Source organism: Alcaligenes sp. Me129, from assembly GCF_050487245.1.
Classification (GTDB): domain Bacteria; phylum Pseudomonadota; class Gammaproteobacteria; order Burkholderiales; family Burkholderiaceae_B; genus Alcaligenes; species Alcaligenes phenolicus.
In genome coordinates this window covers 170,544-255,640 of sequence record NZ_JBKQGX010000005.1, presented here as the reverse complement: position 1 = coordinate 255,640, position 85,097 = coordinate 170,544, and the positions used below count along the sequence as shown (strand labels likewise).

Annotated in this window: 76 protein-coding genes and 2 tRNA genes (1 of these 78 only partly in view); 43 read left to right on the top strand and 35 right to left on the bottom strand. The window is 57.3% G+C overall.

Going from position 1 to position 85,097, the window contains the following annotated elements; genetic code table 11:
• Positions 1 to 12: 12 nt before the first annotated feature.
• Positions 13 to 88: transfer RNA gene (locus tag ACLPGZ_RS07935), tRNA-Glu, on the bottom strand.
• Positions 89 to 113: 25 nt separating this feature from the next.
• Positions 114 to 189, bottom strand: a tRNA-Ala gene (locus ACLPGZ_RS07930).
• A 556-nt stretch (positions 190 to 745) separates the two neighbouring features.
• Here ACLPGZ_RS07930 and ACLPGZ_RS07925 point away from each other — a divergent pair.
• The gene (locus ACLPGZ_RS07925; protein WP_239055142.1) at positions 746 to 3,568 is read left to right on the top strand and encodes an EAL domain-containing protein; all 2,823 of its coding nucleotides are present in this window, start codon (positions 746 to 748) and stop codon (positions 3,566 to 3,568) included.
• Positions 3,569 to 3,621: 53 nt separating this feature from the next.
• On the opposite strand, the gene lnt is transcribed toward ACLPGZ_RS07925, so the two are convergent.
• The 5 genes from lnt to miaB form a co-directional block, all read right to left on the bottom strand.
• Complete coding sequence (gene lnt / locus ACLPGZ_RS07920) at positions 3,622 to 5,241, bottom strand: apolipoprotein N-acyltransferase (protein WP_239055143.1); 1,620 nt, start codon at positions 5,239 to 5,241, stop codon at positions 3,622 to 3,624.
• Positions 5,228 to 6,109 (bottom strand): HlyC/CorC family transporter, encoded by an 882-nt coding sequence (locus ACLPGZ_RS07915; RefSeq protein WP_009463852.1) that lies wholly within the window; start codon positions 6,107 to 6,109, stop codon positions 5,228 to 5,230. The genes lnt and ACLPGZ_RS07915 overlap by 14 nt, the downstream gene beginning before the upstream one ends.
• Before the next feature lie 148 nt (positions 6,110 to 6,257).
• Positions 6,258 to 6,734 (bottom strand): rRNA maturation RNase YbeY, encoded by a 477-nt coding sequence (ybeY, locus tag ACLPGZ_RS07910; RefSeq protein WP_022983424.1) that lies wholly within the window; start codon positions 6,732 to 6,734, stop codon positions 6,258 to 6,260.
• Positions 6,727 to 7,722, bottom strand: a complete 996-nt coding sequence (locus tag ACLPGZ_RS07905; protein WP_009463850.1) for a PhoH family protein — start codon at positions 7,720 to 7,722, stop codon at positions 6,727 to 6,729. Before ACLPGZ_RS07905 ends, ybeY begins: the two co-directional genes overlap by 8 nt.
• A gap of 3 nt (positions 7,723 to 7,725) precedes the next feature.
• Entirely contained in the window at positions 7,726 to 9,126 is a 1,401-nt protein-coding gene (gene miaB / locus ACLPGZ_RS07900) for a tRNA (N6-isopentenyl adenosine(37)-C2)-methylthiotransferase MiaB (protein ID WP_239055144.1), read from the bottom strand.
• Positions 9,127 to 9,388: 262 nt separating this feature from the next.
• Between miaB and ACLPGZ_RS07895 the strand changes: the two genes are divergently transcribed.
• Positions 9,389 to 9,610 (top strand): ParD-like family protein, encoded by a 222-nt coding sequence (locus ACLPGZ_RS07895; RefSeq protein ID WP_239055145.1) that lies wholly within the window; start codon positions 9,389 to 9,391, stop codon positions 9,608 to 9,610.
• Positions 9,607 to 10,374, top strand: coding sequence for a type I methionyl aminopeptidase (gene map, locus ACLPGZ_RS07890; RefSeq protein WP_239055146.1), 768 nt, complete (start codon positions 9,607 to 9,609; stop codon positions 10,372 to 10,374). The genes ACLPGZ_RS07895 and map overlap by 4 nt, the downstream gene beginning before the upstream one ends.
• Positions 10,375 to 10,968: 594 nt before the next feature.
• Here the strand turns inward: map and secF are convergent.
• From secF to queA, 5 genes are all read right to left on the bottom strand, one after another.
• Entirely contained in the window at positions 10,969 to 11,907 is a 939-nt protein-coding gene (gene secF, locus ACLPGZ_RS07885) for a protein translocase subunit SecF (protein ID WP_009463846.1), read from the bottom strand.
• 52 nt (positions 11,908 to 11,959) lie between these two features.
• Positions 11,960 to 13,831, bottom strand: coding sequence for a protein translocase subunit SecD (gene secD, locus ACLPGZ_RS07880; RefSeq protein ID WP_022983425.1), 1,872 nt, complete (start codon positions 13,829 to 13,831; stop codon positions 11,960 to 11,962).
• 60 nt (positions 13,832 to 13,891) lie between these two features.
• Positions 13,892 to 14,236: a preprotein translocase subunit YajC gene (gene yajC / locus ACLPGZ_RS07875; RefSeq protein WP_003803689.1), complete on the bottom strand. Its 345-nt coding sequence runs from the start codon at positions 14,234 to 14,236 to the stop codon at positions 13,892 to 13,894.
• A gap of 89 nt (positions 14,237 to 14,325) precedes the next feature.
• Complete coding sequence (gene tgt, locus ACLPGZ_RS07870; RefSeq protein WP_035271173.1) at positions 14,326 to 15,462, bottom strand: tRNA guanosine(34) transglycosylase Tgt; 1,137 nt, start codon at positions 15,460 to 15,462, stop codon at positions 14,326 to 14,328.
• Positions 15,459 to 16,523: a tRNA preQ1(34) S-adenosylmethionine ribosyltransferase-isomerase QueA gene (queA, locus tag ACLPGZ_RS07865; protein WP_060185585.1), complete on the bottom strand. Its 1,065-nt coding sequence runs from the start codon at positions 16,521 to 16,523 to the stop codon at positions 15,459 to 15,461. Before queA ends, tgt begins: the two co-directional genes overlap by 4 nt.
• A 158-nt stretch (positions 16,524 to 16,681) precedes the next feature.
• On the opposite strand from queA, the gene dacB reads away from it, so the two are divergent.
• The 13 genes from dacB (at position 16,682) to ACLPGZ_RS07800 (ending at position 28,865) form a co-directional block, all read left to right on the top strand.
• Positions 16,682 to 18,130 carry a D-alanyl-D-alanine carboxypeptidase/D-alanyl-D-alanine endopeptidase gene (dacB, locus tag ACLPGZ_RS07860; protein WP_052159346.1) on the top strand — a complete coding sequence of 483 codons (1,449 nt, stop codon included), beginning with the start codon at positions 16,682 to 16,684 and terminating at the stop codon, positions 18,128 to 18,130.
• 70 nt (positions 18,131 to 18,200) lie between these two features.
• On the top strand, positions 18,201 to 18,851 hold the full coding sequence (gene upp, locus ACLPGZ_RS07855; protein ID WP_009455167.1) for a uracil phosphoribosyltransferase: 651 nt from the start codon (positions 18,201 to 18,203) through the stop codon (positions 18,849 to 18,851).
• 101 nt (positions 18,852 to 18,952) lie between these two features.
• Positions 18,953 to 19,675 carry a hypothetical protein gene (locus ACLPGZ_RS07850; RefSeq protein ID WP_009455166.1) on the top strand — a complete coding sequence of 241 codons (723 nt, stop codon included), beginning with the start codon at positions 18,953 to 18,955 and terminating at the stop codon, positions 19,673 to 19,675.
• Positions 19,676 to 19,820: 145 nt separating this feature from the next.
• Positions 19,821 to 20,138, top strand: coding sequence for a DUF883 family protein (locus ACLPGZ_RS07845; RefSeq protein WP_009455165.1), 318 nt, complete (start codon positions 19,821 to 19,823; stop codon positions 20,136 to 20,138).
• Between the two features lie 158 nt (positions 20,139 to 20,296).
• The gene (locus ACLPGZ_RS07840; RefSeq protein ID WP_009455164.1) at positions 20,297 to 20,686 is read left to right on the top strand and encodes a phage holin family protein; all 390 of its coding nucleotides are present in this window, start codon (positions 20,297 to 20,299) and stop codon (positions 20,684 to 20,686) included.
• Entirely contained in the window at positions 20,683 to 21,072 is a 390-nt protein-coding gene (locus ACLPGZ_RS07835) for a hypothetical protein (protein WP_035271170.1), read from the top strand. The genes ACLPGZ_RS07840 and ACLPGZ_RS07835 overlap by 4 nt, the downstream gene beginning before the upstream one ends.
• A 158-nt stretch (positions 21,073 to 21,230) precedes the next feature.
• A complete protein-coding gene (locus ACLPGZ_RS07830) occupies positions 21,231 to 22,109 on the top strand; it encodes a LysR substrate-binding domain-containing protein (protein ID WP_239055147.1) in 879 nt (292 codons plus the stop codon).
• A 526-nt stretch (positions 22,110 to 22,635) separates the two neighbouring features.
• Positions 22,636 to 23,859, top strand: coding sequence for an aromatic ring-hydroxylating oxygenase subunit alpha (locus tag ACLPGZ_RS07825; protein WP_060185587.1), 1,224 nt, complete (start codon positions 22,636 to 22,638; stop codon positions 23,857 to 23,859).
• Positions 23,860 to 23,877: 18 nt separating this feature from the next.
• The gene (locus ACLPGZ_RS07820; RefSeq protein ID WP_203145081.1) at positions 23,878 to 24,843 is read left to right on the top strand and encodes a PDR/VanB family oxidoreductase; all 966 of its coding nucleotides are present in this window, start codon (positions 23,878 to 23,880) and stop codon (positions 24,841 to 24,843) included.
• 20 nt (positions 24,844 to 24,863) lie between these two features.
• Positions 24,864 to 25,736, top strand: a complete 873-nt coding sequence (locus ACLPGZ_RS07815; RefSeq protein ID WP_035271165.1) for an NAD-dependent epimerase/dehydratase family protein — start codon at positions 24,864 to 24,866, stop codon at positions 25,734 to 25,736.
• A gap of 47 nt (positions 25,737 to 25,783) precedes the next feature.
• Positions 25,784 to 26,398 (top strand): NAD-dependent dehydratase, encoded by a 615-nt coding sequence (locus ACLPGZ_RS07810; protein WP_115634331.1) that lies wholly within the window; start codon positions 25,784 to 25,786, stop codon positions 26,396 to 26,398.
• Between the two features lie 9 nt (positions 26,399 to 26,407).
• The gene (locus tag ACLPGZ_RS07805; RefSeq protein WP_239055148.1) at positions 26,408 to 27,574 is read left to right on the top strand and encodes an oxamate carbamoyltransferase subunit AllG family protein; all 1,167 of its coding nucleotides are present in this window, start codon (positions 26,408 to 26,410) and stop codon (positions 27,572 to 27,574) included.
• A complete protein-coding gene (locus ACLPGZ_RS07800; protein ID WP_239055149.1) occupies positions 27,555 to 28,865 on the top strand; it encodes an amidase in 1,311 nt (436 codons plus the stop codon). The genes ACLPGZ_RS07805 and ACLPGZ_RS07800 overlap by 20 nt, the downstream gene beginning before the upstream one ends.
• Before the next feature lie 57 nt (positions 28,866 to 28,922).
• Here ACLPGZ_RS07800 and ACLPGZ_RS07795 read toward each other — a convergent pair whose 3' ends face one another.
• Together ACLPGZ_RS07795 and ACLPGZ_RS07790 are read right to left on the bottom strand one after the other, a co-directional pair.
• On the bottom strand, positions 28,923 to 29,357 hold the full coding sequence (locus ACLPGZ_RS07795) for a hypothetical protein (RefSeq protein WP_035271159.1): 435 nt from the start codon (positions 29,355 to 29,357) through the stop codon (positions 28,923 to 28,925).
• Positions 29,358 to 29,603: 246 nt separating this feature from the next.
• A complete protein-coding gene (locus ACLPGZ_RS07790) occupies positions 29,604 to 30,983 on the bottom strand; it encodes an MFS transporter (RefSeq protein WP_239055150.1) in 1,380 nt (459 codons plus the stop codon).
• Positions 30,984 to 31,289: 306 nt separating this feature from the next.
• Here ACLPGZ_RS07790 and ACLPGZ_RS07785 point away from each other — a divergent pair, with 306 nt between their 5' ends.
• Together ACLPGZ_RS07785 and gloA are read left to right on the top strand one after the other, a co-directional pair.
• Complete coding sequence (locus tag ACLPGZ_RS07785) at positions 31,290 to 32,213, top strand: LysR family transcriptional regulator (protein WP_230940579.1); 924 nt, start codon at positions 31,290 to 31,292, stop codon at positions 32,211 to 32,213.
• 94 nt (positions 32,214 to 32,307) lie between these two features.
• Entirely contained in the window at positions 32,308 to 32,724 is a 417-nt protein-coding gene (gloA, locus tag ACLPGZ_RS07780; protein ID WP_239055151.1) for a lactoylglutathione lyase, read from the top strand.
• Between the two features lie 125 nt (positions 32,725 to 32,849).
• Here the strand turns inward: gloA and ACLPGZ_RS07775 are convergent, their stop codons facing one another.
• On the bottom strand, positions 32,850 to 34,394 hold the full coding sequence (locus ACLPGZ_RS07775; RefSeq protein WP_239055152.1) for a UbiD family decarboxylase: 1,545 nt from the start codon (positions 34,392 to 34,394) through the stop codon (positions 32,850 to 32,852).
• Between the two features lie 96 nt (positions 34,395 to 34,490).
• On the opposite strand from ACLPGZ_RS07775, the gene ACLPGZ_RS07770 reads away from it, so the two are divergent.
• Positions 34,491 to 35,330, top strand: a complete 840-nt coding sequence (locus ACLPGZ_RS07770) for a lytic transglycosylase domain-containing protein (RefSeq protein WP_239055153.1) — start codon at positions 34,491 to 34,493, stop codon at positions 35,328 to 35,330.
• A 94-nt stretch (positions 35,331 to 35,424) separates the two neighbouring features.
• Here ACLPGZ_RS07770 and ACLPGZ_RS07765 read toward each other — a convergent pair whose 3' ends face one another.
• Positions 35,425 to 36,585: a pyridoxal phosphate-dependent aminotransferase gene (locus ACLPGZ_RS07765; protein WP_239055154.1), complete on the bottom strand. Its 1,161-nt coding sequence runs from the start codon at positions 36,583 to 36,585 to the stop codon at positions 35,425 to 35,427.
• A gap of 142 nt (positions 36,586 to 36,727) precedes the next feature.
• Between ACLPGZ_RS07765 and ACLPGZ_RS07760 the strand changes: the two genes are divergently transcribed.
• The 4 genes from ACLPGZ_RS07760 (at position 36,728) to ACLPGZ_RS07745 (ending at position 41,810) form a co-directional block, all read left to right on the top strand.
• Complete coding sequence (locus ACLPGZ_RS07760; RefSeq protein ID WP_083054129.1) at positions 36,728 to 37,627, top strand: hypothetical protein; 900 nt, start codon at positions 36,728 to 36,730, stop codon at positions 37,625 to 37,627.
• Positions 37,628 to 37,843: 216 nt separating this feature from the next.
• Positions 37,844 to 40,138, top strand: coding sequence for an NADP-dependent malic enzyme (locus ACLPGZ_RS07755; protein WP_239055155.1), 2,295 nt, complete (start codon positions 37,844 to 37,846; stop codon positions 40,136 to 40,138).
• An 8-nt stretch (positions 40,139 to 40,146) separates the two neighbouring features.
• Entirely contained in the window at positions 40,147 to 41,343 is a 1,197-nt protein-coding gene (locus tag ACLPGZ_RS07750; protein WP_239055156.1) for a patatin-like phospholipase family protein, read from the top strand.
• The gene (locus ACLPGZ_RS07745) at positions 41,343 to 41,810 is read left to right on the top strand and encodes a barstar family protein (protein ID WP_009455142.1); all 468 of its coding nucleotides are present in this window, start codon (positions 41,343 to 41,345) and stop codon (positions 41,808 to 41,810) included. Before ACLPGZ_RS07750 ends, ACLPGZ_RS07745 begins: the two co-directional genes overlap by 1 nt.
• A gap of 3 nt (positions 41,811 to 41,813) precedes the next feature.
• Here the strand turns inward: ACLPGZ_RS07745 and ACLPGZ_RS07740 are convergent, their stop codons facing one another.
• Positions 41,814 to 42,542: a 16S rRNA (uracil(1498)-N(3))-methyltransferase gene (locus ACLPGZ_RS07740; RefSeq protein WP_009455141.1), complete on the bottom strand. Its 729-nt coding sequence runs from the start codon at positions 42,540 to 42,542 to the stop codon at positions 41,814 to 41,816.
• 194 nt (positions 42,543 to 42,736) lie between these two features.
• On the opposite strand from ACLPGZ_RS07740, the gene tkt reads away from it, so the two are divergent.
• The 3 genes from tkt (at position 42,737) to ACLPGZ_RS07725 (ending at position 47,061) form a co-directional block, all read left to right on the top strand.
• Positions 42,737 to 44,782: a transketolase gene (gene tkt, locus ACLPGZ_RS07735; RefSeq protein WP_203145076.1), complete on the top strand. Its 2,046-nt coding sequence runs from the start codon at positions 42,737 to 42,739 to the stop codon at positions 44,780 to 44,782.
• A 12-nt stretch (positions 44,783 to 44,794) separates the two neighbouring features.
• A complete protein-coding gene (gap, locus tag ACLPGZ_RS07730) occupies positions 44,795 to 45,808 on the top strand; it encodes a type I glyceraldehyde-3-phosphate dehydrogenase (RefSeq protein WP_009455139.1) in 1,014 nt (337 codons plus the stop codon).
• Between the two features lie 62 nt (positions 45,809 to 45,870).
• Positions 45,871 to 47,061 carry a phosphoglycerate kinase gene (locus tag ACLPGZ_RS07725; protein WP_022983435.1) on the top strand — a complete coding sequence of 397 codons (1,191 nt, stop codon included), beginning with the start codon at positions 45,871 to 45,873 and terminating at the stop codon, positions 47,059 to 47,061.
• Positions 47,062 to 47,125: 64 nt separating this feature from the next.
• On the opposite strand, the gene ACLPGZ_RS07720 is transcribed toward ACLPGZ_RS07725, so the two are convergent.
• Positions 47,126 to 47,377 (bottom strand): type II toxin-antitoxin system HicB family antitoxin, encoded by a 252-nt coding sequence (locus ACLPGZ_RS07720; RefSeq protein WP_239055157.1) that lies wholly within the window; start codon positions 47,375 to 47,377, stop codon positions 47,126 to 47,128.
• Positions 47,378 to 47,387: 10 nt separating this feature from the next.
• On the bottom strand, positions 47,388 to 48,230 hold the full coding sequence (locus tag ACLPGZ_RS07715; protein WP_052159345.1) for an NAD-dependent epimerase/dehydratase family protein: 843 nt from the start codon (positions 48,228 to 48,230) through the stop codon (positions 47,388 to 47,390).
• 75 nt (positions 48,231 to 48,305) lie between these two features.
• On the opposite strand from ACLPGZ_RS07715, the gene ACLPGZ_RS07710 reads away from it, so the two are divergent.
• The 8 genes from ACLPGZ_RS07710 to ACLPGZ_RS07675 all read left to right on the top strand — a co-directional run bounded on the left by ACLPGZ_RS07710 (position 48,306) and on the right by ACLPGZ_RS07675 (position 56,490).
• Positions 48,306 to 49,748, top strand: a complete 1,443-nt coding sequence (locus ACLPGZ_RS07710; RefSeq protein WP_083054125.1) for an aldehyde dehydrogenase family protein — start codon at positions 48,306 to 48,308, stop codon at positions 49,746 to 49,748.
• A 136-nt stretch (positions 49,749 to 49,884) separates the two neighbouring features.
• Positions 49,885 to 50,643: an SDR family oxidoreductase gene (locus ACLPGZ_RS07705; RefSeq protein ID WP_009455130.1), complete on the top strand. Its 759-nt coding sequence runs from the start codon at positions 49,885 to 49,887 to the stop codon at positions 50,641 to 50,643.
• A gap of 80 nt (positions 50,644 to 50,723) precedes the next feature.
• Positions 50,724 to 51,353, top strand: a complete 630-nt coding sequence (gene mog, locus ACLPGZ_RS07700; protein ID WP_052159344.1) for a molybdopterin adenylyltransferase — start codon at positions 50,724 to 50,726, stop codon at positions 51,351 to 51,353.
• Between the two features lie 81 nt (positions 51,354 to 51,434).
• Positions 51,435 to 52,499: a class II fructose-bisphosphate aldolase gene (gene fba, locus ACLPGZ_RS07695; RefSeq protein ID WP_009455128.1), complete on the top strand. Its 1,065-nt coding sequence runs from the start codon at positions 51,435 to 51,437 to the stop codon at positions 52,497 to 52,499.
• 139 nt (positions 52,500 to 52,638) lie between these two features.
• The gene (locus ACLPGZ_RS07690) at positions 52,639 to 53,520 is read left to right on the top strand and encodes a phosphoribosylaminoimidazolesuccinocarboxamide synthase (RefSeq protein WP_009455127.1); all 882 of its coding nucleotides are present in this window, start codon (positions 52,639 to 52,641) and stop codon (positions 53,518 to 53,520) included.
• Between the two features lie 242 nt (positions 53,521 to 53,762).
• On the top strand, positions 53,763 to 54,275 hold the full coding sequence (purE, locus tag ACLPGZ_RS07685; RefSeq protein ID WP_226348940.1) for a 5-(carboxyamino)imidazole ribonucleotide mutase: 513 nt from the start codon (positions 53,763 to 53,765) through the stop codon (positions 54,273 to 54,275).
• A gap of 15 nt (positions 54,276 to 54,290) precedes the next feature.
• Complete coding sequence (locus ACLPGZ_RS07680; RefSeq protein WP_428993904.1) at positions 54,291 to 55,472, top strand: 5-(carboxyamino)imidazole ribonucleotide synthase; 1,182 nt, start codon at positions 54,291 to 54,293, stop codon at positions 55,470 to 55,472.
• Complete coding sequence (locus tag ACLPGZ_RS07675; protein ID WP_239055159.1) at positions 55,465 to 56,490, top strand: L-threonylcarbamoyladenylate synthase; 1,026 nt, start codon at positions 55,465 to 55,467, stop codon at positions 56,488 to 56,490. Before ACLPGZ_RS07680 ends, ACLPGZ_RS07675 begins: the two co-directional genes overlap by 8 nt.
• Before the next feature lie 65 nt (positions 56,491 to 56,555).
• On the opposite strand, the gene ACLPGZ_RS07670 is transcribed toward ACLPGZ_RS07675, so the two are convergent.
• A complete protein-coding gene (locus ACLPGZ_RS07670; RefSeq protein WP_060185596.1) occupies positions 56,556 to 57,371 on the bottom strand; it encodes an alpha/beta fold hydrolase in 816 nt (271 codons plus the stop codon).
• A 448-nt stretch (positions 57,372 to 57,819) separates the two neighbouring features.
• Here ACLPGZ_RS07670 and ACLPGZ_RS07665 point away from each other — a divergent pair, with 448 nt between their 5' ends.
• Positions 57,820 to 58,266, top strand: a complete 447-nt coding sequence (locus ACLPGZ_RS07665) for a MaoC family dehydratase (protein WP_035271462.1) — start codon at positions 57,820 to 57,822, stop codon at positions 58,264 to 58,266.
• Between the two features lie 263 nt (positions 58,267 to 58,529).
• On the opposite strand, the gene ACLPGZ_RS07660 is transcribed toward ACLPGZ_RS07665, so the two are convergent.
• Complete coding sequence (locus ACLPGZ_RS07660) at positions 58,530 to 59,723, bottom strand: acyl-CoA dehydrogenase (protein WP_022983442.1); 1,194 nt, start codon at positions 59,721 to 59,723, stop codon at positions 58,530 to 58,532.
• A 290-nt stretch (positions 59,724 to 60,013) separates the two neighbouring features.
• Between ACLPGZ_RS07660 and ACLPGZ_RS07655 the strand changes: the two genes are divergently transcribed.
• Together ACLPGZ_RS07655 and ggt are read left to right on the top strand one after the other, a co-directional pair.
• Entirely contained in the window at positions 60,014 to 60,895 is an 882-nt protein-coding gene (locus ACLPGZ_RS07655; protein WP_239055160.1) for a LysR substrate-binding domain-containing protein, read from the top strand.
• On the top strand, positions 60,892 to 62,637 hold the full coding sequence (gene ggt, locus ACLPGZ_RS07650) for a gamma-glutamyltransferase (RefSeq protein ID WP_239055161.1): 1,746 nt from the start codon (positions 60,892 to 60,894) through the stop codon (positions 62,635 to 62,637). The genes ACLPGZ_RS07655 and ggt overlap by 4 nt, the downstream gene beginning before the upstream one ends.
• A gap of 320 nt (positions 62,638 to 62,957) precedes the next feature.
• On the opposite strand, the gene purU is transcribed toward ggt, so the two are convergent.
• The 5 genes from purU to ACLPGZ_RS07625 all read right to left on the bottom strand — a co-directional run bounded on the left by purU (position 62,958) and on the right by ACLPGZ_RS07625 (position 66,907).
• Positions 62,958 to 63,812, bottom strand: coding sequence for a formyltetrahydrofolate deformylase (purU, locus tag ACLPGZ_RS07645; RefSeq protein WP_164837966.1), 855 nt, complete (start codon positions 63,810 to 63,812; stop codon positions 62,958 to 62,960).
• Between the two features lie 25 nt (positions 63,813 to 63,837).
• Positions 63,838 to 64,953 (bottom strand): NAD(P)/FAD-dependent oxidoreductase, encoded by a 1,116-nt coding sequence (locus ACLPGZ_RS07640; RefSeq protein ID WP_239055162.1) that lies wholly within the window; start codon positions 64,951 to 64,953, stop codon positions 63,838 to 63,840.
• 88 nt (positions 64,954 to 65,041) lie between these two features.
• Positions 65,042 to 65,554: a flavin reductase family protein gene (locus ACLPGZ_RS07635; RefSeq protein ID WP_009455106.1), complete on the bottom strand. Its 513-nt coding sequence runs from the start codon at positions 65,552 to 65,554 to the stop codon at positions 65,042 to 65,044.
• Positions 65,555 to 65,593: 39 nt separating this feature from the next.
• On the bottom strand, positions 65,594 to 66,226 hold the full coding sequence (gene pdxH, locus ACLPGZ_RS07630) for a pyridoxamine 5'-phosphate oxidase (RefSeq protein WP_239055163.1): 633 nt from the start codon (positions 66,224 to 66,226) through the stop codon (positions 65,594 to 65,596).
• Between the two features lie 9 nt (positions 66,227 to 66,235).
• Positions 66,236 to 66,907 (bottom strand): gamma-glutamylcyclotransferase, encoded by a 672-nt coding sequence (locus tag ACLPGZ_RS07625; protein WP_009455103.1) that lies wholly within the window; start codon positions 66,905 to 66,907, stop codon positions 66,236 to 66,238.
• Between the two features lie 252 nt (positions 66,908 to 67,159).
• Here ACLPGZ_RS07625 and ACLPGZ_RS07620 point away from each other — a divergent pair, with 252 nt between their 5' ends.
• On the top strand, positions 67,160 to 67,960 hold the full coding sequence (locus ACLPGZ_RS07620) for a tRNA threonylcarbamoyladenosine dehydratase (RefSeq protein ID WP_115634218.1): 801 nt from the start codon (positions 67,160 to 67,162) through the stop codon (positions 67,958 to 67,960).
• Here ACLPGZ_RS07620 and ACLPGZ_RS07615 read toward each other — a convergent pair.
• From ACLPGZ_RS07615 to uvrA, 3 genes are read right to left on the bottom strand one after another with little or no spacing between them, the layout of a single operon-like run.
• Entirely contained in the window at positions 67,937 to 68,587 is a 651-nt protein-coding gene (locus ACLPGZ_RS07615; RefSeq protein ID WP_239055164.1) for an aminotransferase class IV, read from the bottom strand. The genes ACLPGZ_RS07620 and ACLPGZ_RS07615 overlap by 24 nt on opposite strands.
• A 10-nt stretch (positions 68,588 to 68,597) precedes the next feature.
• On the bottom strand, positions 68,598 to 69,710 hold the full coding sequence (gene pabB / locus ACLPGZ_RS07610) for an aminodeoxychorismate synthase component I (RefSeq protein ID WP_239055165.1): 1,113 nt from the start codon (positions 69,708 to 69,710) through the stop codon (positions 68,598 to 68,600).
• The gene (gene uvrA, locus ACLPGZ_RS07605; protein ID WP_239055166.1) at positions 69,683 to 75,385 is read right to left on the bottom strand and encodes an excinuclease ABC subunit UvrA; all 5,703 of its coding nucleotides are present in this window, start codon (positions 75,383 to 75,385) and stop codon (positions 69,683 to 69,685) included. The genes pabB and uvrA overlap by 28 nt, the downstream gene beginning before the upstream one ends.
• A gap of 225 nt (positions 75,386 to 75,610) precedes the next feature.
• Between uvrA and ACLPGZ_RS07600 the strand changes: the two genes are divergently transcribed.
• Positions 75,611 to 75,739: a hypothetical protein gene (locus ACLPGZ_RS07600; RefSeq protein ID WP_003803595.1), complete on the top strand. Its 129-nt coding sequence runs from the start codon at positions 75,611 to 75,613 to the stop codon at positions 75,737 to 75,739.
• Positions 75,740 to 75,990: 251 nt separating this feature from the next.
• Positions 75,991 to 76,914, top strand: a complete 924-nt coding sequence (locus ACLPGZ_RS07595) for a glycosyltransferase family 2 protein (RefSeq protein ID WP_239055167.1) — start codon at positions 75,991 to 75,993, stop codon at positions 76,912 to 76,914.
• Between the two features lie 6 nt (positions 76,915 to 76,920).
• On the opposite strand, the gene ACLPGZ_RS07590 is transcribed toward ACLPGZ_RS07595, so the two are convergent.
• Positions 76,921 to 77,421 (bottom strand): hypothetical protein, encoded by a 501-nt coding sequence (locus tag ACLPGZ_RS07590; RefSeq protein WP_088451053.1) that lies wholly within the window; start codon positions 77,419 to 77,421, stop codon positions 76,921 to 76,923.
• 162 nt (positions 77,422 to 77,583) lie between these two features.
• On the opposite strand from ACLPGZ_RS07590, the gene ettA reads away from it, so the two are divergent.
• From ettA to ACLPGZ_RS07575, 3 genes are all read left to right on the top strand, one after another.
• Entirely contained in the window at positions 77,584 to 79,257 is a 1,674-nt protein-coding gene (gene ettA, locus ACLPGZ_RS07585; protein ID WP_009455087.1) for an energy-dependent translational throttle protein EttA, read from the top strand.
• A 10-nt stretch (positions 79,258 to 79,267) separates the two neighbouring features.
• The gene (locus ACLPGZ_RS07580) at positions 79,268 to 79,804 is read left to right on the top strand and encodes an isochorismatase family protein (RefSeq protein ID WP_009455085.1); all 537 of its coding nucleotides are present in this window, start codon (positions 79,268 to 79,270) and stop codon (positions 79,802 to 79,804) included.
• Between the two features lie 125 nt (positions 79,805 to 79,929).
• A complete protein-coding gene (locus tag ACLPGZ_RS07575; protein ID WP_009455083.1) occupies positions 79,930 to 80,157 on the top strand; it encodes a glycine zipper 2TM domain-containing protein in 228 nt (75 codons plus the stop codon).
• 122 nt (positions 80,158 to 80,279) lie between these two features.
• On the opposite strand, the gene ACLPGZ_RS07570 is transcribed toward ACLPGZ_RS07575, so the two are convergent.
• From ACLPGZ_RS07570 to ACLPGZ_RS07550, 5 genes are all read right to left on the bottom strand, one after another.
• A complete protein-coding gene (locus ACLPGZ_RS07570; RefSeq protein ID WP_009455081.1) occupies positions 80,280 to 81,428 on the bottom strand; it encodes an aromatic ring-hydroxylating oxygenase subunit alpha in 1,149 nt (382 codons plus the stop codon).
• A 257-nt stretch (positions 81,429 to 81,685) separates the two neighbouring features.
• The gene (gene minE / locus ACLPGZ_RS07565; protein ID WP_009455079.1) at positions 81,686 to 81,964 is read right to left on the bottom strand and encodes a cell division topological specificity factor MinE; all 279 of its coding nucleotides are present in this window, start codon (positions 81,962 to 81,964) and stop codon (positions 81,686 to 81,688) included.
• Between the two features lies 1 nt (position 81,965).
• Positions 81,966 to 82,781, bottom strand: coding sequence for a septum site-determining protein MinD (gene minD, locus ACLPGZ_RS07560; RefSeq protein ID WP_009455077.1), 816 nt, complete (start codon positions 82,779 to 82,781; stop codon positions 81,966 to 81,968).
• A 223-nt stretch (positions 82,782 to 83,004) separates the two neighbouring features.
• Positions 83,005 to 83,775 (bottom strand): septum site-determining protein MinC, encoded by a 771-nt coding sequence (minC, locus tag ACLPGZ_RS07555; RefSeq protein WP_026485162.1) that lies wholly within the window; start codon positions 83,773 to 83,775, stop codon positions 83,005 to 83,007.
• 10 nt (positions 83,776 to 83,785) lie between these two features.
• On the bottom strand, positions 83,786 to 85,097 hold the 3' portion of the coding sequence (locus tag ACLPGZ_RS07550; RefSeq protein ID WP_009455073.1) for a glutamine--tRNA ligase/YqeY domain fusion protein. Its footprint extends 446 nt past the window's final position; the window shows 1,312 of its 1,758 coding nt (coding positions 447-1,758); its start codon lies off the right edge, out of view; the stop codon is at positions 83,786 to 83,788.

Here is an 85,097-nt window from a genome sequence, read left to right as displayed (position 1 = left end):
TGCCAAGAATCTTGGCGTCCCCTAGGGGATTCGAACCCCTGTACCCACCGTGAAAGGGTGGTGTCCTAGGCCTCTAGACGAAGGGGACAGGACTTACAACTAAATCGTCGTTTTGGTGGAGGTAAGCGGGATCGAACCGCTGACCTCTTGCATGCCATGCAAGCGCTCTCCCAGCTGAGCTATACCCCCATTTCGGTGTTCTTTTTGTCGACCACCAACGAAGAATTGAGATTATGAAGGTGTTTTTATCTTTGTGCAAGTCTTTTGAAGAAAAAAACCAAAATAAAGTGAAAAAACTTCAGAGGGGCTGCCAGAGGGGAGGCATGGGGCAGGCAGAGGAGGCGATACCCCCGGCGTGCGGAAGCCGAAAACAGGGCTCAGGGTGAGCCTGAAATGCGCTTGTATCTTTTTGTTTTATACGGAGTTTTGTATCTTCTTTGTGTCATAACATTTCATTTGTGGCTCAATAGAAGGAAATGCTTTCAACTATTAGCGTCGTTTTTTTGTCCCTTTCAGGCTCGTCTAATTCCCTTCTTAGGCGCATAAATGCAGGGTTTGTGAGAAATTTGCGCTGCTCTGTAATCTAATGATGGTATGCTTCGTTGAGTAACATTTCACCTGCAATAATTACGTTTTGTAGGCCCCTCACTTAGCCTGCATTTTTTTATTTAATGGCGCTATGTCAGCAAAGCAGTGCATATCATCACCTCTGCCTGTTCCAGTGGATGCACAAAGACGAATCAGTTTGAGTGCTTTGCTGATTTGGGTGCTGTTGGTCTGGCTGTTGTTGATCTCCGCAACGGTTACTGTCATTTACAAGCAAAACCAGGCAGAAATTCGTCTGCAGGCAAGTAGCGGCCTCCTGCGCCAGCTCTCTGATATCAGCTATTCCGTGGCGCTGGCCGCGCCTTCCAGTTCGACGCCTGCCCGTTTGCGCCACTTGGATCAGCAGTTCCAAGGGGTGGCGCAGTTGTTGCGCGATGGCGGGGTAGTCGATGGTGTGGTCCTGGTCCCGCTGGACAAGCCCTTGCTGGGGCTGGTCTCTCAACTAAGTAATGAATGGCAGCGGCGCTTGATGCGTCTGGATTTTCCGGTCAGCTCCGAGCAAGTGCTCTTGCCAGCGGCCAGCCTGAACGCGGAAGACTCGTTATTTCGTCATAACACCCAGCAATTGCTGGATGCGTTTGATGCCTCGCGTGAAAGCGTCCGCTCGCAGCACCGCTGGACGGTGTTCTTCATGCTGGGTCTGGATTTGATCGCGCTATGTCTGTCCTACTTCATGTTGCGTGCGTGGGCAGCCGATCCCTTGCGACAGCTGGTGGCTCAAGGCCAGGCTTTTACTGGCGGCAATTACCGTGCAAAAAGCACCAGTTCAGGCACTAGTGAAACGCGTTATTTGTCGCAGATTTTGAATTACTGCGGTTTGCAGATTCAACAGCTGGATGCGCAGCTTTCTATTCAGCAGCGCAATTTGTCCCAGCTCAACGCCATATGCCGCAGTTTGAGCCACAACCCTTTATTGGGAGTTTATTTATCCCGCGATGGCCGCTTTGATTTCGTCAATAAAAAGCTGGCTGAGACATTGGGATATAGCCGTGCACAATTGCGCCAGGAGTTCACAGTTGATCAAGTCTTTCTGTCGCCGCGATTTCCTTCTTTGACTCAAGTGGTGCCCGATTCGCGTTCTGGTGGCAGCAGTTTGCGCTATGAAACGCGGGCATTGCGTTATGACGGCAAATCCATTGATGTCGAGATCTGTGCCATTCCCATCGAGCTCGAGGGCCGTATGGGCATGGTGGCAGTAGTGCAGGACATCACCACGCGGGTGCGCAACGAAGTGACGGGTCGTTTGGCGGCCGTGGTGTACGAGAACACTTGCGAAGCCATTGTTGTAACGGATCGTTTTGGCCATGTGGTAGATGCCAACCCGGCGTTTAGCCGCATCACCGGCTACGAGCTGGACGAAGTGCGGGGCCGCACCTTGTCTATCCTGAACTCGGGGCGTCAGGACACGGAGTTCTACCGCAAGATGTGGCGCGAGATTTCGGAAACCGGGCGGTGGCAGGGCGATATCTGGAATCGACGCAAGAACGGCGAGGATTTTGCCGAGCGTTTGACCATCAGCACTGCCTGGAACCCGGATGGCACGGTGTATCGCCATATTGGCTTGTTCACCGACATCACCAGCCATAAGAAGCGTGAAGCGCAGATGTGGAAGCAGGCGCATTACGATCATTTGACGGGCTTGCCCAATCGGCAGATGTTCCAGGATCGCTTGCAGCAAGCGCGCGAGCAGTCGCGTCGCACAGGCTTGCCTTTCGCGCTGATCTTTATGGATCTGGATTTTTTCAAGGATGTGAACGACTCCTTGGGGCACGAGAAGGGCGACGTCCTGTTGCAGGAAGTGGCTCAGCGTTTGCAGCGCTGTGTGCGGGTAACAGATACCGTGGCCCGTATTGGTGGTGACGAGTTTACCGTCATCATCTCGGATATCAGCGATACCTCGATTGTGGAGCGCACTTGTCGCTGTTTGCTGGACACGATTGAAGAGCCTTTCCAGTTGGGCAAGAACTCGGTGTCTGTTTCTGCCAGTGTGGGAATCACGCTGTTCCCCGAAGATGGCGATGATGCCGGCCAGCTTTTGAAGAATGCGGATATGGCCATGTACGCCGCCAAGGCTTGCGGCCGTAATCAATACTGCCGCTTCCTGCCTGCCATGAGCGAAGCCGTGGAAGCGCGTCTGCGTTTCTCGCAGGATTTGCAAAAGGCACTAAGCGAGCAGCAGTTCCAGCTGTATTACCAACCCATTGTGGATTTGCGTACAGGGCAGGTCACCCGTGCCGAGGCCTTGATACGCTGGGAACACCCGCAGTTGGGCTTGGTGCCCCCTTCAGAATTCATTCCGTTTTCCGAAGATTCCGGTCTGATTGTGCTGATTGGCGAATGGGTGTTCGAGACGGCTGCCCAGGCCGCGGTGAAACTGCGCAACGAGCTGGACCCCGGTTTCCGGGTCAGCCTGAATGTCTCGCCCGCGCAGTTCAAGCTCAATGGCTCCTGCGCGCGCGAGTGGGTGGAGTATCTGCAAACCCAAGGCATTCCGGGCGATGCGCTGGTGGTGGAAATTACCGAGCGCTTGTTGCTGGACGATCAGGGGCAAGCCTTGCAGCAGTTGCGCTCCTTGCGGGAGTACGGCATGAGTGTGGCGCTGGATGATTTTGGCACCGGCTACTCCTCTCTGTCGCACCTGAAGCGGTTTTCCATCAATGTGCTCAAGATTGATCAGTGCTATATCCGCAATCTGGCCCTGAGCAGCGAGGATCTGGTGCTGACTCAGGCCATGATTGTCATGGCGCAAAAGCTGGGCTTGCGGGTAGTGGCAGAAGGTGTGACCAGTCACGAGCAACTGGATTTGTTGAACAACGCCGGTTGCGACTATATGCAGGGCTATTTGTGCTCTACGCCCATCCCGGCGGATGAGTTCGTGGACTGGTGCAAGACTTGGAATCGGGAGCGTGCCGGTGGTTTTGCCGCGCGCTTGTACCCGAATGCACCGCAGGCTTTGCAATAGCAGAATCCTTTCAATCCCTGCTAGCGCAAAGCCTGCCGTGAGTTTGTTGGTGCTCAGTCCTGACGACGAGAGCGCCAGGCAAAAATAATCAGAAGCAGGCCTGCCCAGATCAAGAAGGGCAGATTGCCGTATTTCACGTAGGGAGTCAGGCCTGTTGTGCCTTGAACTTCCACATCCAGCACACCCGGCGTCAGGGGCGGCAGAACCGCACGAACACGGCCATAAGGGTCAATGGCGGCTGTCATGCCGGTATTGGTGGCACGCAGCATGGGACGGCCTGTTTCCAGAGCCCGCATACGGGAGATCTGCAAGTGCTGGCTCAAGGCCCAGGAATCGCCAAACCAGCCCAGATTGCTGATGTTCAACAGCAAGGTAGCGCCTTCCTGGCCAGGACTGCCTTGCACGGCCTGGATGATCTCTTCACCAAACACGTCTTCATAGCAGATGTTGGGGGCAACACGACCCTCCGCCATCTTGAAGGGCGCTTGCGGCAAGGCGCCACGATGGAAGTCCCCCAGCGGGATATTCATCATGTCCACAAACCATTGAAAGCCGGTGGGGATGAATTCGCCGAAAGGCACCAGATGATGCTTGTCGTAGTAGCTGGCCGTGCTATTGATGATGTCCTGGGGCCGAGTCTCGGGGCTGATCAGCAAGGCGCTGTTGGTGTAGCTCAGCTTGCCGTTGACCGTGCCACGGTCCATGGGGACACCCAGCACCAGATTGGCTTGATGGCGCTGAGCCAGTTCCGTCCAGCGCAACCAGAAGCTGGTTTCCAGGCGGTTTTGCAACACGGGAATAACGGTTTCAGGCAGAACAATCAGGCGCGGCGCGTCTTCGGGGGTCTTGGCCGGCAGGTTTGCCAGCTCGTAGTAACGCTCTATACCTTCGCTCATATTGGGGCCGAACTTGGCGCTTTGATCGATATTGCCTTGCACCAGGCGGGCAATAAAGGGCGCGCCATGGGGCTGGACCCAGGCAATATGCGGCAGACTGATCCCGATCAGGCCAAAAATCATGGCGATACCAATGCCGATCGCGCTGGAAGGGCTTTGGTTCTTGTCTTTGGAGGCGGCAAACTGGGCAATCACGGCGGCGCTGAAAGCCGACAGCCAGGCCAGGCCATACACACCCACAACGGGTGCCCAGCCGGTAAACATCCCTTCTGCGTGGGCGTAGCCGATATTCAACCAAGGAAAGCCGGTCAGCAAATTGCCGCGCAGCCATTCGCTGAGTGCCCAGCAGCTTGCCCAGCCTGCTGATAACAATAATCGTGGTAGCCAGGAATCACTATCGTGCTTGGGGCGCAGTTTTTGCCAAACCGCTGAAGCCAGAGCAGGAAAGAGGGCCAGGGCGGCAGCCAGCAGCAAAACGCCCAGGGCGGCCATCCAGGAGGGCATGCCACCATACTGGTGCATGCTGATGTACAGCCAATAAACCCCTACGCCAAAATGCCCCAGCCCAAACAGATAACTGCGACCAAAGGCCTGGCGCACGGACGTCGAACCCATGATCTGCGAGCAGGCAATGGCCAGCAAGGTGATCTGGTAGAAGGGCAGAATCCAGGATGGCAGCGGGCCAATGGAAAAGGACAGGGCATGCAAGCCCCCCAGGACCAGCAGTAAAGCGACGCCAAGCGCCTGGGGTAAAGGTTTGGAATCAGGCTTGTTCAAGATTAGGCTCGGCGGGTGTGGCTCGCTGAACGTGCAACCAAAGGGCTCGTTTGGCATCCGCACGGACAACCGTGAGGCTGATGCCATCAAGCTGGGCCACATCGCCCCGGCGAGGGATATGTCCCAATTCGGACGCCAGCCAACCACCTACGGTGTCAAAGTCGTCGTTAGGGAGGTGGGTCTGGAAGGCTTCGTTGAAATCGGGGATTTCAGTCAGTGCCATGACACGCCAGCTGTCGGGGCCGGCCTGGAAAATGGTCTGCTCGGCGTCTTCATCGTATTCATCCTCGATGTCGCCTACAATTTGTTCCAGCACGTCTTCCATGGTGACCAGGCCTGCTGTACCACCGTGCTCGTCAATAACGACGGCCAGGTGATTGCGGCTGCCACGGAACTCGTGCAGCAAGACGTTCAGGCGCTTGGTCTCGGGAATGAATACCGCAGGGCGAATCAGCGGGCGCAAATCCAGCGTGGGATTGGCGATCGAGAGCAGCAGGTCCTTGGCCAGCAAGATACCGATGATATTGTCGCGCTCCGTCTCGTAGATCGGAAAGCGGCTGTGGCCCGTTTCAATAATGATGGGCAGCATCTCGGTCAACGGCTTGGCGATGTCCAGCATATCGATCTTGGATCGGGGCACCATGATATCGGCCACTGTTTTGTTGGCCATATCCAGTGTTCCGGCGATCATGGACAGCGATTCGTCGTCGATAACTTTGCGGGCGTGGGCCGCAACCAGGACAGACTTAAGGTCTTCTCGGTCTTCGGGTTCGTGACGCCGATTGAAAAAAGCACTTAAGCGAGAGATGGGATTGTTTGAGCTGGCCTTGGAAGGGCGGGGCTCGGGGTCGGGAGCAGAGTCTGACATTGTCCGAAGGACGAGTTAAGGAAGAAACAAGCATAACCGAAAAATGATGACAAGGTATGTACCTGTCATCATTCGGAATGCGGGAAGGGAAGTGAGGATTGGCGCAGCTTTGTCAGGGATGGGAGGCCCTTTGTGACAAGTGGGCGAGCTAGCGCTCCTGGTAGGGATCAGGGATGCGCAAACTGGCCAGAACAGCGGTTTCCAGCGCTTCCATGTCCTGGGCTTCGTCCTCTTCAATGTGGTCGTAACCCAGGGAATGCAGACAGCCGTGCACCACCAGATGAGCGGCATGGTGCAGAAATGGCTTTTGCTGTTCCTGGGCTTCACGCTCCAGCACGGGCAGGCACAAGACGATATCGCCGTGGACCACGCCGTCCTCGTCCTGACCATATTCAAAGGTCAGCACATTGGTGGCGTAGTCGCGTTCCCGGTAGCTCAGGTTCAGGCTCTGGCCTTCTTCGGCGTCCACAATACGCAAGGTGGCGGAAAGGGCGGTGAAGCGATCTTCGGGGTGGATGCGTTCGACTGCCATATCAATCGTGCGCTGCATCCAGCGGCGGATACGGGAGCGGCTCAGCTCGGGGCAATCAACAGCGTACTGGACGCTCAGGGATAGATCAGGCATCACCGGCTCGTTCGTAGGCGTCCACAATTCGCGCAACCAGCGGGTGGCGCACGACATCACGGCTGCTAAAGCGCGAGCAGGAAATACCCTGCACGTTTTCCAGCACCTTGACGGCATGATTCAAGCCGCTGCGCTGGCCTTTGGGCAAGTCCACCTGAGTGGGGTCGCCGGTAATCACCGCCTTGCTGCCAAAACCGATGCGCGTCAGGAACATTTTCATTTGTTCCGGTGTGGTGTTCTGGGCTTCGTCCAGGATCACGAAAGCATGGTTCAGCGTGCGGCCGCGCATATAGGCCAGCGGTGCGATTTCGATGATTTGTTTTTCGAACAGGCGCTGTACCTTCTCCACACCCATCAAGTCATACAAAGCATCGTATAAAGGACGCAGATAGGGATCTACCTTCTGGGCCAGATCACCGGGCAAAAAGCCCAGGCGCTCACCCGCCTCGACAGCAGGACGTGTCAGCACCAAGCGATGGACGGATTCGCGCTCCAGCGCATCGATGGCGCAAGCCACTGCCAACCAGGTCTTGCCAGTCCCGGCCGGGCCTACGCCGAAGTTGATGTCGTTGTTCAGGATATTGCGCAGGTACTCGCGTTGACCGGGTGTGCGAGGACGCAGGTCGCGTTTGGCGGTACGCAGGGAAATTTCTTCCTGGCCGACGGGGGGCAGCTCGGGCAGGGGCTCGGGCTTTTCCTCTTTTTCGTGGCGGCGGCTGGCGCCCAGCTCAACCAGGCCCAACTGAATATCGTCGATATTCAGCGCACGGTGCACGGCGCGCGAATGGAACCAGTCAATGGCCTTGGCAGCCTCCTCCGCGCGCTCGCCTTCAATCGAAACATGACTGCCACGCCGACGCAGGGTGACGTCATAGGCAATGGCAATCTGCTTGATGTTCTCGTCCAAGGGGCCACACATATTGGCCAGATGGGTATTGTCCCCGTCCAGGCGCAAGGAAGTGGGCATGCGGCGGCGTTGGCTAGTCATAGATCAGGCTCCTGCAACCCGGTCATGGGTCACGATTTCTCCGCGCAAGGTATTGGTCAGTACTTGGGTCACGTGCACATCCACAATTTGTCCGATCAGGCGAGGGTCGCCGGGGAAGTTGATGATGCGGTTGTTTTCGGTACGGCCTTTCAGTTCCGTGTCGTCCTTGCGTGAGGTGCCTTCGACCAGAATGCGTTGCACGCTGCCGACCATGGCCTGGCTGATCGCCTGGGCCTGTTCGTTGATTTGCGCTTGCAGGCGGTGCAGACGATCCAGTTTTTCCTCTTTGGTGGAGTTGTCTTCCAGGTCGGCGGCCGGTGTGCCGGGGCGACGGGAGTACACAAAAGAGAAGGACTGGTCGAAATTCACATCGCGTATCAGCTTCAGGGTTTTCTGGAAATCCTCTTCTGTTTCGCCGGGGAAGCCCACAATAAAGTCCGAGGACAAGACGATGTCGGGACGCGCTTCACGCAGGCGGCGCACGATGGATTTGAACTCCAGCGCAGTGTAGCCGCGTTTCATTGCAGCCAGAATACGGTCGCTGCCGGCCTGTACGGGCAAGTGCAGAAAGGGGACCAGCTTGGGCAGATTGCCGTGGGCGGCGATCAGGCGCGAGGTCATTTCCTTGGGGTGCGAGGTGGTGTAGCGAATGCGCTCGATACCAGGGATCTCGTGCACGTACTCCAGCAGCATGGCAAAGTCGGCAATCTCGCCAGCGACGTCGGTCGGGCCACGGTAGGCGTTCACGTTCTGGCCCAGCAGCGTCACTTCACGCACACCCTGGTCGGCCAGGTCAGCCACTTCCATCAGTACGTCGTCAAAGGGACGGGAGACTTCGGGGCCACGGGTGTAGGGCACTACACAGAAACTGCAGTACTTGCTGCAGCCTTCCATGATGGACACAAAGGCCGAATAGCCTTCCACGCGTGCGGGGGGCAGGGCGTCGAATTTTTCGATTTCAGGAAAACTGATATCTACCTGCGAGCGGCCGCTGTTGCGGCGCTTGACGATCAGCTCGGGCAGGCGGTGCAAGGTTTGTGGTCCGAACACGACATCCACGTAGGGAGCACGACGAATAATCGTGTCGCCTTCCTGACTGGCCACACAGCCACCCACGCCAATGACCAGATCGGGATTGAGCGCTTTCAAATGCTGAACCCGGCCCAGATCCGAGAACACCTTTTCTTGCGCTTTTTCGCGCACCGAACAGGTATTGAACAGGATGATGTCTGCTTCTTCGGGGTTGGTGGTCAACTCCACGGGGCGATCCTGATTCAGGATATCGGCCATTTTTTCGGAGTCGTACTCGTTCATCTGGCAGCCAAAGGTGCGAATGAAGAGCTTGCGGGCAGGCTTGGTAGCAGCATCCGCGCTGGCGGGGGTAGAGATTGTGGTGTCGGTCATAGAAGGAGCCGTGACGGGTGTATATCCCGCGGGCCATTGAAAATGATGAATCGGGCATTATAACGCCCAGCCTCCCGTGAGCCACAAGCAAGCTGGGATCATGTGGGAGGACTTGTTGCAGACAGGCCGCCCTTTGGAGTGGGAAGGCTGGAAATAGTCTTGTCGGGGCATGAGGCTGGATCAGGATTTTCAGTCAGCTTCTACTTGCGTCCTGTTTTTGTGAATTATATGATTCGTATATGGATCATATAAGGATTGAAAAATGGGTATCGTGAATATTGATGACGAGCTGCACGACCAGCTACGCAAGGCGAGTACGGTTTCATGTCGCTCCATCAATGCGCAGGCGGCTTTCTGGATACGTATGGGGCTGTTGTGCGAACTGAACCCGACCTTGAGCTTTAACGAGATTGTCGCCCGTGAAATGAAGGCGGCTGGTTTGGGTGAGCCTGCCGTGCCTCTGGATCAGGTGGAGTCAGCATGATCAAGACGGCAGATGAAATTGCCTTGATGGCCGAATCGGGCCGTTTGCTGGCTCAAGTGTTCACGCGCCTGGATCAGTTAGATCTGATTGGCATGAACACCATGCAGATCAATGATCTGGTCGAGAGCTACATCGTCCATGATCTGCAAGCCCGGCCCGCCAGCAAAGGGCAGTACGGTTATGCCTATGTTCTGAACTCATCGCCTAATCAAGTCGTGTGTCACGGTATGCCGTCCACGACGGATGTACTGAAAGAGGGGGATATCGTGAATTTCGACATCACCCTGGAGAAGAACGGCTTTATCGCGGATTCCAGCAAAACCTACATGGTGGGGCAGGTGACTCCTGCTGCGCAAAAACTGGTCGATGCCTGCTATATGGCGATGTGGAAAGGTATACAAGCCGTACGCCCCGGCGCGACTTTGGGTGATGTGGGGTTTGCCATCTCCCAGTACGCACGCAAGAATGGGTATTCTGTTGTACGTGATTACTGTGGGCACGGCATCGGGCGGGAAATGCACGAAGCGCCTGAAGTTTTGCACTGGGGCATGCCGCGCACAGGTTTGCGACTGAAAGAGGGGATGACTTTCACGATTGAACCTATGCTGAATCAAGGTGGCCATGCGGTGCAAACCGGGAAAGATGGCTGGACCGTGCGCACTTGCGATGGCTTGCTGTCAGCACAGTTTGAGCACACGGTAGCGGTGACAGACAGTGGGGTGCGCGTATTGACCTTACGGCCTGATGAAACCATCCCGAATTAATTAAGTAGTTGGTCGTCCCTCCCTTGCATTACTTATGGCTTGTAGTGTGTCATCCAGTCATTGCAGCTTGTGCACTGAAAACGACAGCAGCAAGTTATTTCAGCCCGATGGAAATGAGATTTTCTGTAAATCTCGTTGATGCCGCCACAGCTGCGAGATCCCGTCATATCGTGATGGCAGTATTGCCCGTTGTCTAACCGTCGTGCCGAAGTATCCCTTCAGATAAATATAGGGTGGCAGCAGTAAGCCTCTTTTTGTTTTATTGAGGGCCGGGGCAGGTCGGCGGGCGAGTCAGGTTATTCGCCGCGGGCAGGGGCCAGATGCGGGGTGCAAGGGGCGTGCTGTTTGAGGAGCACGCTTGCGGTTTGTCCGGGGGACAAACCGTGCTCCGAGTTCACGACCCGCCCGCATCTGGCCCCTGACAAGGGAACCCGTGCGCAGCACGGGCGAATGACCCGCCAAGCCGACCTGCCCCGGCCCTCAATAAAACAAACGCCTGCTACCCTATTACTCGCAATCCAGCAGCCCTAGAAACAAAAAAGCCCGACATGGTTTTAATGTCGGGCTTTCGTTAACAGCGAGCCAAGAAGCAACTTAACCTTCTACAACCTCGCCGCCTTCGTCTTTCTTGATCGGCTTGACCAGATCCTCACGTTTCACGCCCAGCCACATGGAAATGGCAGCGGCCACGAACACGGAGGAGTAAATACCGAACCAGATACCGATGGTCAGCGCCAGCGAGAAGTTGTGCAGCGTTGGGCCACCGAAGAAGAAAATCGACAGCACCATCATCTGGGTAGAACCGTGGGTGATGATGGTACGCGAGATGTTCTGGGTGATGGACAGATCAATAATGTCCGACACCGACATCTTGCGCTGCTTGCGGAAGTTCTCACGGATACGGTCCATCACCACAACGGATTCGTTCACAGAGTAACCCAGCACCGCCAGGACACCGGCCAGCACCGACAGCGAGAACTCCCATTGGAAGAACGCGAAAAAGCCCAGAATGATGACCACGTCGTGCAAGTTGGCAATCGCACAAGCCAGCGCCAGCTTCCACTCAAAGCGGAAGCCCAGGTACAGCAAGATACCGGCGACCACAAAGGCCAGGGCCATCAAACCGTTATGCAGCAGTTCCTGCCCCACCTGTGGGCCGACGAACTCCACACGGCGCAGCTCCACGTCCGAGTGCTGCTGCTTCAAGGCCTGGAGTACTTGCTCGCTTTGCTGGGTAGAGTCTTGTCCGTCCAGAACGGGCAAGCGGATCATGATGTCCTGCGACGTGCCGAAGTTCTGTACCTGGAAGTCGGTATAACCCAGCGACTGAATCGAGCCGCGCACATCTTCGACCTGCACGGTTTGCTGATAGTGCACTTCCATGACCGTACCACCGGTAAATTCGATGGACAGGTGAAAGCCGCGCACAATAATGAAGACGACCGCTGCAATAAATGTCAGAAAACTGATCAGGTTCAGCACCAACGCATGGCGCATGAACGGGATAGTGCGGTGAATACGAAAAAATTCCATGATGCTTTATGCCTGTAGTTGGGCCTGGCCGGTTTGCACCGGCCCCGGCACTTTACTTCTTGTCCTGTGGTTTCCAGACCTGACCAATGGAAATACCCTGCAGGCGACGACGGTTGCCATACCAGAGGTTGACCAGGGCACGAACCCCAACCACCGAAGAGAACATGGAGGTCAGAATACCGATCACGTGTACGACCGCAAAACCACGGATAGGACCGGAACCGAAGGCCAGCAAAGCGACACCCACAATCAGACTGGTCAGGTTGGAGTCGAAAATAGTGGCCCAGGCACGATCAAAACCCAGGTGAATGGCTTGTTGCGGCGAGGCACCATTGCGTAGCTCCTCGCGGATACGCTCGTTGATCAGCACGTTGGCGTCAATGGCCATACCCAGTGTCAAGGCGATCGCTGCAATACCCGGCAAGGTCAGGGTGGCTTGCAGCATGGACAAGACAGCCAGCAGCAAGAGCACGTTGAAGGTCAGGCCAATGGTGGAGAACAGACCAATCAGGTGGTAGTACAGCATGATGAAGATGGCGATCGCAATAAAGCCGTACAGCGTGGCGTTAAAGCCTTGGCGAATATTGTCGGCACCCAGGCTAGGGCCAATGGTGCGCTCTTCAATGATGCTCATGGGGGCGGCCAGCGAACCGGCACGCAGCAGCAGGGAAATATCGGCGGCTTCCTGAGCATTCATGCTGCCGCTGATCTGTACCTGGCCGTTAGGAATTTCGCTACGGATAACCGGAGCCGTCACCACTTCACCCACGCCATTTTCAAACAGCACAATCGCCATGCGCTTGTTGATGTTGTTGCGGGTAATGTCGCGGAAAATGCGCGAGCCCTTATTGTCCAGCGTCAGGTTGACGGTGGGTTGCTGGGTTTGCGAATCACGACCGGGCTGGGCGTCCTGCAGGTTTTCACCTGTCAGGATGACCTGGCGACGCAGCAGCAGGGGGGCACCACCACGCTCGGTGTAGCGCTCCAGACCAAAGGGCACGGTACCCGAGTTCAAGGCCGCAACGGCAGCAGGCGAGTCTTCCACCATACGCAGTTCCAGTGTGGCCGTACGACCCAGAATTTCCTTGGCTTTGGCTACATCCTGCACGCCGGGCAGTTGAACCACGATGCGATCGGACCCTTGCTGCTGAATCACAGGCTCGGCTACGCCCAGCTCATTGATTCGGTTATGCAAGGTGGTGATGTTTTGCTTGAGGGCGTTCGATTGCACCTGAATGGTGGCGGCTTCGGTCAAACGGGCTGTCAGACCGCTGTCACCGGCAGGGGTGAAAGCCAGATCAGGCATGGCGCGACGCATTTCCGATTGAGCGCGGTCGCGATCGTCTGCCGAGGCAAAGCTCATGCGCAGCGAGTGACCATCACGCTCGATGCCGCCAACAGGTACTTTGGCTTCGCGCAGCACGCTGCGGGCATCTGCCACCATGGAGTCGTAGCGGGCTTGAAGCGCGCCTTGCATATCCACTTGCAGCAGGAAGTGCACGCCACCGCGCAAGTCCAGGCCCAAGTGCATGGGGTGGGCGCCCAGTGCGGTCAGCCAGGCAGGCGACGCAGACACCAGGTTCAGGGCGACGGTGTAGTCGGGGGCGGTAGCTGTGGAGTCCTTGTTCAGTTCGCGCTCGATCAGGTCTTTGGCCTTGAGCTGAACATCGGTGGACTCAAAACGGAAACGCGCAGTGGCGCTAGGTCCGTTTTGTTCAAAATACGAGCCCGTCGTAGGAATATTGTTTTTCTTGAGCAGCTCTTCAACGTGACTGATCAGGTTGGTTTCAAGCCGGACCGTGGATTTGGCGCTGGAAACCTGGACAGCAGGAGACTCACCAAACAGATTGGGCAAGGTATAGATCAGGCCGATCGCCAGCGCGACCAAGACGATGACATATTTCCAGAGAGGATAACGATTCATGGGATATCTACGACGGGTGCAGAAATGGCAACCCCGGACCGAGGTCCGGGGTCGGAGGCATTACAGCGACTTGATCGTGCCCTTGGGCAGAACAGTCGTAACGGCCACGCGTTGGACCAGAACTTCAACAGGCTTGTCGGTCAGGTTGGCCACTTCAACGGTCAGGTAGTTGTCGTGAACTTTGCTGACTTTGCCCAGCAGACCGCCGGAGGTGATTACTTCGTCGCCTTTGGCCAGGTTGGATACCAGGTTGCGGTGCTCTTTCTGACGCTTCATTTGAGGACGAATCATCAAGAAGTACAGCACAACGAACATCAAGATGATGGGCAGCATGCCCATCAAGGCATTTTCGCCGCCGGCAGCTGCCTGGGCGGGGATGAGAGTCAGAATGTCAACAGCGGACATGTGGGGCTCCTGAGGATTTTTTTGTGTGGGTTGTCAAAAACTAACGGTGTATTGTAGCGGCACTTTATTGCGGTATCACAAACAGCGTGTCATTCAATACCGCGCGCCCGATCCTGGTGGAACTGCTCCCGCCAGGCCGCGAAACGCTTTTGCTCGATAGCATCGCGCATCTCTTGCATGATCTGCAAATAGAAATGCAGATTGTGCAAGGTATTCAAACGCGAGCCGGTAATTTCATTGGAACGCTGCAAATGATGCAAGTAGCCACGCGAGAAATGCTTGCAGGTATGGCAGGTGCAGCTGGGATCCAGCGGGCGGGTATCGTCGCGGTAGCGAGCATTGCGTATCTTGATGTCGCCGTAACGGGTAAACAGCCAGCCATTGCGCGCATTGCGGGTGGGCATGACGCAGTCAAACATGTCCACGCCCTGGCTGACCCCTTCCACCAGATCTTCCGGTGTACCCACACCCATTAGATAGCGGGGGGCATGCGTGGGCAGTTTCGGGGTGGTGTGCGCCAGAATGCGCATCATGTCTTCTTTGGGCTCGCCTACGGACAGGCCGCCAATGGCATAGCCTTCAAAGCCGATGTCGGTCAGACCAGCCAGGGATTCGTCGCGCAGGTCCTCGTACATGCCGCCTTGCACAATGCCAAACAGGGCATTGGGGTTATTCAGACGCTTGAATTCCTCGCGTGAACGGCGAGCCCAGCGCAAGGACATGCGCATGGATTTAGCCGCTTCGATATGCGTGGCGGGACGGTCGTCAATCAAGTAGGGCGTGCATTCATCGAACACCATGGAAATATCGGAGTTCAGGGAGTACTGGATTTGCATCGACACTTCAGGCGTCAGAAACAGGCGCTCGCCAGTGATGGGGGAGGCAAACTTCACCCCTTCCTCGGTAATCTTGCGCATGCCTTTCAGGCTGAATACCTGAAAACCGCCCGAGTCCGTCAGGATGGGCTTGTCCCATTGCATGAAATTATGCAGGCCCTGGTACTTGTCCATGACATCCGTGCCCGGACGCAGCCACAGGTGAAAGGTGTTGCCCAATATGATCTGCGAGCCAATCTCGTTCAGCTCGTGCGGCATCATGGCCTTGACGCTGCCATAGGTGCCTACCGGCATGAAAATGGGGGTTTGCACCACACCGTGGTTCAGGGTGATCTGGCCACGGCGAGCGGCGCCGTCGGTGCTTAAGAGGTCAAACTTCAGTCCACTCATGGGGTAGGAGGCTCAATGAACATAGCATCGCCGTAACTAAAGAAGCGATACCGGGATTGGACGGCGTGCTGGTAGGCACGTTGTATGGGTTCGATCCCCGCCAGGGCCGATACCAGCATCAGCAAGGTGGACTGGGGCAAATGAAAATTGGTGATCAGTGCATCCACCCACTGGTACTGGAAGCCGGGGGTAATGAACAGGCGCGTGTCGCCTTCAATGCTGCCATCGGCGCAGCGCTGGTTCATGCCGGGCTCTTTGCTGGCGGCAGACTCCAGCGAACGCACACTGGTGGTGCCCACGGCAATGACGCGGCCACCGGCAGCGCGGGTGGCTTCGATCTTGGCCAGGGTGGCGGCGGGCACATGGTAACGCTCGGCGTGCATGACGTGTTCGCTGATATTGTCCACACGCACAGGCTGAAAAGTGCCTGCACCCACGTGCAAGGTCACAAAGGCCTGGTCCACGCCTTGCTCGCGCAAGGTGTTCAGCATGTCGTCGGTAAAGTGCAGGCCAGCCGTCGGGGCGGCCACGGCACCGGGGTGACGGGCGTAAACAGTCTGGTAGCGCGAGTCGTCTTCCTCGTCCGCTGCGTGGGTAATGTAGGGTGGCAAAGGCGTGGCGCCGTATTGCTCCAGCATGTCCAGCACAGGCTCGTGAAAGCGCAGCGCAAACAGGGCGTCTTCCCGCCCGGTGCAATCGGCCAGTACCTTGCCGTCGGCCAGTTCCAGCAAAGTGCCAGGTTTGGGGGACTTGCTGGCGCGGATATGGGCCAGAGCCGTATCGGGGCCGGTTACGCGCTCGATCAGCACTTCCACCTTGCCGCCGCTGCTTTTCTGGCCATGCAGGCGGGCCTTGATGACGCGCGTATCGTTAAAGACCAGCAGGTCACCCTTGCGCAGCAGGCTGGGCAGGTCGGTGAACTGGCGGTCATGCAATTGGCTGGCACCGTCCAGATGCAGCAGACGGCTGCCCTGGCGCTGGGCCGGCGGGCTTTGAGCGATCAGATCAGGGGGAAGCTCGTAGTCGAACTGGGCGATAGTTAAAGAGGGGTCGATGCTCATGGTTTGTCGTAAAGGGCCACTGGCCAGAAGGCCGGGCCTGATGGGGTAACCGACTATTTTAACGCTTTGCCGCCAGATTGCTGAAACGGCCATATCCGTGGTGTTTTTCTTTCGGTATGCTTGGGTCTTTCCTGAATTGATCTGTTGGAGACGAGGGCATGGGCGTTTTAAAGGCAAAGCCTGTTTTGAGTCGTTGCAAGCACGTGGCTCTGGCCACCTTGCTCATGGTGCAAGGCGCATCACTAGCCCTGGCCCAGGCCTTGCCGCCCGAGCTGGCTTCGGTATGGAACGCCAGCCGCTTGCCGCAATCGTCTCTGTCCATCGTGGTAGACGAGGCGGACGGTCCGCGCCTGATCGGCGTCAATCCCCAGGAGCCCCGTAACCCCGCCTCGGTAATGAAACTGGTCAGTACCTGGGCCGGTTTGTCCGCTCTGGGGCCAGAATATACCTGGCGTACGACGTTAATGGCCCAGGATGGCCTGCAGGTGGACGAACAAGGCACCTTGAAAGGGCCTTTGTACATCAAGGCGGGGGGCGATCCGTTTTTGACCGTGCCGCAGTTATGGGACATGTTGCGCGAGCTCCGCTTGCGTGGGGTGAAGAATCTGACCGAAGTTATTGTGGATCGTTCCATCTTCGGCAACGTCACCATCAATCCGGGTGACTTCGATAATGCGGGTGACCGTCCCTATAACGCCAGCCCGGATGCCATGATGGTGGGGCTAGGCGCTTCCCGGCTGGTGTTCCAGCCAGATACACAGGCGCGCAAATGGATTGCGATTATTGACCCGCCTTTGCCCGGAGTGCGCGTACAGGGTGAAGTCGAGTGGTCGACGGCGACCTGCCCTGGTTCGCCTGTTGTTGGTACCCAGATTCAGCCTGAAGCCGGTGGCATGGTGGTCCGTGTCAGTGGCAAGGCCGCCGCTTCTTGCGGCGAGTTCAGCGTTTACCGTCTGGTTCATTCCCAAACCGAGTTTTTCGACAAGCTGTTCCGCAGCCTGTGGCGCGATCTGGGCGGCACCCTGGCCCGCGACATCAAAGCAGGCCGTGTGCCGGCTCGTGCGCAGGCGATTACCTGGCATGACTCGCAGTCCCTGTCTGACCTGATCCGTCTTATTAATAAGCAAAGCAACAATGTGATGGCCCGTACCATCTTGCTGACCGTGGGCGCAGAAATGAATGGTCCCGGTGCCACGGTGGCCACCGGCGAGCGCGCCGTCATGAACGTGCTCGGTCGCCAGGGGGTCAATACCGCAGGCTGGACCGTGGACAACGGCTCGGGCCTTTCACGCAATGCCCGCGTCACGGCGGGCGGCATGGCTGACATGCTGAAAGTCGCCTGGCGCTCGAACTGGATGCCCGAGTACATTTCGTCCTTTGCGATCTCCGGTGTGGACGGCACGGTGCGTTCGCGCTTGCGCGATGACGAGGTCCAGGGCCGTGCCCACTTGAAAACCGGCACGCTGCGCGATAGCCGTGCCTTGGCCGGTTACGTGCTGGGAGCCAGCGGAAAGCGGTATATTGTCGTCATGATGGTCAATGACGAACGTTCTGCCTCTGCCCGACCCTTTTTTGATGCGGTGGTGAAGTGGCTGGCAGTACGTTGACGATCACGATAGTGCGGGCTGCTGTGCTGCAGCCCTGTTTTTAGTTAGTCCCTAATTTGATGAAGCAATCATGCCCATACACGAAATACGCCACCCTTTGATCCGCCATAAGCTGGGCTTGATGCGCAAGGCAGATCTGAGCACGAAAAATTTCCGCGAAATGTCCCAGGAAATCGCCTCTTTGCTGACCTACGAGGCGTGCAAGGATCTGCCTCTGGAACCCACCACCATTGAAGGTTGGTGTGGCAATGTGGAAGTGGAAAAGCTGGCTGGCAAGAAAGTGACAGTTGTGCCCATCTTGCGCGCTGGTATTGGCATGCTGGACGGGGTGTTGAGCTTGATTCCTGGCGCCAAAGTCAGCGTGATCGGTATTGCTCGCAACGAAGAAACCTTTGAAGCCCAGACCTATCTGGAGCGTCTGGTCGGCGAGCTGGATCAGCGTTTGGCCCTGATTATTGACCCCATGCTGGCAACAGGTGGTTCCATGGTCGCCACGATTGATCTGCTGAAAAAAGCAGGCTGCAAGAATATTCGCGCTTTGGTGTTGGTGGCTGCTCCGGAAGGCATTGCCACTCTTGAAAAACATCACCCTGATGTCCATATCTATACCGCGTCCATTGATCAGCATCTGGACGAGCATGGTTATATCGTGCCGGGGCTGGGTGATGCGGGCGACCGTATTTTTGGTACTCGCCAGAAGGTTCAGGACGGCGAACTCTAAGTCCAGAACTTGTCGTGCTTTTTTACAATCCCTTGCTAGTACGCCAGAGGGGATAGGCATAATAAAGAGTCGAATCTAAGTTTCACTGAATCAGGATGTACATGAAACTGAATGCTTGGATGGCTGCACCGCTGTTGGTCATGTTGGGCCTGAGCTCGGCTCAGGCTGGTTTGTGTGACGTGCCTTTCATGCGTGACGGTGGGCAGATACAACTGACTGGCTCGGGCTTTCTGGCCTTGGGCGCTGATCTGGCTTTTTCTGACGTGAAAAAGCAGGGCGGTGATCAGTGCCAGGCGCGTGTACAGGGCAAGGCCAGTGTAGCCCTGGCCGGTTTGCCGGCCAGCAAGCCCAATATTGACTACGTGATGACGGTGCGCGATGGCCGCACCCGTTTCCAGCGCGATGATGGCCGTGGTGGTCTGGAAGCCGTTCAAGGTTCGTTTGACCTGCGCCTGCTGGGCCTGTTTTCCTACGAACACGGTGGGCTGCAGGAAGGGCAGACCTTCCCGCGCCAGGATTTCCAGATCAATCTGGACAAGCGCTCCCAGTCCAACGCCAATGTCTTGCGCATTCATACCGGTGCGAAGACGGTTGGAGCTCAACAATCGGTACAGACCGCATTGGGCAATTACCAATGTTGGCCTATTCGTTATCAACGCGAGATCGAGCCTACCCAGGCCAGTTTCAGTGGCATCAGCCTGCCCATACCGGGCATCAACTCCCAGGTTACGGATTGGTATTGCCCGGATGTGCAGATGGTGATGAAGCAAGAAAGTATTCAGAACGGTGTCCCGTCCACGGTGGATGTGACGCAACTGAAGTAAACCTGCGACTGACTGGTCTCAGGTACACCGAGTATCTTTATCCTGAAAACAGCGGGTTAAAGAATTTTGTGCGGCGCTGCTATGGCGCCATTCACTTGGCGATACGTATTTGTCGCGTGTCCCTTTCAACTGCAAGGAGTTATTTATGGCTACCAAGAAAAGTGTGGAAAACAGCGGAGACAAATTCATCGAAGAAGTGAAAGCGAGCTTGGATGAAGCTGAAAAACTGATGCGTGAGGCCGCTGAAGCCACGGGCGACAAGGCCGGTGAGCTGCGTGAGAAAGCGCTGCGCTCTCTGCGTGTGACCCGGGATTCCCTGCATGATGCTCAGGAAGCCGTGGTCGAGCACAGTGTGCGTGCCGCCAAGGCAACCGACAACTATGTCCACGACAAGCCCTGGCAAGCCATCGGCGTGGCCGGTATCGTGGGTCTGATGTTCGGTATGCTGATCAGCCGACGTTAATCTGTCTTTGCTCTGCGCTGCGAGCCCTTTGCTGGGCTGCAGCAGCATAAAAAGCAGCCCTGCCGATCTGGACTTTGCGGTCCAGATCGGCAGCCTCTTAGAAATCAGGCTCTTGTCATTGCATGCAATGGCAGGATGTCGCAGAGCAGGGATAAATCATGGCGCTTAGGCAAACTATCAGTCAGCTTGGTTCTACCTTGATAGGGGCTGTCAGTACCAGGCTGGAGCTGTTCGCTCTGGAAGCCGGTCAGCAAAAGGCAAGCCTGATCACCATCTTCAGCATGGTGTTTGGCGCACTGCTGTTCTCCACTCTGGCGGTGCTGGTTTTCAGCTTGTTGCTGGCGTTGTACTTCTGGCCTACGGATTATCGTTACTGGGCTTTGGGAGTGCTGGTCGTTCTGTATGCCGGTTTGGGGGTGGGGCTTTTCCTGGCCGTACGCCGCCGTCTGACCACAGGCCCGATTCCTTTTTCAGCCACCTTGTCCGAGTTGCGTCGCGATGTCGCATTTATTGAGCGCTTGAGGGATTCCGAGGGAGACGGCAAATGAGCACGAAGCAAGAGAGCATGTCCGCCCAGGAGCGGGCTGTGCGTATTGAACTGCTGCGAGTCCGCGCCTCGTTGGAGCGGCAGACCATGTCGTCCCAGATCCACTCCCTGGGCGAGGATTTAAGCCCCGGCAATTTGTGGAACAGCGTCAAGCCTTCGGGTTTGAGCATGGGCGGTGTGGTCACTAGCGCGCTGTCCTTGTCGCGCCGTTATCCGTTCCTGTTGTCCGGTGCTTCTGCCGTGCTGAGCAGTTTCGGCGGGCGCTGGATGCGTATCGGGGCTTTGGCTCTGGGAGCCTGGAAGCTGTTTGATTCTTCCAAGTCGGCACGCGAGAAAGCACGCAATGTACTGGTTCCGGTACGACGCAAAACCGATGTGGACGAGTAAGTCTGCTTGTCTGTTTGAAAACCGGCCCAGGCCGGTTTTTTTTTGCCTGCCGCAAGCTCGGCGTTCTGCCTGACTGGTTTTTGAAGGCGGCAAGGCTTATGCTCCGATAATAAATAATTCCAGAACAAAGCTACCCACATCAGGAGACATAGCTCGTCATGCAGGTGCCATTACTGAATGCCTTAAGAACCTTTACGGTGTCGGCGCAAAGGTTGAACTTCACCAAGGCGGCAGAAGACCTGCTGGTCTCTCCCTCGGCAGTCAGCCACCAGATCAAGGTGCTGGAGGAGTATTTGGCTTGCAAGCTGTTTCTGCGCAAGAACCGTTCCCTGGAGCTGACGGATCAGGGCCAGTTTCTATTCGACCGTTTGCAACGGCCGTTTTACGAGATCAATCAGGCTTTGAGCGAATTGCGCATGCCGCACGGCAAGAGCCGCATCAATCTATCCTTGCGGCCCTTTGTGTCCAGCATGTGGTTTACCGGGCAGTTGGGAGACTTCTGGCTGAAGCATCCAGACATTGAAATCAACTTGCTGCACAGGCTGCAGGCTCCGGATTTTTTCAGGGACAACATCAATTTTGCTATCGTCTGGGGCAAGCAGGGCGATTGGCCGCAGTTGCAAACCTTGCGCATCATCCCCGGCAATTTGACGCCTGTTTGTGCGCCGTCTTACCTGCAGGCGCATGGCAAGATTACGTCCCCAGAAGATCTGAACCTGCATGTGCTGATTCATGAAGAAAATCAGCTGTGCTGGGAGCAGTGGTTACGCAAGGCAGCAGGACAGGAGCTGACGGCCAAGAAGAGCTTTCACATTGATGACACCAATGTGCGCATGAATGCCGTCTTGAACGGCCAAGGGGTCATGTTGGGCTGTCCGGCCTTGTTACAGCCTTTGATCGACAAGAAGGAAATTGTCCAGCTGTTCGATGTTTGCCTGGAAGAGTACGCCTATTTTCTGGCCTACCCCAAGGAGGCGAACCTTAGCCGACAGGAGCAGGAGTTTGTGGATTGGGTCGCGTCGATTGCAATCCGCTAGGCGGTAGTTGCTTGATGGTTCCCATGTGTTGTGCTCGGTGACCGGGCTTTTTTCGCTCTTTGCTGACCGTGTCTCTGTCTCTGCGTCTTTAAAAAAACCTGCATATTTGCAGGTTTTTTTTATGTATCGGCCTTCCTGAACCAGGCTGGATACACATCGCACATCGCACATCGCACATCGCACATCGCACATCGTTCATTGCTCATTTCTCATCGATCAGGGTGTGGAACCCCGACCTGACGTGCGTGGCTGGAGGTTTTATCAAGCTCCGCCTAGTTCTCACACCGCTCATCCCTGGTTCCAAATGGCTGACACGCAGCCCTCAATCGGGCTTTACGTCGCCGAGAACGGCCTCATTTTGCAGTGATTGCGATCCACCGCTTTCCCTTCGTCCGATTCAACAACAAAAAAAACTCATCGTTCCGTCAAATTTGCTCAATTTTCAAGTGTCGCTCCCTGTCGCATGATTGGCCTGACCTAATAAAAGCCATTCATGGTGCTTATGCAAACCAGAGGAGATACTGAGATGAATACCGCTATACGCTCGCCCATTGCGATTGAAGAATTTGACCGCAGCTACTTTCAGCAGGAAACCGACGAGGTTTTCGCCTTGCCCCCCGAGTGCTTTACCTCGGAAGAGTTTTTCCAGTTTGAGCTGAATGCCGTCTGGAAAAAGCAGTGGTTCTGTGTGGGCCGTGCAACTGACATCCCCAATGCCGGTGACTTCTTCACCTTCGATGTAGGCAATGATGCGCTGTTTGCCATCCGCACTCGTGAAGGTGGCATCAATGTGCTGTCCAATGTCTGTCGTCACCGCAATATGCTGTTGCTGGAAGGTGCAGGCAATGTACGCCGCATCAGCTGCCCCTTGCACGCCTGGGTCTACAACATGGAAGGCGAGCTGGTTTCCGCCCCAGGTCTGACCGATACCGGTGCCAGCTTTGACCCCAAGAGCGTCTGTTTGCCCAAGATCCGCGCCGAGGTTTGGGAAGGCTTTATCTTCATCAATTACGACGCCATGGCACCGGCCTTGCACACCCGCCTGGGCAATCTGGGCAAGCAGCTGGCGAACTATCGCATGTCCGAGCTGAAGTCTTCGGAACCCCTGAAAATGGAAGGTTTCGACTGGAACTGGAAGATCTTCAATGACGAGTGTTACCACTGCAGCTTCCTGCACGCCTCCTCCTGGGGTGGCATGTACGAAACCAATCCAGACCGTGTGGATGAAACCGCTGTCTTCAATGACGTGGCCAATGGCATTGTCTCCTACAACCTGATCTCCACCCACAAAGACGCAGCCCCCACGCATACCGGTTCCATCTTGCAGCCGCCCATGAAGGGTTTGACTGACCAGGAGCGAACTCAGCTTTCCTACGTGACGGTAGCGCCCAACCTTTTGCTGGTGGCCATGCCTGACAAGGTGAAGTACTTCATGTGGCTGCCCAAAAGCGCCAAGCAGTCCACCTATGGCGTGTCCTGGATGTACCCGCAGGAAACGTTGGAGCGCGAGGACCACAAAGAGAAGTTCGATCAGGAACACGATGATCTGTACCCCGTGATGATTGAGGACTTGTTTGCCTGGCGTCGTTCGCATCAGGGCATGCAATCCAACTTTGCCTCCCGTGGTCGTTTGACCAATGAAGAGCTGGTCATCAAGCGTTTGCAAAACTGGCTGATTGATCTGTACCGCGCCGAAGAGCGCCGTGTGGACGAGCAAAGCCGGGTATTGCCGATCCGAGCGATTGCCTAAGGGAGCAGGAGCAGCATCATGCAGCAAACTTTGCAAACACGCGTGTTGAAGAAAACCAGGCTGTCAGAGCGAGTCGTAGGCCTGACCCTGGGTTTGCCAGACGGGGACGCGTTCCCTGTCTGGGAGCCGGGTGCGCATATTGAGCTGGAGCTGGCGGTGTCAAAGACCGAGCCGCTTTACCGTCAATATTCCTTGTGTGGCCAGCAGGCCAATACCCGTGAATGGCAAATTGCCGTTCTGAAAGAAGAAGCCGGGCGGGGCGGCTCTGCGTATATCCATGAGGTGTTGCAGGAAGGTGATGCGCTGGCTGTCAGCGTGCCGAAAAATCACTTTCCCTTTGCTGCAAACAAGAAGTGCTTTTTTGTGGCCGGAGGCATAGGCATCACGCCTATCGTGCCCATGGTCCAGGCCGCTGCGGCAGCCGGCCTGGACTGGCACTTGCTGTATCTGGCAAGAAACGCAGCGGATTTTATTTTTCTGCAAGAGCTGCAACAAGTGGATGCTGCGCGTATCACCACGCATGCCTCCAATCAGGACGGGCTGTTTGATCTGCAAGGCGCATTGAAAACGCTGGATGCACAAACCGTCGTCTATTCCTGCGGTCCGCAACCATTGCTGACCGCCTTGGAAAACTATCAACAGGAACAGGCCGATATTGGCTGGCAACTGGTGCTGGAACGCTTCTCGGTAGAGACCGATCCGGCCCTGCTGCAAGGCAAGGGCTTTACCGTGACTTTGCAAAAATCGGGCAAAAGCATCGCGGTAGCGGGGGATGAAACGATTCTGGCCGCCTTGAAACGGGAAGGCGTACGGGTCAAGTGCTCATGCCAGAACGGCACCTGCGGCACCTGCGAAACCGTGGTCATTTCCGGCTTGCCGGAGCATCGGGATTTTGTGCTGTCGCCAGAAGAACGGCAGCTGAATGAAACCATGATGATCTGCGTTTCGCGCGCCTTGTCGGCCGAACTGGTTTTGGATCTATAACAATAAACAGGAGAAACACCATGAAAAAAGTGGTGGTTACAGGCGGCTCGGGCCGTGTGGGCTCGTACGTGGTACAGCAATTGATGCAGACCATGGATGTGGTCGTGGCGGATCTGAAACCCAGCCAGCATCAGGTTTCTTTTATTCAAACGGATGTGATGGATCTGGAGGCCGTGCGTGCGGCCACCAAAGATGCCGATGCCGTGATTCACCTGGCGGCAATTGATTTTGACTGGAAGGCCGCCGAAGAGCAGTACATCAACGTCAATGTGCGCGGCACCTGGCATGTGCTGCAAGCCTGTCGCGAAAACGGTGTCAAGAAAGTGGTGCTGTGTTCCAGCATTTCGGCTTGCGGTCTGTCCGAGATGCGAGCTGATTGGAAACCCCAGTATCTGCCTGTGGACGAGGCCCATGAAAACAAGCCTTATCAGGCCTACAGCGTCAGCAAGATCGTCATGGAGCAGATGGCAAAAAGCTTTAGTGATGCCAGCGATATGGAAGTGATCTGCTTGCGTCCACTGGCCGTGGTGCTGCCGGAAACCATTGCCGAGTACATCCAGTTTGTCGACAGCCCGCAGCGTAACTGGCTGTTCTATTACATCTGGGCTGCAGATCTGGCGCGTGCTTTTGAGGCCGCCGTGAATCTGCAAGGTTTGCGCTACGGCGTGTTTTTCATTAGCGCAGACGATAGCTCCCACCCCTTGGCAACCACAGACTGGTATCAGCAGATTATTGGCCCTGTGCCTGAAATCAAGAACCCACGCTGGTATCAGAACAATCCTCGTGCCTCCATTTTCAGCAGCCATGCGGCCAAGGAAATTCTGGGCTGGCAACCAAGCACGGACTTCCAGCAACTGCGCCAGGAATACGCGGTGGAAAAAGACCTGGCGTGAAGCGCCCAGGCGCCCTTGACGAACAAATTGAACACGGAGACTTGAGCATGACGGGAATTAAAACCGGCACCTTGGATTGGACGGGTGACAACCCTTTTATTTACTTGAAGACTGACCCTGAACAGGACTGGTCGTCCTTGTCCCTGTACTTTCGCATCGCCAGCTCGGCGTATGGCAGCGGCCAGGCCATCCTGGTGTTGGACAAGCCTTACGAAGACGGGCAGGACAGCGACGCGCGTTTGCTGATCACGGATAACAAGCCCTTGGCCGAGTATCTGGTACGGGACTTCGTGCGCCATTTTGGCCTGTTTCGCAAAGCGGTGGCGCTGGACAAGTTGCAGGTCTTGAGTGACGGCGTTTTCCAGACAGTGAACCGTTTCCCTGATCTGGTCAGCGAATCTGTCACCTCCGCCAGTGCAGGTCTGACGGTGGAATTGCAATGGCATCACATGACGCAGCCAGCGATTTGTGTGGACCTGCCGCAAAGCCAGACCCAAACCCAGAAGCACGAAATGATGTGCGTGTTCCATCCGGCGCAGCAAGCCAGGGTGCTGATCAATGGCACGGCCTTGCCGGGCAACACCATAGAGCGGGACTTTAACGGCTCGCGTGCGCAGTCCGCCAGCCTGGCGAACAGCGAAACCTGGGTGCGCGTGGCGTAAGGAGACGATATGGCTCAGCATGTAGAGACGCAGGCCGTGATGCCAGCCTGGACAGGGGTCCGGCCTCTGCAATCCATTTTGCCCTCGCAAGGCCGTCTGGTCCTGCATGCCGGGCCACCGTTTCGGGATGCACAGGAGCTGCCTGCCGCAATCCGAAATTCGGTTTTGATCGGCATTTTGTATGAGGGCTGGGCAGCTAGCAAACAAGAGGCGCAAGCCTTGCTGGACGCAGGGGGCGTGCAACTGGCTCCCGCGCAGGATTACGGCGTGGTGGTGCCATTGGCCGGAGTGGTCACGCCGTCCATGTATCTGATTGAGGTCAGCGACAGTAATCAGCCCGAAAACAAGAAGTACTCGGTGCTGAATGAAGGCATGCAATGGTGTACCCGCCTGGGTATTTTTGCCGATGAAATGGTGCCGCATCTGCGTTGGTTGCATCAGGGTTTGGGTGCGCGGCTGGCTGCACAGTTTCAGGGGCCGGTCGCTCTGGGGCCTATTGTTCAGGCTTCCCTGCTCAATGGTGATGATGGTCATGCTCGTACCATGCATGGCTCCCGGCAGTTGGCCGACATTATTGTCTCCTGGGGCATTAATGACGACGCCAGCCAAAGCTTTCTATATGGCGCGATGGCCTGGGCCTTGAATTACTGGATGGCCGCCAGTGCCTTGATTCTGGCAAATCAGGCTCCTGCTGATGGCGCGGATGCCATCGTTAAAGTTGGCGGTAATGGCTTGCGCTTTGGTTTGCAATTGGCCAGCTCCATAACTTGGCTGGTTACGGATGCTCCTGTTATTGCTGGCAATAAAGAGCCCGGTAATGAGCAGGCAAAAGCACTGGGTGCCCTGGGCGATAGTGCTGTCGTGGATTTCGTAGGGCTGGGTGGCCAGTGTCTGGATCTGGCGGGAATGAGTGCCAGGAACCTGCACGCCTTTCTACCCTCGGACTACCTGACGCGTCAAAACAAGTTCCTGAAAACCCGCTTGCCCTTTCTGGCTGGGCGCAATGGTATTAGCGATTTTGGGCAAGTGATTGCCAACAATACCGGGCCGTTGGTGCTGCTGGGCATGATTGACGGTGCCGGAGAACGTGGCCGTGTTGGTGGTGGGGTGGCGACGGTGGATGCCTCTTTATTGCAAGCTCTCAAGGAGTGGCAGCATGAAACGACAGTGGTTTAAGCTGCCTTTGAATCAATTGCTGCATGCTCTGCATACGGGCGAAGCCAGTCTGCCGGAGATCGTGGCCTCCTTTTATGAGCGCATTGCCATACGCGATGAGAAGATTGGTGCCTGGCAGTATCTGATTGATCAGGACGACTATCTGGCCGAGTACGAAAGCCGCAGTGATTTTTACAAGGCCTCGCCCTTGATGGGCCTGCCCTTTGCGGTCAAGGACGTCATTGATACGGCTGGTATTCCCACCACAATGGGCTCGGCTATTCATCAGGATCGGATTCCGGATATGGATGCCTCCTGCGTTACCGCGATGAAAGCGGCAGGTGGCATTTTGATGGGCAAGACGGTCACGACCGAGTTTGCTTACTTTCAGGCTGGCAAGACGAATAACCCGCATGATGCCGAACGCACCCCCGGCGGTTCCTCCAGCGGCTCTGCCGCCGCCGTGGCCGATTTCATGGTGCCGGTTGCCTTTGGTACACAGACGGCGGCATCGGTCATACGGCCAGCGTCCTACTGTGGCTGCATTGGCTATGTAGGTAGCAAGAACGAGTTTTCCTTGCGCAATATTCAGCCGCTGGCTCAGTCTCTGGACTCCCTGGGCATACTCAGCAATGACGTGCTCGACACGCTCTTGCTGCGCAATATTCTGCTGCACAAACCCTTGACTCTGAGCACGCCGGGAGCGCAGGCGGCTTGTGTGTTCGGTGTTTTCTCTGGGCAGGCATTGGGTGAAGTTCAGGGCAAGATGCTGGAGACCGTGCAGGCATGCCAGCAGGATTTGTCGGAACAGGGGCATACGCTGGTGGATTTTCCCTTGCAGGACGCCGTTGTTGAATTGACGGCCTTGCATGCTCAGATCATGGCTTATGAAGTGGCCCGGAATCTGGTGTACGAGCAACAGCAGCATGAAACCTTGAGCGCCCATATGCAGTCCTTGATGAGTACGGGTCTGGCTTTTCCCTACAAGGAGTACATCGCTGCCTTGCAAAGAGCGGACACGCTCAAACAGGCAATGCTGCAGTGGTTTGCAGATAGTGGGGCGGATTTCATTCTGGCACCTGCGGCAGCCGGTGTTGCGCCTTATAAAACCGAAGGAACAGGGGCACCTTTCATGAGTCGTGCCTGGCAGTTGCTGGGTTTGCCGGTGGTGTCCCTGCCTTTGGGGTATTTCCAGAAGTTGCCTATGGGTTTGCAGTTGATTGGAAAGCCGCACCAGGATGATGTTTTGCTTTTACAGGCGCGTCAGTTGCAGCAGCGCTTTTTAAACAGCAGCTCAGTTCTTGCGGTGTAGTTTTCTTTTTTCTTTTAAGCGTCCTGTTTTTACAGGACGTTTTTTTGGGCCGCGTTTTTATAGTTTGGGCAGCAGGTACTTTTCAAAGAGCCATTTCAAACCATACAAGGCCCCGAAAATAATCGCGGCAATGGCCAGAAAATCTGCGCTGAAAACGCTTTGCTGTTTATGGGACAGCTCCATATAAACGTGCTCGTCAGCGGGACGGGCATAGGTCATGGGAATGGAGGTCTTGGGTAAAGTGGCCTGCAAGACGACATAGCTGCCATCGTCAGCCGCTTGCATCAGCAGCTCGTCCACCTGCGTGGGAGCCAGACCGTCGTGATGTCCTGGCTTGCACAACTGCCGGGTTCCCTGAGCCCAGTTGTCATTACTCTCGGGGCAGGAGGCCTGGATGCGGTAGCCATTGCTGAATTGAACCGTCAGCCACCCTTGGGCATGCGAGGCGGCGTCGCTGCTTACGGTTACGTCGGTGAGGCTGATGGTGGTCATGGTGCAAATCCCTTGGGCAGTGCAAGCGCATTCTTCAGTCTGCTTAAGGCAGGAGGTGAGTCTATATTTGACGCGGGCTATAGAAGGTTATTCTATAGAAGCCGGTATGGGAATACTGTTTCTGTATGGGCAGAATCAGCTTTATGTGAATTGCTTTTAATGTAAATCAATGCTCTTTTTCCATAAAAAAACAGCCCTGTAAAACAGGGCTGTTGATTGCGGAAAACCAGCGGGAATAAAGAAGGCTTAACTGGCGCTTGCCTTGCCCATGCTGACGGCCGGTTTGGCATCATGAGCCGGTTCGGTGTGGTAGCGGCGCAAAGGCTTGTTGGCGGTTTCGGGCATCAGCACAGTTACCCAGAAAAAGCACAGAACCGCGACCACCGTGACGTAAAACGCGGGAGCCAGATAGCTGCCTGTTTGCGCCGTCAGCCAGATAGCCAGGTAAGGTGCGGTGCCACCAAAAATTGCGAAGGTGATGTTGTAGCACATGCTCGAAGCGGTATAGCGCATGTCGGTCGGGAACATCTCCGAGAGCAGGGTGACGGCCACCACGCTGGCTGCCACCTGACCAATACCGATAATCAGCATGCCGAAAATGGCGGCCTCCAACGAAGCTCCCTTGCTGACGATCATATAGGCCGGAATGGTGAACAGCGCATGCCAGACAGCGGCAAATTGCATCATGCGACGGCGGCCCACCCGGTCCGAGATCACACCGGCAAGCGGGGTCAGGGCGGTGACAAACAGCAGGGCAACCATGTTCGCAGTCAGGGACTGGACGGAGGACAAGCCAATGACCGTGCGCAGGAAGGTGTTCATGTAGGTGGAGAAAATGTAGAAGGACAGGGCGTACAGCACGATAAAGCCGCCCAGCTTCACAATATTGGAACCCTCTGCCTTGAACACCTGGGACGCGCTGTAGCTGAGCTGGCCTTTTTTCTCCGCACGCATCTGCTGGAACTCGGGCGACTCGGCCAGATGATCCCGAATGAAGAAGGCCACAATGCCCATGGGAATGGCCAGCAGGAAGATGGTGCGCCAGCCCCAATCACCCATGGCCTCGGTACCGACAATGGCGGCCAGACCGGCGCTGATCCCGGCTGCCAGTGCAAACGCAAAGTACGTAGCACCGGACATGGCCCAGGCGTAGGAGTTGCGTTTGTTCATGGGGCTGTGTTCAACGGTGTAGATGGTGGCGCCCGTATATTCGCCACCGGCCGACAGCCCCTGAATACAGCGGATGATGATCAGCAGAACCGGAGCCCAGATGCCAATGCTTTCATAGGTTGGAATCAGACCGATGGCGGCGGTGGACCCGGACATCAGCAAGACGGTCAGGGCCAGAATCTTCTTGCGGCCAATGCGGTCGCCCAGCCTGCCAAAGTAGATGCCGCCCAGGGGGCGAACAATAAAGGACACCAGAAATACGGCAAAGGTGGCCAGCAGGCCCGCCATCTTGTCTTCCGAGGGGAAGAAGTTTTGTGCGATGTAGACGGCCATATAGCCGAACAAGGCAAAGTCAAACCATTCAACGATCGTACCGGCCGCTGAACCCATCATTACTTTCTTGATGTGACCCGTATCGGTATGTTCCGATTCGGCCACGGTGCTTTCCCTTTGCATACTTATGTCTCCTCAAGTATTGGGACTATCTGTTTTTTGAAATCAAACCCTGTGGGGGTAGCTGGTTTTTTTATTATTTCTACGTGTCTATCTTTTCTTGGTATTGGTTGAAAGCTCGGCTAGAGCATCGGCTGCAACAGGATGAGTTCCTCCTTTCCGTGGGGCTGGGCATCCGGTCCTGGCATGCTTGCAAAGCGCCATCCAGTGCGTGCTAGATAAGCTAATCCTCTGCAAATTGCTTGTCCATTCACTATTCGCGCACTATTATTGATCGCAATGTTATCAATCTAAAATATGAGCGAAACCATGATTCCCGCACGCCTGGATTTGCATCATCTGCGCGCCTTTAAAACGGTAGCCGAACAGTTGCATTTCAAGAAGGCGGCGGAGTTGCTGCACATCACGCAACCGGGCCTGACGCGCATCATCAAAAAGCTGGAAGATGATTTGCAGGTGGACCTGTTTGAACGCAGCACCCGCCAGGTCAAGCTCACAGCGGCAGGCTTTTTATTGCTGCAGGAAATCGAACAGGTTTTTGTGCATCTGGAGCGCGGTATCGAGCTGGCTCAGAAAGCCAAGTTTGGCGATATCGGACACCTGATCATTGCCTATAACGACTATGCGGTGCAGGACGTGCTGCCCAGAACGCTGGAGCACTTCAAGCAGCAGTATTCGAACATCACAACCGATTTGTTATATATGCCCACGCAGCAGCAAATACAGGGCTTGCAGCAGGGCAGTCTGGACCTGGGCTTTGGCTTTGCTTTCTCTGATGACCCCGAGGAACTGGGCGTGCTGTGGAAGCCGGTATGTCGTGATGATCCCATCGTTCTTTTACAGAGCGATCATCCTTTGGCAAAAGAAAAATCCATCCCCTTGGTGGAACTGGCCAATGAGCGCTTTGTGGTGGGTAGCAAGACGCATTGGCAGGTCTGGCGGCGCTATTTCTATTCTCTGTGTCGACATGCCGGTTTCCATCCCAATTCCGTACAGGAAGCCAGCACCATTACCGGCATCATGAGCATGGTGGCGGCCAATATCGGCATTGCCGTTTTGTCGCAGTCCTTGCGCAAGTACGTGCACCGTGATCTGGTGGCGATTGATCTGGACTTGTCGGGCCAGCATCCGCAGTCCTTCATCAACATCATGTGGCAGGAAAGCAATGCCAATCCCTGCGTGCCTTTATTCATCCAGACCATCTCGTCGGAGCTGATGGCAGCCAGTGCGTAAGGCTTGAGTATTTCTCATGGACCCTTGATGAGCGGTCATGATGCAAGGAGGGCGGTTTTGCTACATTGCAATTTTCAACCCTCTGCCCCTTGCTATGAGCACTTCCCAAATACAGTTTGGCCTTGATCATGTCATGGTGCGCGTCCTGGATCTGGAGCGATCCCTGGCGTTCTACCGCGATATTCTGGGCATGCATGTGGTGCGCCACACAGACTATGAGTCTGGCCGCTTTACCAATGTGTTTCTCAGCTTTGACCAAAGCACGCAGTCCAGTCTGGAGCTGACCTGGAACTGGGATCAAAAAGAGCCGTATGAAAAGGGCGGGGCCTTTGGTCATCTGGCCTTGATGGTCCAGGACGTGCATCAGGCGGTGCGTTATCTGGAGGAGCAGGGCGTCAGGATCAAGACGCCACCTAAACAGATGAATCACGGTAACCGCACGATTGCCTTTGTGTTTGACCCGGATGAGTACCTGATTGAACTGGTGGAGCCTTTGGCCTCGCCGACCTGATACTGGCCTTGGGCGTAGCGTTGACTGGCCCGCATTGAAGAGCAGAATAAAACAAAGACCATGCACCGTTGCGGTGATGGTCTTTGTTTGTTTTTGGAATGCGCCATATGAAGGCGCGTTCTGGCTTACAGCCCCAGCGAACTCCACATATCGTCCACTTTCTTCTTGGTGGACTCATCCATCTGGATAGGGGTACCCCATTCGCGCTGGGTTTCTCCGGGCCATTTATTGGTGGCATCCATGCCCATCTTGCCGCCCAGTCCCGAAACGGGCGAGGCAAAGTCCAGATAGTCGATAGGCGTGTTTTCCACCAGCACGGTATCGCGCACCGGGTCCATACGGGTGGTCATGGCCCAGATCACTTCTTTCCAGTCGCGCGTGTTCACATCCTCGTCCACCACCACGATGAACTTGGTGTACATGAACTGGCGCAAGATGCTCCAGACACCAAACATCACGCGCTTGGCGTGGCCTGCGTATTGCTTGCGTATGGACACCACGGCCAGGCGGTAGCTGCAGCCTTCGGGAGGCAGGTAGAAGTCCACAATTTCAGGCAATTGTTTACGCAGCAGGGGCACAAAGACTTCGTTCAGCGCAACGCCTAGAACGGCAGGTTCATCGGGCGGTTTGCCGGTGTAGGTGCTGTGGTAAATCGGGTTGCGGCGCATGGTGATGCGCTCGACAGTAAAGACCGGGAACCAGTCCTGCTCGTTGTAGTAGCCGGTGTGGTCGCCGTAAGGGCCTTCCAGTGCCATTTCGTAGCTGCTGTCGGCGGGCGGCTTCATGCCTTCGGGGACTTCGGGAGCCAGAGCATCCGGGTGATTGCTGGGCAGGATATGCCCTTCCAGGACAATCTCGGCCCAGGCGGGTACGGACAAGTCGCTACCCAGGGCGTTGGCCACTTCGGTGCGCGAGCCGCGCAGCAAACCGGCAAACTGGTATTCGGACAGACTATCGGGCACGGGGGTGACCGCACCCAGAATGGTGGCGGGGTCGGTGCCCAGGGCAACGGCAATCGGGAAGGGCTTGCCGGGGTTGGTCAGTGCATGATCGCGGAAGTCCAAGGCACCGCCACGGTGGGACAACCAGCGCATGATGAGCTTGTTACGGCCAATCAGCTGTTGACGGTAGATACCGAGGTTCTGACGCTTGGCGTGGGGGCCTTTGGTAATCACCAAGCCCCAGGTCAGCAAGGGGGCCACGTCGCCGGGCCAGCACAGTTGCAAGGGGATCTGGTTCAGGTCCACATCCTTGCCTTCCAGTACCACTTCCTGACACGCGGGAGAGCGGACATTCTTGGGGCTCATATCCCACAGGGCGGACTTGAGCATGGATACTTTGGACAGCGCATCACGCATCCCGGTGGGGGCTTGCGGCTCTTTCAGATTGGCCAGCAGCTCGCCAGTGTCGCGTAATGCCGACACATCCTGTGCACCCATGCCCCAGGCGACGCGTTGCGGCGTGCCGAACAAATTGGCCAGGACAGGCATGGCGGCTTTGGAGCCTTGATGCTGGGCGTTTTCAAACAAAAGCGCCGGTCCACCGGCACGCAGTACCCGGTCACTGATTTCAGTCATTTCCAGCGAGGTGGAAACTGGCTGCGTAATCCGCTTCAGATCGCCCTTGGCTTCCAGCTGGGCAATAAAGTCTCTCAAGTCACGGTATTTCACAGAAGAACGGGGCTCCGCTTGCAGATATTTTTGGTTAAGACCTTGAACAGGTTCTAAGGTTAACATCGGGCAGTTAGCAATACTAAGGATGATCCCATGGGCTTCCAAGATATGGACTATGTACTTAGTCGCTCGGCCCGCACCCTGACGTATCGCATCGGTGAGTTTGTGCACGTGTGTGCCATGTACCTGGGCATTGCCGTACTGGTGACGATTGCAGCCTGTGTGGTTGTGCCGTCGATGCGCGCTCAGTTTAACCAGCTTTATACCGGTCTCGTGCAAACCCTGCGCCCCGAGGCGGTGAAATACGATGCGTACAGCCAGGCGGTCTGGCCAGCGGACAAGATACAGTCCAACCTGTCCGAAGAGGGCGAGGACTTGAGCCAGACAGAACAGCAGCAAGCTGTCTCTACTTATCAGGGCTTTATGAAGAACCTGCGTGCTTCGGTCACCGGGCAGCCCATTGCGGGCGTCACGGCGGCTCAGCAGCAGGCCTTGCGCAGCTATTTGGCGCGCAAGTACAAGATTGCCTATTCGGTGGCGGGGGCCTTGATCCACACCGCTTTTATTGTGGGCAAGGAAAAGAATCTGGACCCCCAACTGATTCTGGCGGTGATCGCCATTGAGTCACGCTACAACCCCTATGCGGAAAGTCATGTAGGTGCGCAGGGCCTGATGCAGGTGATGACCAAAGTCCATAAAGAGAAGTTCGATATCTATATGGAAGGGACGTTGGCCGTGCTGAGCCCCGAGGCAAATATTCGGGTGGGTGCGCAGATTCTGTCGGACTGTATTCGCCGCCGAGGGTCTATTGAAGGTGGCCTGGCCTGTTATGTGGGCGCAACCGGGCCTAGCGATGGCGGCTATGGCGCGAAGGTGCTGGCTGAACGTCGCCGTATTGCCTTGGCCTCGGGCATTCCGATCCGGGCACGCTAAGTGGTCTGAATGGAAAAAGAAATCGGGCCTTGCGGCCCGAAATACTTTACTGGAGTCGGGCTGCATTGCCCGGCAGACTGAAACGATGCCGGGTTTAGCGGCCCAGAAATTGTCTCAGACGACTGATCGCTTCTTGCAAGCGGTCCATGCCAGTGGCGTAGGACAGGCGCAAGGTGTAAGGCGCGTGGGCCGTACCAAAGTCCCGGCCCGGCACAGCGGCCACTCCGGCCTCGTGCAGCAGTTGCTGCGAGAAGGCATCGCTGTCCTGACTGTACTCACGAATATCCGTATAAATATAGAAAGCGCCATCCGGGCGCACGGGTACGCGCAGGCCCAGACGCTCCAGCTCGGGCAGCAGATAATCACGACGCTGTTTGAAGGCCAGCCGACGCTCTTCATAAATCGCCATGGTTTCAGGCTCGAAGCAGGCCAGGGCGGCATGTTGGGCCAGGGAGGGAGCGCAAATTGCCAGACTGGCAGCCATGCGCTCGCAGGCTTCTGTCATCCAGGTGGGCAGGATCAACCAGCCCAGACGCCAGCCCGTCATGTGGAAGTACTTGGAAAAGCTATTGATAACAATAATGTCCTGATCCAGGGTCAGGGCGCTGAGCGGTGCTTCTTCATAAAACAGACCCAGATAAATCTCGTCCATGATGATGAAGCCATCACGGGCGCGCACTTCCTTGATCAGTTCTTGCAGGGCAGGGCGGGAAATCGTTGCGCCAGTGGGATTGTTGGGCGACGCAATCAGAACGCCGCGGGTCTTGGGACCCCAGTGCTCGCGAATATGCTGGGCACTTAGCTGAAAGCGCTCCTCCGCCGAGGCCGGGATCAGGCGGGCCGTACCACCGGCTGCCATGATGAAGTTCTGGTTGGCCGGGTAGGACGGATCGGGCATCAGCACTTCGTCACCAGGATTGATCAGAGCCAGCGTAGCCAGAGACAGGGCACCGGATGCGCCGGCCGTGACCACAATACGCGAAGGGTCGACACGGGCCTGGAACTGCTGCTCGTAATACAGGGCGATGCGTTCACGTAAAGCCGTCAGACCGGCAGGGGCGGTGTACTGACTCAAGCCTTGATTACTGGCCTGATGCAGCGCATCGACCACGGCGTGCGGGGCGGTGAAGTCCGGTTCGCCTATGCCCAGGCTGATAATGTCGCGGCCTGTGGCCTTCAGGGCATTAGCCTGTTTGAAGAGTTCAACAGCATGAAAAGGAAGAACATGTTCGGTACGACTGGCGAGGCGGGACATACGGCAAATCTCGGGTAAAAAGTGTATTGTAGGACCTTGCTCAAAAGGGCGTCAGGTGGCTGTGGCATGTGCGTGTGCCCTGTAGGGGTACAAACCGTCGGGCCAGTGAGACTCAAGTTTAGGTTTGTTGCAGGAAAAGTCTATGGTTTCTTCGTCGCGGCGTGCATTTTTGATGGGGCGTCGTCCTCCCCAAACAGCGTGGCAGACATTTTGTTCACGTCTGAAAGCTCGGGTTCAAGGTGAGTGGTCAGAACTCAGTTCGGAACCGGATCACGAGCAGGCTCGTCTGGAGCCTGCCTCCAGCGCGGATGTCCATATGGTGTTGACGCTGGCCGCCGAGTACGGTGTGACGGTGTGTCTGGAAGGTGTGCCGCAGGCCAGTGAAACCGATGGTCCCTTGATTGTTCTTGCACCGGGCCGACAGATGGCCCGCTGCGACCGTCTGGAGCCCAACTCCAATCGCTGGTTTGTTCAGCCTGGCTGTCTGCTGGGTGAAATGGAAGCCAAAGGTTTTCAAGGACTGGCCAATGCGCCTGCCGGGATGACCGTGGCCGCCTGGCTGGCGGATCGACGCCAGCATGATTGGCCCACAGGTCGCACTGCCTTGTCGGGCGTGTTGCATTGCTCGGTCATTCTGGCTGACAACACGCAGGCAGCCTTGGGTCCCTTTGGTCAGGAAAACCGCAACCCGCTTGATAGCCTGCGCATGCAGCAGTTGATTCCGGCCCTGTTCCAATTGATGGGCGAATCCGAAACCCAAGCCTTGAGACAGGAACAATGGCCTTGCCGCTATAGGCTGGATGCGCTGGAGCCGGTTGAAGGCGGGGGCATCAATCTGGCTCATCTGATGCTGGGCCACGGCGGTGATTTGGCCTGGGTGGAATGGCTGGTGCTGGATGATGCCGTTTTAAGCGGCTCGGACCCGCAAGATTGGTCCTGGCCGAATCAGGAGCAGTCCTGGCAAGCTCAGGATGTGGATAGCCGCATCAAAGCCCTGTTTGATCCAGCGGACCGATTTTCCTATCCGGGCCAGACGCTGTAAGTTTGTCCAGGCCTGCGCTTGACCCATGTTGTAACTCAAGGGCTAGAATGGTCCTTGCTTTGGCCTTGAGGGCCAGGCAAGGTGACTGGGGTTTCGGAGACAAGAACAGCATTCAGCGTATCAAGCCACGCGCTTGTTTGAATTCACGCTGACAGGCAATGGCAGCGCTCTGGCGATCCCGGTCCGTTTTGAATGGATTTTTGGGTAGGTATAAGCATGGACGCCAATTTTCGGAAAGCAGCCCTGGAATATCACGAGCAGGGCAGACCCGGAAAGTTATCGGTCACGCCGACCAAGCAACTCTCCAACCAGCGCGATCTGGCACTGGCCTATTCGCCTGGGGTTGCGGCCGCTTGCGAGGAGATCGTCAACGACCCGCAAAATGCCTTTCGCTACACCGGTCGGGGCAATCTGGTTGGGGTGATTTCCAACGGCACCGCTGTGTTGGGCCTGGGCAATATTGGCGCGCTGGCTTCCAAGCCGGTCATGGAAGGCAAGGCCGTGCTGTTCAAGAGTTTTGCGGGTCTGGATGTCTTTGATATCGAGATCAATGAAACCGACCCGGACAAGCTGGTGGACATTATTGCGGGTCTGGAGCCGACCTTTGGCGGCATCAATCTGGAAGACATCAAAGCACCCGAGTGTTTCGAGGTGGAGCGCAAGCTGCGCCAGCGCATGAGCATTCCTGTTTTCCACGACGACCAGCATGGCACCGCCATTTGTGTGACGGCCGCTTTTCTGAATGGCCTGAGCGTGGTGGAAAAAGACATCAAGCAGGTCAAGGTGGTGACTTCGGGGGCTGGTGCGGCCGCGCTGGCTTGCCTGGACCTGATGATTGATATGGGGCTGCCGCTGGAAAATGTCTGGGTTACTGATATTGATGGCGTGCTGTATGAAGGTCGTCCCGGCAATCCCGTACCCGAGCTGGCCCGCTTTGCCAAGCAGACCGACGCCCGCAGCCTGAGTGATGTGATTGATGGGGCCGATGTGTTTCTGGGCTTGTCCGCTGGTGGCGTGCTCAAGCCCGAGATGCTGAAGAAAATGGCTCCCCGGCCGCTGATTCTGGCCTTGGCCAATCCCAATCCCGAGATCCTGCCTGAAGATGCCCACGCCGTGCGTGATGATGTCGTCATGGCAACCGGCCGTTCGGATTACCCGAACCAGGTCAATAATGTGCTGTGCTTCCCTTATATCTTCCGTGGTGCGCTGGATGTGGGAGCCACCACGATCACGCGCGGCATGGAGAAAGCCGCTGTGCTGGCTATTTGTCAGCTGGCGCGTGAAGAGCAGGATGAAGGCGTAGCCGCTGCTTATGGTCTGGAAGAGGTTTCTTTTGGCCCATCCTTCTTTATTCCCCGTCCGTTCGATTCACGCCTGATCGTGCGCATTGCGCCTGCCGTTGCCAAGGCGGCGATGGACGAGGGCGTGGCGACGCGTCCGATAGCGGATTTGAAGAGCTATATCTATCAGCTGCGTCAGTTCGTCTACAAGTCCGGCTCCTTCATGAAGCCCATCTATTCGCTGGCCCGTGGCCTGGTGCAGGACGGCGCCAAGTCCCGTGTGGTCTTTACCGAGGGCGAGGACGAGCGTGTATTGCGCGCCGTGCAGATTATTGTGGATGAGGGTTTGGCCAGCCCGATTCTGGTGGGGCGTCCGGCTGTCCTGCAGCAGCGTATTGAACGCTATGGCCTGCGTCTGCGCTTGGGCATTGATGTGGAAGTGACCAACCCCGAGCAGGATGATCGTTTCCACCGTTACTGGACCAGCTACTGGGAAATCATGTCCCGTCGCGGTATCAGTAAAGAGATGGCGCGTGTGGAAATGCGTCGTCGCCCAACCTTGATCGGCGCCATGATGCTGCATCTGGGTGATGCTGATGGCATGATTTGCGGTACGGTGGGCCGTTACGAGAACCATCTGGAGCTGGTCGATCAGGTGATTGGCAAGGCACCCGGCGTGGAAACGTATGCGGCCATGAATATTCTGCTGCTTAGCGAGCGTACCGTGGCCTTGACGGACACGCACGTGAACCACGATCCCGATGCAGATCAGGTAGCTGAAATCACCTTGGCGGCAGCTCGCAAGATGCGTCAGTTCAATATCGAACCCAAGGTGGCCTTGCTGTCCAGCTCCAACTTCGGCACCAATGATTCGCCTGCCGCCGTCACCATGCGGGGTGCGCTGGAGCGTGTGCGCAAGCTGGCCCCCAGTCTGGAGGTGGACGGGGAAATGCACGGCGATTGCGCGCTGGATGAAAAGGCCCGCCATCAAATCCTGCCCACCTCGGCCCTGACTGGCGAGGCGAACTTGCTGGTGTGCCCGAACGTGGAGGCAGGCAATATTGCCTACAACCTGCTCAAGACGGCTGCCGGTGGTAACGTGGCAATCGGCCCCTTCCTGTTGGGGGCACGAGCACCGGTTCACATCATGACGTCCACTTCTTCGGTGCGCCGTATCGTCAATATGACGGCGGTCACGGTAGTGGATGCCAACGTCGCTACTGAAGGCTGATACCTACCATGATCCAGCGCTCTCCCGCTCCTGTGGCATTGGTCCTGAATGGGGGCGGGGCGCGCGGCGCGTATCAGGCCGGGGTGCTGGCCGGTTTGCTGGAGCTGCTGGACCCTGATCGCAACCCTCAGTTTCGCAATCCCTTCGATATTATTTGTGGCTCTTCGGCAGGCTCCATCAACGCTGCCGGATTGGCGTGTCGCGCCGACAGGCCTCATGAGGCTGTAGACCATATACAACAGCTGTGGGGCTCGTTGCGCACCAACGATATCTTTCATGCTGACCCTTTGCAGTTGCTGGCGACCAGTGTGCACTGGGTGGCCACGCTGGCCTTGGGCTGGCTGGCGCCGCGTCTGCGTGACCATGTGCCGCACTCCATGCTGGATAATTCGCCCCTGCGCGACCTGCTGGAAGAGAGCCTGGACTTCGACCGTTTGCAGCGCAATCTGGCCCAGCAGCATGTGGGCGCGCTGGCGATTACGGCAGCGGCCTACACCACTGGTGAGCACCTGACTTTTTATCAGTCTGACGAGCGTATTCGCCCCTGGACGCGCAATCTGCGCCGTGCCATCCCCGGTGTCATCGGGGTGGACCACCTGATGGCTTCCAGCGCCATTCCCTTCATGTTTCCGGCTCAGTCTCTGCAAGTGGGCAAGCAAACCCAGTGGTGCGGGGACGGGACGATGCGTCAGTTGGCACCCATCAGTCCGGCCATTCATCTGGGAGCGCACAAGGTGCTGATTGTGGGTACCGGATACGCCGACAACACCTATCACGAACAGGAATCCAAGGATCCGCCATACCCCTCTTTGGCGCAGATCAGTGGCTATGCTTTATCCAACATATTCCTCGATAGTGTGTCAACGGATATTGAGCGTATGGAACGCATCAATACATTGCTTGCCTATATGCCTGCAAATGTATTACAAAGCCAATCGCTGCGTCCTGTCAGCACGTTTGCCATCACCCCCAGCCGCTCGCTGGATGAAATTGCCACTCGGCATATTCATCAGATGCCAACTGCTGCACGTACCCTATTTCGAGTACTTGGTGTATCTTCAAAGTCCGGTCCGACCACAGGCGGTGCATTAATTTCATATTTGTTATTCGAGTCCGGCTACACCCAAGAGCTGATCGAGTTAGGAAAGACCGATACCATGAGTCGTAGTGAAGAAGTGTTAGCGTTTTTTAAGGAAGCGTCCTGATGAGCCAATCCCTGACTTTGCAAGAAGCTTTGCAACAAGGCGGTGTGCTCGACGCAACGGGCCTGACGGCTGCTGATTTTCTGGAGCAGGCACAGGACCAGGGGCTTACCGCCCTGGAAGTAAGTTGCGATCGTGCGCGCAATCGTTCCGCTGTGCTGCGAGCAGTCGCCAAGGCTGTCGATTACCCTGAATTTTTTGGTGGCAATCTGGATGCGCTCTACGATTGCCTGTGTGACACCGTGCTGGATCAGAAAGCAGGCCTGGCCCTGTGGCTGGACAATCTGCACAGTGGTGATCCTGCATTGGAAAAAGACGCCCAGGCTATTTTGGGCGTGTGTGAAGATGTGCATGCCTGGGCCTCGAATAACGAGCGCCGTTTTGTATGTGTCGTTCTGCACGCTGGCAAGCATCCTGACCCTGAACCGGGTGAGACCCCTGCTTCCTACTCCAGCCAGGACGAAGAATAAGCCTTATTCCCAGCCTTGCAAGGCGCTGATCGCTGCTGTCAGCGCCAAGGCGGCGGTTTCGGTTCGCAGCACGCGGTGCCCGAAACGAATCGCCTGAGCCTGGGCACCCAGTGCCACCTTCTGCTCTTCGGGCGACCACCCGCCTTCGGGGCCAATCAAGATAGTCATGGCCTGATCTTGCGGTCCAATGGCCTGCGCCAATTGCTGGGGCGCATCGGGATCACAGAACAGATGCAGGCCAGTTTCCGCCTCGCGGAAATATTCGGCCAATGTCAGCGGCGCTGACAGTTCCATCAAGCGGTTGCGACCACACTGCTCGCTGGCCGACTCAATCACTCTTTGCCAATGGCCCATACGCTTGGCCTGCCGCTCCGCGTTCAGTTGCAGCACGCTACGTTGCGCGCGAATCGGCACAAAGCGGCTGACGCCCATTTCCACGGCTTTTTCAATAATCCAGTCCATCTTGTCGCTGGAGGCAATGCCTTGCAGCACCGTTATGCGACCGGCCAGCTCGCGGACAGGTGTTTGGGCATCGCCCAGGCTGGCAAAGCCCTTTTTGCCATCAATGCGCAAGGTGGCGGGATACTGGGTTCCGCGCCCGTCAAACAGGACAATGTCCTGACCGTCCTTCAAACGCAGCACCCGGATAGCGTGATGCGCCAGAGCCTCGGGCAGGGCGATCTCGGTCTGGGCCGTCAAGTCCAGGGGGTGGTAGAAACGGGGAGCTGCCATATCAAGACACCATCAAGCATAAAAAACCGCACAAGCATACCGTACCCAGGCTTCGGGGAGAAAGCGCAAGGCCCCAGCTCAAGTGGGGGCGATTTAGCGCCAGCAATGCTAAAATAGCGCGTTTTATAAACTAATCAGGGCCGTGAGCCGTCCGCCTGTCGGAATTGTCGCGCCGCCGCCCCAATGAGCTTCTAATGGATATTGCGTCAGCCTCTGATAAAACCCTAGCCAATGCCATCCGTGCCTTGTCTATGGATGCCGTGCAACAAGCTAATTCGGGCCACCCCGGTGCGCCCATGGGCATGGCCGATATCGCCCAGGTTCTCTGGACCCGGCACCTGAAACACAACCCTGCCGACCCTGCCTGGTTTGATCGCGACCGTTTTGTGTTGTCAAACGGCCACGGTTCCATGCTGATCTACGCTTTGTTGCACCTTAGTGGCTACGACCTGCCCATGGACGAGCTGCGCAACTTCCGTCAGATGCATTCACGCACTCCCGGCCACCCTGAAGTGGGTATTACCGCGGGCGTGGAAACCACCACAGGTCCTTTGGGCCAGGGTTTGGGCAATGCTGTTGGCTTCGCATTGGCTGAAGCCTTGTTGGCGCGCGAGTTCAACCGCGAAGGCCACGATGTGGTCGACCACCTGACCTGGGTTTTCGCTGGCGACGGCTGTTTGATGGAAGGTATCTCGCACGAGGCTTGCTCCTTGGCCGGTACCTGGAAACTGTCCAAGCTGGTCGTGATGTACGACGACAACGGCATCTCCATCGACGGTAAGGTCGAGAACTGGTTTGGTGACGATACGCCCGCCCGTTTTGAAAGCTACGGCTGGAACGTGATACGCGCGGTTGACGGCCACGATGCCGCTTCGATCAATAGCGCGATTGAACAGGCTCGCCGCAACGCGAAAGAGGGCACGGGTCCTACCCTGATTTGCTGCCGTACCGTGATCGGCAAGGGTGCTCCTAACGCCGCCGGTTCCGAGAAGGTTCACGGTGCTCCACTGGGCGCTGATGAAATTGCCGCCACCCGTGCAGCACTGGACTGGAACCACGGACCGTTTGAAATTCCTCAGGAAGTCTACCAAGGTTGGGATTGCCGCGAAAAAGGCGGCGCCCAGCAAGCGGAATGGCAAAAGCGCTTTGACGCTTACAGCCAGGCTTACCCTGAACTGGCCGCAGAACTGGCTCGCCGTCTGAAAGGCGAGCTGCCTGCCGACTACAGCGCCAAAGTACAGGCCTTTATTGAAGAAACCGCTCAGAAAGCCGAAACCATTGCGTCGCGTAAAGCCTCGCAATTGGCCATTAGCGCTTTGGTCAATGTGCTGCCAGAAATGCTGGGTGGCTCGGCTGACCTGACCGGGTCGAACTTCACCGATTGGAAGGGTGCCGAAGCCGTACGTGCCCACGCCGACGGTGTGCATTTCGGTCGCCACATCAACTACGGTGTACGTGAATTCGGTATGGCCGCCATCATGAATGGTCTGGCTCTGCACGGTGGTTACCTGCCTTTTGGCGGCACCTTCCTGACTTTCTCCGACTACTCGCGCAACGCCATCCGTATGGCTGCCTTGATGAAGCAGCGTGTTGTGCACGTATTCACCCACGACTCCATCGGTCTGGGCGAAGACGGTCCGACACACCAGTCCATCGAGCACGCCAACAGCCTGCGTTTGATCCCCAACCTGCATGTCTGGCGTCCTTGCGACACCACGGAAACGGCGGTGGCCTGGGCTTGCTCGGTCGAGCGTCCTACCAGCATCGGTATGGACGTACAGGACGGTGGTCCTAGCGCCTTGCTCTTGTCGCGCCAGAATCTGCCTTTCGTCGAGCGCGATGCGCAAACCATCCAGAACATCCGTCGTGGTGGCTACGTGCTGCGTGATGCGCAAGATGCGCGCGCCATCATCATGGCAACCGGCTCCGAAGTGGGTTTGGCGCTGCAAGCACAGGAGCAACTGGCTCAGCAAGGTATTGCGACTCGTGTGGTGTCCATGCCTTGTACCAACCTGTTCGACGCGCAGGACAAGCAGTGGCGTGACCAGGTCCTGACACCCGGCATCCCGCGTGTTGCGGTTGAAGCCGGTACCACAGGTCTGTGGTTCAAGTACGTGGGCCTGGAAGGCGCTGTAGTGGGTATCGATACCTACGGCGAATCCGCCCCGGCTGGCGTCCTGTTCAAGCATTTTGGTCTGACAGCAGAGAAGGTCGCTGCGGCCGTTCAAGAAATTTTGTAATTGGAGTCTGACATGACGATTCGCGTCGCAATCAATGGTTATGGTCGTATCGGCCGCATGATCTTGCGTGCCCACTACGAGTACGGCAAAAAACACGATATCGAGATCGTGGCCATCAACGCCTCGGGCGGTGCCGAGATCAACGAACACCTGACTCGCTATGACTCCGTGCATGGCCGTTTCAACGCTGATGTGTCGCTGGATGGCGATCATCTGGTGGTCAACGGCGACCGTATCCGCCTGCTGAGCCAGCGCGATGCGCTGACCCTGCCTTGGGCTGAGCTGGGTGTGGACGTAGTGCTGGAATGTACCGGCGCTTTCACCACCAAGGAAAAGGCTGGTGAGCACATTCAAGCCGGTGCCAAGAAAGTCATCATCTCGGCCCCCGGTGGCAAGGATGTGGACGCCACGATCGTGTACGGCGTGAACCACGACATTCTGAAGAGCACCGATACCGTTATCTCCAACGCATCGTGCACCACCAACTGTCTGGCTCCCCTGGTTGCTCCCTTGCACAAGGAACTGGGTGTGGTTAGCGGTTTGATGACCACCATCCACGCTTACACCAACGACCAGGTCCTGACCGACGTGCGTCACAAGGACATGCGCCGTGCCCGTTCGGCCACCAGCAGCATGATCCCCACCAAGACCGGCGCAGCGGCTGCCGTGGGTCTGGTGCTGCCAGAGCTGAATGGCAAGCTGGACGGTTACGCCGTGCGCGTTCCCACCATCAACGTGTCCATGGTTGACCTGACTTTCGTGGCCAGCCGCAACACCAGCGTTGAAGAGGTGAATGGCATTCTGAAAGCCGCTTCGGAAGGCGCCATGAAGGGCATTCTGGATTACTGCACCGAACCTCTGGTTTCCATCGACTTCAACCACACCACCGCTTCCAGCACGGTTGATTCCCTGCTGACCAAAGTGACTGGCGGCAATATGGTCAAAGTGGCTGCCTGGTACGACAACGAATGGGCTTTCTCCATTCGTATGCTTGATAGCACCATCGCACTGATGTCGGCCAAGTAAGATCTGAATAGCAGGGGCGGGATTTCCCGCCCCTGTCACGTTAATTCCCAGAACAAAAAATCATGTCTACAAGCATCAAGACCTTGTCTGCGCTGGCCGAAACGGACGCGCTGCGAGGCAAGCGGGTATTTATCCGCTCTGATCTGAATGTCCCCCTGCAAGACGGACGTATTACCGAAGATACGCGCGTACGTGCCTCGGTGCCTGCCATTCGCATGGCGCTGGATGCCGGCGCTGCGGTGATGGTCACGTCTCACCTGGGTCGCCCTAAAGAAGGCGAGTGCCAGCCTGTGGATTCGCTGGAGCCCGTGGTGCAACGTTTGTCCGAGTTGCTGGGCATGCCCGTTGAGCTGCGTCGCAATTGGCTGGATGGCGTGCAAGTGTCGCCCGGTCAGGTGGTCTTGCTGGAGAACTGCCGCTGCAATGTGGGTGAGAAGAAGAACGATCCCGAGTTGGCTCGCAAAATGGCAGCCTTGTGTGACGTTTACGTAAACGACGCCTTCGGTACGGCTCACCGTGCTGAAGCGACTACCGAAGGTATCGCCCGCTTTGCTCCCGTGGCTTGTGCCGGTCCTTTGCTGGAAGCCGAGTTGAAGGCCTTGGGCCGTGCCCTGAACCAGCCTGCCCGTCCTCTGGTCGCGATTGTGGGTGGTGCCAAGGTGTCCACCAAACTGTCCATCCTGCGCGCTTTGGCTGAAAAGGTTGACCAACTGGTGGTCGGTGGCGGCATTGCCAATACCTTCATGATGGCTAGTGGCCTGTCCGTGGGCAAATCCCTGGTGGAAGAAAGCCAGTTGGAAGAAGCCCGTGAAGTGATCCGCATCATGAAAGAGCGCGGTGCCGAGGTGCCTATCCCTGTGGATGTGGTGTGTGCCAAGTCCTTTGCCGCTGATGCAGCGGCTGAAATCAAGGCTGCTGATCAGGTTCAGGACGATGACATGATTCTGGACGTGGGCCCGCAAACGGCTCAGCAGATCGCTGACATCATTGCCAAAGCCGGCACTGTGGTCTGGAACGGCCCTCTGGGCGTGTTCGAGTTTCCGGCGTTCGCACAAGGCACCGAAACCCTGTCGCGCGCGATTGCAGGCTCCAAGGCCTTCTCGATTGCGGGCGGTGGCGACACCCTGGCAGCGATTGCCCAGTTCAACATCGGCGAAGATGTTGACTACATCTCCACCGGCGGCGGTGCATTCCTGGAATTCCTGGAAGGCAAGCGTTTGCCAGCCGTGGCTGCGTTGGAAGACAAGGCTTAAGCCAGTCTTTGCTTCGTAAGAAAAAGCCAGTCAACGAACGTTGGCTGGCTTTTTTGTTTTTTGCCTACTTGGATAGCTCAATCTCGACCATCATTCCAAATCCCTCTTTATAGTCCTCGTGCTCTAACCAGTCTTCAGGTGTGGTCGGTGAGGGGAGGGGGGAGCTATCACCGAAGCAGTGTGCCTTAACCGCTTCTTGGGCAGCCCGAGCAAGATCCTGTAATTCATCAGCTGCTGTAAAACAGCCTGGGAAGTCGGGGAAGCGCCCGCCATAGGCGCTATGTTCATCCTTGTGCACGTGGAGTGGATAGAGCATGGGCTGCGCTTTACGCCCCATCTTTAATCAACTGTGCATACCCCTGTAGGGCGTCGGGCCAGTCCAGCTGAAAGCCGCTGTCCAGCAGTCGCTGGTTGCTCAGGCGTTTACCCCCTTCGTTGGACTGACGCCGTTCGGGGTGGGCTACTTCCAGCAGATCCGCCAGTCCGTCGTAAAGCTCAGTAATCCGGTAAGGGCGGCTGTCCGTACCTATATAGCAAGGGAAGGGCGCGGGAGTGCGCAGCAGGTGCCAGCAGGCACGCGCAGCGTCTTCAATATGCAGGCGGTTGGCCCAGTGCTCCGGGTCGTCCGGCACGGTGGCACGGCCTTCACGCAGGCGGTCCAGCAATTGGGTACGACCTGGACCGTACAAGCCGCTGGGGCGGATGACGACGGCTTGGGCCGGGATGCGGTGGTGCAGCAGTTGCTCGGCCTCCAGCAGTACCTTGCCATTGAATTGCGTGGGTTCGGTGGGCGAGTTCTCGTCCACCCATTCAGTGCTCGGCCCGTAGACGGCGCTGGACGATACAAAGACAAAGCGTTTCAGGGCTTTCAGGTCCAGCTCGTTGAGCAGGTTTTCCAGACCGTGCAGAAATACCCGCTCATAAGCAGCCTGGCTACGCTGGTCGGGAGAGACGGCGTAAAGTACGTGGGTGATTTTACGGTGCTTCAGGCGCAGGGAGGTGGGCTCGCTCAAATCAGCTTCCACCCATTCGATCCCGCTGTGATCGTCCAGGGGAACATGACGGCGCAGGCCGATCACCGGCCATTCGTGATGGCGGGCCAGCATCCCGGTGCGGGTGCCCAGATCGCCAGCGCCCGCTAAGAGCAAAGTACGTTGTCGAGAGTCCAAAGCAGCAGGTCCTTGAGTAGAATGATCTCGAGCAAAGCTCGATTGGCTGAGATAACAATAGCATTGGAGGCGGTCATGGAGTGTCGCAATTGGATTGACGGACAGCAACTTGGCGCGGAGGGCGGTGGTTTGCTACCGGTTATCGACCCCTCCACAGGCGAGACCTTCGCCCGCCTGGCGCAATCGTCCGAGGTGGATATTGATTGGGCCGTACAGGCCGCCCGACGTGCCAGCCAGGGGCCGTGGAGCCGTCTGACGGCCGCCCAACGCAGCCAGTTATTGTTGCGTTGCGCTCGAACTCTGTCTGATGCCCGAGAGGAGCTGGCGCGGCTGGAGTCTCGTGATACCGGCAAGCCTTTGCGTCAGGCCCAGTCTGATGCTGCTGCCATTGTCCGCTATTTTGAGTTCTATGCGGGCGCGGTGGACAAGCTGCATGGTCAAACTATCCCGCTGGGCTGGGAGATGACGGCGTTCACCTTGCGTGAACCCTTGGGCGTTACCGCGCACATCATCCCCTGGAATTACCCCTTGCAGATCTTCGGGCGCAGCGTAGCCGCGTCCCTGGCTGCGGGTAATACCTGCGTGGTGAAACCGGCAGAGGATGCCAGCCTGTCCTTGCTGCGCGTAGCCGAGTTGTTGCACGAAGCGGGTTTGCCAGCGGGAGTGCTGAATATCTGCACGGGGCTGGGTAGTGAAGCCGGGCAGGCTCTGTCTGCTCATCCGGATATCAATCACATTTCCTTTACTGGCTCTCCCGGCACAGGCCGTCAGGTGGCCTTGCAAGCAGCGCAGAATTTTGTGCCGGTCACCTTGGAGCTGGGCGGCAAGTCTCCACAAATCGTGTTCTCGGATGCGGATCTGGATGCCGCTTTGCCGGTCGTGGTCAATGCGATTGTGCAGAACGCAGGGCAGACCTGCTCGGCAGGGAGTCGAGTGCTGATTCAGCGCGCTATTTATGGCGACTTTACCGAGCGTCTGGCCGAAGCCTTCAAGGCGCTGCTGACCGGGGCGGCCAGCGACAATCTGGATTGCGGTCCCCTGATCAGCGCGCAGCAGCAAGCGCGGGTGCGTTCCTATCTGGAAAATCTGGACCAGGATGGCATTGTGGTGCTGGCGCAAGGCAAGCTGGACTCCAAGGCCCCGGCAGGCGGCTTTTACCAAGTGCCGGTTTTATTGGGCCATGTGCCTGTTGAGCATCGTCTGGCCCAGGAGGAAATTTTCGGTCCTGTTCTGGTGGCCCAGCCCTTCGGTACAGAGGAAGAAGCCATCGCCATGGCCAATGGCACGCCTTACAGTCTGGTGGCCGGGGTCTGGACCCGCGACGGGGCTCGTCAAGTGCGTATGGCCCGGCAACTGCGAGCCGGGCAGGTCTTTGTGAATAATTACGGTGCGGCAGGTGGGGTGGAACTGCCTTTTGGTGGAACCGGCCAGTCCGGCATAGGCCGCGAGAAGGGCTTTGAAGCCTTGTACGCCCTGACTTCCCTGAAAACGGTTGCGCTACGTCATGCGGCCAGCTGATCGTAGGGGCATTTAGGGGTTAGCGCGGCTGTGGCGGTTCCGGTTTTCTGGCAGCATGGCAGCTGAACGCTAAACAGGTTTCACCGATGGCGGCGCAATGCCGCCATTTCTATATAAAAAGCAGAAGGAGACAAACATGCGATTGCAAGACAAAGTGGCTATCGTGACGGGCGGTGCATCGGGTTTTGGCCTGGGCATTGCACAGCGCTTTGCACGCGAAGGAGCGCGTGTACTGATTGCCGACCTGAATGCAGAGCAAGGGCAGGCCGCAGCGGCCCAGATTCAGGCACAGGGTGGTCAGGCCATTTTTGCCGCTTGCGATGTCTCGCAAGGGGACGAAGTTCATGCCCTGTTGGATATTGCCCTGCGCGAATGCGGTGGGCTGCATATTGTGGTGAACAATGCGGGCACCACGCATCGCAATAAACCGTTGCTGGAGGTCAGCGAAAGCGAGTTCGATCTGGTCTATGCCGTCAACGTGAAAAGCATTTACTGGACCGCCAAACACTTTGTGCCGTATCTGCGCGCCCAGGGCTCGGGTTCTTTCATCAATATTGCGTCTACCGCCGCCTTGCGTCCGCGCCCCGGACTGGTCTGGTACAACGGCACCAAGGGCGCGGTGGTAACGATCAGCAAGGGTATGGCGGCCGAGTTGGGGCCGGATAATATCCGGGTGAATTGTATTAATCCGGTGATTGGTGACACGGCGTTGCTGGAACAGTTCATGGGCATGCCCGATACGCCGGAAAACCGCAGCCGTTTCTTGGCGGGAATTCCGCTGGGACGTTTTTGCACACCCAAGGACGTGGCAGCGGCAGCGCTGTATCTGGCCTCGGACGAGGCCGAGTTCATTACAGGCACTTGCATCGAAGTAGACGGCGGCCGTTGTATTTAAGCCCCACTGCGATTCGTTACAATCGTGCTATTGGCAGGCCCGTTCAGGGCCTGTAGTTTATTTCGCTTCCAAGGAAAAGCATGACATTCAATCGACAGTCTCCCCGCGAGCATCCGGATCAATTGCGTATCGGCTTGGTGTCGGTTTCAGATCGCGCCTCCAGCGGACAGTACCAGGATCAAGGCATACCGGCGCTGCGCAGCTGGCTGGACTCCGCCTTGACGGTAGCGCCTGCCTATCTGGAACGGCTGATTCCCGACGAGCGTGCCCAGATTACCGACACCCTGGTCGACTTGGTGGAAGCGGGTTGCGACCTGATTTTGACTACCGGTGGCACTGGTCCGGCGCGTCGCGACGTGACGCCGGAGGCCACTCTGGACGCTGGAACGCGCGAAATGCCCGGTTTCGGTGAACAGATGCGTCAAATCAGTTTAAAATTCGTACCAACAGCGATTTTGTCGCGGCAAGTTGCGGTCATCCGAGAAATTCAGGACCACGCTGCTCTGATTATCAATCTGCCTGGGCAGCCCAAAGCCATTCAGGAAACTCTGGAAGGATTACGGGATTCAGAAACCGGACAAGTATTGGTGCCGGGTATTTTTGCAGCAGTCCCGTATTGCATCGACCTGATTGGTGGACCTTACGCACAAACTCACGAGCATGTGGTCAATGCGTTCCGCCCCAAGTCGGCGCGTCGGACCGCCAGTTAATACGCTTACAAACAATCGGCTGTGCACGGAACCGTGCCCGGCCAAGTTTTTCAATTATTTTAGTCTTCAGGAGGTCTTCTCATGGCCCTAGTTTCCATGCGCCAGCTGCTCGATCACGCGGCCGAGCACGGTTATGGTATTCCAGCGTTCAACGTCAATAACCTGGAGCAGGTCCAGGCCATTATGGAAGCCGCCTCGGAGACGGATAGCCCCGTCATCATGCAGGCATCGGCCGGCGCCCGTAAATACGCAGGCGAAGCGTTTCTGCGTCACCTGATCGAAGCTGCTGTCGAGTCCTACCCCAACATCCCTGTGGTGATGCACCAGGACCACGGCCAGTCCCCCGAGATTTGCAAAGGCGCCATCGAACTGGGTTTCTCCAGTGTGATGATGGACGGCTCTTTGCTGCCCGACGGCAAGACCATTGCCGATTTTGAATACAACGTGGAAGTTACCCGCAAAGTGGTCGAAATGGCTCACAAGCTGGGCGTGACCGTTGAGGGCGAACTGGGCTGCCTGGGTTCCCTGGAAACCATGCAGGGCGACAAGGAAGACGGTCACGGTGCTGACGGCGTTCTGACTCTGGACCAGTTGTTGACCGACCCCGAGCAGGCTGCTGAGTTTGTGACACGCACTCAACTGGATGCACTGGCCATCGCCATCGGTACCAGCCACGGTGCTTACAAGTTCACCCGCAAGCCTACCGGCGACATTTTGTCCATCGAGCGCGTGAAAGAAATTCACCGTCGTTTGCCCAACACTCACCTGGTCATGCACGGCAGCTCCAGCGTGCCTCAGGAACTGCTGGCTGAAATCCGCCAGTTCGGTGGCAACATGAAAGAAACCTACGGCGTGCCTGTGGAAGAAATTCAGGAAGCCATCAAGTACGGTGTGCGCAAGGTCAATATCGACACCGATATCCGTTTGGCCATGACCGCTGCCATCCGTCGTTTCCTGTTCGAAAACCCGGAGAAATTCGACCCACGCGAATACCTGAAACCTGCTCGCGAAGCCGCCAAGAAAGTGTGCGTGGCCCGCTACCAGCAGTTTGGTGCCGCCGGTCAGGCCTCCAAGATCAAGGCCATTCCTTTGCAGGAAATCGCCCGCCAGTACAGCACCGGCGAGTTGTCCCAGATCGTTCAGTAATTTTGTCAGGCGGAGCAGGAGTGGGCAGCACGACTGCCCGCCCCGGTCTCCGCGTCTTTGCCCGGTGCCGCAGGCGCCGGGATTGTCGTCCCGCCTGCATCCATAGTCAGCGGGATGTTTTCGTTTTAAGGATGAAATCGTGCAAGAGCCCTTACATCAATCCAGCCTGAGCTCCCTGCCGCTACTCGCGCGCGGCAAAGTTCGGGACATGTATGCGGTGGGTGAGGACAAGTTGTTGATTGTGGCCAGTGATCGCATTTCGGCATTCGATGTGATTCTGGACGACCCCATTCCCGGCAAGGGCGCTGTCTTGACGCAGATGACCGAGTTCTGGCTGAACAAGCTGGCGCACATCATCCCTAATCACACCACTGGCGTGAACCCGGTTGATGTGGTGGCGCCTGAAGAGCGCGCCCAAGTGGAAGGCCGCTCCATGGTGGTCAAGCGCTTGAAGCCCATCATGGTGGAAGCCGTGGCTCGTGGTTATCTGATCGGTTCGGGCTGGAAAGACTACCAGGCTACCGGCGCGGTATGTGGCATCACCTTGCCTGCTGGCCTGAAGCAAGCGGCCAAGCTGCCTCATGTGCTGTTTACGCCGGCTGCCAAAGCCGAAATGGGCTCGCACGACGAGAACGTGGATTTCGCCCACGTGGTCAAGGAAGTGGGTCAGGAACTGGCCGAGCAAATCCGTGATGTGACCTTGCGTTTGTACACCGAAGCTGCTGACTACGCGGCCAGCCGTGGCATTCTGATTGCCGATACCAAATTTGAATTTGGCCTGGACGATCAAGGCCAGCTGCATTTGATGGACGAAGTGCTGACCCCGGATTCCTCGCGTTTCTGGCCAGCCGACAGTTATGCCGAAGGCATCAGCCCACCGTCTTACGACAAGCAATTTGTGCGCGATTGGCTGGAAACCCAGGTTTGGGACAAGACGCCACCCGCTCCTCGCTTGCCTGCTGAGGTGGCCGAGCGTACGGCTGACAAATACCGTGAAGCCCTGGAACGCCTGACAGCGTGAACGGTTTACAGCCCGGACAGGTGCTCGCCGTAAACGAGCTGCCTGCTCGTCCTTCGCAGGGTGCCAAGCGGCTGCATGTCCTTGGACGACTTTGCCACAGCGAGCCGGGCTTTGGGGGAGGGCGATGGGCAGAGCAAAGTCTGCCTCGCCGGAAAACCCATCGTTGGATGGACCCTGCTGTTTTTCTATTTACCAAGGCGCCTGGCAGCATGGCGCCTTCTTCCTTTTAGGGCGTATCTCTAATGAGCGTACAAACTCCTGCGGTCCCCACAGTGGGCATTGTGATGGGTTCCTCCAGCGACTGGGATGTCATGAGCCAGGCTGTGGCCATTCTGGACGAATTTGGCGTGTCCTATGAGTGCCGTGTGGTCTCTGCCCACCGCATGCCGATTGATATGGTGGACTATGGTGCCCAGGCTCCGGCCCGTGGCCTGAAAGCCATTATTGCCGGTGCAGGCGGCGCGGCTCACTTGCCCGGCATGCTGGCTGCCCTGACGCACTTGCCCGTGTTTGGCGTACCTGTACCTTCGCGCTACCTGCGCGGTGAAGATTCCCTGCTGTCGATTGTGCAAATGCCCAAGGGCGTGCCGGTTGCTACCTTTGCCATTGGCGAGGCTGGTGCCGCCAATGCCGCGCTGCACGTGATTGCCAATCTGGCGGTCAACGATGCTGTGCTGACTGAAAAACTGATTGCGTACCGTGCCCGCCAGACCGAGGCCGCCCGAGCTATGCGTGTTCCTCCTGCTACTGCCTGATTTTATTTTGTGATGATGACCCCCATGACTGATGCTGCCCTTCTGGTCCCTGGCTCCTGGCTGGGCATGATTGGAGGCGGCCAACTGGGCCGCATGTTCTGCCATAGTGCCCAAAGCCTGGGCTACAAGGTGGCTGTGCTGGACCCGGACACCCATAGCCCTGCGGGTGCAGTGGCGGATCTGCATATCTGTGCGGCCTACGATGACGCCCAAGCGCTTGCCCGTCTGGGGGACTTGTGCCAAGCCGTCAGTACCGAGTTCGAGAACGTACCAGCGCAGTCCTTGCTGACCTTGGCCAAGCACACACGAGTCACACCGTCCGGTGATGCCGTAGGCATTGTGCAGGATCGTATTCGTGAAAAAGCCTTTATCGCGCAGGCCGGTGTGCCGGTGGCTCCTTATGCGGCCATCGAAAGCCTGGACGATTTGCAGGCCGCTGACAGCGCCTTGTTCCCCGGCATTTTGAAGACTGCGCGTTTTGGTTACGACGGCAAGGGTCAGGCACGTGTGGCAGACCGTGAACAGGCTCTGGCTGCCTTCAAGGAGTTCGGTTCCCAGGCCTGTGTGCTGGAAGCCCTGCAACCCTTGAAATCTGAAATTTCGGTTGTCCTGGCCCGTGGCCTGGACGATCAGGTCAAAACCTTCCCATGTGCCCGTAATGAGCACCGTGACGGCATTTTGGCCGTGTCCACCATCAGCGCCCAGTTTCAGGATGATGCCTTGTCCGAGCAGGCCCGTCAGGCGGCTGCCGCTATCGCCCGTACGCTGGACTACGTGGGTGTCTTGTGTGTGGAGTTCTTCATTCTGGAAGATGGCCGTGTGCTGGCCAATGAAGTGGCTCCCCGTCCGCACAATAGCGGTCACTACACCATGAACGCCTGCGTCACCAGCCAGTTTGAACAGCAAGCCCGCGTGATGGCAGCCTTGCCTTTGGGTGATACCAGCGCTTTGTGTCCTTCCATGATGCTCAACATCCTGGGCGATATCTGGTTTGATGAACAGGGCCAGATGCGTGAACCTGATTGGGCTGCCTTGCTGGCTGTGCCTGGCGTGTCCTTGCACCTGTACGGCAAGGCCGAGGCCCGTGTTGGCCGCAAGATGGGTCACGTCAATATTGTGGGCGAGTCGGATCAGCAAGTGCGTGAACGCACTGCCCGAGCCGCCGCTGCCTTGCGTATCGCGTTTGATCATGAGTGATTCCACCCGTAGCCCTTCCGAGCAGCAGATAGAGCAAGCCGCCCGTGTGCTGGCACAAGGGGGGCTGGTGGCCTTTCCAACCGAGACAGTCTACGGTCTGGGCGCGGATGCAGAAAACCCGGCGGCGGTGCAACTGATTTACAAAGCCAAGGGCCGCCCTGCGAATCATCCCTTGATTGTGCATGTGGCCCCCGGTGCTGACTTGCGCTATTGGGTGACGGATATTCCGCCCGTGGCGCAGCAATTGATTGATGTCTTCTGGCCCGGTCCTTTGACGCTGATCTTGCCGCGCAATCCGGCTATTCCGGATACGGTCAGTGGTGGCCAAAGCAGCATTGGTATTCGTTGTCCTTCCCATCCGGTGGCACAGGCTTTGCTCAAGCGCATGGCAGAACTCAAGCCCAGCGGACAGGCAGGAGTAGCAGCACCTTCGGCCAACAAGTTTGGTCAGGTATCGCCTACGGCTGCCAGCCATGTACGCGATGAATTCGCGGACATGGGTGCAGAGGAACTGCTGATTGTGGAAGCGGGCCCGTCGGAAGTGGGCATCGAGTCCACCATTGTGGACGTGTCGCGTACTCATCAAGGTGTGGGTGCCGTGCTTTTGCGGCCTGGCCACATTAGCGCCGCCATGATTGCCGAGGTCATCGGCTACGAACCCGCCAGCCCGGATCAACAAGCCCCACAGGTTTCGGGCAGCTTGAAAGCGCACTATGCGCCGCGTACCCCTTTATCTTTGTTTGATGAAGACAGCGCGGCTGCGGTGCAGGCTGCTTTGAGCCAGGGGGGCAAGCAGGCCATTGTCGCTTTTGCCTCCTTGCCGCCATTTTCGGCGGAGGTGCACGACTGGTATGTGTGCAGCCCGGATGCGCAGCTTTATGCACAGGACTTGTACGCCATGTTGCGTCGTCTGGACCAAGGCCAGTACCAACATATTTGGGTGCAGCGTTGCCCGGATACGCCGGACTGGCAGGCGGTCAATGACCGCCTGGGCCGAGCAGCAGCAGCCTTTGAATAAGTCTGCTGTTTAGTAGTGCGTGTGTGCTTTAAGGGCTGAGCTTAGGGACTGAGTGAGTTCGCTACTTAGCGGGCTGTTCGTTTCAGAAAGTCCACAATCGCCTGGTTCACCTGCGCTTCCTTATCCCGGTAGGGCAGGTGACCGCATTGCTCCAGTTCCAGCAGCTCGGTGTGGGGCACCAGCTCCTTGATGCGGCGAATCTGTTCCAGCGTGCCGTATTCATCATCCACGCCCTGAATCGCCAGAATCGGGCAGGTGATACGGCTGACCTCTTGTTCAATATTCCAGTCGCGGAATCGGGGATCGGTCCAGGTGGCGTTCCAGCCCCAGAAAGCGGATTCCACATCATCGTGATAGCGGCCCAGACGTTCGCGTAAAAAGCCTTGCTCGTAGGCTTCGCGGGCAACCAGAATGCCGCGCAGGGAAATGTCTTCCACGAACAGGTGCGGGGCCATCACTACAATGCCTTGCAGCTTGTCGCTAAAGCCACTGGCCGCCAGCAGGGCAATCGAGCCACCATCGCTGTGGCCGACCAGCACAATCGGGCGCTTCTTGCCGTCTTCGCCCAGTTGCTCCAGTAGTTGAGGCAGCACGTCCAGCGACTGCTCATGCAGGTAGTCGGGCTCTTTGGGGCGATTGTCCGGGCGAGGGGTGCTGCGGCCATAGCCATAGCGGGAATACATCAGGCCGCTACAGCCGGTTTGTTCGCACAGTTGTGCCGGCCAGTCTTTCCACATGGCAATCGAGCCCAGACCTTCGTGCAGGAACACCAGCAAAGGGGCGGTTTCCCGTTCGGGGGCAATGCGTTGATATTCCAGCTGGATGGCTTGTGAGCCCTGAGTCAGGCTCGCAAATTGCAAAGATGAATCGAGTGTTGTCATAGCCTTGGTTGTGCATAGCCCCGAACAAACCGGGCGCTCAGGTAATTAGTAATCAGGAAACTCTCTTTATGCCATAGATTGGTATAAGACGCACAGGCTGGCTTCTCCTGATACCGGATGTGGACAGTTTGCTGCGGTTTGTGGCGCAGTAGGGGTAGGGGCTGCAAATTCTGGCAGAGATGGTAGAGTGGCGATCTCGATCTTTTTTGCCGCCGGGCCGTCCCAAGGTGAAAGCTCCCCCTTGGGGCAGCAAGCCGAAGGTGTAGCGTGGGGGCTTTTTTTTGTCGCCGGGCCGCCCCAAGGCAAAAACTCCCCCTCGGGGGGCAGCAAGCCGAAGGTGCAGCGTGGGGGCTTTTTTTGTCGCCGGGCCGCCCCAAGGCAAAACCTCCCCCTCGGGGGGCAGCAAGCCGAAGGCGCAGCGTGGGGGCTTTTTTCGTTGTACAACAACATGAAATTTGCTGAATTTGAAGTGGGTATGGTCATCAAGCACCCACTTGTCCCTGTGACTCGCGAAGAAATGCTGGAATTTGCCCAGAAATACGATCCGCAGTCCTTTCATATTGACGACAAGCAGGCCGAAGAGGGCCATTGGGGCGGTTTGATCGCCAGCGGCTGGCTCACTTGCGGCAAAACCATGCGCATGGCCGTGGATTCTGCCTTGCACGATTCCGAGTCCTTTGGTTCGCCCGGTCTGGAGCGTCTGCGCTGGGTTTTGCCTGTGCGGGCCGGTGATTCAATCCGTCTGGAGGCCACGGTGGCGTCCAAGCGTGTGTCCAGCAGCCGTTCAGATCTGGGTATCATTCGCTGGAATTGGAATGTGTTCAATCAGCGTGATGAGCTGGTGCTGGAAATGGAATCGACCAGCATGTTTGAGTTGAAGTCCGAACAAGAATAAAAAGACCGCCACCGCATAGTTTTGGTTTACCAACTTTCCAGCGGCCACTTTGATCTTGAGACGGCCCTGCGACTGGAAAGAACCTTCATTCCAGGCTTTTTGCCCGCTGCTTATGAAGGGATACTGTTTACCTCGAGTCTCTCGGTAGTAAAAACCGTAAATGCAGACGGGAGAGAAGTCCCCTTACGGCATGTAATTCACCAGTTTGTTCCGGTTGAAACGGACAAGGGCAAAGCCTTTGGCTTTGCCCTGTTTGGTTTGCTTTAGAAGAAAGCCTGAATCCCGGTTTGTGCGCGTCCCAGAATCAGGGCATGTACGTCGTGGGTGCCTTCGTAGGTGTTCACCACTTCCAGATTGACCAGGTGGCGAGCAATACCGAACTCGTCAGAGATACCATTACCTCCCAGCATGTCGCGTGCCAGTCGGGCAATATCCAGTGCCTTGCCGCAGGAGTTGCGCTTCATGATGGAGGTGATTTCGACCGCCGCTGTGCCTTCGTCTTTCATGCGTCCCAGACGCAGGCAGCCTTGCAGCGCCAGTGTAATTTCGGTCTGCATATCAGCCAGTTTTTTCTGGATCAGTTGATTGGCCGCCAAGGGGCGACCAAACTGCTTGCGGTCCAGGGTGTACTGGCGGGCGGTATGCCAGCAGGATTCGGCGGCGCCCAAGGCACCCCAGGCAATCCCGAAGCGGGCCGAGTTCAGGCAGGTGAAAGGGCCACGCAAACCCGAGACATGGGGCAGCATCTGGCTGTCTGCAATCTCCACATCGGCCATGACGATTTCGCCGGTCAGGGAAGCACGCAAGCCTACTTTGCCGTGAATGGCCGGGGTGGACAGACCTTTCATGCCTTTTTCCAGAATGAAGCCGCGGATCTTGCCGTCGTCGTCACCACCCACGACTTTGGCCCAGACCACCAGCACATCGGCGATGGGGGAGTTGGTAATCCAGGTCTTGTTGCCGCTCAGACGATAGCCACCGTCCACTTTTACAGCGCGGCTTTCCATGGCGCCGGGGTCCGAGCCATGATTGGGTTCAGTCAGGCCAAAGCAGCCAATCCATTGGCCGCTGGCCAGCTTGGGCAGATATTTCTGTTTTTGTTCTTCGCTGCCAAATTCAAAAATCGGCACCATGACCAGAGAGGATTGCACGCTCATCATGGAGCGGTAGCCTGAATCCACACGCTCCACTTCGCGGGCGATCAAACCATAACTGACGTAGTTCAGACCAGCGCCGCCATAGGCTTCGGGAATGGTGGCCCCCAACAGGCCCAGCGAGCCCATCTCGGCAAAGATGGCGGGGTCAGTCTGTTCGTGGCGAAAGGCCTCCAGTACGCGTGGCAGCAGCTTTTCCTGTGCATAGGCGTGGGCGGCATCGCGCACCATGCGCTCTTCATCGCTCAACTGCTGATTCAACAGCAGGGGGTCGTCCCAATGGAAAGAGGGATTGGCAGACATAGAGGTACTCCGGGAAGATCAAAGAGGGTCAGTCAGGTGGAGCCTGGATGGGCGCCATCAGTCTGGAAAATAGAAAAGAGCTGCTTAAGTATCGCTGACAGTCGCCACTATGAGCAGCAAGCGCATCATCAGGTGGCTGTGGATCAGCGAGATCAATATAAAGTCTCAGCATAGTGTGCATAAAGCGCACAAGGCAATTGATAAAATTGCACAATTTCGTGTTCTGGCGTAACGATCCGGCTCTGCACTGAATGAGGAGGGCTGAGGCGGCATGATTAAGAGGAAGACCTATGAGACAAGGCGTACCCAGTTTGGGCGCATTACAGGCCTTTGAGGCCACGGCCCGTTTGGGGACTTTTTCCCGTGCGGCCGAGGAACTGTCCTTGACGCATAGCGCGGTGTACCGGCAGGTAAGCGGCCTGGAGCAGCGGCTGGGTGTGACCTTGCTGACACGGGTGCGGCGGCGTCTGGTGTTGACTCCGGCAGGGCGCGATTATGCTGCTCGCATCCGTCACCATCTGGAGCAAATCGGCAAGGATACTTTCAGCCTGATTGCACGCGCCGGTGTGGGCCGCAGCATCCATCTGGCCGTGCTTCCTACCTTGTCGACCGTGTGGTTGATGCCGCGTCTGGCCCGTTTCTCCCAGCGCTATCCGGATATCACCGTCAGCCTGTCCGTGCGTACCACTCCGTTTCAGTTTGGCGACCACCCCTTTGATGCTGCCATTTATCATGGACGGCAGTTGTGGCCGCAAACTGAAGGGATCAAGCTGTTTGACGAAGGCGAACTGGTGCCGGTCTGCTCGCCCAAGCTGGCCGCCAGTGGCGATTGGCAAAAGCTGGTTCACCTGCATATGTCCACTCGCCCCGATAGCTGGTCGGACTGGTATCGATCTGCCGGTCTGGAGCCTGATTTGCGTGTCAGTTCCGGCCCGCGTTACGAGCTGTTCAGCCTGGTGATGTCGGCATTGCATGCCGACATGGGCGTGGCCTTGATGCCGCGTTTTCTGGTGCAACAGGCGCTGGAGCAGGGCGAGCTGATCATGCCGCTGGATCATGCCATGCCTGTCAGTGAGGCCTATTTTTTTAGTTATCCTACGGCCAATGAGCCCAGCGAAGCGGTGCTTTTGCTGGAACAATGGCTGCTTGAGTACCAAAAGGAGAACACATGAGATTGCACTGGAAACCGGCTCTGTTGTCGGCTGCCTTGACCTTGGCTCTGGCGCTACCTGCGCATGCTCGGGAAGCAGCCAACCAGCATTTGAACCCGGAAACCGCCAGCAGTGTCATGCAGCGTGACAAGCTTGTCACCCAGAAAAGCATGGTGGTGACGGCACATCCTTTGGCGACACAAGCGGGTTTGCGCATCCTGGATCAGGGAGGCAGTGCGGTGGATGCAGCCATTGCGGCTCAGTTGGTTCTGGGGCTGGTGGAACCACAGTCTTCCGGCATTGGCGGTGGCGGCTTCTTGCTGATGTTCCAGCCCAAGACCGGCCTGATGAGCTATGACGGACGGGAAACGGTGCCCGCAGCTAGCAGTCTGGATCGCTTCGAGCTGGACGGTAAAACTATGTCCTTCAAGCAGGCGGTCAATAGTGGTCGCTCGGTAGGCGTACCGGGTTTGCTGCGTGCCCTGGAGTTGATGCATAAAGACGGTGGCGTGCTGCCGTGGGCGAATTTGTTTGACCCGGCGATTGAGCTTGCTGAGGTCGGTTTTGAAGTCAGCCCACGCTTGAATACCTTGATTGCCGATAATCCTGAACTGGCTGACAAGGCGGCTACACGTGCCTATTTTCTGGACGAGCAAGGCAAGCCTTGGCCAGTTGGTCACCGTTTGCAGAACAAGGAATACGCGCAGGTGCTGCGCTTGTTGGCCAGGCAGGGTGCACAGGCTTTTTATCAAGGTGAACTTGCCCAGGATATGGTGGCTGCCGTCGCTGCCGATCCCATTGCGGGTGATCTGGCCGTGTCTGACTTGACGCAGTACCGCGCCTTGCGTCGTGAACCCCTCTGTATGGACTGGCAGCAAGTGGCTCTCTGTGGCATGGCACCGCCCAGTTCCGGGGCTATCAGTGTGATGCAGATGCTGGGTATCTTGCAGCACACGCCCATTGCTGCGGCGAAGCCGCAATCTGTGGAAGCGATTCACTATTTCTCTGAAGCGGGGCGTTTGGCCTTCGCGGATCGGGATGCCTGGGTGGCCGATCCGGCATTTGTGTCTGTCCCTCAGCAGGCTTTGCTGGCTCCGGAGTATCTGAAATCCCGTGCTGCCTTGATTCAGCCAGACCGATCCATGGGACACGCTCAACCGGGTAAGCCCTTGGCCGACTCACAGGCTGCCAGCGACAACACGCCCGAGCTGCCTTCCACGACGCATTTGTCCGTGGCGGATGCCAAGGGGCAAGTGGTGTCCATGACCACTTCGGTCGAGTCAGCTTTTGGTAGCAAGATCATGGTGCATGGTTTCTTGATGAACAATCAGCTGACTGACTTTGCCTTGAGCCCCAAAGACGAAATGGGACGCCTGTCCGTGAATCGGGTGGAACCCGGCAAGCGTCCACGTAGTTCCATGGCACCGATGATGGTGATGCAGGATGGCCGTCCTGTCATTGCCCTGGGCTCACCCGGTGGCAGTGCCATTATTCCTTATGTGGCTCAAGCCCTGACCGGCATGTTGATGTGGAATCTGGATGCTCAACAGGCAGTCAGCCTGCCCCATTACGGCAGCCGCAATTGGGCGACAGAGCTGGAAGCTGGGACTACGGTGACGGAACAGGCGCAGGCCTTGAGGGCAATGGGGCACGAGGTGCGTGAGCAGCCTTTTCCTAGCGGTACGCATGTGATTCGCTGGACTCAGGAGGGACTGGAAGCGGGGGTAGACCCTCGGCGTGAAGGGTTGGCGTTAGGGCAATAAGCAGAGCTTGTAGCCGTGTACCCGAGGTAAATATGGGTCTTGCCGACGAGACATGCTGCAAGCGTATGGTCGACTTGAGGAAACAGTCAGTATGCGGGAGAGGCTGTTGGCGATTTGAAGCAGATACTCGTCAGAGATTGGCAGAGACAGCAGTCGATCGTTGCCTGAGGCTGGTAGAGCTAATTGCCAAGTAGCGAGCAGGCTCATGTCATCTGGCTTCTGAAAAAATGGGTGACCAGTAAAAAGCCCTCAATGCGTGGATCTATATCCATAGCATTGAGGGCTTTTTTTCAGTCTTAAGGCCGGTCTGATCTCGCTGCTTAGCGGAATACCACCGTGCGCTGATCGTTCAGCAAGATGCGATGCTCCACGTGGGCGCGCACAGCACGGGCCAGAACCAGAGACTCCACATCGCTACCGATCTGGGTCAGCTCAGCTGGGCTGACCGAGTGGGTGACGTGTTCCACGTCCTGTTCAATGATCGGGCCTTCGTCCAGGTCAGCCGTTACGTAGTGGGCTGTAGCACCAATAATCTTCACACCGCGAGCATGTGCCTGATGGTAGGGGCGTGCGCCCTTGAAGCTGGGCAGGAAGCTGTGGTGAATATTGATGGCGCGGCCAGACAGGGATTGGCACAGATTGGTGGACAGAATCTGCATGTAGCGGGCCAGCACAACCAGATCAATCTTCAGGTCACGAGCCAGGTCGATGATTTGCTGCTCTTGCTCGGGGCGAGTTTCCGGTGTCACGGGCAGGTGATGGAAAGGAATGCCATAAGAAGAAGCCAGACCAGCGTGGTCGGTATGGTTGGAGGCAACGGCAGCAATTTCCACCGGCAGTTGGCCGCTATGGGCGCGGAACAGCAGATCGTTCAGGCAGTGGCCCTGACGGCTGACCAGAATCAGCAGGCGGGCTTTACGCTGGGCGTCATAAATATTGGCGTCCATGCTGAATTTTTCAGCAATGGGTGCGAAGCTGGTTTGCAGCGCATTGACGTCCTGCTTTTCGGGCAGGGAAAACTGGATGCGCAGGAAAAAGCGGTTGGTGGCGGCGTCGCCGAACTGCTGTGCCTCAAGAATGTTGCCGTTCTGCTCAAGCAGCCAGCCCGATACGCTGTGGACAATGCCGGTACGATCCGGGCAGGATAGGGTCAAGATGTAATCGTTCATCGACAGTATTGTAAAGATTTCAGAAAAGTTTTTAAGCTGCCTGGGCCAGGGTTTCTTGGCTGTGTTGTGCAATCGCTAAACACGCGGTCAGGCCGGGGGATTCGATGCCGAACAGATTCAGCAGTCCGGGTATGCCGTGCTCGGCGGGACCCGAAAAGACAAAGTCGGCTGCCGCATGGCCTGCGGGCACAATTTTAGGCCGGATACCGCTATAGGCGGGGTTCAGGCTGTTATCAGGCAAAGCGGGCCAGTACTCGCGCACGGCCGCGTAAAAAGATTGGCCCCGCTGCGGGTCCATATCGTAGTTCTCGTCCTGTACCCATTCGGTGTCCGGGCCAAAGCGGGCTTGACCGGCCAGATCCAGCGTTAGATGCACACCCAGCCCGGCTTTATTGGGCATGGGGTAGATCAGGTGCTTGAAGGGCGAGCGACCCGCCAAAGAGAAATAGCTGCCTTTGCACAGATAGGCATGCGGGATATGGCTGGCATCCAGCCCCTCGATCTGGCGTGCGGCGGCGACCGCGCCCAAACCAGCCGCATTGATCAGATGGGTGCTTGTCAGGCTGAACGCTTCTGCGCCACCCACATGCACTTCGAAACCTTGTCCGGGCAGGACTCGCGCACTGACAAAGGGTGTATTGAAGACCAGTTGGGCACCGTGGTTTTCTGCATCGCCTTGCAGGGCCAGCATCAAGGCATGGGTATCTACAATGCCGGTGGAAGGAGAGAGCAGGGCGGCGCTGCAATTCAAGGCCGGCTCCAGAGCCTGGGCCTGGGCGGCATTTAGCCACTGCAAATCGTCCACACCACAAGCGCGCGCCTGGGCCTGCAGCTTGAGCAGATCGGCTTCCTGTTCGGGCGTGGTCGCCACAATCAGCTTGCCGCAACGGGCGTGGGCTATATGGTGTTCCTGGCAGTAGTCATACAGCCGGGCCTTGCCTTCTACACACAGGCGGGCCTTCAGGCTGCCCGGCGTGTAGTAAATGCCCGCGTGTATGACCTCTGAATTGCGGGAACTGACGCCATTGCCAATGCTGGCGGTTTGCTCGATCAGCAGAACCTCCATGCCTTGCTGGGCCATTTGTCGGGCGCAGGCCAAACCTACGACTCCCGCTCCCAGCACTATGCAATCGACATCGTTTGCCATGAATCAGGACCTTATTGGCGCGTTGGAGCAAAAGGCGTAGTGTACTCCCGCCATGCTGTCGTCGTCAGGGTTGCGTTGCAACACCCCGTCACGCCAGGGAAGGAGTCAGGTCAAAGTCGCCCGCATGGTAGATCAGGGGCTGATGGGCGCTGCGTTCGCAGTGGGTGACTTCACCGATAAAGATCAGGTGATCGCCTGCCTCATGCACGGCATAAGGCTTGCACTCGAACCAGGCACTGCAGCGCTCGTCGTCCAGCATGAGCAAGCCGTGCGGGGAACGCTTGATGGGGTGATCGCGAAAACGCTCGGCCTGATCGCCCCAGGCAAAGCGCTTGGCCAGCGATAGCTGACTGGCTCCCAAAACGTGAATCACGTAGCCCTGGCCGTCCACAAAGTGTGGCAGGGACTGGGAGCGCTTGGCCAGCGACCACAGCACCAGAGGTGGGTCCAGGGAAACAGAGTTAAAGGAGCTGACGGTCAGGCCAATGGCCTGATCCGGGTGGTCTTTGTTGGCACCGGTCACGACCGTCACGCCAGTGGCGAAACGGCCCAGTGCCGAACGGAAGAAGTCGCTATCGAAGGTAGAAGAAAAAACAGTCATTGCATCAATGCTGAGGGCAGGCGTCCCCAAGGGAACGGCTTAAGGAGCCAGTCGGCTCACCTGCCAGTCAGATGTGTCCTTGCGGTCGAACACCAGCCTGTCGTGCAGGCGCGAGGCACGGCCTTGCCAGAATTCGACATGGTCTGGAGTCAGTCGGAAGCCACCCCAGTGTTCAGGGCGGGCGGGATGTTCACCTAAGCTTTCAGTGTACTGCTTGGCACGGGCATCCAGCTCTGTGCGGCTGATGGGTTGGCTTTGCGGCGAGGCCCAGGCCCCAATGCGAGAGCCCAGAGGACGGCTGTGAAAGTATTCGTCGGATTCGGCCGCGCTGATGCGGCTGATGCGGCCTTCAAAGCGCACCTGGCGCTGCATGGAGGCCCAGAAAAAGGACAGGCTGGCCCAAGGGTTATGGTCCAGGTCCGTACCCTTGCGAGATTGGTAATTCGTAAAGAACACCAGGCCTTGTTCGTCGTAACCCTTGAGCAGAACAATGCGCGCCGATGGGCGGCCTTCCGCGTTCACGGTGGCCAGCGTCATCGCCGTGGGTTCGACTTCCTTCAGTTCAATCGCCTGATCCAGCCAGCGTTGGAATTGCTGGCGAGGATCGGCACAGAGTTCGTTTTCGCTCAGGGAAAAGCGTTCGTATTCGTTACGCAAATCGGCAAGGGACATGGGGCGCTCTTAGGCTTGTTGAGGATTAAGCAGTGCAGTCTGGCTCTGTAGTAATTGAACCACTGATTGCAGGCGTTTATCCAGAATTTTAGAGCGTTGCAGCGCCGAGGCGGTTTCCATGACGTATTCGATGCAAGGGCCGTTGGTTCCCTGGGCCGAGTACACCACTTGTCGCAACTGTTCGTCCGGCATACGGGGGACGTAGGCGTCGGTCTTGCGGTTCATGGTAAAGACCAGGGCACGAATATCGCCCTGGCTGGTGCGGCAGCGCAACCAGCGAGGAATATAGGCACCGCTGGGCATTTCGCGCAGCCATAGGGCATCGAATACCTTGGGGACGCTTTCGGCGGGAATGCGAAAGGCCATGCCCCGGCAAGAACCGCCTACATCCAGCCCGAAAACCAGACCGGGTTGCTCGGGCGTACCGCGGTTGATACGTGACCACAAGCACAGCGCCCGATGGTAACCGCGCAGCAAGGCTTGGCGCTGCTCGGCAAATTCAAAATCGGGACGCCAGATCAGAGAGCCGTAACCATAGACCCAGAGGTCTTGTTTTTCACACCACTGCACCTCTTCCAGGGATTGACGCAAAGAGGCGTTGCGCTCTTCGTCAGTCAGGACACGAAAGCTGCACGGTGTGGGTACGGCGGAAGGCGAGGCGGAAATAGAATCGATGTTCACGGCAAAAAGGGGTGGTAAGCCAAAATCACAGATGCTTGAAACCTATGACAATTGTAGAGCAAGCACAGTCCACTGTAGCGGGCTTTGATGCTGATAACTAAGGAAAAATACTAATTTGCTTATATGAGTGTTGCTATTTGGCAGGGCACAGTCAAGCCACCAGGGCATAAGGCCCGTTTCACAGGCTGGTCAGGGGCAATTAGACGTAGAATTAACGGGTTTGGCCGCATGGGCCGGTGATGGACAGATTGCATGACAGAGCAGCACAACATGGATGCCGAACGCCGTTTCGGCGGTTTGGATCGTTTGTATGGAGCCGGAGCGCGAGAGCGTCTGGCGGCCGCCCATGTGATGGTGGCGGGTATCGGGGGCGTGGGAACCTGGGCGGTGGAAGCGCTGGCCCGTTCGGCCGTAGGCCGAATTACCCTGATTGATCTGGATAATATTGCTGAATCGAATATCAACCGCCAACTGCCTGCTCTGGACAGCACCTTGGGCATGGCCAAGATTGAAGCCATGGCCCAGCGCATTGCGCAGATCAATCCTCAGTGCCAGCTGCAGCTGATTGAAGATTTTGTCACCGAGGATAATGCGGCCAGCCTGATGGAGCAGCGTCCCGACGTGTTTCTGGATTGCACTGACCAGGCTAGTGCCAAGATTGCTCTGATCTTGCAGGCCAGGCTCTGCAAGGTGCCCCTGCTGAGCTGTGGCGGGGCAGGAGGCAAAACCGACCCGCTGACCTTACGCCGGGGAGACTTGTCGGTAGCACGCCATGATGCCTTGCTGGGCAAGCTGCGCCAGATCCTGCGCAAGCAGCATGGCTTTGCGCGTGGCAGCGATGCTCAGGGCCGCGCCTTGAAGCGTGTGCCTCGCATGGGAGTGGATTGCCTGTGGTTCGAGCAGGAAACGCGTCTGCCACAAAACTGGACCCAGGCCGAAGACGGTGCGCTGCAAGGACTGGCCTGCGCGGGCTATGGCTCCGGGGTCACTGTGACGGCCAGCATGGGCATGCAGGCCGCCGACTACGCCTTAAACCGGATACTGAACCAGTAAGGCGTCCTGCCAGCCACGCAAGGCATTCGAGACTCGGATTGCCTTGGCGTTCAGTAAATCCTCCAGGGAAATCTCGGTTTCACGAGCCAGCTTGCTATTGAGAAGCGCCTGCCGTTGCACGCCGGGCAAGAGCCAGCCTTGGGCGGGCGGTGTCCACCACTGGCCCTGTTCGTCCTGAATATAAATATTGCTGCGACTGCCTTCACAAACCCGGTTCTGTGTATCCAGATAGATCACATCAAAGATTTGGGGATGCTTTTCCAGCAGGGCGCTGGCCTCTTGATACCAGGGGCGATGCGTCGTCTTGTGCGAGAGCAGCGGGTTCTGAGCGGGCAGGGGTGTGCGGGACAGGCATAGCTTTAAGGGGCCTTCCAGTGCTGGCAGTGCGTTCGCCTGTGCCTGGGCGCTGGCGTCGGCACCCCACAAGATACGCAGTCGTAAGGGTGTGTTGACCGGAGCCTGGCCCAGCGCCGTATGCATGGCCTGCAACCAGGTTTGTGCATCCCAGTCGTAGCCCAGTTCCGCGCAGCTGCGTGCCACGCGCTCCAGATGCAGTTCCAGCAGGGGGATCTGGCCGTCTGCATCTACCCGCAAGGTTTCTATCAATTCAGGTTTGCTTTGGCTCATGATGCTGCCTTTAAGTCAGTGTTACAGGGGTCTGCAAGACACGTGCTTTCCACAAACACTCCAACCATTCCTGGTCCGGGTCCGAATCCAGCACAATGCCACCGCCCACGCCAAACCTTCCTTGACCATGATTGTTCAGCTCCAGACTGCGGATGCTGACATTCAGGGACAAGTCGCCCTGGGGGCTGAGATACCCCACCGAGCCACAGTAAATACCGCGTCGCTGCGTTTCCAGTTGGCGTATGCATTGCATGGCGGCCAGCTTGGGGGCGCCGGTAATCGAACCACAGGGAAACAGGGCGCGTAGCAGGGTCTGCAGGCTGCAGTCCGGGTCTACCTCGGCCTGGATGCTGGAAGTCATGGTCCAGACGGAAGCGTATTGCTCTACATCGAACAGACTGGTGGTTTGCACGGTGCCGGTGCGGGCCACCTGGCCCAGATCGTTGCGTAGCAAATCCACAATCATCAGGTTTTCGGCCCGGTCTTTCAGGCTGCTTTGCAGCTCCTGGGCATTGTTCTGATCTTGAACAGGGTCGGTATCGCGCGGGCGCGTGCCTTTCATGGGGCGGGTCCGCACGGTGTTGCCACGTTTTTCCAGAAACAGCTCGGGTGACAGCGACAGGATATGACGATCACCCAGATCCAGATAAGCACCGTAGGCTACAGGGTGGCGGCTGGCCAGTGCGGTATAGAGATCACGCGGTGCCATGCCGGATTGAATGCACAGGGGCATGGTGTAGTTGATCTGGTAAAAATCCCCGGCCTGCAAACCTTGCTGAACCTGGGCCAGCGCATCCCGATAGTCTTTCTGACTGATTTGAAGGCTGACCTTCAATTCGGGCTTTGCCTGACTATCCCATAAAGCCACTTCCTGAGCCTGCTCAAACACCAGCGCATTCAGGGGCGCATGGGGCGCTGCATCACGCGCAGACAGACGGGGTTCGAACAACTCGGCCAGTTCGTAGTCCAGTGCCAGGGCCACCCAGTGGCCGGCTTGGCGAGCCTGTTCGATTTTTTCAAAAGCAGTACTTAAGTCTTCAGGGCTACGAGCCTGGATATGGCCCAGGTAGCCCTGCATTTCCAGCGCATAGCCTTTTAGTCTGTCTTCAAATCGGCCATACATGCGCCGTGTTCCTTTAAAAATTCCGCCAGGGCCATGCCGGTATGCGAGGCATGGTTGGCTTGTACTTGATCCGGCGTGCCTTGCACCACCAGTCTGCCGCCGCCCGAGCCGCCTTCGGGGCCCAGATCGACAATCCAGTCTGCTTCGGCAATCAAATCCAGATTATGTTCAATCACCAGCACAGTATGGCCGGCATCGACCAGTCGGTGCAGCACCACAATCAGCTTTTCCACATCCGCCATGGACAGGCCTACGCTGGGTTCGTCCAGCACATACAAGGTGTGCGGAGCCTTGTAGGCGCGGCCTGTGCGAGTCAGACCTTCGTCCAGACGAGCCTTGACCAGTTCGCTGACCAGCTTGACGCGCTGCGCCTCGCCACCGGACAGGGTGGGGGAGGGTTGGCCCAGGGTCAGATAGCCCAGGCCCACGCTTTGCATCAGCTGCAGGGGGCGCAATATTTTAGGATGAGCAGCAAAGTATTCAACCGCTTCGTCTACATCCATTTGCAAAAGCTGACCGGCGGAGACGTCGCGCCAGGTCACCGCCAGTGTTTCGGGATTGAAGCGCTGGCCGTGGCAGGCGTCACAAGGCACCTTCACGTCCGGCAGGAAGCTCATTTCCAAGGTGCGCATGCCTTGGCCTTCGCACAAGGGGCAACGGCCATCGCCGGTATTGAAGGAGAAGCGTGAGGCGCTCCAGCCGCGCAGGCGGGCATCGTTGGTGTTGGCAAACAGTTTGCGCACCTCGTCCCAGAAGCCGATATAGGTGGCCGGGCAGGAGCGGGGGGTTTTGCCAATGGGGGTCTGGTCCACTTCCAGCACGCGGTCCAGGCTTTCCCAGCCGCTGATGCTGGAACAACCCTGCCACACCGGTTTTTCTTTGCTGCCGACAACGCGCTGCAAATTATCCAGCAGTACATCGCGGGCAAAGGTGGATTTGCCGGAGCCTGACACGCCCGTCACCAGACTGAGCTTGCCCAGCGGAATACCGGCCTGGACCTTGTTCAGGTTATGCAGGCTGGCATCGTGCACCATCAGCATGGGTGCATCGGCCTGGACGGGACGGCGTGCCTGCATGGGGTGCTTGAGCGGTTCGCGCAGATAGCGGCCAGTCAGCGAATTGGGGTTGGCCTCGATTTCTGCCAGTGTGCCCTGCGCGATGACTTCACCGCCGCGTTTGCCCGCACCGGGGCCCATATCAATAATGTGCTGGGCACGGCGTATGGTGTCTTCATCGTGCTCGACAACTACCAGCGTATTGCCGTTGCCTTCTAGACGCGCCATGGCGTTCAGCAGAATCTGGTTGTCGCGCGGGTGCAGACCGATCGTGGGTTCATCCAGCACATAGCACACGCCCTGCAGGTTTGAGCCTAACTGGGCCGCCAGACGGATACGCTGGGCTTCCCCACCGGACAAGGTGGGGGCGGCACGATCCAGCGCCAGATATCCCAGGCCCACTTCGTGCATGAAGTCCAGACGGCTGCGGATTTCGTTCAGAATGTCGCGCGCAATATCGGCCTCGCGGCCACTCATGTTCAGGCTGCCAAAAAAGGTCTGCGCTTCATCCACGGGCAAACCGGCCAGCTTGGCAATGGATTGGTCGCGCCATTCAAAAGCCAGAGAGACCGGGTTCAAACGTTGGCCGTGACAGCTTGGGCATTCCACGGCTTCGCCTTCGTAGCCGTTGTTCCAGCTGTTTTCCTCGCCCGTTTGTTCCTGGTCGAAGCCGGTCAGCTTCAAGCCCGTACCAAAGCAGTCCTTGCACCAGCCGTGCTTGGAGTTGTAGGAGAACATGCGTGGGTCCGGCTCGGGGAAGCTGGTGCCGCAGCACGGGCAAGCCCGCTTGACGGAGAAGTGTTGCTGGCTGGCCGTGGACAGCGGTTGACCTTGTCGGCGTTGCTCCAGCGACATGGAACCCGATGGCGTCAGGGGAGCCAGGACACTGAAGGAGCCGTGACCCAGCTCCAGCGCCTCGCGTATGGCTTGGCGCAGTTGCAGTTCGTGGCGAGGGTCAATAATCAGGTCGGCCACCGGCAGTTCCAGCGTGTGTTCGCTGTAACGGTCCAGGCGCGGCCAAGGGTTGACGGGGATGAACTCGCCATCCACGCGCAAATGGGTATAGCCCTTGCCCTGCGCCCATTTGGCCAGGTCGGTGTAGTAGCCCTTGCGAGCGGTGACCAGGGGAGCCAGCAAACCAATATGCTCACCCTTATGATCACGCAGCAATTGCGCGGCGATTTGCTCGGCCGTTTGCGGGGCCACAGGCACATGGCAGTCCGGGCAGTATTGGGTGGCCAGCTTCACATACAGCAAGCGCAGGAAATGGTGGATTTCCGTCATGGTGGCCACGGTGGATTTGCGACCCCCACGGCTGGTGCGCTGCTCAATGGCAACGGTAGGTGGAATACCGTAGATTGCGTCCACATCGGGCTGACCGGCGGGCTGCACAATCGCGCGGGCGTAGGCGTTCAGGGATTCCAGGTAGCGGCGTTGACCTTCGTTAAACAGAATGTCGAAGGCCAGGGTGGATTTGCCCGAACCGGAGACACCCGTCACGACGGTGAAGGTGTTGTGCGGAATGTGCACCGAGATGTTCTTCAGGTTGTGTTCGCGTGCATTCAGGATGGCGATCTGGCCATCGTTGCTGCCGCCCGAGCTGGCCTTGTAATCTACCTCGGGTTCCTGGAACAGGGCCGAGCCTTTACCCAGAATGGCTTGTTCGTATTCTTTCAGGGCATGGCCGGTGTGCGATTGCTCCAGCGCCATGATGTCGCCAGGCGTACCCGTGCCCAGCAATTGGCCGCCATGTTCGCCGCCTTCGGGGCCCAGATCAATAATCCAGTCTGCCGCGCGGATCAGGTCCAGATTGTGCTCAATAATCAGCAGGCTGTGACCAGCGGCCAGCAGCTTGCGGAAGGCGCGCATCAGGCGGGCAATATCGTCAAAGTGCAGGCCGGTGGTGGGCTCGTCGAACAGGAACAGATTGCCTTTCTTGGCGACCTTCACCTGGCTTAGACGGGTGCGCGAAGCCTGGGCCAGATAAGCCGCCAGTTTCAAGCGTTGTGCCTCACCGCCCGAGAGCGTAGGCACAGGTTGGCCCAGTTTCAGGTAATCCAGGCCCACATCGGCCAGGGGTGCCAGGCCGGTTTGCACATCGCGCAGGCCTTCAAAGAACTCCATGGCCTGATGCACGGTCATGTCCAGCACCTCGTCAATCGAGGCGCTGCGACCAAAGTGTTCGATACGCACTTCCAGCACTTCGGGGCGGAAGCGCTTGCCATCGCAATCCGGGCAGCGCAGGTACACGTCCGACAGGAACTGCATTTCGATATGTTCAAAGCCCGTGCCGCCACAAGTCGGGCAGCGGCCATCGCCACTATTGAAGCTGAAGGTGCCGGGCGTGTAACTGCGTTCTTTGGATAGCGGGGCCTGGGCAAACAGCTTGCGGATAGGGTCAAAGGCACCGACATAGCTGGCCGGGTTGGAGCGGGCCGTTTTGCCGATAGGCGTCTGGTCCACCATCACTACTTCGGCAATTTGCTCGGCGCCCAGCAAGGCACCGTAAGGGCCAGGGGCTTCCGTCGGCTTGCCTTGCTGTTTCAGGATGGCCGGGTAGAGCACGTCCTGGATCAGCGTGGATTTGCCCGAGCCGGAAACACCGGTCACGCAGACCAGACGGCCCAGCGGAATGGACACGGAGATATGACGCAGATTGTGTGCGCTGACGTCTTCCAGCAGCAGGCGCGGGGTGTTGTCGGCCACAGGCATAGGGCGGGGCGATTCGATGCTCAGCTCGCCACTCAGGTAGCGGCCTGTCAGCGTTTCTGCACCGCGCAAGGCTTGGGGCGAACCATCAAACAGAATCTGACCGCCACGCTCGCCAGGGCCGGGGCCCATGTCCAGAATACGGTCGGCGGCCACCATCACTTGCGGGTCGTGCTCGACCACCACCAGGGTGTTGCCATTGCCGCGCAGACGATGCATTACTTCAATAATGCGGTGCATATCGCGTGGGTGCAGGCCAATCGAGGGCTCGTCCAGCACGAACAGGGTGTTTACCAGCGAGGTGCCCAGTGCCGTGGTCAGGTTGATACGCTGCACTTCACCGCCAGACAGGGTGCGGCTTTGGCGGTCCAGCGACAAATAGGACAGGCCCACATCGCACAGATAATCCAGGCGGGACAGGGTTTCTTTCAAGAGCAGATCAATGGCCGCATCGCGTGCATCGCCAAAGTGCAGGCCACGGAAAAATGTGCGTACGTGCTCGATAGGCAAACGCATCAGGTCTGGGACGCTCAGGCCGGGCATGGCATCCAGTTGCTCGCGCAGCCAGTTTGAATGCACGGGCATGAAACGTGGGTAGCGGGAATCGGCGGGGGCCGCCTGATCGCCTACACGCCACAAGCTGGCTTCGGGTTTCAGACGCGAGCCGGCGCAGGCCGGGCAGGTGTTGTAGCTGCGGTATTTGGACAGCAGCACACGCACGTGCATCTTGTAGGCGCGCGACTCCAGCCAGTCGAAAAAGCGTTGCGCGCCGTACCACTGGGTTTTCCAGGCCTGATTGCCGCCTTTCCAGTCCGGGGTGCCGTTAATCACCCAGTCGCGCTCTTCCTGGCTCAAGTCTTTCCAGGGCACGCTCAGGCGTACACCGGCTGCCGGAGCGTAGCGCTCCATCTCGACCTGACATTCTTTGTAGCTGGCTGTCTGCCAAGGGCGGATCGCACCTTCCAGCAGGCTTTTGCTGGGATCGGGAACGACCAGGCCGTAATCAATACCCATCACGCGGCCAAAGCCACGGCAGGATTCACACGCGCCCAGGGGCGAGTTGAAGGAGAAGGTGCTGGCTACGGGGGGGCTGTATTCAATATCGCACTGGGCACAGTGCAGACCCTGGCTGAAACGCCAGGCGGTTTCCGGGCCATCGGCACTGGCCGAGGCATACACCGTCAACTTGCCCTGACCGTGGCGCAACGCTGCTTCGATCGCTTCCATGAAACGTTCCGGCTCTACCGTGCTGGCACGGAAGCGGTCCTGAATCACATAGAGAAGCTTTTGCTCCGTGGGGGCGGCTTTGCTGCTTTTGCCCTTTTTCGTGCTGCTGCTGGCCGTGACGGTCTGTGTTTCTTCGTGGTGCAGGCGGGTGTAGCCCTGCTGATGCAGCAAGGTTTCAATTTCTTGCTGCGTGAAGTTGGCCGGAACCTTGACGGCAAAGGTCAGAACCAGGCGTGGGTCATCGTGGTCCTCTGCCAGCTTGCGAATCTGCTTGGCGATGCTGTCGGCATTGTCGCGGCGCACAGGCTGGGCGCACTGGCGGCAATACAACTCGCCCAAGCGGGCGTACAGCAGCTTGATGTAATCGTTCAGCTCCGTCATGGTACCCACGGTACTGCGCGAGTTGCGCACCGGGTTCACCTGGTCAATGGCAATGGCGGGCAGAATGCCTTCAATGCGATCGACCTGAGGTTTGTCCATGCGGTCCAGGAACTGGCGCGCATAGGGGGAGAAGGTTTCTACATAGCGTCGTTGGCCTTCTGCATACAGAGTGTCAAAGGCCAGCGAACTTTTGCCTGAGCCGGAAACGCCGGTAATAACCAGTAACTCGCCCGTTTTGATACGTACATTCAGGTTTTTCAGAGTGTTCTGGCGGGCGCCAAAAATGCGAATTTCTGAGCTCATGGCAAGGTCGGCTTTCTGGAGAGGGCAGAGTAGGGAAGCGGCAGCGAAAAGGCCTGTCAAACAGGCCCCATGCGCCAGTGAGAGCGGTACACGCCAGCAAGGTGTTGCCAGGGATGCACACTCTAGCCTTTGTATCTTAACGCGGATTACGGTAGAATTTCTGGTTAGCTATTGCGCTTTTGTCGGGATCATCCGGCAGGGCTTACATTAAGATCGGAGATCACCATGGCGGAAATCAAACGCACTCGCCGCAACACGCTGGAGCGTCGTTGCCTGGGTAAAGCATTCAAACGTCTGTTTGTGCGCGCACCCAAGGGCGTTTTCAAAATGCTGGAAAAGGTCAAGCGCGTCTAAGTGCCTGGCTTGAGCGGTGTACAAGCAGAAACCTGATTTTTCAGCTTGAAATCACACCCAGCAGCAAAAAAACCACAGGCTTGCCTGTGGTTTTTTTGTGCGCGTTTGATTTTGCTTCGGGTTTGTCTGGAGCCCTGCAGATAGTGCGCTGCACAGCGCCGTGCTTGCTTTATGATGATGTCATTCTGATGCAGATGTAAGTAGCTGCCCGTAACAATAATCAAAACAGTGGTTTATGGGGACACCCGCGTATGGAATGGCGCCATTTGTTCACCGTCCTGACACCTAGCTATAACCGCGCTCACACCTTGGAGCGCGTTTATCGTTCCTTGTGCGAGCAAACCTGTCAGGACTTTGAATGGGTGGTCATTGACGATGGTTCCACAGATGGGACATGGGAACTGGTGCAAGGCTGGCAACAGCAAGCCTCCTTTCCGATTCATTATGCCTGGCAGGAAAATCGTCACAAGAAGGCGGCGTTCAATCACGGCGTGGCTCTGGCCCAGGGTGAACTGGTCGTTGCTTTGGACAGTGATGACACCCTGCTGGTGAATGCGCTCTACGATATGGCGCAGATCTGGGCCGACATCCCTGTATCAGAGCGGGCAGCTTATGCAGGCATTACGGGTCTGTGTGTGCGACCGGATGGCAAGGTCGTCGGGGATATGTTTCCCCAGGATATTTTTGATGCCAGCTCTTTGGACATGAGTTTTCGCTACCACGTGCGGGGCGAGAAGTTCGGCTGTTTGAGTACCGTTGTGTTGCGCAAGTTTCCCTTTCCCGATCAGATCGACGGCTTTGTGCCAGAAAGCCTGGTGTGGCGGGCGATTGCCCGTGCGGGCTACAAGAACCGATTTGTGAACACCGTATTCCGTGTCTACCACGACAGCCCGGACTCCTTGTCGGTGCAAGGCAAAACCAGCCAGCAACATGCACTGGGCTTGTGGCTGCTGGCGCAGGATACGGTGGTGAAGTGTCTGCCCTGGTTCCGCTACGAGCCCAAGGCGTTCTTGATGGCTGCCGCGCGTTACACCCGCTTTGGGCTGCACCTGCGTGCCAGTGGGCGCAAGCCACCAGCAGGTTATGGCTTGAAAGGCCTGGCCTCTTATCTGCTGGTGGGTTTGATGTGGCCGGTGGGTGTCGCTTTATATCTGCGGGACAAGCGACGGGCCTGAACGCGATTAGTGCAGGGTGTGGCCGTGTGCGCCCGGTTCCGGGCTGTCATCATCGTCGTCCTCGTCGTCTTCATCCGTCTCATCCTCGACGGCGAAGGCATCTTCGCTCAGGGCGAAGGGCAGCAATTCTTCCAGGGTCTCGGTCCAGGCGACTTCCTCGCCTTCTTCGTCCACTTTGATAAAGCGCACAGGCTCGGCATCACTTAACTGGATGGCCCACAGGTAACGGCAGGCGTAGACCGCCGTGTCCTTGGGGTCCAAGCCGCCGCGGTTGCCCACGATGCGGGCCTGTTCGCCGCCTACCTGCACAATCGTGAATTCGCTTTCGTCTTCATTCTTGTCCAGGGGCATGGCAAAGATGACCCATTCAAAGCCGGTTTCTTCCGCTCCCACGATCTCGGCCAGGACGGCACGACCCAGGTAGGCACTCAGCGCATCGGCGGTGCGGCCCAGGGTTTCGATCTCTTCGGTGGTAAATACAAGTTCAGGGGCGTCAGGTGTGGGCATGGCGTTTTTGGATTGTCAGCAAAAGTGAGTATATTACCTGAGACAGGCCTGCACTCAGGCCGGGTGTTTTGTTCTGAACCTGACAGAAGCGCACCTTTCGGGCGCCAAACGCCTACAATCCCAGTTTTCCGAACACGACCTGTTTTTCCTTTTTAGGTTTATATGGCTCAATACGTTTATTCGATGAACCGCGTGGGCAAGATTGTGCCGCCCAAGCGGCAGATTCTGCGCAATATCTCCTTGTCTTTTTTTCCAGGTGCCAAGATTGGTGTGCTGGGCCTGAACGGCTCGGGTAAATCCACCTTGCTCAAGATCATGGCCGGGGTAGATACCGAGATCGAGGGCGAAGCCGTCCCCATGGCGGGGATCAAGATCGGTTACCTGCCACAAGAACCTCAGCTGAACCCCGAACACAGCGTGCGCGAAGCCGTGCAGGCCGGTTTGGGTCAGGTGTTCGAGGCGCGTCAGCGTCTGGAACAGGTCTACGCCGAATACGCCGAGCCCGACGCAGATTTTGACGCTCTGGCCGCCGAACAGGCCGAACTGGAATCCATTATTGCCGCCGCCGCGACCAGTGGTGCGGACGACATCGAAACCCAAATGGAAATCGCGGCCGATGCGCTGCGTCTGCCACCTTGGGATGCCTCCATTGCAAACCTGTCCGGTGGTGAAAAGCGCCGCGTGGCCCTGTGCCAGTTGCTGCTGTCCAAGCCTGATATGTTGCTGCTGGATGAGCCCACCAACCACCTGGACGCGGAAAGTGTGGATTGGCTGGAAGTGTTCCTGCGCCAGTTCCCCGGCACTGTAGTAGCAGTCACTCACGACCGTTACTTTCTGGACAACGCCGCCGAGTGGATTCTGGAACTGGACCGTGGCCACGGTATTCCCTGGAAGGGCAACTACAGCTCCTGGCTGGAGCAGAAAGACGACCGCCTGAAGCAGGAAGAGGCGTCGGAAAGTGCTCGTCAGCGCACCATCAAGAAAGAGCTGGAGTGGGTGCGCCAGAACCCCAAGGGACGTCAGGCCAAAGCCAAGGCCCGTCTGGCCCGTTTCGAGGAACTGTCCTCGCACGAATACCAGAAGCGCAACGAGACCCAGGAAATCTTCATTCCTGTGGCCGAACGTCTGGGTAATGAAGTTATTGAATTTGAAAACGTCAGCAAGGGCTATGGCGATCGTCTGCTGATCGACAACTTGAGCTTCAAGGTGCCAGCTGGTGCCATCGTCGGGATTATTGGTCCTAACGGTGCCGGTAAGTCCACCTTGTTCCGCATGCTGGCCGGTAAAGAGCAACCTGATTCCGGTACGGTCAAACTGGGCCAAACCGTCAAGCTGGCTTATGTGGACCAGTCGCGCGATGCCCTGGCTAATGAAAAGACCGTCTTTGACGCGATTGCCGATGGCGCAGACCTGCTGACCGTGGGCCGCTTTGAAATGCCATCGCGTGCGTACCTGGGCCGCTTCAACTTCAAGGGCGCGGATCAGAACAAGATCGTGGGCAATCTGTCTGGCGGGGAGCGTGGTCGTCTGCACCTGGCCAAGACCCTGATCGCAGGCGGCAACGTCTTGCTGCTGGACGAACCATCCAACGACCTGGACGTGGAAACCCTGCGTGCTCTGGAAGATGCCCTGCTGGAGTTTGCCGGCTCGGTCATGGTGATCAGTCACGATCGCTGGTTCCTGGACCGTATCGCCACCCACATTCTGGCTTTTGAGGGTGATTCGCAGGTCGTATTCTTTGATGGCAACTATCAGGAATACGAAGCAGACAAGAAGAAGCGTCTGGGCGAAGATGCTGCCAAACCTCGTCGTATCCGCTACAAGTCCCTGAAATAAGGAAAGTGCCATGCCTGTGCTCAATGCTCACCAGTCTTTCGTCCTGATTGTGGATATGCAAACGGGGCTCCTGCCCGCCATTGCAGACCACCAAGCCTTGGTCGAACGGGCCGGGAAGCTGGCACAGGCGGCGCGTCTTTTAGGGGTGCCGGTGCTGGCAACCGAGCATTGGGCCGAGAAAATCGGCCCAACCGATGCTTCTTTGTTACCACATATTGATAAAGTGCTGCATAAAACCCACTTCGATGCCACGCGCGAAGCCGATTTTTTGCCTGCCTTGCCGGTAGGGCGCACACGAGTCTTGTTACTGGGTACAGAGTCTCACGTGTGTGTGTTACAAACTGGCCTGGGTTTGATGGAGCGTGGTTATGAACCTGTGCTGGTCGGGGACTGCGTAGGCTCGCGCCATCCCGAGTCCCGACAAGCTGCCTGGGATCGCTGGGCGATGCATGGATTGGAGCGCGTTAGCGCCGAAATGGCCATGTTTGAATGGTTGGAAACGCCGGCTAACCCCGTATTCAAGCAGGTTCTGGCCCTGATCAAATAAACTGAACAAAAGCTGAATTACATCTGTTGCGTTGCCTAACAATAGGGTCTGGACTAATTGGCTCCGTAGGGTGAAGATAGACTTTAATGCCGTGTTGAGCACGGATACTTCACGGAGGTTTACGGATGAAAATGACGACTATCACTAAAGTGGGTATGGCCACGGTTCTGGCCGTCGTGATGGCGGGCTGCTCTTCCTGGGATGGTATGAGCAAACGTCAAAAGGGTGCCGTAACCGGCGCTGGTCTGGGTGGTGTGGCTGGTGCAGTCATCACTAATGGTGGCGTTCTGGGTACGGTCGGTGGCGCAGCGATTGGTGGCGTGATCGGCGATCAGATCGGCAAGAACCGCTAAATTCAAATTCTCTGATTGAGCTGAAACGCTCATCGGATTAAAAGCCTCAAAGCCTGGGAGATCCCTCCCGGCTTTGAGGCTTTTTTCTTGCTTAGGGCAGTAAGCAGGCTTGCGGTGATGTCTTACGGGTGGTGCCGCTCGTCCATCATGGAGCGATACCATTCGTGAAAGTGCTTCATGCCGTCTTCCAGCGGTGACTGGTAGGGGCCTACCTCGCAGACCCCACGCTCCATCAAGGCGCGGCGGCCGGCATCCATACGTTCGGCAATCTCATCATCTTCTATGGCCGTTTCCATATAGGCGGCGCGTTGTGCTTGCACAAAGTCACGCTCGAAAGCCACGATGTCTTCCGGGTAGTAGAACTCCACCACATTCATGGTTTCCTGCGGCCCCTTGGGGTACAGCGTAGAGAGCACCAGCACATGCGGATAGATCTCGATCATGTGGGTGGGGAAGTAGGTTACCCAGACGGCACCGAAATCCGGTGCTTCGCCCTGGCGGTAGGCCAGCAGATTGTCATGCCATTGGCGATAGGTAGGTGAGCCTGGATTGGCCAGGGCCTGATGCACGCCGACTCGTTGCAGGCTATACCAGTCGCTGAACTCCCACTCCAGGTCATCACAGGTCACGAACTGACCCAGACCGGGGTGGAAGGGGGCGACGTGATAGTCCTCCAGATAGACCTCGATAAAGGTCTTCCAGTTGTAGTTGCACTGGTGGATTTCGACGTGATCCAGCACATAGTCCTGAAAGTCGAATTCAGGGCGGCTGAACAAGGCGGCCATATCCTGGGCTGGATCGCGCGGGCCTTCAAACAGCAGGCCATGGCAATCGCGCAAGGGGTAGCGTTCCAGGTTCAGACAGGGCTTGTCCTTGAAACGGGGAGCCGCCAGCAAGTCGCCTTGCGCGTTATAAGTCCAGTTGTGCAGGGGGCAGACAATATTGCCGCCTGTGCTGCTCAGGGAGCCGTGGTTGGCCTGATTGGGCTGGCCGGGCATGCCACCAAGCATCAGGGCCTGACGATGCCTGCAGACGTTCGAGAGCAGTTCTACGCCGTGTTGGCTGCGTATCAGAGTACGGGCAGCGTTTTCCTGGATCAAGGTGCGCCAGTCGCCGGGTTCGGGAACAAGTTTTTCATTGCCGACGTACAAGGCCGACTGCTGAAAAATACGCTCTTGTTCGCGCTCGAACAGAGCGTGGTCGAAATAGGCGCTAACAGGAAGCTGGGGGTGAGCGGGCACAAGACGTGCCATCTGACCGAGCTCGGTCATGATTCCCTCCGCATGGGTCAATAAGCCAGGCCTCAGGGGGCATCGATGGCACTACTTGCCATCTCTGGCGCGAAGAAAAATCGGAACGGGCCGATTACCAAGGGAAAATTGTACCTGATCTATTAGCCGCCTAGCCGCATTGCGCTGCTCGTTGCAGGTGTTTTGCGGCTTGCTTTTGGTATAGGCGGCAGCCATGAAAATGGCCATCCGCAAGGGATGGCCATTTCAAGCAGCAAAGTTTTTCTGTCAGCGACGCTTTACTTGTTTTCCAGCGTGCTGGCATCAATTTGCGGCATTTCGATTTTGACTTCCAGCACTTCCAGCGAGTCCTGGCGATCAAGGTTCACCTTGATGTCATCGGGATTAATCTTCACGTAGCGCGAGATCACTTCGACCAGCTCTTTTTGCAAGCGGGGCAAGTAGTCCGGGGCAACACCCCCTTGGCCACGTTCGTTAATAAGGATCAGTTGCAGACGGTCCTTGGCAACTGTTGCCGACGTTTTCTTGTGACCGAGCAGGAAGGACAGGAAAGACATATTACTTTCCTCCGAACAGGCGCTTGAACAGACCTGGCTTTTCGTAATCCACAAAACGCAATGGTTTTTCGCCACCCAGGTAACGATCTACGATGTCCTGATAGGCCTGGGACACATCACTTTCCTTGATATGGATAACGGGTACTCCTTGGTTGGATGCTTGCAGCACGGTTTCCGACTCGGGGGTGACACCAATCAGCTTGATGCGCAAGATATCTTCAACGTCTTGCAAGGACAGCATCTCGCCGTCCGACACGCGTTTGGGGCTATAACGGGTCAACAGCAAATATTCTTTGATGGGCTCTTTGCCCTGTTCACCACGTCGCGATTTGGCGGCCAGAATGCCCAGGATGCGGTCCGAGTCACGAACCGAGGACACTTCGGGGTTGGTCACAACCAGCGCATCATCTGCGAAGTAGGAGGCCATCAAGGCGCCGGTTTCGATACCTGCGGGCGAGTCGCACACAATGTATTCAAAACCCATGCCCTTGAGCTCTTCCAGTACTTTTTCCACACCTTCGCGGGTCAGCGCGTCTTTGTCACGCGTCTGGGAAGCGGGCAGGATGAACAGATTTTCCAGCTGCTTGTCACGGATCAGGGCCTGGTTCAATGTGGCTTCGCCCTGGATCACGTTGACGAAGTCATACACCACGCGTCGCTCGCAACCCATGATCAAGTCCAGGTTGCGCAAGCCAACGTCAAAGTCGATGACCACGGTCTTGTGACCGCGCATCGCAAGACCAGATGCAAAACTGGCACTGGTGGTGGTTTTGCCCACGCCACCCTTGCCGGAGGTCACTACAACTATACGCGCCATGACAATCGGATTCCTTTGTTTTTCAAGTCACATAATCGTAAAGCATAACGGGCCTAATTTTGACATCCGTTCTGCCACTTAGCCTACTGCTTAGAAACAAAACATATCAATTGCTTTGTTCCGTGTCAGCTTACACGGTTGCGCTTGCACTTGCTTGCTCTCATGCGGGCTCTCAGTGCAAGCCTCTATAAAAAGCGCCGGCAAAAGCCGGCGCCTTGTACTGCTAGGAGCTCAGAGGATCAAATCTGAGCGTATCTTCTTCCAGCGTGACGACAACGGGCTTGTTGCGTAGCTGTGCATCCAGTCGCGTTTCAATAATGCGATACACACCGGCAATGGCAATCAGTTCCGGGTCCAGCTCGGTGGTGAAGATGCGTGCTTTTGCATCGCCACGGGCACCAGCCATGGCCTTGCCGCGCAGCGGACCGTAGACATGGATATTGCCATCGGCTACCACTTCTGCACCCTGACTGACCGCCCCGATCACGATCAGATCCGTGTGGCGCGCGTAGATGCGCTGGCCGGAACGCAGCTGACGATTGATGATGAGCGCAGCCGGAGCAATAGCGGGCGGAGGCGGGGCGACCGCCGCGGGTGCTTCTTGCTGGGCGGCTTGCGACAACACGGGCACTTCCTTGTCCGGTGCGGCCTGGGTTTGGGGGCGGGCTGGCGGATTGGACAACTCCACATGCGGCAAGCCGCTGTCGATGGCGTTATCGGCATGGTCAGGGTGGGCAATGATACCCACCGGGTGCAGCTTGTGCTCACGCAAAGCGGCAACCAGGGTGGCCCAATCCACCGGCGCATCAATAGCGCTGGCATCAATGACGACGGGTTCGTCCTCAAAGAAGGAGCCAGCGTCTTTCATGCGTTGAGACAGAGCGGCTAACTGCTCGGCCGTGTCAGCCGAACGCAGCACCACCCGTACGGCGTACAGCGTGGCGCTTTTGAAATCCAGGGCCTGCGGCCCTTTGGCATGAGTCTGATCGTTCACGTCAATAGCCTTAGACCCAAGTGTCTTTCAGAGTCGTAGTACGGTTAAGAACGGGTTTTTCTGGCGTGGAGTCCACACGGTCCGCCACAAAGTAGCCCAGGCGTTCAAACTGCCAGCGGGCATCGGGCGTAGCCTTGGTGCCGGGTTCCAGCCACCCCTGAATCACGCGCAGCGAGTTCGGGTTGATGTGCTCCAGGAAGTCCTGGTCGGCTGCATCAGGCTGAGGGTGGGCAAAGAGACGGTCGTACAGACGAATCTCGGCGGCAATCGCGTGCTCGGCGCTGATCCAGGTGATATTGCCCTTGACCTTGACCGAGTCCGCGCCGGGCGTGCCGCTCTTGGTGTCGGGCAGGTATTCCGCCAAAACCTGGGTGACATTGCCTTGCTCGTCCTTGACGCAGCCGGTGCAACGCACGACATAGCCGTACTTCAGACGCACGGTATTGCCGGGGAACAGACGGAAGTACTTTTTAGGCGGCTCTTCCTTGAAGTCCTCGCGTTCAATGTACAGGCGACCGGAGAAGGGGAACTCGCGCTGACCGGCTTCCGGATTGTGCGGATTGCGCGGTGCGTGGCACAGCTCGCTTTGGCCTTCCGGGTAATTGGTAATGATCAGTTCGATCGGGTCCAGAATGGCAACGCTGCGGTCGGCCACCGGGTCCAGATCATCGCGCAGGGCTTGTTCCAGCAGGCTGTAGTCCACATGTTGGGCTGCCTTGGACACACCCAGGCGGTCGGTGAACAGGCGGATGGCACCGGCGCTGTAACCACGGCGGCGCAAACCGGCCAGGGTAGGCATGCGCGGATCGTCCCAGCCCGATACGTGATTTTCCTGAACCAGCTGGCGCAACTTGCGCTTGCTGGTGACCACGTAGGACAGGTTCAGACGCGAGAATTCGTACTGCCTGGGCAGCGGGTCGGACAACTGACCCAGTTCGACCAGGCGTTCCAGAATCCAGTTATAGAAGGGACGCTGGTCTTCAAATTCCAGGGTACACAGACTGTGGGTGATGCGCTCGAGCGCGTCTTCGACGGGGTGCGCCCAGCTGTACATGGGGTAGATGCACCATTTGTCGCCAGTGCGATGGTGTTCGGCATGGCGGATACGGTACATGACCGGGTCGCGCATATTGATATTGGGCGAGCCCATATCGATCTTGGCGCGCAGGGCCATGCTGCCATCGGGGTGCTTGCCGTCGCGCATTTCGCGCAACAGCTTGATGGACTCCTGGGCAGGGCGGTCGCGCCAGGGCGAGTTCACGCCTTTTTCAGTCAGGGTGCCACGATTGGCACGCATTTCTTCAGCGCTTTGCTCGTCAACG

What these genes read in the sequence shown, in the direction of transcription:
- ACLPGZ_RS07915 (WP_009463852.1), bottom strand. Translation starts at nt 6,109, where the DNA reads ATGTCAGACTCTGCTCCCGACCCCGAGCCCCGCCCTTCCAAGGCCAGC.
- ybeY (WP_022983424.1), bottom strand. Translation starts at nt 6,734, where the DNA reads ATGCCTGATCTATCCCTGAGCGTCCAGTACGCTGTTGATTGCCCCGAG.
- ACLPGZ_RS07905 (WP_009463850.1), bottom strand. Translation starts at nt 7,722, where the DNA reads ATGACTAGCCAACGCCGCCGCATGCCCACTTCCTTGCGCCTGGACGGG.
- miaB (WP_239055144.1), bottom strand. Translation starts at nt 9,126, where the DNA reads ATGACCGACACCACAATCTCTACCCCCGCCAGCGCGGATGCTGCTACC.
- ACLPGZ_RS07895 (WP_239055145.1), top strand. Translation starts at nt 9,389, where the DNA reads ATGGGTATCGTGAATATTGATGACGAGCTGCACGACCAGCTACGCAAG.
- map (WP_239055146.1), top strand. Translation starts at nt 9,607, where the DNA reads ATGATCAAGACGGCAGATGAAATTGCCTTGATGGCCGAATCGGGCCGT.
- secF (WP_009463846.1), bottom strand. Translation starts at nt 11,907, where the DNA reads ATGGAATTTTTTCGTATTCACCGCACTATCCCGTTCATGCGCCATGCG.
- secD (WP_022983425.1), bottom strand. Translation starts at nt 13,831, where the DNA reads ATGAATCGTTATCCTCTCTGGAAATATGTCATCGTCTTGGTCGCGCTG.
- yajC (WP_003803689.1), bottom strand. Translation starts at nt 14,236, where the DNA reads ATGTCCGCTGTTGACATTCTGACTCTCATCCCCGCCCAGGCAGCTGCC.
- tgt (WP_035271173.1), bottom strand. Translation starts at nt 15,462, where the DNA reads ATGAGTGGACTGAAGTTTGACCTCTTAAGCACCGACGGCGCCGCTCGC.
- queA (WP_060185585.1), bottom strand. Translation starts at nt 16,523, where the DNA reads ATGAGCATCGACCCCTCTTTAACTATCGCCCAGTTCGACTACGAGCTT.
- dacB (WP_052159346.1), top strand. Translation starts at nt 16,682, where the DNA reads ATGGGCGTTTTAAAGGCAAAGCCTGTTTTGAGTCGTTGCAAGCACGTG.
- upp (WP_009455167.1), top strand. Translation starts at nt 18,201, where the DNA reads ATGCCCATACACGAAATACGCCACCCTTTGATCCGCCATAAGCTGGGC.
- ACLPGZ_RS07850 (WP_009455166.1), top strand. Translation starts at nt 18,953, where the DNA reads ATGAAACTGAATGCTTGGATGGCTGCACCGCTGTTGGTCATGTTGGGC.
- ACLPGZ_RS07845 (WP_009455165.1), top strand. Translation starts at nt 19,821, where the DNA reads ATGGCTACCAAGAAAAGTGTGGAAAACAGCGGAGACAAATTCATCGAA.
- ACLPGZ_RS07840 (WP_009455164.1), top strand. Translation starts at nt 20,297, where the DNA reads ATGGCGCTTAGGCAAACTATCAGTCAGCTTGGTTCTACCTTGATAGGG.
- ACLPGZ_RS07835 (WP_035271170.1), top strand. Translation starts at nt 20,683, where the DNA reads ATGAGCACGAAGCAAGAGAGCATGTCCGCCCAGGAGCGGGCTGTGCGT.
- ACLPGZ_RS07830 (WP_239055147.1), top strand. Translation starts at nt 21,231, where the DNA reads ATGCAGGTGCCATTACTGAATGCCTTAAGAACCTTTACGGTGTCGGCG.
- ACLPGZ_RS07825 (WP_060185587.1), top strand. Translation starts at nt 22,636, where the DNA reads ATGAATACCGCTATACGCTCGCCCATTGCGATTGAAGAATTTGACCGC.
- ACLPGZ_RS07820 (WP_203145081.1), top strand. Translation starts at nt 23,878, where the DNA reads ATGCAGCAAACTTTGCAAACACGCGTGTTGAAGAAAACCAGGCTGTCA.
- ACLPGZ_RS07815 (WP_035271165.1), top strand. Translation starts at nt 24,864, where the DNA reads ATGAAAAAAGTGGTGGTTACAGGCGGCTCGGGCCGTGTGGGCTCGTAC.
- ACLPGZ_RS07810 (WP_115634331.1), top strand. Translation starts at nt 25,784, where the DNA reads ATGACGGGAATTAAAACCGGCACCTTGGATTGGACGGGTGACAACCCT.
- ACLPGZ_RS07805 (WP_239055148.1), top strand. Translation starts at nt 26,408, where the DNA reads ATGGCTCAGCATGTAGAGACGCAGGCCGTGATGCCAGCCTGGACAGGG.
- ACLPGZ_RS07800 (WP_239055149.1), top strand. Translation starts at nt 27,555, where the DNA reads ATGAAACGACAGTGGTTTAAGCTGCCTTTGAATCAATTGCTGCATGCT.
- ACLPGZ_RS07795 (WP_035271159.1), bottom strand. Translation starts at nt 29,357, where the DNA reads ATGACCACCATCAGCCTCACCGACGTAACCGTAAGCAGCGACGCCGCC.
- ACLPGZ_RS07790 (WP_239055150.1), bottom strand. Translation starts at nt 30,983, where the DNA reads ATGCAAAGGGAAAGCACCGTGGCCGAATCGGAACATACCGATACGGGT.
- ACLPGZ_RS07785 (WP_230940579.1), top strand. Translation starts at nt 31,290, where the DNA reads ATGATTCCCGCACGCCTGGATTTGCATCATCTGCGCGCCTTTAAAACG.
- gloA (WP_239055151.1), top strand. Translation starts at nt 32,308, where the DNA reads ATGAGCACTTCCCAAATACAGTTTGGCCTTGATCATGTCATGGTGCGC.
- ACLPGZ_RS07770 (WP_239055153.1), top strand. Translation starts at nt 34,491, where the DNA reads ATGGGCTTCCAAGATATGGACTATGTACTTAGTCGCTCGGCCCGCACC.
- ACLPGZ_RS07765 (WP_239055154.1), bottom strand. Translation starts at nt 36,585, where the DNA reads ATGTCCCGCCTCGCCAGTCGTACCGAACATGTTCTTCCTTTTCATGCT.
- ACLPGZ_RS07760 (WP_083054129.1), top strand. Translation starts at nt 36,728, where the DNA reads ATGGTTTCTTCGTCGCGGCGTGCATTTTTGATGGGGCGTCGTCCTCCC.
- ACLPGZ_RS07755 (WP_239055155.1), top strand. Translation starts at nt 37,844, where the DNA reads ATGGACGCCAATTTTCGGAAAGCAGCCCTGGAATATCACGAGCAGGGC.
- ACLPGZ_RS07750 (WP_239055156.1), top strand. Translation starts at nt 40,147, where the DNA reads ATGATCCAGCGCTCTCCCGCTCCTGTGGCATTGGTCCTGAATGGGGGC.
- ACLPGZ_RS07745 (WP_009455142.1), top strand. Translation starts at nt 41,343, where the DNA reads ATGAGCCAATCCCTGACTTTGCAAGAAGCTTTGCAACAAGGCGGTGTG.
- ACLPGZ_RS07740 (WP_009455141.1), bottom strand. Translation starts at nt 42,542, where the DNA reads ATGGCAGCTCCCCGTTTCTACCACCCCCTGGACTTGACGGCCCAGACC.
- tkt (WP_203145076.1), top strand. Translation starts at nt 42,737, where the DNA reads ATGGATATTGCGTCAGCCTCTGATAAAACCCTAGCCAATGCCATCCGT.
- gap (WP_009455139.1), top strand. Translation starts at nt 44,795, where the DNA reads ATGACGATTCGCGTCGCAATCAATGGTTATGGTCGTATCGGCCGCATG.
- ACLPGZ_RS07725 (WP_022983435.1), top strand. Translation starts at nt 45,871, where the DNA reads ATGTCTACAAGCATCAAGACCTTGTCTGCGCTGGCCGAAACGGACGCG.
- ACLPGZ_RS07720 (WP_239055157.1), bottom strand. Translation starts at nt 47,377, where the DNA reads ATGCTCTATCCACTCCACGTGCACAAGGATGAACATAGCGCCTATGGC.
- ACLPGZ_RS07710 (WP_083054125.1), top strand. Translation starts at nt 48,306, where the DNA reads ATGGAGTGTCGCAATTGGATTGACGGACAGCAACTTGGCGCGGAGGGC.
- ACLPGZ_RS07705 (WP_009455130.1), top strand. Translation starts at nt 49,885, where the DNA reads ATGCGATTGCAAGACAAAGTGGCTATCGTGACGGGCGGTGCATCGGGT.
- mog (WP_052159344.1), top strand. Translation starts at nt 50,724, where the DNA reads ATGACATTCAATCGACAGTCTCCCCGCGAGCATCCGGATCAATTGCGT.
- fba (WP_009455128.1), top strand. Translation starts at nt 51,435, where the DNA reads ATGGCCCTAGTTTCCATGCGCCAGCTGCTCGATCACGCGGCCGAGCAC.
- purE (WP_226348940.1), top strand. Translation starts at nt 53,763, where the DNA reads ATGAGCGTACAAACTCCTGCGGTCCCCACAGTGGGCATTGTGATGGGT.
- ACLPGZ_RS07680 (WP_428993904.1), top strand. Translation starts at nt 54,291, where the DNA reads ATGACCCCCATGACTGATGCTGCCCTTCTGGTCCCTGGCTCCTGGCTG.
- ACLPGZ_RS07675 (WP_239055159.1), top strand. Translation starts at nt 55,465, where the DNA reads ATGAGTGATTCCACCCGTAGCCCTTCCGAGCAGCAGATAGAGCAAGCC.
- ACLPGZ_RS07670 (WP_060185596.1), bottom strand. Translation starts at nt 57,371, where the DNA reads ATGACAACACTCGATTCATCTTTGCAATTTGCGAGCCTGACTCAGGGC.
- ACLPGZ_RS07665 (WP_035271462.1), top strand. Translation starts at nt 57,820, where the DNA reads ATGAAATTTGCTGAATTTGAAGTGGGTATGGTCATCAAGCACCCACTT.
- ACLPGZ_RS07660 (WP_022983442.1), bottom strand. Translation starts at nt 59,723, where the DNA reads ATGTCTGCCAATCCCTCTTTCCATTGGGACGACCCCCTGCTGTTGAAT.
- ACLPGZ_RS07655 (WP_239055160.1), top strand. Translation starts at nt 60,014, where the DNA reads ATGAGACAAGGCGTACCCAGTTTGGGCGCATTACAGGCCTTTGAGGCC.
- ggt (WP_239055161.1), top strand. Translation starts at nt 60,892, where the DNA reads ATGAGATTGCACTGGAAACCGGCTCTGTTGTCGGCTGCCTTGACCTTG.
- ACLPGZ_RS07640 (WP_239055162.1), bottom strand. Translation starts at nt 64,953, where the DNA reads ATGGCAAACGATGTCGATTGCATAGTGCTGGGAGCGGGAGTCGTAGGT.
- ACLPGZ_RS07635 (WP_009455106.1), bottom strand. Translation starts at nt 65,554, where the DNA reads ATGACTGTTTTTTCTTCTACCTTCGATAGCGACTTCTTCCGTTCGGCA.
- pdxH (WP_239055163.1), bottom strand. Translation starts at nt 66,226, where the DNA reads ATGTCCCTTGCCGATTTGCGTAACGAATACGAACGCTTTTCCCTGAGC.
- ACLPGZ_RS07620 (WP_115634218.1), top strand. Translation starts at nt 67,160, where the DNA reads ATGACAGAGCAGCACAACATGGATGCCGAACGCCGTTTCGGCGGTTTG.
- ACLPGZ_RS07615 (WP_239055164.1), bottom strand. Translation starts at nt 68,587, where the DNA reads ATGAGCCAAAGCAAACCTGAATTGATAGAAACCTTGCGGGTAGATGCA.
- pabB (WP_239055165.1), bottom strand. Translation starts at nt 69,710, where the DNA reads ATGTATGGCCGATTTGAAGACAGACTAAAAGGCTATGCGCTGGAAATG.
- uvrA (WP_239055166.1), bottom strand. Translation starts at nt 75,385, where the DNA reads ATGAGCTCAGAAATTCGCATTTTTGGCGCCCGCCAGAACACTCTGAAA.
- ACLPGZ_RS07600 (WP_003803595.1), top strand. Translation starts at nt 75,611, where the DNA reads ATGGCGGAAATCAAACGCACTCGCCGCAACACGCTGGAGCGTCGTTGC.
- ACLPGZ_RS07595 (WP_239055167.1), top strand. Translation starts at nt 75,991, where the DNA reads ATGGAATGGCGCCATTTGTTCACCGTCCTGACACCTAGCTATAACCGC.
- ACLPGZ_RS07590 (WP_088451053.1), bottom strand. Translation starts at nt 77,421, where the DNA reads ATGCCCACACCTGACGCCCCTGAACTTGTATTTACCACCGAAGAGATC.
- ettA (WP_009455087.1), top strand. Translation starts at nt 77,584, where the DNA reads ATGGCTCAATACGTTTATTCGATGAACCGCGTGGGCAAGATTGTGCCG.
- ACLPGZ_RS07580 (WP_009455085.1), top strand. Translation starts at nt 79,268, where the DNA reads ATGCCTGTGCTCAATGCTCACCAGTCTTTCGTCCTGATTGTGGATATG.
- ACLPGZ_RS07575 (WP_009455083.1), top strand. Translation starts at nt 79,930, where the DNA reads ATGAAAATGACGACTATCACTAAAGTGGGTATGGCCACGGTTCTGGCC.
- ACLPGZ_RS07570 (WP_009455081.1), bottom strand. Translation starts at nt 81,428, where the DNA reads ATGACCGAGCTCGGTCAGATGGCACGTCTTGTGCCCGCTCACCCCCAG.
- minE (WP_009455079.1), bottom strand. Translation starts at nt 81,964, where the DNA reads ATGTCTTTCCTGTCCTTCCTGCTCGGTCACAAGAAAACGTCGGCAACA.
- minD (WP_009455077.1), bottom strand. Translation starts at nt 82,781, where the DNA reads ATGGCGCGTATAGTTGTAGTGACCTCCGGCAAGGGTGGCGTGGGCAAA.